The sequence below is a fragment of the Methylobacterium organophilum genome (assembly GCF_022179465.1).
Classification (GTDB): Bacteria; Pseudomonadota; Alphaproteobacteria; order Rhizobiales; family Beijerinckiaceae; genus Methylobacterium; species Methylobacterium organophilum.
On the sequence record NZ_BPQV01000011.1, the window covers coordinates 111,089 to 199,175 of the forward strand.

General features: G+C 69.5%; 81 protein-coding genes and 1 tRNA gene. 44 read left to right on the forward strand and 38 right to left on the reverse strand.

Annotation, left to right across the window (positions count from 1 at the left end; all coding sequences use genetic code 11):
• Positions 1-195 precede the first annotated feature (195 nt).
• Positions 196-1,416: an MFS transporter gene (locus tag MFF21_RS17870; RefSeq protein WP_238312651.1), complete on the reverse strand. Its 1,221-nt coding sequence runs from the start codon at positions 1,414-1,416 to the stop codon at positions 196-198.
• A gap of 212 nt (positions 1,417-1,628) precedes the next feature.
• A complete protein-coding gene (locus MFF21_RS17875) occupies positions 1,629-2,015 on the reverse strand; it encodes a DUF2267 domain-containing protein (RefSeq protein ID WP_238312653.1) in 387 nt (128 codons plus the stop codon).
• Between the two features lie 149 nt (positions 2,016-2,164).
• Between MFF21_RS17875 and MFF21_RS17880 the strand changes: the two genes are divergently transcribed.
• A complete protein-coding gene (locus tag MFF21_RS17880) occupies positions 2,165-3,721 on the forward strand; it encodes a helicase HerA-like domain-containing protein (RefSeq protein WP_373325049.1) in 1,557 nt (518 codons plus the stop codon).
• 4 nt (positions 3,722-3,725) lie between these two features.
• Here the strand turns inward: MFF21_RS17880 and MFF21_RS17885 are convergent, their stop codons facing one another.
• The 3 genes from MFF21_RS17885 to MFF21_RS17895 form a co-directional block, all read right to left on the reverse strand.
• Positions 3,726-4,460: a nucleotidyltransferase family protein gene (locus tag MFF21_RS17885; RefSeq protein ID WP_238312657.1), complete on the reverse strand. Its 735-nt coding sequence runs from the start codon at positions 4,458-4,460 to the stop codon at positions 3,726-3,728.
• 116 nt (positions 4,461-4,576) lie between these two features.
• The gene (gene tsaE, locus MFF21_RS17890) at positions 4,577-6,145 is read right to left on the reverse strand and encodes a tRNA (adenosine(37)-N6)-threonylcarbamoyltransferase complex ATPase subunit type 1 TsaE (protein WP_238312659.1); all 1,569 of its coding nucleotides are present in this window, start codon (positions 6,143-6,145) and stop codon (positions 4,577-4,579) included.
• Between the two features lie 100 nt (positions 6,146-6,245).
• The gene (locus MFF21_RS17895) at positions 6,246-8,738 is read right to left on the reverse strand and encodes a sensor histidine kinase (protein ID WP_238312661.1); all 2,493 of its coding nucleotides are present in this window, start codon (positions 8,736-8,738) and stop codon (positions 6,246-6,248) included.
• A gap of 405 nt (positions 8,739-9,143) precedes the next feature.
• Between MFF21_RS17895 and MFF21_RS17900 the strand changes: the two genes are divergently transcribed.
• Complete coding sequence (locus MFF21_RS17900; protein ID WP_238312663.1) at positions 9,144-10,250, forward strand: M23 family metallopeptidase; 1,107 nt, start codon at positions 9,144-9,146, stop codon at positions 10,248-10,250.
• Positions 10,251-10,266: 16 nt separating this feature from the next.
• Here the strand turns inward: MFF21_RS17900 and MFF21_RS17905 are convergent, their stop codons facing one another.
• The 6 genes from MFF21_RS17905 to MFF21_RS17930 form a co-directional block, all read right to left on the reverse strand.
• Positions 10,267-12,312, reverse strand: a complete 2,046-nt coding sequence (locus tag MFF21_RS17905; protein ID WP_444543581.1) for a putative bifunctional diguanylate cyclase/phosphodiesterase — start codon at positions 12,310-12,312, stop codon at positions 10,267-10,269.
• Positions 12,313-13,281: 969 nt separating this feature from the next.
• The gene (locus MFF21_RS17910; RefSeq protein WP_238312667.1) at positions 13,282-13,512 is read right to left on the reverse strand and encodes a YbdD/YjiX family protein; all 231 of its coding nucleotides are present in this window, start codon (positions 13,510-13,512) and stop codon (positions 13,282-13,284) included.
• Positions 13,513-13,520: 8 nt separating this feature from the next.
• The gene (locus MFF21_RS17915) at positions 13,521-15,578 is read right to left on the reverse strand and encodes a carbon starvation CstA family protein (RefSeq protein WP_238312669.1); all 2,058 of its coding nucleotides are present in this window, start codon (positions 15,576-15,578) and stop codon (positions 13,521-13,523) included.
• 169 nt (positions 15,579-15,747) lie between these two features.
• Complete coding sequence (locus MFF21_RS17920) at positions 15,748-16,377, reverse strand: TPM domain-containing protein (protein ID WP_238312670.1); 630 nt, start codon at positions 16,375-16,377, stop codon at positions 15,748-15,750.
• Positions 16,367-17,131, reverse strand: coding sequence for a TPM domain-containing protein (locus MFF21_RS17925; protein ID WP_238312708.1), 765 nt, complete (start codon positions 17,129-17,131; stop codon positions 16,367-16,369). Before MFF21_RS17925 ends, MFF21_RS17920 begins: the two co-directional genes overlap by 11 nt.
• 49 nt (positions 17,132-17,180) lie before the next feature.
• Positions 17,181-17,816 carry a LemA family protein gene (locus MFF21_RS17930; protein WP_238312672.1) on the reverse strand — a complete coding sequence of 212 codons (636 nt, stop codon included), beginning with the start codon at positions 17,814-17,816 and terminating at the stop codon, positions 17,181-17,183.
• Positions 17,817-18,032: 216 nt separating this feature from the next.
• Here MFF21_RS17930 and MFF21_RS17935 point away from each other — a divergent pair, with 216 nt between their 5' ends.
• Both MFF21_RS17935 and MFF21_RS17940 read left to right on the forward strand, forming a co-directional pair.
• Positions 18,033-18,335 carry an Rdx family protein gene (locus MFF21_RS17935; protein ID WP_238312674.1) on the forward strand — a complete coding sequence of 101 codons (303 nt, stop codon included), beginning with the start codon at positions 18,033-18,035 and terminating at the stop codon, positions 18,333-18,335.
• 184 nt (positions 18,336-18,519) lie between these two features.
• Positions 18,520-20,616, forward strand: coding sequence for a sensor histidine kinase (locus MFF21_RS17940; protein ID WP_238312709.1), 2,097 nt, complete (start codon positions 18,520-18,522; stop codon positions 20,614-20,616).
• A 9-nt stretch (positions 20,617-20,625) separates the two neighbouring features.
• Here the strand turns inward: MFF21_RS17940 and MFF21_RS17945 are convergent, their stop codons facing one another.
• Entirely contained in the window at positions 20,626-21,369 is a 744-nt protein-coding gene (locus tag MFF21_RS17945) for a Crp/Fnr family transcriptional regulator (RefSeq protein ID WP_238312676.1), read from the reverse strand.
• Between the two features lie 137 nt (positions 21,370-21,506).
• Positions 21,507-22,391 (reverse strand): class A beta-lactamase, encoded by an 885-nt coding sequence (gene bla, locus MFF21_RS17950; protein WP_238312678.1) that lies wholly within the window; start codon positions 22,389-22,391, stop codon positions 21,507-21,509.
• Between the two features lie 154 nt (positions 22,392-22,545).
• Between bla and MFF21_RS17955 the strand changes: the two genes are divergently transcribed.
• The 5 genes from MFF21_RS17955 to MFF21_RS17975 all read left to right on the forward strand — a co-directional run bounded on the left by MFF21_RS17955 (position 22,546) and on the right by MFF21_RS17975 (position 27,201).
• Positions 22,546-24,069 (forward strand): acetate--CoA ligase, encoded by a 1,524-nt coding sequence (locus tag MFF21_RS17955; protein WP_238312680.1) that lies wholly within the window; start codon positions 22,546-22,548, stop codon positions 24,067-24,069.
• A 77-nt stretch (positions 24,070-24,146) separates the two neighbouring features.
• Positions 24,147-24,932: a glycosyltransferase family 2 protein gene (locus MFF21_RS17960; protein ID WP_238312682.1), complete on the forward strand. Its 786-nt coding sequence runs from the start codon at positions 24,147-24,149 to the stop codon at positions 24,930-24,932.
• A gap of 35 nt (positions 24,933-24,967) precedes the next feature.
• Positions 24,968-25,060: transfer RNA gene (locus tag MFF21_RS17965), tRNA-Ser, on the forward strand.
• A gap of 69 nt (positions 25,061-25,129) precedes the next feature.
• On the forward strand, positions 25,130-26,800 hold the full coding sequence (locus MFF21_RS17970) for a site-specific integrase (RefSeq protein WP_096483431.1): 1,671 nt from the start codon (positions 25,130-25,132) through the stop codon (positions 26,798-26,800).
• Positions 26,801-26,958: 158 nt separating this feature from the next.
• Positions 26,959-27,201, forward strand: coding sequence for a hypothetical protein (locus MFF21_RS17975; protein WP_157914074.1), 243 nt, complete (start codon positions 26,959-26,961; stop codon positions 27,199-27,201).
• Positions 27,202-27,231: 30 nt separating this feature from the next.
• On the opposite strand, the gene MFF21_RS17980 is transcribed toward MFF21_RS17975, so the two are convergent.
• Positions 27,232-28,373 (reverse strand): IS3 family transposase gene (locus MFF21_RS17980; protein ID WP_096483433.1). Its coding sequence is split into 2 segments (ribosomal slippage): positions 27,232-28,106 and positions 28,106-28,373, totalling 1,143 coding nucleotides; the frame shifts between segments, so codons are not numbered across the junction.
• Between the two features lie 338 nt (positions 28,374-28,711).
• Complete coding sequence (locus MFF21_RS17985) at positions 28,712-29,158, reverse strand: hypothetical protein (protein ID WP_096483435.1); 447 nt, start codon at positions 29,156-29,158, stop codon at positions 28,712-28,714.
• A 347-nt stretch (positions 29,159-29,505) separates the two neighbouring features.
• On the opposite strand from MFF21_RS17985, the gene MFF21_RS17990 reads away from it, so the two are divergent.
• From MFF21_RS17990 to MFF21_RS18045, 12 genes are all read left to right on the forward strand, one after another.
• The gene (locus MFF21_RS17990; RefSeq protein ID WP_096483437.1) at positions 29,506-29,820 is read left to right on the forward strand and encodes a hypothetical protein; all 315 of its coding nucleotides are present in this window, start codon (positions 29,506-29,508) and stop codon (positions 29,818-29,820) included.
• Positions 29,821-29,901: 81 nt separating this feature from the next.
• Positions 29,902-30,417, forward strand: a complete 516-nt coding sequence (locus MFF21_RS17995) for a DUF4189 domain-containing protein (protein ID WP_096483439.1) — start codon at positions 29,902-29,904, stop codon at positions 30,415-30,417.
• Positions 30,418-30,545: 128 nt separating this feature from the next.
• Positions 30,546-30,974, forward strand: a complete 429-nt coding sequence (locus tag MFF21_RS18000; protein WP_162296246.1) for a hypothetical protein — start codon at positions 30,546-30,548, stop codon at positions 30,972-30,974.
• Entirely contained in the window at positions 30,971-31,429 is a 459-nt protein-coding gene (locus tag MFF21_RS18005) for a M23 family metallopeptidase (RefSeq protein ID WP_157914076.1), read from the forward strand. Before MFF21_RS18000 ends, MFF21_RS18005 begins: the two co-directional genes overlap by 4 nt.
• A 116-nt stretch (positions 31,430-31,545) precedes the next feature.
• On the forward strand, positions 31,546-32,037 hold the full coding sequence (locus tag MFF21_RS18010) for a hypothetical protein (protein WP_096483443.1): 492 nt from the start codon (positions 31,546-31,548) through the stop codon (positions 32,035-32,037).
• 89 nt (positions 32,038-32,126) lie between these two features.
• Positions 32,127-32,666: a hypothetical protein gene (locus MFF21_RS18015; protein ID WP_096483445.1), complete on the forward strand. Its 540-nt coding sequence runs from the start codon at positions 32,127-32,129 to the stop codon at positions 32,664-32,666.
• Between the two features lie 18 nt (positions 32,667-32,684).
• Positions 32,685-34,952, forward strand: coding sequence for a hypothetical protein (locus tag MFF21_RS18020; RefSeq protein WP_157914078.1), 2,268 nt, complete (start codon positions 32,685-32,687; stop codon positions 34,950-34,952).
• Positions 34,953-35,061: 109 nt separating this feature from the next.
• Positions 35,062-35,523 (forward strand): hypothetical protein, encoded by a 462-nt coding sequence (locus MFF21_RS18025; RefSeq protein WP_096483449.1) that lies wholly within the window; start codon positions 35,062-35,064, stop codon positions 35,521-35,523.
• 33 nt (positions 35,524-35,556) lie between these two features.
• Positions 35,557-36,126: a hypothetical protein gene (locus MFF21_RS18030; protein WP_096483451.1), complete on the forward strand. Its 570-nt coding sequence runs from the start codon at positions 35,557-35,559 to the stop codon at positions 36,124-36,126.
• Between the two features lie 138 nt (positions 36,127-36,264).
• Positions 36,265-37,365 (forward strand): hypothetical protein, encoded by a 1,101-nt coding sequence (locus MFF21_RS18035; protein ID WP_096483453.1) that lies wholly within the window; start codon positions 36,265-36,267, stop codon positions 37,363-37,365.
• Between the two features lie 76 nt (positions 37,366-37,441).
• Positions 37,442-37,900, forward strand: a complete 459-nt coding sequence (locus MFF21_RS18040) for a hypothetical protein (protein WP_157914079.1) — start codon at positions 37,442-37,444, stop codon at positions 37,898-37,900.
• Complete coding sequence (locus MFF21_RS18045; protein ID WP_157914081.1) at positions 37,875-38,570, forward strand: hypothetical protein; 696 nt, start codon at positions 37,875-37,877, stop codon at positions 38,568-38,570. Before MFF21_RS18040 ends, MFF21_RS18045 begins: the two co-directional genes overlap by 26 nt.
• Here the strand turns inward: MFF21_RS18045 and MFF21_RS18050 are convergent.
• The 4 genes from MFF21_RS18050 to MFF21_RS18065 all read right to left on the reverse strand — a co-directional run bounded on the left by MFF21_RS18050 (position 38,567) and on the right by MFF21_RS18065 (position 42,092).
• Positions 38,567-39,319, reverse strand: coding sequence for a hypothetical protein (locus MFF21_RS18050; RefSeq protein WP_096483458.1), 753 nt, complete (start codon positions 39,317-39,319; stop codon positions 38,567-38,569). The two genes, MFF21_RS18045 and MFF21_RS18050, sit on opposite strands and share 4 nt — an antisense overlap.
• Positions 39,320-39,510: 191 nt before the next feature.
• A complete protein-coding gene (locus MFF21_RS18055) occupies positions 39,511-39,960 on the reverse strand; it encodes a hypothetical protein (protein WP_096483460.1) in 450 nt (149 codons plus the stop codon).
• A 224-nt stretch (positions 39,961-40,184) separates the two neighbouring features.
• A complete protein-coding gene (locus MFF21_RS18060) occupies positions 40,185-40,811 on the reverse strand; it encodes a tyrosine-type recombinase/integrase (RefSeq protein ID WP_096483462.1) in 627 nt (208 codons plus the stop codon).
• A gap of 408 nt (positions 40,812-41,219) precedes the next feature.
• Positions 41,220-42,092 carry a S1 family peptidase gene (locus MFF21_RS18065; RefSeq protein ID WP_157914084.1) on the reverse strand — a complete coding sequence of 291 codons (873 nt, stop codon included), beginning with the start codon at positions 42,090-42,092 and terminating at the stop codon, positions 41,220-41,222.
• Between MFF21_RS18065 and MFF21_RS18070 the strand changes: the two genes are divergently transcribed.
• The 3 genes from MFF21_RS18070 to MFF21_RS18080 all read left to right on the forward strand — a co-directional run bounded on the left by MFF21_RS18070 (position 42,072) and on the right by MFF21_RS18080 (position 45,339).
• Positions 42,072-43,001 carry a dCTP deaminase domain-containing protein gene (locus MFF21_RS18070; protein WP_157914086.1) on the forward strand — a complete coding sequence of 310 codons (930 nt, stop codon included), beginning with the start codon at positions 42,072-42,074 and terminating at the stop codon, positions 42,999-43,001. The two genes, MFF21_RS18065 and MFF21_RS18070, sit on opposite strands and share 21 nt — an antisense overlap.
• On the forward strand, positions 42,970-43,959 hold the full coding sequence (locus MFF21_RS18075; protein ID WP_096483469.1) for an oxidoreductase: 990 nt from the start codon (positions 42,970-42,972) through the stop codon (positions 43,957-43,959). Before MFF21_RS18070 ends, MFF21_RS18075 begins: the two co-directional genes overlap by 32 nt.
• 180 nt (positions 43,960-44,139) lie before the next feature.
• Complete coding sequence (locus tag MFF21_RS18080) at positions 44,140-45,339, forward strand: IS256 family transposase (RefSeq protein ID WP_096483471.1); 1,200 nt, start codon at positions 44,140-44,142, stop codon at positions 45,337-45,339.
• Positions 45,340-45,577: 238 nt separating this feature from the next.
• On the opposite strand, the gene MFF21_RS18085 is transcribed toward MFF21_RS18080, so the two are convergent.
• The 4 genes from MFF21_RS18085 to MFF21_RS18100 all read right to left on the reverse strand — a co-directional run bounded on the left by MFF21_RS18085 (position 45,578) and on the right by MFF21_RS18100 (position 50,156).
• Entirely contained in the window at positions 45,578-46,021 is a 444-nt protein-coding gene (locus MFF21_RS18085; RefSeq protein WP_373325046.1) for a tyrosine-type recombinase/integrase, read from the reverse strand.
• A gap of 102 nt (positions 46,022-46,123) precedes the next feature.
• Positions 46,124-47,626 (reverse strand): argonaute/piwi family protein, encoded by a 1,503-nt coding sequence (locus tag MFF21_RS18090; RefSeq protein ID WP_096483473.1) that lies wholly within the window; start codon positions 47,624-47,626, stop codon positions 46,124-46,126.
• Positions 47,589-49,457, reverse strand: coding sequence for a putative DNA binding domain-containing protein (locus MFF21_RS18095; protein WP_096483475.1), 1,869 nt, complete (start codon positions 49,455-49,457; stop codon positions 47,589-47,591). Before MFF21_RS18095 ends, MFF21_RS18090 begins: the two co-directional genes overlap by 38 nt.
• 168 nt (positions 49,458-49,625) lie before the next feature.
• Entirely contained in the window at positions 49,626-50,156 is a 531-nt protein-coding gene (locus MFF21_RS18100) for an SIR2 family protein (protein WP_096483477.1), read from the reverse strand.
• 334 nt (positions 50,157-50,490) lie between these two features.
• On the opposite strand from MFF21_RS18100, the gene MFF21_RS18105 reads away from it, so the two are divergent.
• From MFF21_RS18105 to MFF21_RS18120, 4 genes are all read left to right on the forward strand, one after another.
• On the forward strand, positions 50,491-51,864 hold the full coding sequence (locus MFF21_RS18105; protein ID WP_096483479.1) for an IS1182 family transposase: 1,374 nt from the start codon (positions 50,491-50,493) through the stop codon (positions 51,862-51,864).
• A 131-nt stretch (positions 51,865-51,995) separates the two neighbouring features.
• Positions 51,996-52,235 (forward strand): hypothetical protein, encoded by a 240-nt coding sequence (locus MFF21_RS18110; RefSeq protein ID WP_238312685.1) that lies wholly within the window; start codon positions 51,996-51,998, stop codon positions 52,233-52,235.
• An 18-nt stretch (positions 52,236-52,253) separates the two neighbouring features.
• Positions 52,254-54,380: a tetratricopeptide repeat protein gene (locus MFF21_RS18115; RefSeq protein WP_096483486.1), complete on the forward strand. Its 2,127-nt coding sequence runs from the start codon at positions 52,254-52,256 to the stop codon at positions 54,378-54,380.
• A gap of 192 nt (positions 54,381-54,572) precedes the next feature.
• Positions 54,573-56,366 carry an ATP-binding response regulator gene (locus MFF21_RS18120; protein WP_096483489.1) on the forward strand — a complete coding sequence of 598 codons (1,794 nt, stop codon included), beginning with the start codon at positions 54,573-54,575 and terminating at the stop codon, positions 56,364-56,366.
• A 7-nt stretch (positions 56,367-56,373) separates the two neighbouring features.
• Here the strand turns inward: MFF21_RS18120 and MFF21_RS18125 are convergent, their stop codons facing one another.
• Positions 56,374-57,018 (reverse strand): response regulator transcription factor, encoded by a 645-nt coding sequence (locus MFF21_RS18125; protein WP_096483491.1) that lies wholly within the window; start codon positions 57,016-57,018, stop codon positions 56,374-56,376.
• 194 nt (positions 57,019-57,212) lie between these two features.
• Between MFF21_RS18125 and MFF21_RS18130 the strand changes: the two genes are divergently transcribed.
• The 4 genes from MFF21_RS18130 (at position 57,213) to MFF21_RS18145 (ending at position 62,237) form a co-directional block, all read left to right on the forward strand.
• Positions 57,213-57,998 (forward strand): MotA/TolQ/ExbB proton channel family protein, encoded by a 786-nt coding sequence (locus tag MFF21_RS18130; RefSeq protein WP_157914087.1) that lies wholly within the window; start codon positions 57,213-57,215, stop codon positions 57,996-57,998.
• A 25-nt stretch (positions 57,999-58,023) separates the two neighbouring features.
• The gene (locus tag MFF21_RS18135; RefSeq protein ID WP_096483495.1) at positions 58,024-59,850 is read left to right on the forward strand and encodes a hypothetical protein; all 1,827 of its coding nucleotides are present in this window, start codon (positions 58,024-58,026) and stop codon (positions 59,848-59,850) included.
• Positions 59,847-61,265 (forward strand): hypothetical protein, encoded by a 1,419-nt coding sequence (locus MFF21_RS18140; protein ID WP_162296249.1) that lies wholly within the window; start codon positions 59,847-59,849, stop codon positions 61,263-61,265. The genes MFF21_RS18135 and MFF21_RS18140 overlap by 4 nt, the downstream gene beginning before the upstream one ends.
• A 72-nt stretch (positions 61,266-61,337) precedes the next feature.
• On the forward strand, positions 61,338-62,237 hold the full coding sequence (locus MFF21_RS18145; RefSeq protein ID WP_096483499.1) for a hypothetical protein: 900 nt from the start codon (positions 61,338-61,340) through the stop codon (positions 62,235-62,237).
• An 18-nt stretch (positions 62,238-62,255) separates the two neighbouring features.
• Here the strand turns inward: MFF21_RS18145 and MFF21_RS18150 are convergent, their stop codons facing one another.
• From MFF21_RS18150 to MFF21_RS18165, 4 genes are all read right to left on the reverse strand, one after another.
• Positions 62,256-62,846, reverse strand: a complete 591-nt coding sequence (locus MFF21_RS18150) for a hypothetical protein (RefSeq protein ID WP_162296250.1) — start codon at positions 62,844-62,846, stop codon at positions 62,256-62,258.
• A gap of 188 nt (positions 62,847-63,034) precedes the next feature.
• A complete protein-coding gene (locus MFF21_RS18155) occupies positions 63,035-63,622 on the reverse strand; it encodes a DUF4189 domain-containing protein (RefSeq protein WP_096483503.1) in 588 nt (195 codons plus the stop codon).
• On the reverse strand, positions 63,612-65,147 hold the full coding sequence (locus MFF21_RS18160) for a PDZ domain-containing protein (RefSeq protein ID WP_096483505.1): 1,536 nt from the start codon (positions 65,145-65,147) through the stop codon (positions 63,612-63,614). Before MFF21_RS18160 ends, MFF21_RS18155 begins: the two co-directional genes overlap by 11 nt.
• Positions 65,148-65,274: 127 nt before the next feature.
• Positions 65,275-65,760 carry a hypothetical protein gene (locus MFF21_RS18165; protein ID WP_096483507.1) on the reverse strand — a complete coding sequence of 162 codons (486 nt, stop codon included), beginning with the start codon at positions 65,758-65,760 and terminating at the stop codon, positions 65,275-65,277.
• A gap of 207 nt (positions 65,761-65,967) precedes the next feature.
• Between MFF21_RS18165 and MFF21_RS18170 the strand changes: the two genes are divergently transcribed.
• The 4 genes from MFF21_RS18170 (at position 65,968) to MFF21_RS18185 (ending at position 69,995) form a co-directional block, all read left to right on the forward strand.
• On the forward strand, positions 65,968-66,441 hold the full coding sequence (locus tag MFF21_RS18170) for a M23 family metallopeptidase (RefSeq protein WP_162296251.1): 474 nt from the start codon (positions 65,968-65,970) through the stop codon (positions 66,439-66,441).
• A 56-nt stretch (positions 66,442-66,497) separates the two neighbouring features.
• On the forward strand, positions 66,498-68,759 hold the full coding sequence (locus tag MFF21_RS18175) for a hypothetical protein (RefSeq protein WP_096483511.1): 2,262 nt from the start codon (positions 66,498-66,500) through the stop codon (positions 68,757-68,759).
• Positions 68,756-69,412: a hypothetical protein gene (locus tag MFF21_RS18180; protein ID WP_096483513.1), complete on the forward strand. Its 657-nt coding sequence runs from the start codon at positions 68,756-68,758 to the stop codon at positions 69,410-69,412. The genes MFF21_RS18175 and MFF21_RS18180 overlap by 4 nt, the downstream gene beginning before the upstream one ends.
• A 415-nt stretch (positions 69,413-69,827) precedes the next feature.
• Positions 69,828-69,995 carry a hypothetical protein gene (locus tag MFF21_RS18185; protein WP_157914093.1) on the forward strand — a complete coding sequence of 56 codons (168 nt, stop codon included), beginning with the start codon at positions 69,828-69,830 and terminating at the stop codon, positions 69,993-69,995.
• Between the two features lie 22 nt (positions 69,996-70,017).
• Here the strand turns inward: MFF21_RS18185 and MFF21_RS18190 are convergent, their stop codons facing one another.
• The 4 genes from MFF21_RS18190 to MFF21_RS18205 all read right to left on the reverse strand — a co-directional run bounded on the left by MFF21_RS18190 (position 70,018) and on the right by MFF21_RS18205 (position 76,255).
• Positions 70,018-72,831, reverse strand: a complete 2,814-nt coding sequence (locus tag MFF21_RS18190; RefSeq protein WP_096483516.1) for a caspase family protein — start codon at positions 72,829-72,831, stop codon at positions 70,018-70,020.
• A 521-nt stretch (positions 72,832-73,352) separates the two neighbouring features.
• A complete protein-coding gene (locus MFF21_RS18195) occupies positions 73,353-74,561 on the reverse strand; it encodes a hypothetical protein (RefSeq protein WP_096483518.1) in 1,209 nt (402 codons plus the stop codon).
• Between the two features lie 104 nt (positions 74,562-74,665).
• The gene (locus tag MFF21_RS18200; protein ID WP_096483521.1) at positions 74,666-75,643 is read right to left on the reverse strand and encodes a hypothetical protein; all 978 of its coding nucleotides are present in this window, start codon (positions 75,641-75,643) and stop codon (positions 74,666-74,668) included.
• Positions 75,644-75,688: 45 nt separating this feature from the next.
• Positions 75,689-76,255 (reverse strand): DNA-binding protein, encoded by a 567-nt coding sequence (locus MFF21_RS18205; protein WP_096483523.1) that lies wholly within the window; start codon positions 76,253-76,255, stop codon positions 75,689-75,691.
• A gap of 272 nt (positions 76,256-76,527) precedes the next feature.
• On the opposite strand from MFF21_RS18205, the gene MFF21_RS18210 reads away from it, so the two are divergent.
• From MFF21_RS18210 to MFF21_RS18240, 7 genes are all read left to right on the forward strand, one after another.
• Positions 76,528-77,157 carry a hypothetical protein gene (locus MFF21_RS18210; RefSeq protein WP_096483526.1) on the forward strand — a complete coding sequence of 210 codons (630 nt, stop codon included), beginning with the start codon at positions 76,528-76,530 and terminating at the stop codon, positions 77,155-77,157.
• Between the two features lie 366 nt (positions 77,158-77,523).
• Complete coding sequence (locus tag MFF21_RS18215) at positions 77,524-77,838, forward strand: hypothetical protein (RefSeq protein ID WP_096483528.1); 315 nt, start codon at positions 77,524-77,526, stop codon at positions 77,836-77,838.
• Between the two features lie 192 nt (positions 77,839-78,030).
• The gene (locus tag MFF21_RS18220; protein WP_096483530.1) at positions 78,031-78,609 is read left to right on the forward strand and encodes a GIY-YIG nuclease family protein; all 579 of its coding nucleotides are present in this window, start codon (positions 78,031-78,033) and stop codon (positions 78,607-78,609) included.
• Complete coding sequence (locus MFF21_RS18225; protein ID WP_238312687.1) at positions 78,609-79,490, forward strand: metallophosphoesterase; 882 nt, start codon at positions 78,609-78,611, stop codon at positions 79,488-79,490. Before MFF21_RS18220 ends, MFF21_RS18225 begins: the two co-directional genes overlap by 1 nt.
• Complete coding sequence (locus MFF21_RS18230; RefSeq protein WP_162296252.1) at positions 79,487-81,631, forward strand: AAA family ATPase; 2,145 nt, start codon at positions 79,487-79,489, stop codon at positions 81,629-81,631. The genes MFF21_RS18225 and MFF21_RS18230 overlap by 4 nt, the downstream gene beginning before the upstream one ends.
• Positions 81,632-81,699: 68 nt before the next feature.
• A complete protein-coding gene (locus MFF21_RS18235; protein WP_096483535.1) occupies positions 81,700-82,017 on the forward strand; it encodes a DUF6634 family protein in 318 nt (105 codons plus the stop codon).
• A 61-nt stretch (positions 82,018-82,078) separates the two neighbouring features.
• Positions 82,079-82,843 (forward strand): 3'-5' exonuclease, encoded by a 765-nt coding sequence (locus MFF21_RS18240; RefSeq protein WP_096483537.1) that lies wholly within the window; start codon positions 82,079-82,081, stop codon positions 82,841-82,843.
• A 142-nt stretch (positions 82,844-82,985) separates the two neighbouring features.
• Here the strand turns inward: MFF21_RS18240 and MFF21_RS18245 are convergent, their stop codons facing one another.
• The 6 genes from MFF21_RS18245 to MFF21_RS18270 form a co-directional block, all read right to left on the reverse strand.
• Complete coding sequence (locus MFF21_RS18245; RefSeq protein WP_096483539.1) at positions 82,986-83,570, reverse strand: cob(I)yrinic acid a,c-diamide adenosyltransferase; 585 nt, start codon at positions 83,568-83,570, stop codon at positions 82,986-82,988.
• A gap of 98 nt (positions 83,571-83,668) precedes the next feature.
• Entirely contained in the window at positions 83,669-83,842 is a 174-nt protein-coding gene (locus tag MFF21_RS18250) for a hypothetical protein (protein ID WP_157914096.1), read from the reverse strand.
• Between the two features lie 81 nt (positions 83,843-83,923).
• Positions 83,924-84,415: a phosphate-starvation-inducible PsiE family protein gene (locus MFF21_RS18255; RefSeq protein WP_238312689.1), complete on the reverse strand. Its 492-nt coding sequence runs from the start codon at positions 84,413-84,415 to the stop codon at positions 83,924-83,926.
• Positions 84,416-84,530: 115 nt separating this feature from the next.
• On the reverse strand, positions 84,531-84,869 hold the full coding sequence (locus MFF21_RS18260) for a hypothetical protein (RefSeq protein ID WP_096483543.1): 339 nt from the start codon (positions 84,867-84,869) through the stop codon (positions 84,531-84,533).
• Between the two features lie 168 nt (positions 84,870-85,037).
• Positions 85,038-85,517 (reverse strand): Hsp20 family protein, encoded by a 480-nt coding sequence (locus tag MFF21_RS18265; protein WP_096487674.1) that lies wholly within the window; start codon positions 85,515-85,517, stop codon positions 85,038-85,040.
• Between the two features lie 951 nt (positions 85,518-86,468).
• Positions 86,469-86,963: a hypothetical protein gene (locus tag MFF21_RS18270; protein ID WP_238312691.1), complete on the reverse strand. Its 495-nt coding sequence runs from the start codon at positions 86,961-86,963 to the stop codon at positions 86,469-86,471.
• Positions 86,964-87,064: 101 nt separating this feature from the next.
• Here MFF21_RS18270 and MFF21_RS18275 point away from each other — a divergent pair.
• Positions 87,065-88,020 (forward strand): IS630 family transposase gene (locus tag MFF21_RS18275; protein WP_238312692.1). Its coding sequence is split into 2 segments (ribosomal slippage): positions 87,065-87,404 and positions 87,404-88,020, totalling 957 coding nucleotides; the frame shifts between segments, so codons are not numbered across the junction.
• Positions 88,021-88,087 lie beyond the last annotated feature (67 nt).

Genomic DNA, 88,087 nt, shown 5'->3' on the forward strand with positions numbered 1-88,087 from the left:
CGAAGCTCCTCGCCCCGCCTGCGTGGATCGGGTTCACGCTACACGTCTCGGATGGAGCGCCTCTCTCAGCCTGGGTCATCCCGTTTCCGGACGATGGAAGCGATGGCCGCACACTCCTCGCCCAAGAGGCGAGGAGTGTGCTTCACCATTCCGACCCTGACACCAACCACATAAGCTCCACTGCCAACTCGCCTCCTACGCCTTCGGGGTGACCCGTTCCGGCAGGGGTGCGAGGCGAGCCAGGCGCAGGGCGACGAGGAGGGCCGCGCCGTAGAGGCTGCCGAAGAAGGCGGCGACCCCAGTCCAGCCGTAATGGAGGAAGAACCAGCCCCCCGCCGTCCCGAGGACGGAGGAGCCGAGATAGTACATGCAGAGATAGATCGCCGAGGCCTGGGCGCGGTCGCGCAGGGCCCGCCGGCCGATCCAGCTTGAGGCCACGGAATGGGCGCCGAAGAAGCTCACCGTGACCACGACGATGCCGAGGATGATCAGGATCAGGCTGCTGGAGAGCGTGAGGGCGATGCCGCCGAGGCCGAGCAGGATCGCGAGCCACAGCACCCGGCGCCGCCCGAGCCGGCTCGCGATCTCGCCGGTCAGGGCCGAGCTCGCGGTGCCGGCGAGATAGACCACGAAGATCGCGCCGATCACCGTCTGGCTCAGGGCGAAGGGCGGCTCGAGCAGGCGAAAGCCGATATAGTTGTAGACGCAGACGAAGCCGCCCATCAGCAGGAAGGGCTCCAGGAAGAGCCAGGGCAGGCCGGCGTCGCGGAAATGCTGGGTGAAGGTGCCCGGCACCTCGCGCCAGCGCATGGCATGGCGCTCGAACCGTCGCGAGGCCGGCAGCCCGTAGAGGAAGGCGAAGGCGGCCAGAAGCGCCAGAACCCCGATGATGCCGAGGCCCCAGCGCCAGGAGGCGTGATCGGCGATGATGCCTGCGAGCAGCCGGCCGACCATGCCGCCGAGGGCATTGCCGCCGATGAGCAGCCCCATCGACAGGCCGATGGCGCGGCCATGCATCTCCTCGCTGAGATAGGCCATGGCCACTGCCGGCAGGCCGCTCGCGGCGATCCCCGTCAGGGCCCGGAGCACGAGGAAGCCGTGCCAGCTCGGCATGAAGACGGCGGCCAGGGTCAGCAGGGCGGAGGCGAAGAGCGAGGCCGTCATCACCGGCTTGCGCCCCAGCACCTCCGAGATCGGACTGACGAGGAGAAGGGACAGGGCCAGGGTCGCGCAGGGCAGCGACAGGGCGAGGCTGCTCTCGGCGGGAGAGACCGCGAAAACGTCGGCGAAGACCGGCAGCAGCGGCTGCACGCCGTAGAGGACGGCGAAGGTCGAGAAGCCGGCGGCGAAGAGGGCGATGGTGGTGCGCCGGAATTCCGGCGTGCCGGCTTCGATCAACCGCTCCGCTTCTGCCATTCGACGCGCACGCTCCCGCTGGCGGCTTTTCCGCCCGGCCCCGCCGGGCTTCTAGCACAGCGAATCCGGGAGACGCCCCCCAGGGCGGCGGTTCGGGAAGACAGTCGTGACAGCCCGCGCGTTTCCTCAACGGAGAAACGGCGGGACATCGGAAGCGCGGCCCAGGGCGTCTCCCGGAATCGGCCTGCGGCTCCGGGAGAGAGGCAGCTACCTCAGACGAACTGGCTGAGGCCGGGGATCGAGCCGACGATCGGGCCCATCACGTCCTCGCCGGCCTTCTCGCGGCCATAGGCGAACAGCTCCTGGCCGAGGGGCTGCATCTGGTTCATCGGCACGCCGGCCGAGATCAGCTTCTGGCCGAGGGCCATCACGCCGCCCCCCATCATGCCCCCGAGCATGCCCATCAGGCCGCCGCCATTCTCCGCGCCGTTGGCCTGGGCGATGGCGGCCTCGGAGCCGGGCAGCGCCGAAATCAGCTGGTTCACCTCCGTCGCCGGCCCCTCCTTCTGCAGGAAGGCCAGGATATGGCCGATGGCGGTCTGCGCGGTGGCCGCATCGATCCCCGTCCGGCCGGTGACACGGGCAATCAGCTCGTCCATGAAACGCTTCCTCTGTTTGACGCCTCCGTCTGTCCGACGTGGGGCCGGGGAAATCAAGGGAGCGCGAGCGGCCGGCGCTGGATCCGGCGGGCCGGCCCGGCCATAAGATCCCCAGGGACGGCTCACGGCGCGAGGGCGGCATGACGGGTATGGCGAGCGAGGGCACCATCCTGGTGGGCCGCAGCACGGGCAAGCCGCCCAAGCCCGAGGTGCTGACCCTGCGGCTCGCCAACCGGCACGGCCTGGTGGCGGGCGCCACCGGCACCGGCAAGACCGTGACCCTGCAGGTGCTGGCCGAGGGTTTTTCCAATGCCGGCGTCCCGGTCTTCGCCGCCGACATCAAGGGCGATCTCTCCGGGCTCGCCGCCGCAGGCGAGGCCAAGCCGCCCTTCGTGAAGCGCGCCGAGGAACTCGGCATCCCCTACGAGCCCGACCGTTTCCCGACCGTGTTCTGGGATCTGTTCGGCGAGCAGGGCCACCCGATCCGCTGCACGGTGACCGAGATGGGGCCGCTCCTGCTCGCGCGGCTCCTCGAGCTCAACGACACCCAGGAGGGCGTGCTCAACATCGCCTTCCGGGTGGCAGACGAGAATCAGTGGCCCGTCCTCGACCTGAAGGACCTGCGGGCGCTTCTCACCTTCCTGTCCGAGAACGCCAAGGAGCTCTCGGCCACTTACGGCAACGTCTCGAACGCCTCGATCGGCGCGATCCAGCGGGCGCTGCTCGTGCTGGAGAACCAGGGCGCGGACAAATTCCTGGGCGAGCCGGCCCTCAACCTGTCGGACTTCATGCGCACGGATCGCGAGGGCCGCGGCTTCGTCAACATCCTGGCCGCCGACAAGCTGATGCAGCGGCCGCGCCTCTACGCCTCGTTCCTGCTGTGGATGCTCTCGGAGCTGTTCGAGCAGCTCCCCGAGGTCGGCGACCTCGACAAGCCGAAGCTGGTCTTCTTCTTCGACGAGGCGCATCTGCTGTTCAACGACGCACCCAAGGCGCTGCTCGACGCGGTGGAGCAGGTGGTGCGGCTGATCCGCTCCAAGGGCGTCGGCGTCTATTTCGTGACGCAGAACCCCCTCGACGTGCCGGAGACCGTGCTCGGCCAGCTCGGCAACCGGGTGCAGCATGCCCTCCGCGCCTTCACCCCGCGCGACCAGCGGGCCGTGCGCGCCGCCGCCGAGACCTTCCGCCAGAACCCTGGCTTCGACGTGGCCAAGGCCATCACCGAGCTCGGCGTCGGCGAGGCGCTGGTGAGCTTCCTCGAAGCCAAGGGCACGCCCTCGATGGTGGAACGGGCGCTGATCGCCCCGCCGCAGGGGCGCGTCGGCCCCCTGACCCCAGCGGAACGGGCGGCGATCATCCAGGCGAGCCCCCTGCGCGGGAAATACGACGAGGCGGTCGACAGCGAGAGCGCCTACGAGATGCTCGCCAAGCGCAAGGATCTCGACAGCGCCCCCGCCGAGGCGGCGGGCCAGACCGAGGGCGGCCTTTCCGGCATGCTCGGCGGCTGGCTCGGGGGCATCCTCGGCGGCGGCGGCGCGGCCGAGGCGCCGGCCAAAGGCAAGGCCGCCGGGCGGGGACGCCGCCCGCCGCCGAGCCTCGCCGAGCAGGTCATCGCCAACGCCGCCCGCTCCATGGCCCGCAAGGTCGGCACCGAGGTGGGCAACGCGATCCTGCGCAACGTGCTCGGCGGCCTGACCAAGCGGTAGCTTATCAGGGAACCTGCGCGCTCTCGCGGACGCGCTGCTCGGCGGCAGCGATGGCCTCGGCCGTGCCGACATGCAGCCACTGGCCGTCGAGGCGCAGGCCATAGAGGCGGCCGCGCTCGATCGCCCGGTCGAACAGCAAGTTCAGGGAGAAGCTGCCCTCCGGCGTGTCCGCGAACAGGGCTGGGGTGAGGATCGCCACGCCCGCATAGATGAAGGGCGCGACGCCGCTCTCGGGCCTGCGCTGCAGGCGCCCGTCGGCCTCCATCAGGAAATCGCCCGCCCCCTCGTAGCCGAGGCTCGTCGCGGTCGGCGCGACCAGGAGCAGAATGTCCATGGCCTCGCCGTCCCAGCTGTCGATCAGCCGGGCGAGGTTGGGCTTCGGCCCCTCGAGCCAGAAGGAATCCGAGTTGAACACCACGAAGGGCTGATCGCCGAAGCGCGCCAGGGCCTTCTTCACCCCGCCGCCAGTCTCCAGCAGGGCGGCGCGTTCGTCGGAGACGACGAGGCGGGGCGGCCCATCCCGGCGGGCGAGATGGCCCTCGATCAGGTCGGCCAGCCAGTGCACGTTGACCACCGCCTCCGCGATGCCACCCTCGGCGGCCCGGTCGAGGGCGTGGTCGATCAGCGCCTTGCCGGCGACCTCGACCAGAGGCTTGGGCAGCGTCGCCGTGATCGGCCGCATGCGCTTGCCGAGGCCGGCGGCGAGGATGAAGGCGCGGGTGATGGCGGGCTGGCTCATGCCGGTCGGGCATCCTTGCGAGAGCGGCTCTGCGGCCGGTCCAATCGACGGGGCACCCTCCGGTGCGGCGGCATGGTGGGCAAGGCCGCCGCCGCGTCAAGCCCGCGGTCGGCGCATCAGACGGGCGGGTCGGCCGGCCCGCCCGGGGCGAGGCCCGGCAGATGCGTCTCGTGCCAGCGCCGCAGGCCCTGCAGGGCGGCGTGGTTGAGGTTGCGCGCGAGATAGCCCTCGATCCGCGGCAGATGGGCGAGATAGCCCGGCTTGCCGTCGCGCTTGTTCAGGCGGGCGAAGATGCCGAGGATCTTGGTGGCCCGCTGCGCGGCCAGCACGGCGTAGGCGCGGGCGAACTTTTCCAAGTCGAACTGCGCGTCCCGGGCCCGGCGCTCACGGATGTAGAGGCCGAGCAGCCGCAGCTCGAACTCCGCGCTGGCATCGACCCGGGCATCCTGCAGGAGCGAGGCGAGATCGTAGGCCGGGTGGCCGAGCACGGCGTCCTGGAAGTCGATCAGGCCAACCCGCTCCAGCCCTGCCCGCTCCGCCAGCCAGATCAGGTTCGGTGAGTGGTAGTCGCGCAGGGTCCAGGTCGCCGGCTCGTTCACGAGGTCGCCCAGGGCCTCGGCCCAGAGGGCGAGGAACTCGGTCTTGGCCTCCGGGCCGAGGGTCAGGCCGCGATGGGCCGTGTACCACTCGGGCATCAGCTCCGTCTCGAACAGCAGGGCTTCGAGATCGTAGCGCGGCAGCGCGTGCTCGACGCCCTCGGCCACCGGCAGCTTGAGGGGCAGCGGCGTGGCATGGAGCTTGGCGAGCAGGCGCACCGCCTCCGAGTAGCGCTCCGGCCGCGGCGCGCCGTTCTCGACCACGGGCTCGCTGCCCAGGTCCTCCAGCACGAGGAGACCGCGCGGCCGGTCCTCGGCGATGATCTTGGGCGCCGAGAAGCCGAGCGCCCGCAGGCCCCGATCCATGGCGACGAAGGCGTCGATGCTCTCGGCGAGCTTGACGATGGCGCTGTAGGGCTTGCCGTCGCGCACCGGCGGCCCGTCGGGGCGGGGTGGGGCGATCATCAGCACGGCGGTCTCGCCGGTCTCCGGGCGGACGAGGCGCTCATAGGCGCGGGAGGAGGCATCCCCCTGCATCAGCACCCGATCGGCATCGTCCCAGCCGCATTGCGCCAGCAGGCGCCGGATCGCGCGGGCGCGAACGAGCCGCTCCTCCATGCCGTTGCGGGTCTCGATGCGCACGAAGCGCGAGCCCTCGCCGAATTCCGGGCGCAGGGACAATTCGACGGACAGGATCGGGTTGTCGCGCGGGCCGAGGCGGTCCGGCCACTCGACCAGGGTGATCGCCGCGTCGGTCAACTCGTCGAAGCCGAGTTCGACCAATTCGTCGGAACCGCGCAGGCGGTAGAGATCGGCATGGATCACGCTGCGGCCGCCGACCCCCTCATAGGGCTGGAGCAGGGTGAAGGTCGGGCTCGGCACGTCGAGGGCGTCATCGCCGGTGAGCGCGCGGATCATCGCCCGGGCCATGGTCGTCTTGCCGGCCCCGAGGCCGCCGCCGAGCATCACGAGATCGCCGGGCAGGAGCATGCCGGCCAGGAAGCGGCCGAGATCCTCGGTGGCGCCCTCCTCCGGCAGCACGATCTCCCAGGCCGGCGCCCGGGCCGCCTCGTCCCCGTTGGTCGACAATCGCCTTCTCCGAAACCGCCCCCGCCCGCACCGGCATCACCGCGCGGGCTCTCGTCCTTGACTGGGATCCTTATCGCAAAACCGCGGAGGCGGTGAGCGACTATTCGGCGGCAGCACGGTTTTCGTCGGGCGCCTCCGCCGGGAAGTAGCAGGAGACCTGCGTCCCCTCCCCCGGCCGCGAGCGGATCTCGACCCGCCCCCCGTGCAGCTCGACGAAGGAGCGCACGATCGACAGGCCGAGGCCGACGCCGCGGTGACGGGTGCCGAGGGTGTGGCTCTCGAAGCGCTCGAACACGCGCTCGATGACCTCGGGATGGATGCCGCGCCCCGTGTCGGTCACCCGCAGGCAGATCTCGCTCGCACGGCGCCGCGCCTCGACGCGGATGCGCTGACCGGGCTCGGAGAAGCCCACAGCATTGGAAAGCAGGTTGAACAGGATCTGGCGCACGCGCTTGCCGTCGGCGCTGAAGCTGCCGATGTCGGCCGGCACGTCGAGATCGAGGGCAACCTGGGACTCCGCGAGCCGGTCCTCGATGCCGCGCCGGGCAGCCTCGACGGTGGCCTGCACGTCCACGGTCTCGCGCTGCAGTTCCAGGGAGCCGGCATCGATCGAGGCGAGGTCGAGGATGTCGTTGATGATGACGAGCAGCGCCGCCGAGGAGCGCATGATGTGCTCGGAATACTCGCGCTGGCGCTCGTTGAGGGCACCGACCGTCTCGTCGCCGAGGAGCTGGGTGAAGCCGATGATGTTGGTGAGGGGCGAGCGCAGTTCGTAGGAGACGTGGTGGACGAAGGTGTCGCGCAGCTGCGCGGCGCGCTCCAGGGCGTCGTTCTTCTCGGTGAGCGCCCGCTCCACGTTCACGCTCGCGGTCACGTCGATAAAGGTGAGCAGCGTCGCGCCCTCGGGCAGGGGCTGGGCGGTGCAGTCGAGCACCGTGCCGTCGACCACCCGCAGGCGGCAGGCCAGCCCGTCGCGGGTCTCGCTCAGGCCGGTGATCGCCTGGCGGATATCGGCCCAGGGCCCCTCGTCGGGGGAGAGGATGCGGCAGGCCTCGATCACCGCGTCGATGCGCGGGCGGCCGGTGAGCATCTTCTCGTCGACCTTCCAGATCGCGGCGAAGGCGCGATTGGCCAGCGTCAGCCGCCCGTCCGCGCCGAACACCGCCACCGGCTCGCGCAGGGCGTCGAGGGTCTCCGCCTGACCCTTCATCAGGGCGTCGTAGCGGGAGGCGAGCTTCATGCTCTCGGAGACATCCTCGAACAGGTAGGTCAGGCCGCCCTGCGGATTGGGATCGGCCACCACGCGCAGGGTGCGGCCGTCGGGCAGATACCACCAGGTCTCGGTCGCCTCCGCCGCGCGGTAGGCGGCGAGGACATCCGCCTTCCAGGAGCGGAAATCGGCCTGCTCCGGCAGCTTCCGCGCGGCGCGCAGGCTCTCCAGGATCTCGCCGTCCCGGGGGCCGCTGTCGAGGAAGGCGGGATCGAGGTCCCAGAGCTTCTGATAGGCCGCGTTGTGGAAGACCAGCTGCTCGCGGGCATCGAAGATCGCCACCGCGGTCGGGATCTGATCGAGGGTGCGGACATTGGCGTCCATCTGGCGCTGGAGGTCGGCGCGCACGCTCTCCAGTTCCGACACGTCGACGGCGATGCCGACATGGCCGGCCTCCGTCGCGGTCTCGCTGACATCGAGGATGCGGCGGCCGCCGGCCACCACCGCCGACAGGCGCATCGGCCGGGCCGGCCCCGGCTGGCCGGCATGGCGGGCGATCTGGTCCCGGGCGCTCCGGTCGAAGAGTTCCGTGCCCTCCGCGATCACGGCCTCGCGGGTCCCGCCTTCCACGGCCGCGACATAGGCCGCGTTGACGAAGGCGAGGCTGCCTTCCGGCCCGCGATGCCAGATCGGCTGCGGGATGGCATCGAGCAGGGTAGCGAGGGCGGAGAGGCTGCGGCGCGCCTCGTCGAGGATGGCGCGCAGCTCCACCAGCTCCCGCCGCTCCTCCGTGGTCTCGCGCAGGCGCAGCATCGCCCGGCCGCTCACCGCCTGGCCTTGGGCCTCGACGAAGCGGCCGGACAGGCCGCGCAGGGTCAGGCGAAAGGCGGTGCCGCGCTGGCGCAGCGCCTCCGTCGCCGCCTCCAGGGTGGCAGCATCCTGCGGGGCGAGCCAGGTCGCGAAGGCGAGGAGGGCGCGCCCGCTCCCGGCAACCCGGCCTTCGAGCGCGAAACTCGCATCCCCTTCCAGGGCGGGCTCGCCGCGGCCGGCCCAGGTGACGATGACCTGCCGCTCGGCGTTGAGGAGGGTCTCGGCCCGGTCCTGGGCGCCGCGCAGGGCCGCCAGCTCGGAGAGCAGGTGCCGTTCGCGGCTGCCCCAGCGGCTGCGCTCGCGCAGATACAGGATCGACAGGATGGTCGCGAAGAGAGTGATGCCGCTGACGACGGCGAAGGCAGTGAAGATGTGCGTCGGAATGCCGACCAGGCCGTGCCGCAGCTCGGGCAGGACCACGGGCTGCGCGGCCGCCGGCATCATGCCGCAGGCCTGAACGACGGCCAGACCGCCGGCACGCATCCCTGCGCGCACCGTCCGTTCGAGCCTCATGATCCGCCCCGCCTCCGATCGCCGCCGGTGAGGCGCAGACACGCTGCCCGCACGGCGCGACGCCGCCCCCTCCGCGTCCGGCGGCGACCGGCGCACGGATCACCGTCTAGATGATTCGACCCAGTGTATCGCGGGGGGGAATCCGGCTGGAAGAGGCCAAGCTTAACAATCGTTCACCACGGGCCTCACCGCCGGATCGGGCCGCCGAAAAGCAACACTGCCACAATCGGCCCTTGACAGATTTCTGCTTCGGGACGAGCGGCCGGGGGCATCGGAAGCCCTTCCTTAACCATGTCGGCGCATGCATCGACCGAGAGAAATCGGCCTGCAGGTGCCATGCCGTCCGTGCCTTCCAGACACCAGGGGCCACGCGGGGCGACGGCGGGCCGGCGCTCCGTCTGGCCGTTGCGCGTCGCACTCGCGGCCAGCACGCTCTGGGCCGGCGCCGCGAGCTACTATCTCGTGTTCCACGACGAGGTGCTGGCGCGCTTCATGGCGCAGCAGACCGCCCTGCGCACCGCCTACGAAGCGCGAATCGACACGCTCCGCCACGAGCTCGATCGACGGTCCAACGACGCCCGGCGCAGCGAGGCCGACCTCGCGAGCCGGCTGACGGCCATCGCCGAGCGCCAGAGGCTGCTCGAACGGCGGCAGGCGACCCTGTCCGGCCTGGGCAGCGCGCTGCCGGAGGGAGCCGAGACCGCGCCGGAGCCGGATATCCCCCTCTCGCATGCCACCGCGGCGCCCGCCCCGGGAGCGCCCGAGGCCCAGGTGCTGCGCGGGCGTGACGACCGGGCGGACAGGATCGGGCATGACCCCGGCCCGGTACTGGCGAACGTGGAGCGGCGCCTCGACGGCCTGTCCGCGGCGCAGTTCCGGTTCCTGGCCACGGTCACCGCGCGCTCGGCCCGCAGCGCCGGGCGCTTCCGCGACCTGATTGCCGGGACGGGGCTCGACCTCGCACGCTACCGCCGCCCCACCGAGGCCATGGGCGGCCCCCTGGTGCCGCTGCCCTCGGACGCCTTCTCTGTCGCGCTCGCCGAGGCCCGGCGGCAGGTGGACGAGGAGGTGCGGATGCGGCGCCTCGCCCTCGACCTGCCTCTGCGCAAGCCCCTGCCGGGGGATCCGGCCCTGACGAGCAGCTTCGGCTCCCGCCTCGATCCCTTCACCCGCGGCTATGCCCTGCATACAGGAATCGACCTGCGCGCCGAGGCCGGCGAGCCGGTGCGCGCGACCGCGCCGGGCCGCGTCACCGCCGCGGAATACGCGGGCGGCTACGGCAACATGGTCGAGGTCGATCACGGGCAGGGCGTGCTCACCCGCTATGCCCATCTCTCCGGCTATGCCGTGTCGCCGGGCCAGCGGATCGCCGCCGGCACGGTGCTCGGCTATGCCGGCTCGACCGGCCGCTCGACGGGCAGCCACCTGCATTACGAGACCCGAATCGACGGCGAGCCAGTCGATCCGATGGCCTTTCTGAAGGCCGGCGCCCAACTCGAATTCCCGGATTGAGGCGCGGAGCGGCGGCTCAGGCCACGGCGCGCTGGGCGCCGTTCCAGCGGGCGATGAGCGCGGGCAGTTCCGCCGCCGGCACCGGCCGGCTGAACAGATAGCCCTGCACCTCGTCGCATCCCTCCTCACGCAGCCGCGCGAGCTGCTCCGGCGTCTCGACACCCTCCGCGGTGGTGGTCATGCCGAGGCTCGCACCGAGGCTGATCACGGCACGCACGATGAAATCGGAGCCGTTCTCCACGGCGAGGTCCCGCGTGAAGGCCTGGTCGATCTTGATCTTGTCGAAGGGGAAGCTGCGCAGGTAGCTCAGGGACGAATAGCCGGTGCCGAAATCGTCCATGGAGATGCGCGCGCCCAGCGTCTTCAGGGCGTGCAGCATGGCGACGGTGGCGCCCCCGTTCTGGAGGAGCACCGTCTCGGTGATCTCCAGCTCGAGCCGGCCGGCGGAGAGGCCGCTCTCGGACAGGGCGTCGCGCACGATCTCGATCAGGCGCGCGGAGACGAACTGGGCCGGGGAGACGTTCACCGCGACCTTAAGGCCCTCCGGCCAGCGCCGGGCCTCGGCACAGGCCTGACGGATCACCCACTCGCCGAGCGGGACGATCAAGCCGATCTCCTCGGCGAGCGGCACGAACTCGGCCGGGGAGACGCGGCCGCGCTCGGGATGGTTCCAGCGCAGGAGGGCCTCGAAGCCGCAGATCCGGTCGTCGGCCAAGCTGTAGATCGGCTGGTAATGGAGCTCGAAGGCGTCGCGCGCGAGCGCCTCGCGCAGGTCGATCTCCAGGAGCCGCCGGGCCTGGAGCCGCTCGCCCATCTCCGGCTCGAACAGGCGGTGGCGGCCGCGGCCCTCGGCCTTGGCCCGGTAGAGGGCCACGTCGGCGTATTTTAGAAGCCGGCTCGCCGTCTTGCCGTCCTCGGGGGCGATGGCAATGCCGATGCTCACGCCGACCGTCACGGTGTGCTCGGTCAGCGCGTAGGGCTCCCGCAGCACCTCGACCATCCGGCAGGCCTGCACCACGGCGTCCTCCGGCGTCTCGATCCCGAGCTGGACGATGGCGAATTCGTCGCCGCCAAGCCGGGCCACGGTGTCGATGTCTCGGATGCAGGCCCGCAGCCGGTGCGCGACCGCGCAGAGCAACTCGTCGCCGACATTGTGGCCGAGGGTGTCGTTGATCTGCTTGAAGTGATCGAGATCGAGGCAATGCACCGCGAACCCTGCCTCGCAACCGACCTGCGTCAGGGCGGCTTCGATGCGCTCGCGCAGGAGGACGCGGTTCGGCAATTCAGTGAGGGCGTCGTGGCGCGCCATGTGGGCGATGCGCGTCTCGGCCTCCCAGCGCTCGGACACGTCCTCGTAGGTGGCGACGAAGCCGCCGCCCCGGGTCGGACGGGCGCGGATCGCGACGACGCGGCCGTCGCCAAGCTCCTGGAAATGCGAGGCATCGTCCGCGACGACGAGGGTCTCCATCGTCTGGAGGAGGTCCGACAGTTCCTGGGCCGGGTGGTTGCCCGCCGCCAGGCTCGCCGCCATCACCTCGGCGCACGACATGCCGACCCGGACCGCGCCCGGCGGCAGCCGGTAGATCTCGCTGTAGCGGGCGTTCACCACGGCGAGCCGGCCGCTCTCGTCGTAGAGGCACAGGCCCTGCGACATGGTCTCGAGGGCATCGGTAAGCCGGCGGTTCTCGGTCTCGGCAGTGGCGAGGCGCGCATGATCCGCGATCGCCGCCCCCTCCTCCCTCTCCGGCGGAAGGGCCGCGCCGTCCGAGACGACCACGGCCGAACCCGCCTCTTCGGCGTCCGGCTGGGCGTCCTCGACCAGGGGATCCCTGTCGGCCGAGGCCTCGCTGTCGGCGGGTTCGGCCACGGCCGGCACGGGAAGCGGGGCGATCGGCCCCTCCCCCCGCCGGCGCGACCGCCGCGCGCACAGCATCAACGCCATGCCGGCCACCATGGCCGTGGCGAACAGGGTCGCGGCGGAGAGGATGTCCCCGCGCAGGCGCGCGGCGCGACCGGCCGCCTGGATCTGCAGGGCCTTGTCCGCAGCGAGGGCAGCCTTCATCCGCTCGATCTGGATGCCCGCCACCCGGGCGGCGCGGTCGACCGCGGCGCGCCCGGCCGCATCGGGAAAAGCCTTCGCGCGCTGCGCCACGACCTCCGCGTGCCAATCCTCGAGCGTGTCGCGGGCGTCCATCGCCGCTTGGCTCGCGGAAACCGAGCGGGAGCCGAGCAGGACGGCGGCGAGATGCGCCTTCAGGAGCAGGCGCAGATCATCAACCTCGCGCGGCGCGGCACCGGCCGGGGCATCCTCTGTCGATGGCCGGGCATAGGCCGCCCGCAACCGATCGAAGGTGAGGCCGACGGTGTCCGCGGAGTGCAGGCCGGCATCGATCCAGGCCGTCTGGTCGCGCTCGGCCTCGCTTTCCCGAAGGAGGAGGGCGGCACAGGCGCCGAGCAGGGCCACGGCGATCAGCCCCAAGGCACAGCCCGCGATCAGCCGGCGGTCGAGACCGCGGAGGAAGCCCGCCATCTGGCGCGTGCCACGCACCTCGGCCCCGTGCAATCTCCCGTTCGTCATCATCCGGTCTGGGTTCTGCCCCGTCGACCCGGCACCATGGCGATTGCGCGTTAAAGGGAACTTATTCTGCGAAAGGGAACCATGATTCCTGAAGGCATCGGCAGAGGTTTCCGTGATGCCGTCACGCTTGGCAGGCAGCGCGAACACCTGACGCGCCCGGTGCGCTTGCTTTCAACAGGAGGGTTCGACTTCAGGAAGAGGCAAATCCGTTCGCCCTTCCCCAGCAACACCTGACCGACATCACGCCCGGCCAGAGCCATAGCCCGGAACATCCTGGGCTCCACTGTCCCTCTTCACCGAACCGATGGTCCCTCGCGCAGCGGCCTCGGAAACATCAGGCGGCGCGCCGCCTCGGGCCGGATCCGCTCGGATTGCCTCGGATCGTCGGCTCTCGGTCCTGGCGACAACCGGGCCTTCCTTCAACGAACCGGATCCGATTCGTCGGAATGCGCTCTAGCAGCAACGGAAGCCGCCGGTATTGCCGACGCCGAAGCGCGCATTCTCCCGGTTCCGGAAGAACTCGCGCTCGGTCATCGGCGTCTGGTCGGGGTGGGTCTTGGCGATGTGGGCGACATAAGCCCCATAGTCGCCCTGTCCCACCATCAGGCGCGCACCGTCGCAGACGCATTTGCTGAACGCCTTGAAGCGTGCGCGAAAGTCCTGCGAGGATGCGGCCGTGGCCATGGCTTGTCCTACTCCGCAGGCGCCAGCTTGGGATCGGCCTCGAGGGCCGTCCAGCGATCGGCGCGGTAAGCCTTGACGCAGGCCATGATGCCGAAGGCCGCGATCGCCACCACGAGCCCCACGAACATCACGGCGAGCACCGCGTCGACGCGATCGTTGAAGACGATCTTGTGCATGTCGGCCATGTTCTTGGCCGGGCCCAGGACCTTGCCCTCCGCGATCGCGGTCGAGAAGCGGTCTGCATGGGCGAGGAAGCCGATCTTCGCGTCGGGCGAGAAGATCTTCTGCCAGCCCGCCGTCAGCGTGCAGACGCACAGCCACACGGTGGGGATGATCGTGACGAAGGCGTAGCGCTCGCGCTTCATCTTGAAGATCACCACGGTGGCGAGCGTCAGCGCCACGGCCGCGAGCATCTGGTTCGAGATGCCGAAGAGCGGCCACAGGGTGTAGATGCCGCCGAGCGGGTCGGTGACGCCCTGGTAGAGGAAGTAGCCCCAGGCGCCGACGCAGAGCGCGGTCGCGAACACGCTCGGCACCCAGGACGAGGTGTTCTTGAAGGCCGGCGAGACGAGGCCGAGCAGGTCCTGCAGCATGAAGCGGCCCGCCCGCGTGCCCGCATCCACCGCGGTGAGGATGAAGAGCGCCTCGAACAGGATCGCGAAGTGGTACCAGAAGGCCATCATCGCCTTGCCGCCGATGGCCGAGGAGATGATGTGCGCCATGCCGACGGCGAGCGTCGGGGCGCCGCCTGCGCGGGAGATGATCGAGTGCTCGCCGACATCCTGTGCGGTCTGGGCGAGGATCTCGGGCGCGATCGGGAAGCCGAGCTTGGTCACGGCCGCGGCCGCGGTCTCCGGCGTGGTACCGACCAGGGCGCCCGGCGAGTTCATGGTGAAGTAGACGCCCGGATCGATCACGCTCGCGGCCACCAGCGCCATGATGGCGACGAAGCTCTCCATGAGCATGCCGCCATAGCCGATGAAGCGCGTGTCGATCTCATTGTCGACGAGCTTCGGGGTGGTGCCCGAAGCGATCAGGGAGTGGAAGCCCGAGACGGCGCCGCAGGCGATGGTGATGAACAGGAACGGGAACAGGCCGCCCGCCCAGACCGGGCCCGTGCCGTCCACGAACTTCGTGACCGCCGGCATCTGCATCTGCGGAGCGACGAAGACGATACCGATGGCAAGGCCGACGATGGTGCCGATCTTGAGGAAGGTGGAGAGGTAGTCGCGCGGCGCGAGGAGCAGCCAGACGGGCAGGATCGCGGCGACGAAGCCGTAGCCGATCAGCATCCAGGTGAGCTGCGTGCCGGTGAAGGTGAAGGCCGGGCCCCAGAAGGGATCAGCCGCGATCCGGCCGCCATAGACGATGGCGGCCATGAGCAGGATGAAGCCGATGACCGAGACCTCGCCGACCTTGCCGGGGCGGATGTAGCGCGCATAGAGGCCCATCAGGATCGCGATCGGGATCGTCGCCGCGACGGTGAAGCTGCCCCAGGGGCTCTCGGCCAACGCCTTGACCACCACCATCGCCAGCACGGCGAGCAGGATGATCATGATCATGAAGGTGCCGAACAACGCGATCACGCCGGGGATCACACCGAGCTCGGCCCGGATCAACTCGCCCAGCGAGCGCCCGTCGCGCCGCATCGAGATGAACAGGACCATGAAGTCCTGCACGGCGCCGGCGAGCACGACGCCGGCCAGGATCCAGAGCATGCCCGGCAGGTAGCCCATCTGCGCGGCGAGCACCGGGCCGACCAGCGGACCGGCGCCGGCGATGGCGGCGAAGTGGTGGCCGAACAGGACGGTCCTGTTGGTGGGGACGAAATCGAGCCCGTCGTTGTGACGGTGGGCCGGGGTCTGGCGCTTCGGATCGAGGCGCATGACCTTGTCGGCGATGAAGAGCGAGTAATAGCGATAGGCGATCAAGTAGACGCAGACCGCAGCGACGACGACCCAGAGGGCGTTGATGCTTTCACCACGCTGCGTGGCGACGATCGCGAGAGCCGCGGCGCCCAGGGCGCCGACAAGGGCCCAGGGGCCGTGTTTCTGTACCGCGCCCATTGACGCTTCTCTCCGTGCTCGGCCGCATTTTTGACTCAGACGGCCTTCGCGGCTGGTTTGACGCAAATTCCCGCCGAAGGCCAGTTGCCGCGATTACACACGGAGCGATCCGTGAGTCATCCCCGTGACATCGGCGGGGAACGCCGTCTCCGGAAGAGACGCGCGAAACTCAATCGAGCAGGATGACGCGGTTCGGGATCTCGTCGCCGGCCGTGTCGCCGGGCAGCTCCGCGGCGAGCACCGCGCCGACCCGCTCCACCGCCGCGACCAACCCGGCGGCGAGGTCGCCCCGAGCCGCCTGGGCGAGCAGGGCCGCGACCGCGCCCCGCCAGGTTTCCTCCGGCACCCGGGCGCGCACGCCCGCATCCGCCACGATCTCGGCGTAGCGCTCGGCCAAGGAGACGTAGATCAGCACGCCGGTGCGCGCCCGCGTCCGCGTCAGGCCGTGGGCATGGAATTCCCGCCGGGCCGCCTCGTGCGCCCGCGCCCTCCGGATGCGGCGCGGGACGAGGAACGGGCGCAGGCGCTCGGCGGAGGAGAGCGCCAGCACCGCGAGGACGAACCCGGCCTGCGCCAGGGCAATCTCCGCCGCGCTCAGATCCGTCGCCAGGATCAGCGGCCAGGGCACCGCGAGGGCGACGAGGAGCGCCAGGGCGAGCCCGGCGGAGCGGTAGAGCCCGGCCCGGGCGGAGACCAGCACCACGATCTCGCCGCTGGTGCCGCGCTCCGCCCGGCCGATCGCCGCCGTGACGCGGGCGCATTCCGCCGCCGACAGGGGCGAGACCCTTCTACCAGTCACCGGAGGCCCCTCCCCCGCCCGAGGATCCGCCGCCGCCGGAGAAACCGCCCCCGGAGAAGCCGCCGCCATCGGAGAAGCCGCCGCCCCAACCGCCGGAGGGACCCGGCACCACGATGAAGCCGCCGCCGCGCCCGAGACGCCCGGAGCGGGCGCTCATGCGCCAGACCAGGAAGACGAGGACGAGGATCACCACGATCCAGACCACCACGAGGGCGGGATCGACCGCGTCCTCGCGCACCTGGGCCCGGCGCTGCCATTCCTCGGCGTCGCCGGTGAGGATCGAGAGCATGGCGTCGACCCCGGCCTCGATCCCGCCGGCGAAGTCGTTCTGCTTGAAGCGCGGCGTGATCGCCGTGGTGATGATGACCTTGGTCAGCGCGTCGGTGAGCGCACCTTCGAGCCCGTAACCGACCTCGATCCGCACCTTGCGCTCGGAGGGGGCGACGAGGAGCAGGGCGCCGTTGTTCGTCTTCTTCTGCCCGAGGCCCCAGGCCCGGAACAGGCGGTTGGCGTAATCCTCGACCGTGAGGCCCTGCAGGCTCGGCACGGTGGCGACGACGAGCTGGTCCGTCGTCTTGTCCTCGTGCGCCTTGAGCTTGCCCTCGATGCGGGCGCGCGCCTCCGGAGCGAGGAGATGAGCGTCGTCGACGACGCGGCCGGTCAGCTTCGGCCAGTCCGGCTCCGCGGCGGAGGCAAGGCTCGAGGCGACGACGAGCAGCACCAGCACGAGCGGCGCGATCAGGAGCCGCCCGATCTCCCTCGCCCCGATCCTCGGCTGGCGCGTGTTGTCCACGGCGTCGCAGCTAGAACTTCACGTTCGGCGGCCGGTCGGCATTGGGCGTGGCCGAGAAGGTCTCCATCGGCTTCGCCTCGGGGTAGAACCAGCCTGCGATCCAGCGGCCGGGAATGGTCCGGATCTCGGTGTTGTAGGCCTGGACGGCCTGGATGTAGTCGCGCCGCGCCACGGCGATGCGGTTCTCGGTGCCCTCGAGCTGCGATTGCAAGGCGAGGAAGTTCTGGTTCGACTTCAGGTCCGGATAGGCCTCGACGCTGGCGAGCAGCCGCCCGAGGGCGCCGGAGAGCTGGTTCTGCGCGTCCTGGAACTGCTTGAACTTCGCCGGATCGGTCACGGTCGAGGCATCGACCTGCACGCTGGTGGCTTTGGCGCGGGCCTCGGTCACCTTGGTCAGGGTCTCCTGCTCCTGCTTGGCGTAGCCCTTCACCGTCTCGACGAGGTTCGGGATCAGGTCGGCCCGGCGCTGGTACTGGTTCTGCACCTCGCTCCAGGCGGATTTCGCCTGCTCCTCCAGGGTCGGCACGCGGTTGACGGCGCCGCAGCCCGAGAGGCAGCCGGCGAAGAGCGCCACGATGAGGGCGCTGAGCAGGCGGCCGATCACCGGCACCCGAGAGGAGAGGCCGGAATCCGCAGTCGAACGCATCGGGATATCCTCGTGGACGAAGCCGCCCGCCCCGGCACGGCCGGAGCGAGCTTGACGGGAGCGCCGCCTGCCGGCGGAGATAGGTGCGACATCGCGCCAGGGAAAGGGCTGGGCGGGACGGACCCGATGAAAGGCGGCGCGTCCTGGGACGGCCTCACCATCGATTGAGCCCCCATGCCATTGACAATGACGGGGTATCCGGGCGCTTTCCCGGACATGGACGGAACGCCCCCCGCACAGGCCCCGAAGCCGCGGATCGCCATCACCTATTGCACGCAGTGCCAGTGGCTTCTGCGCTCGGCCTGGATGGCGCAGGAGCTGCTCTCGACTTTCCGCGACGATCTCGGCGAGGTCGCCCTGCGGCCGGGCACCGGCGGGATCTTCGTGATCACCTTCGGCGAGGAGACGCTCTGGGACCGCACCCGCGACGGCGGCTTCCCCGACGTGAAGACGCTGAAGCAGCGGGTCCGGGACCGGCTCGATCCGGGCCGCGATCTCGGCCATGTGGATCGGCCATGAGCGTGGCGATACACGTATTAGTTGTATCGCACGCCATCCCGGCTTTGCGATGACGCTTGCCATGCGCCATGATGGGGCGGAGCCGGTTCCGACCGACCGAGCGCGCGAGCCCCGTCCCGCCTTGATTCGTCGCCTCTTCTCCCGGTTCGGCCAGCGCGGGTTCTCCACGCAGGTCTACCTCGTGATGCTGGTGATCGCGTTGATCGGCCCCGGGCTGGTCTTCACGGCGATCCTGCTCGCCCGCTACGCGGCGACCGAGCGCTCCCGCTTCGAGCAGGATGCCCGCGAGAACGTGCGCGGCATCGCCCTCTCGATCGACCGCGACACCGCCGGCCTCATCTCCGTGCTGCAGACACTCGCCACCTCGCCGCGCCTGAAGGAAGGCGAGCTGCCCGGCTTCGACCTGCAGGCGCGGGCCGTGCGCGACGCGGTCGGCCTCGAGATCATGCTGCGGCGGCCCGACGGGCAGCAACTCGTGAACACGGCCCTGGCGCCGGGCGCGCCCCTGCCGGTCACCAGCCTGCCCTTCGACCGCGAGGTGCTGAACGGCGGCCAGCGCAGCTCCCTCGTCTCCGGCTACCTGCCGGCCGCCAATCCCGCCAAGGCGACCTACGCCGTGGCGGTGCCGGTGCGGAACGACGACGCCGTCGCCTACATCCTCAGCTTCTCCGTGCCGATCCAGCGGCTCGACGGCCTGCTGGAGCGCGAGCGGGTCGAGGGTTGGACCAGCGGCGTGTCCGATCGCGACGGCATCGTGCTGGCGCGCCTGCCGCAGATGGCCGGAGTGGTCGGCCATCCCCGCCTCGCGACCCTGCGCCAACGCCCGACCGAGACGCCCGGCGTGTGGGAAGGCAAGGACCGGGACCTGCACCCGGTCACGGTGGTCGAGGCCCGCTCCCGCCTCAACGGCTGGACGGTCATCGCGAGCGTGCCCCGGGAACTCGTGAACTCGCGGACGCAGCGCTGGATCTGGGCCTTCGGCGGGTTCGGGCTCCTCGTGCTGGCGACCTCCTCCACCCTCACGGTCCATCTCTGGTCCCGGGTCGCGCGGCCGCTCCGGCAGCTCGCCGCCTCCGGGCCGGCCCTGTCCCGCGGGCAGGCGATTCCCCGCGTCGCCTCGCCGATCCACGAGATCCGCCGCCTCGGCGACGTGCTGTCGGAGGCCTCCCAGCGCCTGCGCACGCGGAGCGAGGAGCGCGACAAGGCCCTGGCCGAGACGCAGCGCGGCCTCTCGGCCCTGCGCGAGAGCGAGGCCCGCTTCCGCCACATGGCGGATTCGGCGCCGGCCCTGATCTGGATGACGGACGAGAAGGCGGAGATCGTCTTCGCCAACATGCATTTCGACCACCTGTTCGGGCGGCCGGCCTCGGACCTCTCCGGCGAAGGCTGGCGCCAGATCGTGCATCCGCCGGACCTGCCGGCTTTCTCCTCCCTGTTCCGGGAAGCCTTCGAGAATCGGGAGCCGTTCCGGGCGGAGATGCGGGTGATCGACCGGGCCGGGGACGTGCGCTGGCTGCGCTGCGAGGGCGTGCCGCGCCTCGACGACCACGGCACCTTCCTCGGCTTCACCGGCTGCAACGTCGACATCACCGATGCCAAACGCGCCGAGGAGCACCTGCTGCTCCTGATCCACGAGCTGAACCACCGGGTGAAGAACACCCTCGCCACGGTGCAGTCCATCGCCCTGCAATCCCTGCGCGGCCTCGACGGCGAGGAGGCGGAAACGGCCAAGAGCGCCTTCGAGGCCCGTCTGATCGCGCTCGCGCGCGCCCATGACGTGCTGACCCGGGAGAGCTGGGAGGGCGCGGAGCTCGGCACGATCGTGGCCGACGCCATCCGGCCGCTGGAAGCGCCGGAGGGGCAGAAGGCGCGCTTCCTCGTCTCGGGGCCGCCCCTGCGCCTGCCGCCGCGCCTCGCCCTCTCCATCGCCATGGCCCTGCACGAACTCGGCACCAATGCCGTGAAATACGGCGCGCTCTCGCGGGAGGGCGGCCGAGTGCACATCGCCTGGAGCGTGCAGCGCGGCCCCGAGATCCGGCTCTCCCTGCGCTGGAGCGAGAGCGGCGGCCCACCGGTGATGCCGCCCACGCGAACCGGCTTCGGCTCGCGCCTGATCGAGCGCAGCCTCGCCCGGGAGCTCGCCGGCGAGGTGAAGCTTGCCTACGAGCCGACCGGCGTGGTGTGCACGATCGATGCCCCAGTGCCGCCCCCGGGCCTGCTGGAGCGCCGCAGCGGTGTCAACGGCGCCACGACCCCTCCGCCCTTGCCGCTGGCCGGCTGACCCGTCGCCCTACTCGTCGGCCGCGTCGAGGTGCCGGCCCTCGTGGCCGAGATGCAGGTAATGCGGGTTGAACAGGGAATTGGCGGCGAGCGCCTGGAAATCGGGGATGGTCAGGTGCCGGCCCCGCAGCACGATCAGCCCGTTCGCCCGCAATTCCTGCAGCACCCGGTTGACGTGCACGTTCGACAGGCCGAGGGCGTCGGCGAGATCGACCTGGGTCACGGGCAGGTCGCAGGAGGTCGCGTCGGCCAGCCCCACGGCCTGCATGCGCAGGAACAGCTCGCACAGGAGATGGCCGAGCCGCTCGGCGGCGGTCCGCTGACCGATGCTGACGGTCCATTCCCGCTGGATCGAGAACCGGACCGCGATCTCCCAGGACAGGCTCTGGGCGATCCGCGGGTGCCGCTCGGCCAGGGCCAGGAGCCCCTCCCGGCCGAGCTCCGCCAGGGTGACCGCGTTCATCGTGCCGATCGAGTGATCCATCTCGCGCAGCGAGAAGACGTGGCTGTCGAAATGATCGCCGGGCACGAAGAAGGCGATGATCTGGCGCCGCCCATCCTCGAGCTGCTTGTAGCGGCAGGCCCAGCCTTCGAGGATCAGGTTGATGTTCTCGAGCGTATCGCCTTCGCGGATGATGTCTTCCCGGGCGCCGACACGACGGATCTTGACGCGGGAGATCTCGTTCAGAGCCTTCGTTTCCTCGGCCGAGAGGCGCGTGAAGCACCCGAGTTTTCGGACAAGGGGACTTTCCATCGAACTCCGAGACTCCTCTCCCGGGGTCCGTCATAGCCGTGCCTCGGCCGGCCCGAGTTAACGCACGATAACTTCCGGAGTGCCACGAACCGTAAAGTAAAGCTTTTTTCTCGCGGAATGGTTGCATCGCTGGATCGTCAGCGGGGCGGCTCGGGACGCCGGGCCGCGACCATGCGGGCTACCGCGGCGATCGCAGCGTCCCGGGGCTCCAGGCCGAGGGAGCTTCCCGTGAGAAAGACCGCAACGACGAGAGGAGCCTTGCCCGGCGGCTGGAGGAGTCCGACATCGTTCGCGCTGCCCCGCTCGCCGGTTCCGGTCTTGTCGCCGACGCGCCAATCCTCCGGCACCCCGGCGCGCAGCCGCGCCGCCCCCGTACGGCACGCCTCCAGCCATCCGATCAGCCGCGCGCGGGACCCGGACGCCAGGGCATCGCCCAGGAGCAGCGCCCGGAGGGTCTCGGCCATGGCTTCCGGCGTGGTGGTGTCGCGGGGATCGCCGGACAACGCCTCGTTGAGATCGGGCTCGGTCCGGTCGAGCCGTGTCGTGGCGTCGCCGATCCCACGCAGGAAGGCGGTGAGCCCGGCCGGACCGCCGATGGCGGCGAGCAGCAGGTTGCCGGCGGTGTTGTCGCTCAGGGTGATCGCCGCCGCGCAGAGATCCGCCAGGGTCATCCCCTCCCCCACATGCGTGCCGGTGACGGGGGAATACGGGACGAGGGCCTCCGGGCCGTAGGCGACGCGGCGATCGAGGCTGTCCCGCCCGGCCTCGACGGCCTTGAGGACGGCGGCAGCCGCAAGCGGCTTGAACGTGCTGCAGAGGGGGAAGCGCTCGCTGGCCCGCCAGCCGAGACGGCTGCCGTCCCCGGTATCGAGGACGAAGGCGCCGAGCCGGCCGCCGGAGGCGGCCTCGATCGCCGCGAAGCCCTCCGGCGCCTCCCCCGCCGCCGCGATCGCCCGGAGCGGCGGGAGAGCCGACAGGCTCCCGGCCAAGCCGCCCGCCAGCAGGTGCCGTCTGCCGATCATGGCCTTCCTCCCTTCGCTTCCTGCCCGTCGCGTCCTCGGCCGGGCGGGCTTGCGCGGCCGCGCGGAGCCCCTCTCCGGACGCGTCGCTTGACGTGGGGCGGCCCGGTGCGGACAGGGTCTGGAAAAACCTAGAAAACCCTCGAGGACGACGCCCTTGCCCCCCGACGACCGCTCGCCGCCCGCCCGCTTCAACGCCGCCCGCTACTGCCTGGCCGAGAATGCACGCCTTCGCGGCGACAAGACGGCCTTGGTGATGGTTGGCGAGGGCGGTGTCGCCCGGCTCACCTATGCCGAGGCGGACCGCGCGGTGCGCGGCATCGCCGCCGGTCTGCTGGATCTCGGGCTCTCCCCCGGCGACCGGGTGATGATCCGGATGGGCAACGAGGCCGATTACGTCCTCGTCTATTTCGGGGCGCTCGCCGCGGGCCTCGTTGCCCTGCCCTCCTCGCCGCAGCTCACCCCCGGCGAGGCCGCCTTCCTCATGGAAAATGCCGGCGTCGCGGCTTTGGTGGTGGGCGACGGCTGCCCCATCGACCGCGACAGCCTCGGCGACCGCATCCTTCTCGACGCCCCGGCGGTGGCGGCGCTGAAGGCGGGCACGCCGCTGACGGATTATGCCGACACCGCCGCCGAGGATCCGGCAACGCTGGTCTACACCTCCGGCACCACGAGCCGGCCCAAGGGCGTGCTGCACGCCCACCGGGCGATCTGGGGCCGCCGGCCCATGCATGCCCACTGGCTCGGGCTGACCGAGACCGACGTGATGCTGCATGCCGGCACTATGAACTGGACCTACACGCTGGGTGTGGGCATCACCGATCCCTGGGCCTGCGGCGCCACCACGGTGCTCTATAACGGCCCACGCGACCGCGGCATCTGGCCGGCGCTGATCGCCCAGCACGGCGCCACGCTCTTCGCCGCCGTGCCGAGCGTCTACCGCCAGATCCTGAAATATGCCGATCTCGGCGCCCACGACCTGTCGCGCCTGCGCCACGGCGTCACCGCGGGGGAGGCACTGCCCCCGGACCTGCTCGAGGCTTGGCGAGCGGCCACCGGCAAGCCCCTCTACGAGGCCCTGGGGATGAGCGAGATCTCCACCTACGTCTCGAGCGGCCCCACCATTCCCGTGCGCCCCGGCTCCCCCGGCAAGCCGCAGCCCGGGCGGCGCGTGGCGATCCTGCCGGTGGAGGGGGAGCCCGCGCCCTTGCCCACCGGCGAGATCGGCCTCCTCGCCATCCACCGCTCGGAGCCGGGGCTGATGCTCGGCTACTGGAACCGGCCGGAGGAGGAGGAAGCGGTGATGCGCGGGGACTGGTTCGCCGGCGGCGACCTCGCGAGCCTCGACGCGGAGGGCTACCTGCGCTTCCACGGCCGCAACGACGACATGATGAACGCCATGGGCTACCGCGTCTCGCCCGTGGAGGTGGAGGCGACGCTCGCCGAGCATCCCGACGTCGCCGATGTCGGTGTCACGGAGCTTGCGGTGCGCGCCGACCTCCGCGTCATCGCCGCCTTCGTGGTGCGCCGGGCCGGCGCGGCCATCGAGGCGCCCGACCTGCTCGCCTGGTGCGGGCAGCGGCTCGCCGCCTACAAATGCCCGAAGGAGATCCGCTTCCTCGACGCCCTACCGCGCACGTCCAACGGGAAGGTGCAGCGCAAGCGGCTCGCCGAGGCATGAGCCCCCGCGACGGGGCCGCCGCCTTGTCCGCGCGCGCCGTGCCCGATAGAGCGGGCCGCCCTTGCCCGCCGAGCCCCATGTCCCCGCTTCCGCTTTCCGTCTTCATCATCGCCAAGAACGAGGCCGACCGCATCGGCGCCACGATCCGGGCGGTGCGCGACCTGACCGACGACCTCGTCGTCGTCGATTCCGGCTCGACCGACGGCACCCAGGCCCTCGCGACGGAGCTCGGCGCGCGGGTGATCCACAACGACTGGCCGGGCTACGGCCCGCAGAAGCGCTTCGCGGAAGATGCCTGCCGCCACGTCTGGCTGCTCAATGTGGATGCCGACGAGGTGGTGCCCCCCGACCTCGCCCAGGCGATCCGCGCGGTCTTCGCCCAGGGCGAGCCGGCCCATCCCGCCTGGCGCATCGGCATCGCGGAGATCTTCCCCGGCGAGGCCAAGCCCCATCCCTGGGCCTATACCCTGACGCCGGTGCGCCTCTACCGGAAGGACCGCGGCCGCTATGTGCCCTCGACAGTGCATGATCGGGTCGCCATGGAGCCGGGGGCGAGCGTGGGCCAGCTCAAGGGCGTGATCCACCATTTCTCCGTGCGATCCCTCGGGGACCAGCTCGACAAGCTCAACCGCTATTCCGACCAGCAGGCCGACGACCTCGCCGCCCGCGGCGTCTCGATCCCGACCTGGCGGGTCTTCGTGGAGCTGCCCGGCAACTTCCTGAAGGCCTATTTCGGCCGCCGCCATTGCGTGCGCGGGGTCTACGGTTTCCTGACCGCGATGAACTACGCGATCTCCCGCCACCTGCGCGTGGCGAAACATTACGAGCGCCGTCTTTCCGGCACACCGCGCAGACCGGGTTGACCCGCCCTCGGAGAGCTTCTAGAGCCGGTGGGCGTGGAGACGTGGCCGAGAGGCTGAAGGCACTCGTTTGCTAAATGAGCATACCCCTAAAAAGGGTATCGAGGGTTCGAATCCCTCCGTCTCCGCCACATTCCTGACCAGCGCTTCCGCTCTGGGAGCCGACCCGACGATCCCGTCATGTACACGGGATTGTACACGTGCGCTCGCGCCACCTCACCCGCAACGGCACCGCTCGCGTCTTTCAGATCCGCCTTCCGAAGCGCCTCGATCCGGACTTCCACCTCGCACCGATTCGCATCACACTCGGCCCCACGCCGAATTCGCGGGCACGTCGGGTCGCCGACATCCTCGCGGGTCTGGCGAGGATCGAGTTCGAACGCATCGGAGCGCAACCCATTCTCCCCGAACCCGCCGCCGCACGCCGATCCGTGGAGCAGCTCCTTGCCCTGACCGTGCCGACGCTGCTCGGCATGAACGCGCTGGCGGACAGCCGCTTATCGGACGAGATCCGCGAACCAGCGACCGAGGCTGCGTTCGATGCCCTGGCGCAGCTCGGGCTGGATCGCGCCACAGGACGCGGGGTGTTCGCGAACGGAGCGATCCGCTTCGAGGCGCCTTTCGTCGCAGCGCTTCGTGAAGAGAACCCAGCACGCGCCCTCATCGGGCAGCCGTTGCTGCCGACAAAGGAAGCTGATCCGATCCAGAATCAGCTCGACGCGATCCAGGCCCAGCAGGCCGAACTGCTCGCCCGTCTCGCCCCTCAGATGCCCGGACCGAAAGGTTCGCTGTTCAGCCTCGCGGCGGACAAGGCCATCGCCGCCAAGCGCGAGACCCACGGACCTACCGATCCTGAGATCGGTTCTCTCGACCACCGCAAGACCGTGTTCGTCGGCATCGTCGGCGACAAGCCGGTCGACGCCTACAGCCGAGAGGATCTACAAACTTTCGCCAATGCCCTGGCGTGGCTGCCACCCAACATTTCCAAGCAGAGCGGCTGTGATCTTTCGCAGATCAAAGAGATTATCGCAACCAACCGGGAAAAGAAGGCACCCGGACTCTCTCAGAATTCGATCAAGAGTTACCTGAACCGGATCAAGGGCATTCTGCGTCAGGCTTGCACCGACGCCCGTGTTCCGATCGGTTTCGCTGGCAGAATCGTCATTCCGAAGCGCGCGGCCCCGCCCAAACGTCGGACCGCGCCTGCCCACGACGAACTGGGGCGGGTCGTGGCAGCAGGCGTCGCTTCCGGCATCCTGTCGGACGCCCTCCTCGTGCCGCTCGGCCTTCTGACGGGTCGACGCATCGGTCTTCTCGCTCACATGCGGCGCGAGAATATCAAACGCTACAATGGCGCCTGGGTCTGCTTCCCGCAATCGCACGAATGGCGTGATGGAGCATGGTGCCCGATCCCGTTCAAGACGGACGAGTCGCTCTCGTTCTTCGTCCTGCACGACATCTTCGCCGAATGCGGTTTCATCGATTGGGCGCAGCGTGAATGCGGCCCCGTCTTCCCGGCCCTGATGATGGCAAAAGATCCTGCGGATGCCGCGCAGAAGCGGATGGGACGCCTGTATCGGACGGCGGAAGCCGATCCGCAGCGCTCCGGAACTTTTCATGCGCTCAGGACCGGCAAAATCCGCAACGATCGTGAATTGCGTCTCGATCCCCGCGCAGTCCGACTCCAGGTTGGCCACGAGCTTGGCGATACACACGAACGCTACGACGGCCAACTCACCGATGCCGAACTCGCGGCTTATGCCACCGCGCCACTGCCACCGGGCGTTGACTGGACGCTCCTCAAGACGATTGATTTCGAAGCCTACGCTCGCTGCCAGCCCAAAGGAGGACGCCGGAAGAAAACTTCGTGAGTGGCGAGATGGATCGCGCTCCCAGTGACCGAACTATCTATACCAAGGTTCAACAGTTGGTATGGCTGGGGCGCCAGGATTCGAGGCTGCCTCCAGATCACCCGCTAACTATCTGAAAACGCTCACCCGCGAAGTGAGGCGTGCTGGGGATGTGCTACATGCTCGTGCGCCATCGCGCAACGGTCAGTCGCCTCGATGCCGAACCGTCGTTAACAACCTGCTCACCTGAAGGACATGCCCGAGTCCTCAGCCTCACGATCTCGCAGCAGAGCTGTCAGGCGGGCAACTTCGGACGAGAGCCGCTCGTTTTCGGACCTGCGCTCCCGGTTAGCGAGGCTCATTTTTTTGATCGTGCCGACCGCATTCTCAATGATGCGATCCTTGTCCGCCAACTGACCTGACCGGTATTTTAGACCGAGCCGAGTGAGAGGCTACTGCATGGCCGCGGCCATGGGTAGCCGGTAGGCCAGATCCGGGAAGCTGACGGGTGCAGGCGGCCGATAACCTAAGGATGAGTGCGGCCGAACGCGGTTGTATGTGTTCTGCCATAGACTGATCATGACCTGCGCCTCTCTCAGTGAGTAGAAGATCTCCTGGTACAGGCACTCGTCGCGCAGCTTGCCGTTGAAGCTCTCGCAATATCCGTTCTCCCACGGCGAGCCCGGTGCGATGTACTGGATCTGCGGCCCCGTCTCGGCGACCCACTTGCGGAGTGCCTTCGAGATCATCTCAGGGCCGTTGTCGCAGCGGATGTGCTCGGGGATGCCGTGCAAGCACATGGCGTCGGCCAACGCCTCGATCACACCCACGCTGTTGATGCGCCGAGCCACCTTCAGCGTCAGACACGCCCGGCTGTGCTCGTCGATCAACGTCAGGATCCGTAGACTCCGCCCGTCGTGGGTCTGGCCCTGGACGAAGTCGAAGCTCCAGACGTGGTTGCGGTGGAGCGGACGCAGCCGCACGCACGAGCCGTCGTTGAGCCAGAGGCGGCTGCGCGGTCGATGCTTCTGCGGGACCTTCAGCCCCTCGCGACGCCAGATACGCTGAACCCGATCTTTGCCTACCTGCCAGCCAGCCGCCTGCAGCAGCGCGGTGACGCGGCGGTAGCCATAGCGCCCGTACTCGGATGCTAAGCCAATAATGGCGCGGGTCAGCCCATCCTCATCGGCCGGCACAGTGGGCACGTAGCGTTGCGTGCCACGGTGCTGACCGACGATCCGGCAGGCGTGACGCTCCGAGAGACGGTACTTCTCCCGGATGCCGTCAACCGCCTGCCGGCGTCGTTCGGGGGCTACAAGTTTCCCGAGGCGACGTCCGCCAGCACCTGCTTCTCAAGGGACAGGTCCGCCACGAGCCGCCGCAATCGAGCGTTCTCGCGCTCCAGATCCTTCATCTTCCTGGCCTGATCGACTTGGAGGCCGCCGTACTCCTTGCGCCAGCGGTAATAGCTCTGCTCGGAGATCTCCGCCTCCTTGCACGCCAGCGCCAAACTCTTGCCCTGTGCCGTCTGCACGTCAATCTGGCGCAGCTTCAGCACAACCTGCTCCGCACTCGTCTTCTGACCTCGTCGCATGTCCGACTCCTCCGGTCCTGGCTGATCCTCTCAATCAGCCCGGTCCAAAGCCAGCCGGTCAGGTCACGCTGACGTCCTCAGCGAGGGGGACATCCCACCCGTCGACATCGACGCATGCCTTCGAAACGGTACGGCTCGGGCGGCCCTCCAACGTCAGCACGACGACATCATAGTGGCGACGGGGCTGAAGGCTCAGCCGATCCTATTCATCGGCGGCGAGAGGAGCGAGGAGGCCGATGCTCTTCCCGCGGACGAACTGCGCTGGCTCATCCTCGCCCAGCTGCCGCCGGCGAGGCGCGTCGGATCGCGCGGCCCAACGCCATAGATCGAAGGTCCGGTCACGATGCTCTGCCGGCCGGCCACCGCCCATCGTAGATCCGCTCCACAAAGAGCCTCCACGTCACGAAGAAGCATAGGAAGCCGGTGAAGAGCATGAGACAGCCGAAGACGATGCCCGGCCAGACCATCACCACGCTTGCGACGGTCGCTGCGAGCTCATGAGCGAGCCAGGACGCGGCGAAGCCGACATCCTGCACAATGTCCCAGTGGTTCTGCGGCGGCCGCGGCTCCGGGAAATCCCGCACGAGCCACGCGACGGAGGGATGATAGGGGGCGCCGGGCTTCAGCCACGGTTCCGGGAAGAGGAAGTCGGTCGCCGCCCTGGCGATCCAGAGGCCCGCCGCCATCGAGATCGCGCCGCAGACGATGAACAGCAGGTTCCCGGACCGGCCGAGTTCCTTCTGCGCGGCGGGGGGCTCAGCCCCAGGGTTCTGCTGAAGATCCATGACGTTCTCCTTCGCGCTGATGATGTCCTGTACCGGGTGGCCCGTGGCGACCGCTGATCTGTTTTCCGAATATACAGCTTTGATCGCTCGGCGACGATTGCGCCTGCTTGCGCTGGGTTGCGGTTCGCCGTGAGACAGGATTCGCGAGGAAGGGGTGGCCGCATCCTCTTTGACGCCGCCATGCTCTTTGCCCGCGCCCGCTGAGGCGGCTCGCCAACGGCAAGGCCCGGCAACCGGAAGCAATCGACAGATGCCGGCCCGGTGGCAAAAGTAAACGAGATCTTCTTCGATCGGCCGAGGGACCCATGTCGATCAACATACCGAGACATCCACGACTCGGCCGGTCGTTGGCGCGAGCCGGACTGGCGCTGTGCCTCCTCTGCGCGGCGACGGCGGCCCGGAGCGCGGTGCTGCGCCTGAACGGCGCGGGCGGCCTGTCCTGCCGCGTGCTGGCCTCCCCCGCCAAGGCGCGTCTGCCGGAGGGGCGCGCCGCGCTGCAACGGAGCTTCGGCTACCTCACCGGCCGCGTCCAGTCGGGCGCCGGAGAGCCTCACCAGCGCTTCGCGGGCCCGGACGGCATCGCCGCCGCGATCATCGCCTATTGCCGGGCGCACCCGAAGCGGCAGGTCGCCGACGCCGCGGCGGATTTCTTCGGGCCTTGACGGCCTCTCCTCCGGTTCGACGCGGCATCGTGCGGGCCAGTCGATCGCTTGGTATTTCAGGTTCTCACAGGGGGTATCGCGATGTCCATGATCACCCGGTTTTGCCTCGCGAGCGCTGCCGTCGCTGCGGCGCTTCTGCTGGCCTTCCCGGCCGCGGCCCAGAACAATCGGTGCTCGGTGATGTGCAACGGCATCGACAACCAATGCTACAGGTCCTGCGCCGGATCGAATGACGGCCTCTCGCCCTTTGGAGCGGCGCCCGGCAGCGGTCCCGGCCGGTCAGGTGGCGGCTATGGCGCCATCGCGATCTCCGACAGCGACAAGGGCTCCCTGCGATGGGGAACATCCTATGATTACGAATCTCGCGGGCGCGCGGAAGCCGCGGCGATGCGAAACTGCATCGCCGGAGGGCTTCCGGGCTGCCGGGTGCGGCTCTGGTTCTCCAACGCCTGCGCCGCCCTCGTGACCGCCGGCAAAGGCCATTGGTGGGCATCTTGGCGCGGTTCGCTTGCGGCCGCACGCCGTGCGGCACTGGCGGAGTGCGGGCAGGACGGTGAGAGCCGCTGCAGGGTGAGCGAGGCCTTCTGCTCGTCCTGAGCAAACCTTTCTCTTGATCGGCACAGGGCCGGTAATGCCGAGCAACCGCCCGCAATTCCCTCGACCTGTTCATCGTGATCGCAATCGGCCCGCGTGCGATCGGCACGCCCGTCCGCCAGGAGCGTTCGATGCGACACTGTTTCGCCTATGCCTTCCTCATAGTCTCGACACTCGGCTTTCTGGCCTTGCCTGCCGGCGCCGAGCCCCGCGCGCCGCTAGCCGCCGGCGGCTGCTGGATGGTGCTGCCCAAGGGCGAGAAGCCCGAACGCGGCAACGCCGCCGAAGTCTTGTGCCTCCGCCGGAACGGCTATGGCCGTGTCCGCGAAAGCTCCTTCTACGGCGATGTCGCCGGCTGCGGCCGGGTGACCTACCGCACGAGCAACGGCCCGACCCTGGTCGAGATCGACTTCAGCGCCTGCACCAACGGCGCGCCGAACCACAGCCTGCTTTGCGCGAGCGGCTCCGGGCGCAACCCTGTGCCCTGTCTCCAGAGGGTGCCCGGCGACGACGAGCCGGTGGAGATGGAGCTTTATCCGCTGGAAGGAGCAGGCTCGTGAGACTCGCTTCCCGTCTCGCCGCCGTGCTCGGTCCGCTGCTCCTGCAGCCTGTCGCGGGGCACGCTTCCGATTGCCCGGAGGGCGTGGCCCGACCGCGTCCGGTGAAGGCCCCGATCGAACACCGGTTCGGGCACCGCCTGCATCCCGTCATCGGCATGGCGGTCTTCCAGCCGAACATGGTCTTCCGCACGCTCAGCGGCCAGGCCGTCGTGACGGTGCGAGCCGGCCGGGTCGAGCCCGTCGAAGCCACGCGGATCGGCCGCTTCGTGCGGATCCGGCAGCGCGACGGCAGCGAGCTGCGCTACGGGCCGCTGTCGCAGCTCCGCGTCCGTGCCGGGCGCTGCGTCGCGGCGGGCGCCAGGCTGGGCTGGACGACCTCGTCCCCGTTTACGCTCGCCCTGCGCCGAAACGAGGCATGGATCGATCCCGCGCCCCTGTTGGGAGGGGGCCGTTGACCAACGTGTCGCTGGAGCGGCTCACCGCAAGAGGGGGCAATCGACGTCAAGCGGGCGCAATGGTGCGAACGGCTCGGCCGGGGGAAGAAGACAGCGAGTCTTGTTCGAGGCCCGCCATGCCGACACGCCGCTTCCTGTTGTCCCTGCTGAGCCTGCCGCTGCTGTCCTCGGTTTCCGTGGCGGAGGTGCCATGCAACCCGCACGGCGGGGCGTTGATCGTCCGGCCGCGCCGGCCGGCGCAGCCGCTCTCGGCGCAGCTCGATGCGCTGGGTCCGCTGGTCCATGACGCCGCGCTTGGCCTCGCTTTGCAGCGGGCCTGGCGCTGCTTCACGCCGGAGGAGGCCGTGCGAATGCGCTCGACGCTCGCCTGGGCGCGGGACGCACTGTCCCGCCCCGGCTTTAGCGAGGCCAGTCCGGCGCTGCTGAGGGCACCCCGGCGGCGCGGCAGGCGAGCGGCCGCGCGGCTGGTCGCGATGGGCACCGACAGCGACGAGGCACGCGCCATGCAGGCCTCGTTGCGGTATGTTTTTGCGAGGGACAAGCTTGGGGGGACGGGCGCCCGTCGGATCTGTGATGGCGATCGCTCGATCAGGGGGATCTCACGATGACAGAGCAGACTGTTGCCGAAGGCGGCGGGACCTTCAGGGATGCTTTCGGCGGTTCGCTCAAGCGGCCCACCAAGCCTTTGAAAATCGCGATGTTCGTCGCAATCGGCGCCTTCGCCGCCGTCGCGGCGATGTATCTCATGTTCGTGTTCGTGCCGCAAAACGGGCTCCCGGCGATCCGCGACTGGTGGGCCGGGCTCGGAACACGATCCCTGCGCGGCGAATCCGCCGCCTTCTCTTCGATCGTGATGGGCGCGGTCGCGACGATTGTCGTCGCCTCCTTCGCAACCTTCACGCTGACGGAGGCCATTGCGGATCTGCGCAAGGAGAGGCCGTTGCGGAGCCTCGGCCGGGAGCTCGTCGTCATTCGCGAGCTGACGGAAGAAGGCGTCGGCTATCGGGAGGGCGACATCCGGACGGTGCACGTGCCCTGGGTGCAGGTGCAGGAGCTGCGCTCGATGGATCTGCCGGCCTTCGAGGGCAGGCTCTTCTTCGTCATCGAGCTGAAGAGCCCGATCCACGAACGCGGCCGTCTCGTCTTCTGGGACGGGCAGGATCGTCACAACAGCATCGCCGGGCGTCTCCGCGAGCGCCTGGCGGCGTATCGCGCGGCGCAAGCCGCTGCCGGCTGAAGAGAAGGAGGGGCACCGATGCAAACATTGCGTGATTTTCCTTTCTTCGTCCTGTGCGGTTCGACCCAAGACGATTATGTCCACCTGCCGGCGTTCGGGCGCTTCGAACGGATCGAGTGGCCGATGTTTTCCCGGGGAGACTTCACCCGGCCGCCTCGCTACATCGGGCTTCTCGACCTCGACGGCCCGCCGCCGCTGGCTCATCTCGAAGCGGATGTTTGGGCCGTTGTCCGGATCGATCGGGATGATCCTTGCGAACAGGAGACGCGGGAGGATGGGTCGGTCGTACCCGGCGTGGTGCGCTTCGCCTCCGGCTTCGTGCTGTTTCGCGGCCCGAAACGGATCGCGCTGAGCATCTTCTCCGCCTGCAACGCCGGCATGCCCCTGAAGACGCCGCTATCGGCCTTGCAGGATGACTCCGGCGTCGCCTTCGCCGGCGACTACGGCGCGGCGATCGCCGGCGACGAAGGTTTTGCCCGCGCCGGCGCCTACGGCATCGCCCAGGCCGGGGTGCCGGAGCAATGGGCCAGCCTGGACCTGCATGGGCGGCCCAAATGGGATGGATACAACTCCTTCGGCCTGGCGCTGGCGGGCGTAGATGGCTCGGCCTTCTGCGGCACCGAGGGTCTTGCCGTGGCAGAGAGCCGCGGCCGGGTGCGCGCGGCAGGTCTTGGCGTGGCGATCGGCCGAGGCACTCTCGGCGAACGCTGTGTCGTCGAGACGGGTTATAAAGGCGTCGCCATCTCGCAGGCTGCGAACGGGTACCTGACCGCTGGCAAAGGGTCCGTCGCAGTGGCCACCGGCAGCAGCCGCTGGTTCGAGATCGGCCACGGGGGGATCGGCGTCTCACGCAGGCATGTGGAGGTGCTGGACATCGGCGACGAGGCCGTCGTGATCGCGCCTGAACTCGGGGAAGAGACCCTGCTCCGTCTGGGCCGGGACGCGACACTGATCTGCCGTCAGCAGTCGTTCCCCTTGCGGTCCGGTGTTGTCCGCGTGTTCACGACCTGCGGCGGCGAGCTTCAGCCTGGCGTCTACGCGCATTCGAAAGGCTGTCTTGAAATGCGTTTCGCCGAAGAGCTCAAGCCTCACTTCGTGCTCTTCGAGGAATCACTGGAAGAGCCGGAGGAGAGCGCTCCCACGGCCCCGGCTCCCGCCTTCCCATCCGGCGTGCTGTGGTGGGAGGCCGCGCACAGCCACGATCCGAAGGCCGATATCGTGGCGGAGCCGATGCTGCGGGAGCAGATCATCGTTCTGTGCTCCAACATCCCGGCAGCCGAGCTCGAGGCGGGGCGACAGGAGGGTAAGGAGTGGCTCGGCGCCTTGTGGGGTCGCGGCGAGCTGCCCGTAAGCGATGGGGCGCCTTGTTGTCTGGTCCGGGTCGAGGGGGAGCACACGCCCGCACAGCAGCGCGGCGGGCCGATCGGCTTCCGGAGAGGAGCGGCGCTTTATCGTGGCACCTTGCGGGGAGCGGTCGCCGCCTTGCGCGCCCTCGGCGAGGACACGGTGCTTGACGGCAGCATCGCTTTGGCGGGGCATGGGGGCGTCGCGCGCGTACCGTCGCGCATGCAGTCCATGCCGCTGCCTCCAGCACATCCCGAAGACACGCACGAACGCTCCTACTTCACTCCGTACGACGTCCTGCGCGGTGACCGGGCCATCGGGCGCAACCCCACGCTGGCGATCGCAGGCGACGAGGGTTTTGCGATCTGCGACGGCGAGGCGCATGCGGGCAGGCGCGGCGTCGCCTGCGTCTCTGGCCTCGGCGTCGCCCGGGCGGGATTTCTTGGGATCGCCCTTTGCGAAAACGGCCGCGCGATCGCCGGCGACTTCGGCATTTCCATGTGCCGCCTGGTCAAAGGCCTCGGTGACGAAAGCTATCCGATCAGAGGGGGACAGGCTGTCGCGGGCTTATTCGGCATCGCCTTCGCGGATCTGCCCGGTTCCGACGTGATCGCCAGCGACTATGGCATCGCTATACTCCGGGATGCCGGACGGGCCCGGACGGGGAGCTTCGGTGTGGCGATCGGCATCGGTTCGGACCAGGCCGATGTCCAGGGCGGCGCCGACGCCGTCGTCGTCTCACGCGAGGGGCGTGTCAGCGGGGGAGAAGGTGCGCTGCTGGTCGTCTGGGATGCCGGCACAAAGCGATGGATCCACGCCATGGTCGGCCGGGACGGCATCGAGCGCGGCGTCGCCTATGTCGCCCGCAACGGCCGGTTCGAGCCCTGGACCAGCACCATCGTGACGGAGGTCCGCCGCAAGCGCCGACGATGGCTGCACTGAGCGCCGGCATCCATCGGCAAGGCCGGGCAAGTTCGCGCAATATCGCGGCCGGCGGGTCGCGGCTATCCCTTCGTCCATCGGATCACCCCGACGGAACGGAGTCTGAGCCATGAAGAAACACCTCGCCCTCGCCGCCGTGGTCCTGCTCGCCGCGACAGGCGCGCAGGCTCAGCAGAGCCAGCAGAAGATCGCCGTCAAGAACCGCGACATGATCGTCGCCATCACGAGCGAGCAGCTGGAGGACAAGATCGTCGGCAAGCCCGAGATCTTCCAGCGGCGCAACATCGCCTACGCCATCGGCATGACGCGCAGCCTGCACCGGGCCTGCACCATCCTCTCGGCCGAGGACAGCGCGCGGCTGGAGCGGCTCGAGCGGGCCTACCGGACGAGGAAGGCAAGCAACGAGATCGACGCGGCGATGCAGGCCATGGTGCTGGGCGAACTCGACAACGGCGCCTCCGACACGGCCGCCCTGCTCGGCCGCTACGACTGCGCTGCGCTGGAGCGCGCCAAGCTGACCGGCCCGCTGCTCGCCTTCTGGAACAAATATCTCCCCCGGCTCGCCGGCTGAGCCGCCGCATGCAGCAAGCACGAGGAGGTCTCGATGTCGCTTCGCTTTCCTCGATCCTTCGTTGCGGCGCTGATCGCCGCGGCGGGCCTGCTCGCGGCCCACGCGGCCTCGGCGCAGACCGCGCCCGCGCCGCGCCTCGAAGCCCAGCGTCTGGCCAATGCGCAGTTCGAGACGTTTCGGACCCGCTGCGGCAAGGGCTATGTCGTCGCCGCCGACGTCACGCCGCCGCCGCGGGGCGGCTTCACCGCCACACTGGGGACGCCTGCGCCCGGAGCCTCCTCCGGCCATACGCTCTATGTCGCCTATGCCGATGTCCGCCTCGACGGGCGCGAGATCACGACCGATATCGACCGTCGCAATGGGATCGCCTGGCGCGGAACGCTGGCCTACAGCGCCGCCGCTCTGCGCCAGATCTCGGTCGGCCATGACGGGACCAGAGGCGCCTGGAGCCCGTGGCAGCCCGCCGGACCGATCTATACGGTGACGCTGGAGCTCAAGAACGGGAGCTGGTCGAGCCGCGGGCAAGAGATGTCGCTTCTGGGTGCGCTGGGGCGCTACGCCAAGCTGAGGCGTCCGGCCTGTGCAGAGATTCCAGCAGGCTGATCCGGCGATGGCGGCGGCTTTCGCACCGCGAAGATCGGCCGATCCCGCTTTCCGGCGGAGCCAACCATAAGATAATCTCGAAACCGAGGCGCGCGGCGGTGATGTCTCGCCCGTTGCCCGACGAATGCGGGGGATGACATGGACGAACCAAGCGTCGCCTTCAGTGTCGAGGGCAAAACCTTTCGCAGACCGATCGGCGTGTTTTCCATCCTCGGCGTCTGCGCTCTCGCGGGCGCCATTCTCTGCCTGTTGCAACTCGTGACCAGGCCTTTGACGCTGTCGAACGCCGTGCCGCTGCTCTTCGGCGGCGTCGGAGGACTGATCGGGCTCGCGGCAGGCCTCGGTTTTACCGCCATGCATCTCAACGCATGGCGGGCCGGGCGTGATCCGGATGCCACCGCAAGGCGGATCACGCCTCTCGTCGTCACGGCCGGCGGGATCTTCATCGACCCCTATCCCTATGCCGGTCCCGGACCTCTGGGAGCGCGCCGCCGCCGCTTCGTGCCCTTGCGGGACGTCGCCGCGATCGGGCCGGTCAAGGAAACGGGCCTGTTTCCCGTGACGGTGGCGGAGAAGGACGGGGTTCAGAAGACCGTCTACGAAATCCCCGAACAGGCGCGCGGCGAGGCCGGTGCGACGCCGTACGCCACGCTCCTCGCCGCTCGGCAGCGCTATCTGGCCGGGCTTTCATCCGCGGCCCGGGCCGCGACGGGGACGTTCCTCGTTCCGGTCGTAAGGGCGGCGCCGCCGATCTGGCGCGTGCTCGGTGGCGGCGTGCTGCTCGCGGGCGCGGCCGTCTTCGCTCTCCTGCTGACCGCGACAGCCGCGGCGACGAAGAGCGCCAATCTCGACCTCAAGGCCTTTCTCACGCTTCTGGGCTGGAGCGCGATTATCGCGTTCGTCGCCCTTGCGATCGTCGCCGCCGCGATCGGGGCCTGGCGCGCCCGAGGCCAGCAGATCGCCTGGCCCGTCGCGACGATCGAGGCGGACGGCTTCACCGCCACCGCCCTGCCGAATGCGGCAGGCGACCTCTTCGGCGATCTTGAAGGCCGCAGCGGCCGCGTCGCCTGGCCTGAGGTTCGAAGCATAGGGCCGCCGCTCCCCGGCGAAAACGACTTTACCGTCGACATCGGCGAGCGCCACCCACTGCGTCTGCCGGCCTCGGCCAGAGCTGAAGACGGGCGGACGCTTCATCCGGCGCTCGCCGAGGCATGGCGATCATCGCGCTCGGAAAGCTGAGGTCGAGGCGGAACAGCTCTTCGCCGCCTCGGCTCGCGCCGCCGCGCCATCCGGATCGGACACCAGGAACGCCACTATGAACGCCACGATGACGGAGCCCATCGACGGAACGCGCATCGTCTTCAGCATGGAGGCCAGGCCCATTCGCGCGATCAGCCGGCTCTTCCTGGCGATGGGCACTCTCTTCGTCGTTAGTGGAACCCAGATGGGATGGGTGGCGCTGAGCCAAGCGAGCGCCCCCGGATCTGAGACGACATTCTTGCTGGGGTTTGCGGCGATCGCTCTTGCGGCAGGCCTGGCGCAGATTGCGGTCTATCTGTCCATGCGTCGCAAGGCCCGCAGCGCCGATCCTTCCGTGCGGCGGATCACGCCGCTCACCGTCACCGCCGAAGGGCTGATCCATGACGCGCATCTGCATGCGGGTGATCGGATTCTTTTGGGGGAACCGGCCGCCCCACTTCATCGCCTGGCGCGACCTCGTCGGGATCGGCGAGGTGGGGAAGGACGGGATGTTCGCGCTTCGCTGCACGGATGAGCGCGGTCAGCCCTGTTCCCGCGACGTCCCGGAGTGCGCCCGGGGCCCGGGCGGAGAGACGCCCCATGCCACGCTGGTCGCCGCCCTCGCCGGATATTGCGCGGGCCTCCCGGCCGCATCGCTTTCTACCGTCGGCACCTTTGTCGCGACGGTGGTCCGGACGAAGCCGCCGATCCGGCGCACGGTCTTCGGCGCGGTGCTTGCGATCGCCGCCGTCGGCTTCGCCGCGTGGCTGCTTCTGGAGAAACCGGCCGACCGCCGAGAATGGCGGACGATCTATTATGCTGCTGTCGTCAGCGCACTTTTCGCGTTCTTCTTTCTGCGCGGCGTCTTCAAGGGATGGCGCGCGCAGGGCCAGCAGATCTCCTGGCCGGCCGTGGTCATTCGGCCCGAAGGTTTCGTGACGAAGGCCTTGCCGGATCCGGCCGGCAACGACAACGGCGATCTCGAAGAGGAAGGCCACAACGTCACCTGGCAACAGGTGCGGAACATCGAGCCGCCGATTGCAGACGAGGACAGCTTCGCCGTCGATGTCGGCTGGCGCCAGCCGCTGCGCCTGCCGACCTCGGCGAGGTCGGAGGATGGCCGCACCCTTTACCCGGCCCTCCTCGAAGCGTGGCAGGCCTGGCGCGATTCTGCCGAACTAAGAGACGGGCCTGGGCCTGCTTAAATGAAGCCGACCGGGGCGCCGAGCCGCGTGGGCGGCCATTTGAGATCGAACATCAGGAACATGGCCGTCTGGACGGCATTCGGGAAATCCCCGACCGACCCGCCGGCCGCCGGGCAAGGCAACTCGCCGATGGCGGGATCGTCGAGCGAGCGCAGCAGGGCAAGGCAGGCGAGGACGAGCGTATGAGCCGGCAGGGCCACGCCGAGCTCGTAAAGCAGAGTCGCATCGGCGCGCTCGCGCGCCCGATCGACCAGCTCGCGCAGCATCGGTTGCGGCGTCCAGACCTGATCCACAAGACCTCGCCGCAACTCCGGATCGCTCCAGTCGAGCCGAGGGGCGAGGGTCAGCAGAAGCGAGCCGGGCGATGGGCCCGGCTCGGCGATGTCCCTCGGCCGGGCGAAATCGGCCCAGTCCAGGCCGAGCGTGGGGAACAGCCGCTCCGGCAATCCGGAGACGCGGGCCCCCCGCCAGGCATCCGGAACTCGGCCGAAGGCAATCATATGCAGCGCGCCGAGGAGAAGCTGCGAGGGGCTCCGACGATGCTCCTGACAGGCCTCGCGAAACCGATCGGAATGTTCCGCGCGCTCATGGAGCGCCCCGAACGAAGCCGGCGCCTCGGGCCAATCCTCGCCGCGCAGAGCAGCCTGCAAGCCCGACGATCGCCAATCGAGAACGGAGGCGAGCGCGATGATGTCCGGCCCGAGGGGTGGATCGTATGGCTCCGGTGGGTAAAGGTCCGGCGCCGGCATGCCCGTCGGCCTCGGTTGCCGAAGGCCTGGGACGATGGCATGCAACCGGTCGAGCCAATCACTCCAAACGCTCATCGCCGCCTCCTTGAGCGGCCATCATGCCGTGCCGGTGCCGGCCCAGGCAATTGATGCCGATTGCATCGCATTGCGATCGGCATCCTGCCCTGCGCGATCGATCATGACCCTGTGCGCTATGGCCTTCGGATCGGCTCCGGCTGCTGTGAGTGGACGGCGCTCTGTTCTCTGATTGCCGTCGGGCCTTGCTCGGACCCGGGATCAATGATCGTGACGCTGACGCAGACCAACAGGAAGACCAGGATGATATTGGCGCCGCCGATCACCGATGCGAGCCGCCTCGCACCCCGCGCCCGAACGATGCCGATTGCCGCAACACCACAAAGAAGCGCCATAGAAGTGTACTGGCCGGTTATCATCCATCCTCGGATTTCCGTGCCGGCCGCATGATGGTCGATCATGAAGGGGCCCGAGAGGATCATAAGACCCCAGGGTATGATCATGAACGACAGTGCGCCCAAACGACGGCGGACTTCTGACCCACTCGGAAAGGAGCGGACGACGAGCACAGCAATCACAACGGATACCGATGCGACCAACGCGAGAAGCGGGATCAAATTGAGCATCGGAAGCTCTCTCCTTGCTGTCCTCGGCGCGCCGGCCGGCCCCAGTTTCACGAAAGAAATTAGTGCATCGAAAAGTGGTGCGGAATTGCTCGGCATTGCACCGGAACCCAGTCGCCGCGCCGCTGTCACCACGGATCTGTTGCTCAAGCAGATTCACTCCAACGGGCTCGTTGAGCACGAAGGCGCGCCCAGCGGCTGCGTGAGCCCTGCCGCCAGGCGCCTCTTCAAAGGTCGGTCTGTTCAGAGAGAATCAAGGCGTCGTCGACCTCGATGCCGAGGTATCTGACCGTGCTCTCCAACTTCGAATGGCCGAGCAGGAGCTGGCATGCTCGCAAGTTGCCGGTCCGCTTATAGATCAGCGCGACTTTGGTCCGTCTCAGGCTATGGGTCCCATACAGAGCGGGGTCGAGCCCGATCAGCGAAACCCAGTCGTCGAGCAGGCGCCCATATTGGCGGGTGGTGACGTGATCGCCTTTATGGCTCCGGCTAGGAAAGAGCCAGTCAGCATCGCCGGATGGTCGACGCCTGAGCCAAGCGGTCAAGGCCTCCCGCGTCGGGTCGGTCAGCTCGAAGGGCACTGGCCGACCTGTTTTCTGCTGGATGATCGAGGTCCGCAGTCTGACCGTGCCGCCCAGCACCACATCGCTGATCCGCAAGCGAACGAGATCGCAGCCTCGCAACTTGCTGTCGATCGCCAGATTGAACATGGCGAGGTCTCGTACGCGCTGATCATGCTGCAGTCGCGTTCGGATCGCCCAGATATGACGAGGTTTCAGCGGCGGCTTGGGCCCGATAAGGCGACCCGCGTTCCAGGCGGGACGCTGGTCACGTTGATGATGTTCGATCGGCATAGCGTGTCCTCCTTTGGAGGCCGCATCCGGATTGATATTATCACGAATGATGTTGAGCTGCGCTGCGCCACGAGCGGACTTCGACGCACCGCCCGGAAGCGGACGTTCACTTGTAAGGCTACCTTCCGGTGTCGACCCTTCTCGGGCGTGCGGAAGGTCTGCTTACCAGCGGTCCGATTGGCCCTGAAAGATCGGGGCTGTCCGGAAGCCGCTGATCCGTTTCGGAGTGGGCAAAATGGCGAAGTGGACATTCTGCGCGGTTCAGAGGAATGCCCCAGATGATCCGTGGCTGAACTTCAGAAGGTCCGGTTGCGCCGCGCCTGGGAATCGCAGGGGCAACGGAGGCCGCGCCACTTCGGATCCACGTGGTCGATCACCCGGGAGCGCACTGCGCCTCGTGCCGAGACATCAAGCGTTTGGCGGAAAAGGATTGTGACCCCGCTCTCCGGAACTAAGCAGTCGCTCCACGAAAGAGACTGGGAACGCCCTGCCGAGCCGTAGCTCCTGCAAGCTCCTCTCTCCGATCGCGCCCGCGTAAATCGCAAGCAGTTCGAGTTCAACTTCCTGGCCGACTGGCATGAGAGGCTCGCCGAGGGACGGCATACTTCCCGTCGAGCGACGATAGACAGGCGACCCGGACATACCGGGTACGCCCGGCGCGTCGAGCAGGATCCAGGGCCGTCCGCTCGCCAGCGATCCTGGTTCGGATGCGATCATCGCCCCTTTCCATATGGGCGAGTTCGCGTGCACGCCGAGCATGAAAGGATGACCGATGAGCACGACATCGGTGCCGGGCTGCAAGGGTGCGGACGAGTTTCTGGCGAAGGTCTGCGTGAGCGGCAGGGGAAACCGCGGGGCCTCAAACAGCCTGACGAGTGCTAGGTCGAGACCGCCTTCGCGGTCGCCCTCGATCCAAACCGGTCCCTCGATATCGTAAAGCGCCACCTCCATCTGCTGACGACCGGAGCCACGCGGGTCCTCAACGGTGAAGCGAAGCCAGCTCGGGCTTTGGGGCTTTCCGCCGATCAAAGCGCCCGGTTCGTCGGGTCTCCGGCCGGTCACGACGTGCCAGTTCGTCACCAGCCAACGTGTGGCCGCTGGCCCCGCGTAGAGGAACCCGGTAGCGAAGCCGAATGCCGTCGGCCCACTGGGCGTTTCCACGATACTTTCGACGAAGACGCTGCAACAGGATGCGGGCGATGGGCTCATAATGGCGTGTAGCGCTGCGTCGGCGAACCAGGAAGCCCAGGAGCGGATTTGATGAAGGTGCTCGCGGATCACGAGATCGAGGCTGCCATCGTGCGCGGCGAACTCATCCTCGACGCGCTGGCGGGCGGATGCAGGGGCGCCTGCTACGAGCTTCGAATGGGCAACGTCTACTACGACTTGACCGACGGGGGCAGGCGGTTGGAGGTTGACCCGGGTGGCGACGCGCTGATCGAGCCCGGGCATCGGGTCGTCTTGATTACGCACGAGAGGCTCTCGCTCGGCACGAACATCTTCGCGCGCATCGTCAGCAAGGGGGCCCTCTTCAGCATCGGACTGAGCGCCGTCGCCACCTACGCCGACCCGGGCTTTCACGGACGTCTGGGAATCGTGACGCAAAACATCAGCGATAAGTACATCCTGCTGCCGGCGTTCGAACCGATCGCAAAAGTGGACTTCACGGTGCTGGAAACCGCGGCCAGCCATCCCTACCGGGGCCAGCATGGCTACGAAACCCAGATCTGGCCTATCCGGCATCAGCTGCAGAAGACCAGGGAGCAACTACGTGGCGATCCTCGGCTGGGCCCCGTCGAGGCGCCCCCGCCTGCCGAGCAAATCGCGTCACCCACGTCACTCGGTGAGCTTGGGCGCCGCCAGATCGCGGCGGATCGCGCCCACGGCTTTCCCGTGGACGCACCTGATGACGAGATGCGACGAGCTCAGCTCGCCAATGACCTAGTCGGACTCATCGGTGAGGTTGGCGAATTTGCGAACCTCCTGAAGAAGGTTCATCTGGGCAGCACGCGACCGGGCTACGGGGCGCCGAGCCTCGTCGAGGCGACGCCAGAGCTGCGCCTCGAACTCGCGGACGCACAAATATACATGCTGCGGCTCGCTCATTTGCTGCGCGTCGACCTGACCGAGGCGGTGTTGGAGAAGATGCGGACGAACGATGAGCGGTACGGACATCTCGACCAACAGTAGAAGGACGTTCCTGCTCGGGCTCAACACCGGCTTCGTAACCGACGGGGTGCCGGACAGGCGGATGGTCGACTTCTACGGTGCCCGCAGCTCACCGCAGCTATCGTGCGCCATCGTCGGAAACGTTGTGATACCGTCCGGTCATGCGAGCAACGCGGTGACGCCGCGGATCTCCAACGATCCGATCTGGCGCACGCTGGCGGCCGCCGTCACTGTGCGCGGAACGAGCCCGGGCATCCAACTGGCGACGGCATGGGAGGACTATGCGGGAGCCATCAGCTTCCGACCCAAGAGCTGGAGCGAAACGATCGCGCGCAGTCGCGAGATCGCAGCGACGGTGACGAGTTCCCGCTTGCAGAAGCTCTTCAACGACCTGCGGGAGGGCACCGAGCTCGCGGCCGAGGCGGGGTTCCGGCACGTACAGCTTCACGCTGCGCACGGCTACCTGTTCAGTCTGCTGGTTGACGACAGGATCTACGATGGAGCCAGCGACAGCCTCGCCCTCGTTGCACGATGGGCCGAGGAGAGTCGCGCCGCCGGCCTAGAAACCTCACTTCGTATCTCGCTGCGCACCGGCGACACATTGTTCGACCAGGATGGCACTGAGCGCTTCCAGGACCGGGCAAGCGCGTCACCGGTCGAGCTGATTGACTTGTCCTCGGGGTTCTACAACATCGACAAGCGCCTGATCTATCCGAGCATCGCCGCGACGCTGGCGCAGCGGTGGTGCGAGAGCGCCGCAGTCGCCGCACGTCATCCGTCGCGGAACTTCATCCTCTCGGGACGGGCGTCGGCCTCAGTTATGACCTTGCCCGACAACGTTCACCTCGGCCTGTGTCGCGACCTCATCGCAAACCCGAACTTCCTTGACGATCCGGCAAGGGGGTGCGCGAACTCGGGCAAGTGCCACTATTATTCCCGCGGTGCTGCGCACGTGACATGCCCACAATGGGGCGACTGAACGCGATGGCCGCGCCACTCGGTCGCGTCCCTTGGAGTGGTGTCGCTCGACGGTAGCGAGGGAGGCCGCCTGCACGCATTCGACAGCGCTGTATCAGGTGGGCTCTCTCGCGGGGTGGTCATCGGCGGTTGCCGGGTAGGGTCGGGTTGCGAGTGCCAACCCCGAACCGAGAGACCCCCGATGACCGACGCGATGATGAGCCTGCGCGGCGTGCTGGAGAAGAGCGCCGACGCGGATCTGCTGCGGGAGATGATCGGCTTTGCGGCCGAGCGGTTGATGGAACTGGAGGTGGGCGGCCTGACGGGTGCCGCCCACGGCGAGAAGAGCGCCGAGCGTCTGGTCCAGCGCAACGGCTATCGCGACCGGGACTGGCAGACCCGCGCCGGGACGGTCGAACTGCGCATCCCCAAGCTGAGGAAGGGCTCATACTTCCCCGGCTTCCTTGAGCCGCGCCGGATGGCGGAGAAGGCGCTCACCGCGGTGATCCAGGAGGCCTACATCCAAGGCATCTCGACCCGCTCCGTGGACGACCTCGTCCAGGCGATGGGCGGCACCGGCGTGTCGAAGAGCCAGGTCAGCCGCCTGTGCCAGGAGATCGACGAGCGCGTGAACGCCTTCCTCGACCGTCCCATCGAGGGGGAGTGGCCCTACCTCTGGATCGACGCGACCTACGTGACGGTCAGAAGCGAGGGGCGCATCGTCTCGGTCGCCGTCATCGTGGCGGTGGGCGTGAACACCGACGCGCGGCGTGAGGTGCTCGGCATGGACATCGGCCCGTCCGAGGCAGAGACGTTCTGGACAGCGTTCCTGCGCAAGCTCGCCCGGCGCGGCCTGCGCGGGGTCAAGTTGGTGATCTCGGACGCCCACGAGGGCATCAAGGCCTCGGTGGCCAAAGTCATGAATGCGACCTGGCAGCGCTGCCGCGTCCACTTCATGAGGAACGTGCTCGCCCACGCCGGGCGCAGCGGGCGGCGCGTCGTGTCGGCCTTCATCGCCACCGCCTTCACCCAGGACGATGCGGAGGCGGCCAAGGCACAGTGGCGGCGGGTGGCCGACCAGATCCGGCCCAAGGTGCCCAAGCTCGCCGCCCCGCTGGACGCTGCCGAGCCCGACGTGCTGGCCTACATGAGCTTCCCGGTCGCCCATCGGGTCAAGCTACACTCCACGAACCCCCTGGAGCGCCTCAACGGCGAGATCAAGCGCCGCACCGAGGTGGTGGGCATCTTCCCCAACGAAGCCGCCATCACCCGCCTCGTCGGCGCGATCCTCCTCGAACAAAATGACGAGTGGGCCGTTCAGCGATCCCGCTACATCACCCTGGAAAGCATCGCCCCGATCGGCGATGATCCCCTCGTCAGCTTGCCGACCCTGGCAGCCTGATCGTCCCGGCCCAAGCCGGTGACCGTGGTGGCTTCGTCAAAGCTACACCACACCAGGGGACACGACCCGCCACTCCGCCAAGTGTCCGCTATGAGGTGGCGACTGAAGCCGATTGAACGACCGCAGCGGGCCAAAGCCGAATGTCGGCTTTCCGGCGGCAACTCAATGAAGGCTCAGCACCCTTCTCGGACGGTGGGGGGCTGGGTGCGGCGGCCCGCGCAGGCCGCCGCGGTAATGATCAGATGTCGGTCTGCTCCGACATTACGAGCGCATCGTCCGCCTCGATGCCGAGATAGCGCACCGTGCTTTCCAGTTTCGTATGGCCCAGCAGCAGCTGACAAGCTCGCAGGTTGCCGGTCCGCCGGTAGATCAGCGCCACCTTCGTCCGGCGCAGGCTATGCGTGCCGTAGCCCGCCGGGTCGAGCCCGATCAACGTGACCCACTCGTCGACCAGGCGGCCGTACTGGCGCGTCGTCAGGTGCTCGCCCGGGCGGCTGCGGCTCGGAAACAGCCAATCGCTGGCTCGAAGGCCCCGCAGCTTCAGCCACGCCGCCAGCGTCTCACGGGTGGTCTCGGTCAGCTCGAACGGCACGGGCCGTCCGGTCTTCTGCTGGACGATGGTGGTGCGCAGGCGGATGCCTGCCCTCATTGGCGGCGGCGAAGGCGCCGCGACCCTCGACACCTGGCACGAAGAGCCACCCCTTCGCCCGCACCGCCGCGAGCACACCCGTTAGGCTTCAATCGAGCGAGGCTCACTGCATCCAGCAGATAGTCTCGATGCCGGTCAGGTGTAGAATTTGTAAGAGGGATTTGGGTGCTGGTTGTCAGATAGTTCGGTCATGAGCATTCCGACCTTGCGGGCGAACGAAAGGGTGATAGGTGCCCGGGACATTCCGTCGGTCGAGTTCCAGTTCATCTTGGTCAAGGCGAGGATTTCGACCGCGCGCTGGCGCATGTCGGTTTCGCCGACTGCGCCGATCTGAATGGGCGCGGGGATGTGCGGTCCGGGATACTCGTTCCACCACTCGACATAGCCGCTGGTGAATAGAAAGTGGTCATCGCCGACCGTGCACAGCGTGCCGCGAGCAGGCTCCTGCGTCCCCTTCTTAACGAGACGAAAAGACGTGCTGCGGATCCAGATCAGGTCGCAAGCAGGCACCTTTTTCGACGCCGCGCGCTGGAAGCCTTCTTCCTCCTCGGGTGCGTAGGCGGAGCTCTTGTGGATGACGACCCGACTCGGCAGCACGCCGGCGCGCGCCTCGTAGGCGCTGAGCACGTCCTCTAGAAGCCCCTCAGCCTGCTCTTGCGTAAGATAAGGTTGCTTGTTGCGCCGCTGATCTTTCGGGATCGTTGCTCCCTTGAGCGCGAAGGGTTCGACTTCTGTCGAGAACGCCTGCGCGACACTCGCGTAGACGAGATTGTCAGCGCCGCGCTTCATGTGGTGAAACGAGACACCGACGAAGCAGATGTTCGGCGGCAGGTCTGCCGGGCGCCACGGCAACCCACCGGCCTTGTAGTAGAGTGTGGTGGCGATGTTCCAAGCCCTGGTTGCGAAGCTCTGACCCTTGTCGTCGGGCCGATCGATGCTGTCACGCCGGAGGACCTGCAGGGGCACCGGACCTACATGCGTCATCTGCCGCGCCTTGAGCGCTCGGTAGAAGGTCCGAAACAGCAGGTCGTCGGCGCGCGTGCGCAGGTCCTCGGCGGCTTCGAGCTCCTCGGGCGTCGGCGCGAACAGCGCCAGCTGATCGGCCTCTTCCTCCTGGCGCAGAACTTCCAATGCGCGTCGTTCCCTCGCGGTTAGCCCAGGATTGCTGATCCGAAGATCGGCGACGTCAGGCGCGAGGCAGACGATGATGCAGTCGGGCTGCACGTCTCCGAACAAGCCGGAAATCTTGCTGTCGAAAAGGTCGAGCAGCTCGTCGAAGCCTTCCTTATCGCCGCGTTGCCGGGCGAGTTCGTACCGCGCTTGGTCGACTGGACGCAGGAACCTGGGTTCGATGATGAAACGGCAGCCCAGCACTCGTTCGGCGCCCAGCCAGTCGCGGTAGCGACGCGAATTACCCTCCTTTGCCGGGAGGTAACCGTTCAGCCGCTCCAGCCAAGCGCTCGCAGCCGTGACATCGGCCTCAGCGCCGACGATGCCGAGGCGGATTTCAGCGACACGCTTGTTATCGACGGGCCCCGCATCCGACAGCAAACGCCGCGGCTCGATGCCGGTCTTGCCGTCGCCAAAGGCGAGCTTGGGCTCAGGCAGCCTTTGTATGCGAACGCTGATCGGCTGCACCGCCGGCCTCCTCGATAACTTCTACACTAACAAACGAGCCGCCGAGAATCAGATCCTCGACATGCTGCTGCCCAAGGTTGATCGTCTGCGCGCCCTGACTCAGGAACCTGCCCCAGAAGGTCAGATCGTTGTCGACGTTCTGATTTCGGTCGAGCTTCATGCGCCGGGTCGCCTTCGCTGTCCGGGCGAAGGAGGGCAGCGGCTTTTTCGCGTCGCGTCCGGTGAACATGTAGAAGGGCTTGATCCTGACGCCCCAAACCCCAGCCATCTGGATCACCTCGAAACCGAACCCCTCGTTCTCGAACCACGCCTTGTAGCCGTCCGGTCCGCGTTGTTTCACGACCCATCGTTGGATGTTCTTGCGGGCGGGAGAGTCGTAGACGTAGCAGCGGGCGCCGCCAGCGTTGCCCTCGAAGTAGGCGCGACGCCCTCGCTTCTTGCCTTCCTCGATGACCAGCCCGCGCAAACCGAACCCGCGCAGATGACGCTCGAAGTGCTTTCGCAACAGCCAGGACAGCACCCGCCGACGATCGGGATCCGCTTCGATCTCGCTTCGTCGCCAGGCTCGGCCGGCACCCTGATGAGCGTATGAACCGAACACGGCGTGAAGGATCGGGAGAGGTGCGAAGCTCCAGATGTACTCGTCGCCCTGGACGATGAACGTGCCGGCCTCATTGATCGGCAGCTCCGTCGGCCGCGCTCGCCAGGGTCCGGTCAGCTTCACGACCGCGACAGTGTCGGGGATGCTGACGAAGGGGATGAAGTTCAGGACGTAGACTTCAGTCGGGCGTTCATCCCGTGCCACGGACTTTGATCCGGCCGACGCAATGGGCTGCTTGATCAACGCTGTGAAGCGCGCGCCCGGCGCGTCGTTTGTGAACTCGGCGCCGCCGCCATGGTCGGCCAGCATTTGCTCGACATCGACGAGACCCGTGCCCGCACGCTCCATCGCTCGGATGCCGAAGAAGATGTCGCAGAGCGCGCGATTTCGCAGGCCGCTGACCTCGACGCGAGGCTTGAAGCGGCCGCCGTTATCGACTTCGAGCTGGGCGATGACCGAATCCGGCAGCCCCCCGGGGTTCGAGAAGCGCACGCTCTCGCCGGACGATACCGCGATGATGGCGGGATCGCTCCGGCTGTAGTCGCGGTGCACGAGCATGTTGACGAGCAATTCGACGAGCGCCCGTTCAGGGTAGGCTGGCCGTTCGTCGTGCGTCGTGCGCTTCTTGACCTTGAGGGTTGGGTTCGCGTCCCTCTGGCCTAGCCATTCAATCAGGTCGCGATGCTGCGCGATAAGATTGCCCTCGAAGACGCGACGCTTCTTTCCGCCAATGGATGTCGAAATCACGGCATGCGGAAACCAGCGTTGGGGCTCCCGGCCGAACAGAAGCACGCAGCCCGCAGTCGGCACTTCGCGGCCATCGCACTGAACGAGGAGACCCTGTTCTTTCAGCAGGCCGGGTAGCGTGTCGTGCATAACCGGGGGCCGCCCGAGCTTCTCGCAATATTCCTTCAGCGTTGCGATCATCAAGTCATGGTCGAGGTCCGCCACGGTGGCGTCCGGGACGACCTGGTCGTCGAACGCGGAAGTGGCTGCGCCGTCGCCCTTTGCCGTCGCGTGAAGATAGCGATCCTCGGCTTTGAGACCTCGCGCGAGTTGATCCATCAGTTCGTCGAAGCCCTCGATCTCGTAGGGCTCGAAGTTGCTGCCGATCCGCCTCTTGAGCGCCTCGACGTTGGGGTGAAGGGTCTCGCCTTTACGGATACACCAGTAAACGCCGTTCTTGAAGTTGTTGGTTTGCGCGCCCCCGTCGCCGAGGAAGTGCTCCATGATTGATGGTTCGGAGCCTCGGTATCCGATCACCACCAGTGGGCTATCCGCGACTAGCGGGAGGAGCTTGCTTACCAGCTCAGCATCGAGTTTCTGGACCTCGTCGACGAGGTTCTGATCGGAGTACTGCTCGGCACGCCCGTGTAGCCACACAATCTGAGCTTTGGCCTAGAGGCTGAACTCGTTGAGGTCGCCGGCTCGCCGGTTCACTTCTGCGATGTGCCCGATGTGCTGCCGAACCGCTCCGAGTGCGGTCGGCAAGCAGGTGTCGAAGTTTGTAGTCAAGACGGTCGAGACAAGCCCTTTGACGATGAGCTCCGCTAAGCGATGATAGCCCTTGCCGATGCCGTTTGTAGGCTGGATCAAGTCGAGCAAGAGCTGTTTGCGATATTCGGCTGGTTTCAGCAGGTTTTGGACAACGAGGGGAAAGTTCTCGGCCAGCCGGTCATCGCCTTTGAGGAACCACGGCTGTCCGTGCAACCAGGTCTGCCATTCGGTAAGCCGGACCTGCTCCGGTGGGACGGAACCGCCGAGAATCTGTTCGGCGTACACCCTCTTCGCCAGCCGCTTCACGCTCTCGGCAGCGGTGGGCACGCCGGAGCCGAAGCTCGCGCCAGCCCCCAGAAGCAGCACGGGGCGTGCGCTGTTGGTCGCGCGAAAGATGCGCGTCAACGTACGGATGGCATCTTGCTGCGACATCAGCCCTCCAGAGTCCCGAGCGGATAGCGGAGTGTGTCGACGTTCGCCAGAACAATACAAGAACTAACTTCGCTTTTCCAGTGATAAGAATAAAGCCCGCGGAGCGGTTGTCGCGACCGGCGCATTCGCTGCACCAGCGGGAGTCCGCTCTGACCGGCGCCTCCCGATCGGTGCGTGCCGTATGGCTTTTCAACAGATTCTTTCGTTGACGGTGAACGGGAGGCCCTAAAGCGGACGCGGTGAATGTCGGCTACGGGTCGATAGTGTTGAAAAAGGCGTCGTTGCTGCTGGCTTGAAGTAGTGATTCACTCCTTCCGAGCGGAGGGTGACGCGAATGATGGGCGATCGGGTCACGGTTCAGGACGCGTTGTTCTACGAGTTCAGCCTCGAACGGCATGTTCCGGCGAAGCACCTTCTTCGAGTGATTGATCGCTTCGTCGATTTGTCTGGCATCCGGCAGCATCTTGCCCCGCACTACAGCTCAATCGGCCGCCCTTCGATCGATCCCGAACTTCTGATCCGCATGCTGATCGTCGGCTACTGCTTCGGCATCCGCTCCGAGCGCCGGCTGTGCGAGGAGGTGCATCTCAACCTCGCCTATCGCTGGTTCTGCCGCCTCGGCCTCGAAGGCGACGTGCCCGATCATTCCACCTTCTCCAAGACCCGCCACGGCCGTTTCCGCGACGCCGACCTCCTGCGAGAGCTCTTCGAGACGGTCGTGCGGCGCTGCATGGCAGAAGGGTTGGTGGGCGGCGAGGGCTTCGCTGTCGATGCCAGCCTGATCGTGGCCGACGCCCAGCGCCAGCGGGGCGTGAAGTCGGGCGAGGATCTCGATCCGACGGCGCGGCGGGCGGTGGCCGAATATCTTGCGACGCTCGACGACGCTGCTTTCGGCGCGGCGACGCCGGTGGAACCGAAGTTCGTTTCGCCGGTCGATCCGGCGGCCCGCTGGACCGCCTCCTGGGGAGGGCCGGCCGTCTTCGCCTACTGCACCAACTACTTGGTCGACGTCGAGAATGCGATCATCGTCGACGTAGAGCCCTCGACCGCGGTGAGGCAGGCGGAGGTCGGGGCGGCCAAGACGATGATCGCGCGCGTCCATGACGATCTCGGCCTCTGGCCCGAGCGGCTGATCGCCGACACCGGCTACGGATCGGCCGAGATGCTGGACTGGCTCGTGCACGAACGCGGGATCGAGCCGCACATCCCGGTCTTCGACAAATCCCAGCGCAAGGACGGGACCTTCTCACGCGCGGACTTCGCCTATGACCATGGCAGCGACAGCTACACCTGTCCGGACGGCAGGCAGCTCAAGCTCTACCGCCGCCGTTTTGCCGCCCCGCGCGATGGGATTAATCAGGACAACACGCTGCGCTATCGGGCCAGCCAAGCCGACTGCCGAGCCTGCGCCCTGAAGGCGCAGTGCTGTCCGAACGCGCTGGCTCGCAAGGTAACGCGTTCGCTCTTCGAAGGCGCACGCGATATGGCGCGGGCGATTGCCGAAACCGACGCCTACCGAACGTCGCGAAGGCAGCGAAAGAAGGTCGAGATGCTATTTGCGCATCTCAAGCGGATCCTGAAGCTCGACCGGTTGCGACTACGAGGGCCCAATGGTGCCCGCGACGAGTTCCACTTGGCAGCCACGGCGCAGAACTTGAGGAAGATGGCCAAGCTCTACGCCGCCAAGCAGCCGATCCCAGCCAGCTGAGAGCCGAGCGAGCACCGCGTCACCTCAAACGAAGGCTCAACGGCCAGCCAAGGGCGCTGCTCCAACCGCTTTTTTCAACACTATCCACCCATCTCGGACATTCGATCAGTCGAAGCGTATCGCTCGAAGCAGTGCAGAAATGGTCAGGACTGGCCCACGTCGTTGGCTATCTCTATACCCCCCCCGGCGAGGAGGGAGAATGGGGGCTGTCGCGGTACGGGGCCCTGTTCCGGAGCCTGGGCGGGCGGCGCATCTTCTACGCGTCCGGCGAGGTCGTGTCGCTCTCGGACAAGGTCAGCTTCACGGTCAAGCGTGGCATGGGCGAGGACGAGCTGCGCCAGCTCTTCGCGGCCGCCGCCACCGGCCGGTAGCTGGTGGGTGGGGATCGCATGCGCAGGGTTTTCCTCTTCCTCGTGTGGCTCGCCGTCGTCGGACCGGCGGTGGCCGATCCTCGCGACGACCTCGTCGCCGCCTTCGGCCGTGGCGACCGCGAGACCGCCTTGCGCACGGCGCGGCCCTTGGCCGAACGAGACGATGTCCTCGCCCAGTATCTGCTCGGCAAGCTCCTGCGGGAGGATGCTGGGACACGCCAGGAGGCGGCCGTCTGGCTGCGGAAGGCCGCTGAGAAAGGCCATGTCGCCGCACAAGGAGAGCTCGGCTACCTCCTGGCCTTCGACCTGCGCAAGCTGGCGGAAGGCCGCACCTGGATCGAGCGCGCTGTGCAGGCCAACAATCCGCCTTCGTTCAGGGATCTCGGCTGGATCCAGGAAAACGAGGGGCGGGGCGAGGCCGGGCTGAAGGACGCCGCCGAATCCTATCGGCGCGGCGCGGAACTGAACGACCGCAACGCGAAGCTGCTCTACGCCAACGCGCTTCTTCACGGGCGAGGCGTCGGCAGGGATCCCGCCGCGGCGGCGGCGCTGTACTGCACGGTCGGGACCGTCCCGGGCGACCTGCAATGCGCCAAGCTTCTGCTCAAGGGCTCCGTACCGGGGCGAGGGCCGGCCGAGGGGATCGCCCTCCTGCGGCGCCTGTCCGAACGGGGCAGCGCCGACGCGCGAGTGGTCCTCGCCGAGTATCTCCTCGACGCGCCGCCCGGCACCCGCGACATCGAAGAGGCGGTGAGGCTCCTGCACCTCGCGGCCGACCAGGGCCACGCCGATGCCCTGTTCGATCTCGGTTGGCTGGCGAGCCGGGGAATCGGCGGCCCGAAAGACCTGCGCGCGGCCTTCGACTGGTACGGCAAGGCCGCGGCAGCCGGACAGATCTACGCCTATGGGCGCATGGGCATGCTCGCCGCCGCCGGCCTCGACGGCAAGCCCGACCCTGCCGAGGCATTGCGGCTCTTCCGGCTCGGGGCAGAGCACGATGACCCGGCGGCGCAGGAACGCCTCGCGATCCGCCTCTGGGACGATGCGCCGCCGACCCGGGACCGGGCCGCCGCCGCGGCGCTGTTCTGCCGGCTCGACAGCGCGGTCGCGGCCTATGGCTGCGCGCGGGCGATCACCGAGGGAGAGGCCGTGGAGAAGGACAGGACCGTCGCGGTGCGCCTTTTCCGCAAGGCCGCCGCCGCAGGGCACGTGGCGGCCCAGGCCGAACTCGGGCACCGCCTTCTCTCCGGAATCGATGTCGACAAGGACGTTGCCGAGGGCGTGCGGCTGACCAAGCTCGCGGCCGAACGCGGCTCGGCCATCGCATACTTCAACATGGGCGCCATCCGTTCTTCCGGCCTCGACGGACCTCCGGACTTCAGCGAGGCTCTGCGATGGTACGGGCAGGCAGCGGCGGCGGGGATCGTCGAAGCGCATGCGCGGGTCGGCCGGCTTCAAAAGTACGGTCCAGCCGAGTTGCGCAACCTGCCGGCCGCCTATGCCGCCTTCAAGACGGGCGCGGACCTGGGAAGCGCCGACGCGCTTGTCCAGCAGGGCGTGTCGTTGCGCGATGGGACCGGCGTCGCACGGGACGAGGCAGCGGCCGCAGAGCTTCTCTGTCGGAACACGACGGCGTTCGGCCGCCAGAACTGCGCGCGGCTCGCCATCGCCGGCAAGGCGCGCGGCCGCGACAAGGCCGCCGGCTTCGCGATGCTCGACGCTCTCGTGAAGGAGGGCGACGCAGGGGCGATGACCGCGATGGCCTATTACACGCTCAACGGCATCGGGACCCGGAAGGACGTTCCCGAAGCGAAGCGTTACGTCGAGCTGGCCGTGGCACAAGGCGATGCCGCCGCGATGTTCACCAAGGGCGCGATGATCGAGCGCGGCCTCGGTTACAAGCGGGATTTCGCCGAGGCGGTGCGCTGGTACGAACGCGCCGCCGAGCAGGACCGGCCCGAGGCCCTCCTGACGCTCGGTCGGATCTACGAAAAGGGTCGGTTCGGGAAGGCCGACGCCAATCTCGCGCTCGGGTTCTATCGCCGGGCGGCGGAGAAGGGGAACGCCGAGGCCGAGGCGGCGGCGAGGCGCCTTTCGCGGCGCCCCGGCGAATCGACGGTTCTCGATTTCCGGCCGCCACCTTAGCCGACCGAAGTCTCGAACTGCGATGCTGCCCCCATCGCCGGCCGAGATTGAAAAGGGCTGAGGGTCCGCGAAGTCCCGTCGTCCATTGATGAGGGACTACCCATTCAGGGAAATCGTCTGGATACGAGTGTGAAGATGAACTAGGCTGCTTCATAGGTTCGACGGAATTATTGTCGTTCTGGGCCGGGTGGCATGGCCGGACACCTCATCGCGACGACGGGCAAGGCATTGCCGGGGGACGAGGCGCCGGCGACCCTGCGGCGCGAGCAGGTCGACGCCGTCTTCCGCGTGGTGGTCCCCGGTGTTGCCGGGGCTGCCCTCGCTGCGGTGATCCTCGCCACGATTCTCGTGAAGCTCGGCGCGGCCGATCCTCGGACGGCGACGGGCTGGACGGCCTCCGTCGTGGCCTGTGCCGTCGCTCACACGTGTCTTGCCCGCGCCTATCGGCGGCCCGGCCTCCCGAGCAGGGACGCCTCCCGATGGCCCCGCGTCTTCACGCTGATCGCCGGGCTGGAAGGCATCGCCTGGGGATTCGCCGCCGTGGGCCTGACGCCGGGCGCGCCTTTCGACGTGCGGTTTCTCGCCATCGCCGTGACGATCGGGGTGACGGCCGGCGCGATCCCGGCCTTCGGGCCTCACCTGCCGGCTTTCCTGGCGCTGTTCCTGCCCGCGACGCTGCCTTACGTGGCGGCCAACCTCTTCGCCTCCACCCTCGTCGAGCGGGCGAGCGCGCTCCTGATGCTGGTCTACGCCGCGGTGATGGGCGGCCTCGGACTTCGCAGCCACCGCGCCTTCGCCGCGATGGTCGGCCTGCGGCTGCGCACCGAGGCGCTGGCCGAGGCCCTGCGGCGGGAGCGGGATGCGGCCGAGGCCGCCAACCGTGCAAAATCGAGCTTCCTCGCCGCGGCGAGCCACGACCTGCGCCAGCCGGTGCATGCGCTCGGCCTGTTCGCGGGCGCCCTGCGCCGCCTGGACCTGCCCGACGAGGCGCGCCTCCTCGTGGAGCGGATCGAAGCCTCGGCAGGGGCCATGGACGGGCTGTTCAACGCGATCCTCGATATCTCGCGGCTCGATGCCGGCGTGGTCGAGGTCGAGCCGCGCGCGTTCCGGATCGGCCTCGCTCTTGACCGCATCTGCCGCGACCTCGGCCCCGAAGCGGAGGCCAAGGGCCTCCGGCTGCGATGCCGCCCCTCCGGCGCGATCGCATGGACGGATCCGATCCTGCTCGAGCGCGTGCTGCGCAACCTGGTCTCGAACGCGGTGCGCTACACGGATCGCGGCGGCGTCCTCGTCGCCTGCCGCCTCCGCGGTGGCCGCCTCGCGGTCCAGGTCTGGGATACGGGACCCGGCATCGCGCCCGACGACCGCGAGCGCATCTTCCAGGAATACGTGCAGATCGGGAATGCCGAGCGGGACCGCGCCAGGGGGCTCGGCCTGGGGCTCGCAATCGTCCTGCGGACCTGCGCCGTCCTCGGTGCGCCGCTCGCGTTGCGTTCACGAGTCGGGCGCGGCTCGTGCTTCGAGGTCGTGGTCGCCATGGCCGAGGAGGCGGCGCCGGCCGAGGAGCCGGCCGAGGCGGTGCCGGGCGCGACCGCACGGGCGCTCGTGGTGGTCATCGACGACGAGGCGCCGATCCGCGAGGCGATGGAGCGCCTGCTTGCCGGCTGGGGCCACGCGGTGATCGCGGCGGCCTCGGGCGAGGAGGCGGTGGGGCGGCTGGCCTCCCATCCGGAACGGCCGGACCTGATCGTCTCCGACTACCGGCTGCGGGACGGCGAGACGGGCCTCGACGCGATTGAGCGCCTGCGCTCCGAATACAACGAGACGATCCCGGCGCTGCTCGTGACCGGCGATACCGCGCCGGACCGGCTGATCGAGGCCAGAGCGAGCGGGCTCGTGCTGCTGCACAAGCCGGTGCCGAACGGAAAGCTGCGCGCCGCGATGCGCAACCTGATGGCCGGCGCCCTCGATTCCGGAGGCGGATGAGGCGGCCTCAGATCAGGCCCGCCGCTCGGGCGGCCACCGCGGCCTGGGTCCGGTTGATGGCGCCGAGCAGCTTGAAGATCGCCGTGACGTGCGCCTTCACCGTCTTCTCCGAGAGATCGAGTTCGTAGGCGATGATCTTGTTGGGCTGGCCGGCGCTCAGGCGGCGCAGCACCTCTACCTGACGGGCGGTGAGCGCCGGGGCGGCGGTGTCCGTCCGGCGCGCCGGAACCGGCATCGGCGCCGTCGATCGGGTCGCCTCCCCGATGATCAGGGGCGGTACGTACACGTCCCCGTCCATCACCAGGCGGATCGCGGCGAGCAGGGTGTTGTGGCTCGCCGATTTCGGGACGTAGCCGAGGGCTCCGTTGCCGAGGGCGCGGCGCGCGTCCCCCGCATCCTCGGACGAGGACAGGACGATCACCGGCACTTCCGGCCGCACCCGGCCGAACTCGCCGATCGCGGTGAGCCCATCCATTCCGGGCAGGACCATGTCGAGGATCACGACGTCGAGGTCGTCGTGCGCTTGCGCGAGAGGCAGGGCGTCTGCCACGGTTCCGGCTTCGAGGATCGCGACATCGGGTCCCGCCCGCCGGAGCAGGGCGGCGATCCCCTCGCGCAGCACCGGATGATCGTCGACGATCAGGAACTTCATCGCAGGAGTATCGCCGGGTTCCGCGTCGCCCGAAAGGGTCCGGACGTCCCGCGACCAAGGTCCTACCGGACTCGACTCGCCGTCGACCATCGGTCAGCTTACGCGAAGCTTCCGCTCTCTCCATGCTCGTCGCCATGACGGATTCTTCAGCGAACACCGGGCTAGGTGACGCCGCGGGACGGGTGCGGAGCGGCGTGCGTCCCTGGCCGACCGTCCCCGGGATCTGGCGGGTGCGGCTTACGGCGCTCGCAATCGCCGCGGCCGCGATCCTCGCCATGACCGTGATGACGATGCCCGATTCGCCGACGGCCGCCCTGCTGCTCGACCGGCAGCGCTACAGCGTCTTTCCCTATCCCTTCACCATCCAGAACCTGATCTACCTCGCGCTCGCCTGGGCGATGGGCGAGCTCTACCGGCGCTGGCGGGCGGCCCGGCGCGAGCGGGCCTTCCTCCGGGCCGGGTTGCTGCCCGAGGATCCGAACTCCATGCTCGAACTGCACGAGCTCGGACCGATCCGGCGGCGCGTCGCCGACCTGCACGATGCCGAGAGCGGCTTCCTGCCCGCCCTGATGGACCTGACGATCCTCCAGCTCCAGGCGAGCCGCTCGGTCGATCAGGCGATCAACGTGTTGACGAATGCGCTGAGCCTGATGAGCGATCAGGTCGACCTGCGCTACCAGATGCTGCGCTACATGGCGTGGCTGATCCCGACGATCGGCTTCCTCGGGACGGTCATCGGCCTGTCCCTCGCTCTCCACCTCATCGATCCCGCCAACATGGATCTCGGCAAGGTGGTGGGGGGCCTCTCGGTGTCGTTCTACACCACCCTCGTCGCCCTGATCGCCAGCGCCGTGCTCGCCTTCGTGCAGCATGCCGTCCAGGAGCAGGAGGAACTCGCCCTCAACGCGGCCGGACAATATTGCCTCAAGAACCTGATCAACCGCGTCTATATCGACCACGAGAGCCGGGTGGAGCGGTGAGCGCCGGCCGGACGAGGCCGCCGCGATGAGACGGCGGAGGCGGCAGGCGGAGACCAGCGAGGTCGCGCTGATGGCCGTGATGACGAAGGCGATGGGCGCCTTCCTCATCCTGATGGTGTTCGGGATGAAGTACTACATCCCCGACTTCACCTCCGAGCAGATCGCCGCCATCGTTCGCTCCTCCCTCGGCGGCGTGCGCACGCAGCTCGAAGCGTCCGGCCGCAAGCTCAAGTCCGGCGACTATACCCGGGAAGACCTCGACCGCCTCCAGGAGCAGATCGATGCGGCGGTGGCCAAGCTCGCGCAGGCCGAGCGGGACGTCTCGCGGCTCCAGACCCGGCTCGACCAAGCGGCCTCGCAGCTCCGCCGCGTGGAGGAAGAGCGCGGTCGCCTCCGGACCGAAGCCGAGGCGGCGCGCACCGAGATCGCGCGGCTGAAGGCGGCGCTGGCGGAGGCGGAGGCGCGGGCACGGCGGTTCGAGACCGAGGCGGAGACGCTGCGGGCCGAGGTCGCGCGGATGAAGGCGGAGGACACCGCCGCGCTCAAGTCCCGGATCGAGGCGCTCGCCCGCGAGAACGCGGACCTCGCGGCGCGCCGGACGGCGGTCGTGCAATTGCGATACACCTGTGCCGACGCCGTGATCGTCGTCGGCGTCTCGCATCAGGAGACGCGCGAGCCGGGCAAGGCCGAACCCGTGATCCCCGGAGACGGCTCGCCCGGCTACGGACCGATCGTGCGCGGCCCGGACACGATGCGGCCCCAGGAGAGCCTGGACTTCAGTCCGCTGCGCGGCTCGCGCGAGGTGGCCTCGACCTGGATGGGACGCGCCCTTCACGCCGGCGATGCCCTGGCGGTCTACGCCAAGTACCTGAATGCGGTGCCGATGGACGGGAGCCAGGGGCCAAGCGGCGCGTCGATCTCCTGCGAGGTGACGAGCTTCCTGTCCTCCGGCGGCATTGCGGTGGGAGCTCCGCCCATCCGGGTCGGCCCGCAGCGGCCCTTCGCCTTCATCGGGCTCGTGCGCCTGGTGGGCGAACGGCTCCAGGCCGTGCGTCTCGACGAAGCGCAGACGCGCTGGTTCGCGGAACGTCTGTCCGCGGCACCGTGCAAGGCGCCGGTCTGCGACCCGTCGAGCGCCGCCGCCCGCGGGGCGCTGCGCGGCTATCTCGCCGACCTCTATGGCAGCCGTCTCGCCGAAACACCCATCGGCTCCCCCGGCGACGGCGCCGGCCCTGTCGTCGATGAGCTGCTTGACCGCTACGTCGCTGGCTCCCTCGATCAGCCGACTGTCACGCGCTGGATCGATCTCGTCGCGGCCGATCCCAAGCAGGCCGCCGGCGCTCCGTCGGGCCCATCCGATGCTCTCGCGGGTGAGATGCGGCCACGCCTCTCGGCGGCCGGCGTGCCTCAAGCCGTGGCCGATGCATTCTTGCGGCGTGCGTCCTTCGGCTGGTGGAGTCCGGCGGAGCGCGAGGCGCGCCTGCGCCGTGCCGGCATCGCGCCGCTGCCGGGCGAGTTAGAGGCGCAGGCCGCCGCCACGCGCGCGCTTCCCGGCCACGTCGCGCTCATCAAGCCGATGGTCGAGGAGGGCGCGATGACCGCCGCCCAGGGCCTCGAATGGCTGGCGCTCGTCACCCGCGCCCGCGAAGCCGGCCGCCCGCGGGAGGGCGCTGCCGGACCGCCAGTTCCCAACCCGCCGCCGCAGGTCCAGCGCCTCGCCGAGGGCCTCGGCGCCAAGGGCTTTCCCGAGCCGTTCATCCTGATCGTCCACGGCCTCGCCGATGCCGGTTCGCTCAAGGCCGCCGACGCCCTCGACCTCCTGGCGCGCACGAAAGGACGCGAACGCCGATGAGCCGGCGCATGGTCCGCTGTCTCGACGGCCATCCCTACGACGCCAACGCGCATGATTCCTGCCCGGTCTGCGGGGCGGCGCCGATGCGCGTTGCGGGAGCGGGCGCGGCGTCGCGACCCGACGCCTCAGGCGAGGGCCGAAGCGAACCCGACCCGGCGCCGCCTCCGCCCTGGCGACGCCGGGCGGCGTTCGCCGTCCTCGGCCTCGGCCTCGTCGTCGGCGGCGGGCTCGCCATCGACCGGCTGCGGCCGGTGGATTGCGCACGCCCCGACATGGCCGAGAGCGGTCGGTGCGCGGCCGAGACCCGGCAGCGCCGGGAGGCCGAGACCCGGGCACGCGAGGTGGCCGAGGAGGCGCGGCGGAAAGACGCCGCCGCCCGGCGCGAGACGGAGGCCCGCCAGGCGGATGCCTCGGCCCGTCAGGCCCGCGCCGAGGCGGATCGCGCGGTGGCTGCTTTCGCCGCCGCCGCCGGCTCGGCCGCCCGCGTGCGGGCCGCCTACGCCCCGCTCGATCCGGCCGATGTCGAACCGCTGCTCGACACGCTTTCGCCGCTGCCATTCGCGGAGGGACAGCTGCGCCTCTCGCGGGCCCTGCGCCATGGCCTCGTCCTGACCCGCGCTCTGCGGGCCTTCCGGGCCGGCCAGACGCCGGTGGCCCGCACGCTCCTCACGGGGCTGTCCAAGGCGGTGCCGCCCGAACCGGACCGGCCAGTGGCCTACGGGGCCTATGCCCTCGGCTTTATCCTCGCGACGACGGGCGGCGACCCCGCCGATATGGCGGCGGCGGCCTTCCACCTGCGGGTCGCTTCGGAACTCGGCCTCGCCGGCGCGGTGATCGAGCTGCTGCGCCGTCCGAACCTCGTCACGGCGGCCAGGATCGACGATCCCGGCGCCGCGCGCCTGCTCGACACCGCCGCGATCCAGAACGGCCAGTCGGCCGCTTTGGAGGACCTCTACAAGCGGCGCGGCCTCAATCCGTTGCCGGCCGTCCTGCTGGCCAAGGCTTTTCGCGACGCATTGACGGCGGGAGACCGCCCGGCCCTGATCGCCGCCTATCGGGCGATCGGTGAACGGCGCGCGCCTCTCATCGACGCCGACATGGCCTACGCGATCGCCAGCACGCCGGGCTTCGACGGACCCTACGAGCGGATCCTCGCGATGGCCGACGGCGGAGCCGCGGCGATGCAGCCGCGCTCCTACGCGGTGATCGGCTGGCTCTGCGAGACGGGCGGCGCCGGCCTGCCGAAGGACATCCCGAACGCCGCGCTCTGGACCGCGCTCGCGCTCGTCGGCACGAAGCCGGAGGAGCCCTCCTTCCCGGATTTGCGCAAGCGCTATGCCGGTCTCAAGGATGCGCTGCCTCCCGGCCAGCGGACTCTCGTGGAGCAGGTCGCCAAGGAAATCGGGCTGCCGTGAAGGCGCTCCGCAAGCTGGACGTTTCGGAGCCTCTCCCGGCATGGTGAGGCCGGCCCGGCGGAGCATCGCGGCATGGCATCGATCCCGAATCTCTACCTCAAATGGCGCGCCTTCCGGGAACTGGTCGGGATGCCCCGTTCCGATGCCGAGATCGGCGTCGCGCTGTTCGGCGAAGACAAGGACGGGCCGCAGAAATTCTCGAAGCTGCTCTATGGGGACTACGGATGCTCGCCCGAGATCGGCGAGGCGCTGGCGGCCGTCCTCAACCGGCGGATCGAGACGGTGCGGCAGTCCCGCGGGTTGCCGAGGCTCAACCGGGACCCGTTCCGGGGTTCGGACCTCGACGCGTCGCTGCATGTGTTCCTGCGCCATCTCGCGGCGGCCGCGGCGGTCGCGGACGAAGAGGCGCTGGACCGGACGCAGCAGGCGCTGCTCGGGGAACTTGCTCCTGGGTTCGGCATCGACGGGACGATCCGCCTCGTCGTCGAGCGGTTCTTCGTGGACCGGACCTTCGCGCCGTTCCTACGCTCGGGGGGCGACGGCCCGGTGGTGTTCCAGGTCGGCAGACACAAGGGGCAACTGGCCGTCCTCGGCGTGACGGCGACGCCGGCCCTCGCCTACACCTTCGTCGTGCGCGACCCGCGGCCGACCGGGCATCGGAGCTGGGAACTCAACTGGAACGAGACGCTGTTCTGGCTGCCGTCTCCCTCCCGCCCCCGGATCGTCGATGGCGCCCTGCTGCTGATGCCGCCGTCGCCGCTCAGCCCGGAGCCGGGCCGCTTCCTCGTGACGACGGTGCTGGTCTGGGAGGAGGCGAGCCGGGCCCACCTCGATCCGCGGGGAGCGTCCGCCGCCGCGGCCGATCTGGACGAGGCCGAGACGAGCCGCTTCCTGACCAACCTGCGCCGCCTTCAGAGACGGCGCCCCGCCACCGTCACCGTGTCGAGCGCCGAGTACAGCGTCATCCTGTAGGACGCCTGTGATCCCCGCTTACGCCCCGTCCTGCGGCAGGCCGGGTCCGCCCCTGCTCCGCCTGAAGGCGAGATGGACCGGAAGGCGCACGCCGAGCGTCGTGTCGCCGACCGTCTGCCCCTCCCAGACGGCGACCTGCTCCGTCCGTGTTCCCACCGCCCTGTACGCGACGATCGAGAAGCCGTGCCCTTCCCAGGCGGCGTCGCGGATGAGCCGGACGTCCACGATGTCGTCCCAGTCGATGGTGAAGTCATTGCCCCGGGGCCATCGGCAGGCGATGCCCTGGTCGCCGAACCGTGTCACACGGACGCCCGAGCGCAGGTCCGGCCGCGCCAGGAGGCGGGTCAGCCGCGCCTTCTTCCGAAGTGCCCCGAATCCGACGAGGGCGCCGACCAGCGGCGCGGAAGCGGGCAGGCAGATCACGAGGCGCGGCAGATCGCGAGCGGCCGCCAGCACGCCGCCGAGCTTCGACAGGATCGGGGCATCGGATCGAGCCAGGGCGGCATAGGCTCCGCCCAGGAAGGGCAGGACCAGATCGGTGACGGCCCAGACCAGCGCCGTCAGGAGGAGCCAGAGACCGAGCAGCGCCCCCACGAGACTGGCCGCCATGCCGAGCCGCAAAAGCCAGAGTCGCGGGGGAGGCCACAGGCTCTCGCCGCCGACCGCCTCGTCTCCGGGCTCCGGCGCGGAGGAACGTGGCGATTCGGCTTTCGGCCGCGTCCCGACACGGAATGTCCGGTCCGGCTCGGGGCCGATGTCTTCACCGGTCGGTCTCGCCGTCATCGTTCCCTCCGCCGTCATTCTCTCCCCCATGAGCACAGCACCTCGTGCACCCGGCATTCCTCCGCCCCCTTGCTGCGGCAATAGGCGAGCGCGTTGTCCCGCGCCGCGAGGTTCGCGGCCCGCCGGTTCGGGCCATTGCCGTAGAAGACGCCGTGACCCCGCCGGCCGCGGCCGTCCGCGTAGGCGAGGCAGCCGTCCACGACCGTCGCCGGACCGTCGCAGGTCCGCCCGGCGAGGCGGATGCACTCCGACATGGCCCGCTGCCGTGCCTCGACCGCGTCGGGGAAGTTCCAGGCGAAGCCGGCCTTGCCCGTCTCGAAGTCGACCGCCATCGCGGCGAAGGAGCCGCCTTGTCGGGAGCGGGCCGCGGGACGGCCGCCGCCGCCCTGCCAGCGCCACGCGTTGGAATAGCAGGTCGATTCGCAGTCGCTCCGCCGGGATTCGCAGATCGGTTGCGCCGCCGGATCGTTCGAGAAGCAGGCCCGGTTGCAGGAATAGCGACAGGCGTCGAGGCTGCCGGCGCTCAGGTCCTGCGCCCCGGCGGACGCTGTCGCGAGGCAGAGCAGCAGGGCCGCCGCCGGACGAAGGGCTTCAGGACGCAAGGCGGTTGCTCCCCAGGCCGGCGAGGTTCGATTGCGCCGCCGCCTTCGGCCATGCGACCGCCGGCAGCATCACGCCCATGCGCCGGCCGCCGCGGAGGATGGAGGCGGCGTGGTCTCCGGGCTCGGCCCGTCCCACCGCCGACACCAGATCCTCCGCCGTACCGATCGGATGTCCGGCGAAGGCGACGACAATATCCCCGACCCGGAGCATGCGGGAGGCCGGCGTTCCCTCGGCGAAGCCCACGACCAGCGCTCCGGCGGTTCCCGAGTCCGGCGTGGCGGCCCAACTCCCGCCGAGGTCGCTGACGAGCAGGCCCGCATAGCCGCTGCGGCGATCGCCCCCGGGCACGCCGGGCGGCAGCGGACGGTCCGGCCAGACCGCCCGGCGGGCGGGCTCCAGCGCGGCATAGGCCGCTTCCCCCACCTCGGCCGGCATCAGCGCCACGGCAGCGGCATATCGCTCCTGTGCGTCGCTGGTGAGGGTGGAGGTCGCGAAGTCCTCCGTGCGGCGCCGGTCGGCTTCCCCGCGCGCGGCTTCGGCCAGGATCCAGGCCGGCGCCTCCGGCCGCCGGGCCGAGACCGCGGGAAAACGCGGCGTCAGTGCCAGATCGCCGAGACCGGGCCGGCCGAGGCGCGTGGTGCGCAGCGACGTCTCGATCAGCGCGTCGCGGGCGAGAGGGCCGACGAGGTCCGCCACCCAGGCCGGCGGATCGCTCGCCTCACCGGCGGGGAGGCTCCGCACGATCGCGGCCAGGGTCGACTGAACGAGGCATGATGCGGCATCCGGATCGGGCAGCGAGAGTGCCCGTTCCCGCAGCATCGTCTCCTGCGCCTCGCCGAGGGGCTCGCCTCGCTTGGCCGGCGCGCACAGGACGAAGGTCGCGGGTCCGGCGCCGCGGGCATCGAAGCCGAACCCGTCCCGCGCACGGGCGAGGGCGTCGGGGCGGCCCGCGTGCAAGTCGCCCGCGAGCCCCGGCGGCCGCTCGGCCGCGAGAAATAGCCGGGCGAGAGCCGACCTCCGCACCTCGGCCGGGACCGCGCCGGACGGCAGGACCACCGCGACGATATCGGCCTCCGTCGCGCCGCGACTGCCGGCGAGTCCCGCCCAGGCGGCGGCACGGCGGAGGTCGCCGGCCTCGAACCAATGCTCGGCGAGCGCCGCGGCGGCACCCATGTCGCCGAGGGAAGCGGCCTTCTCCAACAGGCCGACGCGGTCCGGTGCCGGTCCGGCGAGACCCTGGGCGCGCAGAAGTGCGGCCACCGCCTCCCGGCTCCAGCCCGCGCCCGCGGACGTGGCGAGCAGGGCGGGAGGCAGATCCGCGGGGTCGGGAGGGCCGAGCGCCCAGCCGGCGAAATCCGCAGGGATCGCGGCGCGCCGCAGACGGCGCAGGGTATCGAGAACCGGCGCGATGCGGTCGAGACGGACCTGCGCATCGTCTCGGGCGGAGGGAGGGGCGGCCGAGGCGGGCAGGCATGGCGCGAGGCAGGAGAGAGCGACGACGACGCCCCGGATCATGCTGCGCATGGATACCTCCTCAAATGTGAGCGGAATCATTCGAAGCGCTTTCGGATACTCGGGTATAGTGCACAGACTTGTCGATGATTGACGGCAGCCAAGCGACGATGGCGACCGGCCTCACGGAGATTGGCGGCTAATGCGCGCGAAGGCGGCCTTCCGTGCGTCCTGTTCCACCGCCGAACCCAGGATCGACGCAGGCGGTCTCGCGGCGATTCGCGTAGATCCGCACGAGGCAGCCGAAGACCGGTTCGTCGCCGGGATCGGTCCAGGCACTCCAGCGGCCGGAGGTCGAGCGGGTGCGGATGGCGCGCGCGTGAAACCAGAAGAGCTGACGCCAGCGCAGGCCGGCTCGGCTCTCCGCGCCGGACGGCGGCGCGATCGGCCCCGGCGTGATCGCGACGCCGCGCTCCTCCCGCAGCAGGCGGACGCCGCCGGCGCCGCGCGAGGCGGCCAGGAACCCGCCTCCGACATGTTGCCGCTGTGCATGGTACCGGGCGATGGCGGTGCTGCGGGCGAGCGCCGGGTCGCTCGGCAGCGGCAGGCGGCGCGCCTCGGCGGCCGAGGCGAAGCCGATCGCCAACGCGGCGACGAGACATCGGCGGACGGGCTGGCAGGACATGGGGTCGGCCCTCGTTCGAGCTGGACGATGCCGGACGGGGGAGGCCGCCGCCATTGCGGATTGTTGCCTCTCGTTGCGCGCCGGCATCGGGCCGATCTCGCGACGCGCGTCGGCAAGCCGGAGCAAGCCCGCGCAGTTCCCTCTTCCCATCCGCCGGAGCAGGATCCGCAGATCGGTCCTGCCGCAGGACTGCCGGATCGGAGCACCATGATGGAAAGTCCTGCCGGCTCTGTCCGGATCGCCCGGCGATTCTGCGCGGCGGCGCTCGTTCTGGCGACGCAGGACGCCGGTGCGCAGGCCGCGCCCTGTCCGCGACGCGTTCCCGTGGAGGCGCCGATCGCCCGGCCCTTCGGCATCGGGCTCCGCCCCTTGTCGCTGACGCCGGTGCTGCATGCCGGCGTGGTCTACGTGACGCGCCCCGGACTGACGGTGCGGGCCTTGGGAGACGGCTTGGTGGCATCCTGCAAAGCGGCCGGGAGGCGGGGAAGCCACCTCTGGATCACGCAGAGGGGCGGCCTGCGCCTGCGCTACGGCCCGCTGTCGACCAGGTTGCGCCCGCATGCCGTCGTCCAGGCGGGTGCCGTGCTGGGGACGACCCTGCGGACACCCCTGACGCTGCGCGGTCTCCGGCATGGCCGCTGGGTCGATCCGCTACGTGCCGCCTGCGGTCCGGTCGGATAACCGGCTCCCCTCGGCGGCAGATCACGCCGTAGTATTCCGTTCATACGGCAGGACCCATGTCTGACGATATGGCTACGACAATTCCTTGGAGGATCTGGAACTTCGAGGACCGCCCGCTTCATCTGTTGTGCGGGTCCCGGCAGGATCTCGGGAAAGGGATCGCGACGCTGCCATCCTTCGGTCGATTCGCGCTCGCCGACGAACACTCGCACTATCGCGGGCTCGTAGGCTTACCGAAGGGGCTCGGCGATCCGGACCTGGCCGGGCTTCGCTCGGCGGTCTGGGCAATCGTCCGCCTCGACGCCGGAGACGCGGCCGAGGCCCTCTTCGCCGACGACGGTTCCTTCGAAGGCCTCCACTTTCGCTCAGGGTTCGTGGTCCATCGCGGCGGCCGCCGGAGTGCCCTCGACCTTCTGACCCGTCTTGGCTGCGATCCGGCGGGCTGGGCCGGCGGTCTGCTGCGCTTCTCCGGTGCGGACGGCGTGGCGGTGGCGGGCGCGGACGGCTTTGCTGAGGCCGGCGACGAGGCGTTGGCGTTCGCAGGACCGCGGGGCGAGGCCCGCTGCGGTCGCAGCGGGCTGGCCCGGGCGGGGGCCGGGGGAACGGCAGAAGGCGGCGACAGAGCCCTCGCCGTCGTCGATCGCTTGGGAAGCGCCCGCTGCGGTACGTGCGGACTTGCGGTAGCCCGGTCGGACGCTGTCGCCGCTGCCGGCGCGGATGGCGTCGCCGTGGCGCTCGGCCGGGACTGTGTGGTCGAAGCCGGTTGGGGCGGTGCGGCCATCGCCGCGGGTCCGGTCCGGCTGATCCGGGTCGGTAGGAGTGGGATCGGGATCGTGCGCGCGAGCGCCAAGGCGATCGCCGTCGATGAGGACGGGCTCTGCCTTCACCCCCAGCCTCTGGCGAGGTACACGCTCGTGCGTCTCGGACGGGGCGCCGTCCTGTTGTACGGCGTGCAGGACGGTGGCCCGCTCCGGCAGCTGGTGGGCGGTTCGGACTGCGCGCCCGATGGCGGAACCTTCGTGTTCCGCGATGGGTCCTGGTATCCGGCCGCCTGGGAGATCGATATCTACGCCCTCGATCCCGATCGAGGCTGGGCCGTGACGGACGAGGGCGCCGAAGCGTCCCGGCGTCCGGCCGCGCCCGATTTACGTGCGCCGCCACAGGACCAGCCCTGGTGGCGCGTCGCAGCGTACCACGATCCCGCCAGCAGATGCACCGAGCGTTGGCCCGCACCCGGCGACACCGTGGTGCTGACCCGCCCGGTGCCGGACGCTGCGCAGGATGAAGAAGGGCGCGTGGCGCGGGACTGGACGGGCTTGCCCTGGGGCCGAGGCGATCTCTCCCTTCCCGAGGGGAGCACCTGCATGTTGGTGCGGATCGAAACTCCTTCGGAGGCGGACGAGCGCGGGGCCGTGAGCTGTCGGGGAGGCGACATCCTCTATCACGGCAACCTGCGCGGCGCCGTCGCCGCTCTGGTGGCGATGGGGGCGGATCCCGAGGGGATGGGGCTCGACATCGCTCTCGCCGGCGAGGGTGGGGTCGCCCGCGTGAATCCGGGCCGCAATCCCGCGGGCGGCTCTCCGATGGCTTCGCAAGGGGTCATGGAGGAGGACGAGACCGATCCCGACAACTGGGCCGACGTCCCGATGCTGACGGGGGATCCGGCCCGGCCGATGCGCCCCTCCCTCGCCGTGGCCGGGCCTGCGGGCATCGCGATCTGTGCGGGCGAGGCGCATGCGGGCGCGGACGGCGTCGCCTGGGCTCTGGATCGGGGAAGCGCGCGGGTCCTCGGATGTGGCATCGCGGTCGGCGCCTTTGGCCAGGCTGTCGCCGGCTCCGACGGAATAGCCTGGATCCGCGATCCCACGGGCCGCTGGGGTCCGTTAGGTCGACGGTCGCTGGGTGTGCCGCCTCAAGCTGAGGTCGGCTCGCGAGGGCTCGCGGTCTGTGCGGCGCCTGGCGGTCGGGCCACGGCGGCAGCCGCGGGGATCGCCGTGGTGGCCGAGGGCGGCAGCGCGACCTGCGGCGCGCTCGGTCTCGCGGTCTGCCTCCGCTCGGGCGGCCTAGCCTCCGCCGGTCGCGATGCGGTGGCGGTCGCAGCACGCGGCAATGTCTGCGGCCTGACGGGCGCTCTGCTCGTCGCCCGGGACGAGACCGGGCGCTGGGTCCATGGGCGGGTCGGGGAAGACGGAATCGCGGAGAGCGTCCCCTACGTAGCGGCGGGCGGGCGGTTCCTGCCGCGCGTCGTCGTGCTCCCCCGTGCCGCGCGGCGCGGCGGCTCGGATCGGTCAGGGGCGACGAGGAGGAGACGCTCGTGAGGTGGTGGCGCGACGGGACGGATCGCCTCGCCTTCCGGCTCTGGCGGCTGCTCCGGCGCCATCCGACCGGCATGCCCGCGCCGCAGCCCTGGTCGGGACCGCCCGATCCGTCACCCGACCCCGCGCGCGAGCCCCCGGTCCGGGCCGCCGCGCGCCCGGCGCTTCCCTCCATCGGGGAGATGCTTCTCGCCCTCGCGCCCCGGCTCGACTGGACCGATCCGGTTCTGCGCCGGGGTTTGGCAGAGCCGGTATGGACGCCGCCGCCGGACTTGCGGGCGCTGATCGAGCGGGCCCGCGACGAGGCGGGGCAGATGCCCCTCTACGAACTCGGGATGAGCCTGCCCACGCATACGCTGGTGCTCGCCTGCCTCGCCCTCCTGCGCTCGCGAGAGGACGCGGCCATCGATGCGCTGCCGTGCCCGGAAGCGGGAGGGGCGGTGCGGGACATTCCCGGTTCGGTCCAGACGGCGATGTTCCTGGCCTTCGGTCTGATCTGGCCCCCACGAAGCGCCGATGCCCCGGTCGAGTTCGTCCGACCGAGCCCTGTCGCAACGCCGGTCAACGCCGCGCAAGTGCCGCCGGTCCTGCGGCCTGAGAGATCTCCGACATCGGATCCCCCTCGGATCCCGACGATCGTGAGACCCGAGCCATGAAGACCGTCATCGCCGCTGCCACCTGCACTACCTTCGCCGTCCTGGCCTTCGGGCCGATGCCGCTGGTGGCAGGTCTCGCTGCACAGGCGCAGCATTCCGCCTTGGGTGATGCCAGGGGTGAGGCCGCGGATCGGGCCAACGCGCTGTTCGGCACCTATCGCGCCCGCTGCGGGTCGGTCGCCGTCGTCGCCATCGATGTCGCCGCCGCTCCTGCAGGAGCTTCGCGGGATCGCTGGAGAGCACGCAGGCACCTGTCCGGAACGGCCACACCCTCTACGTCGCCCTGGCCGACCTGCGCCTCGACGCCCGGGAAACTACCTCGCCCGCGGACCGCCGCAACGGTATCGACTGGTCGGGCCGCCTGACCTTCGGCGCCGGCTCCGTGCGCCAGATCTCGGTGGGTCGCGACGGGACCATGGGTCGCTGGACCCCCTGGCAGGCGGGCGGTCCGGTCTACGCGGTGGACCTCGCCCGGCGCGACGGCGGGTGGTCCCACCGGATCGACGAGATGCCGGTTGTGACGGGACTCGGCCGCTACGGTCGCCTGCGCCGTCCGACCTGTTCCGAAGTGCCCGCAGGCTGACCGCGGAATGGTCGGGCGGCGATCACGGCGGCAGCTGACTTGCGATCAGCGCCTTCAGCGCGTCCACCCACTCGGTGTCGCCGGCGGCACCACCGACGAACACCGAGGGCGTCGCGGCGATCGGCAGGGCGCGGAACCCGTCCCGCTGCCGGCCGAGAGCGGCGCGGGCTGCCTCGTCCGCGACGCAACGGGCCGGATCGTCGGGCGCTCCGGCAAGGCCGTCGAGCAGACGCGCGAAGGCCCCGAGCCGCTCCTGCGCGGTCGCCAGCCGCGCCCACTCCGCCTGGGCGTTCATCAGGGCGACGAACAGACGGAAGCGATCCGCCGGAATCGCCGCGCAGGCCGCCACCAGCGCGGCTTCGAGGGCGCCGGCATCGTCGTCGCGCCAGACCGGACGCACTTCGAAGCGGACCGTCGCCGGATCGGAGAAGGCCATGATCGCCGGCCGGAGCACGTCGTAGGCGAAGCGCTGGCAGGCCGGGCAATCCGCGGCGAGGAAGGCCGTCACCGTGACGGGCGCATTCGCATCTCCGCTCGCGAAGGCGTGGTTAGCGGCGCGGTCACGCGCGAGGCTCGCCTCCGTCCAGGCGCGATCGAGTTCCGTCCGCGCCCGCAGCGCGATTTCCGGGGCCGGGAGCCGCTGCTCGATGAAGCGCCAGATCGCGATGGCCTGCGCCGGATCGCGTTGCGCGAGCGCGCCGTAACGCAGCATGTCCGCACGCAGGGCGAGCGCCCAGGGCGCGTCGCGCAGGTCGTGACGCTCCGCCAGCGCCCGCGCGGCGGCGGGGTCGGGCGCGACGAGGATGGCACCGTCCGCACCGCGGTAGCCATGCGCCAGGAGCGTGGCGAGCTGCTCGGCGGCCTTGCCGCTGCCGGCCGCCGCCGCCCGTCGCAGCCAGAGGAGGGCCTGTGCCATGTCCGGCGCGTGCCCGTCGCGGGGATCCAGCGCATCGTCGATGAAGACCTGGATCGCAGCGGGAAATCCGGCCTCCGCCGATCGCCGGAGAAGGCTGGCCGTCGGTTCGGAGCGCAGGGCCTTCGCACCGTCGAGGGCGTCGGCCTCCATGCGCAGGCGTGCACGCCAGTACAGGCCGGGCGGATCGTCCGCCCCGGCCGCGGCCGCCATCAGGTCGCGGCGTTCGGTTTCGGATAGCCGCAGGGCGGGATCGGACGGCGCGAGGTCGAGCCATTCCGCGGTGGCGGCCGGCAGCCCGGCGGATGCTGCACGGCGCAGCCATGCGTGGTAACGGGGGATCTGGACCTCTCCCCCGGCGAATGCCGATCCGCTGCGATAGAGCTGTGCCGCGGCATACGCGGCCTTGCCGCTCGGATCGGAGGCCGCCGCCTCCGAAAGGGCCGTGTCGAGCCCCTCGGCCGGATCGGCGGCGTCGCCGTGTCCCGTCAACACCGAGAAGCTCTTCGCCGCGCTCTCGCGCAGCAGCTTCGCGAGCAGCACGCCCCGTGCGCCGGCCGCGTCGAGGTCCCGCGCGAGATCGCGCAGGTTGACGTCGAGTCTCTGGAGACGGTCGCCGAGCATCCAGCCCAGGACTCGCCCACGCGGCAGATCCGTGGCGGCGGCGCGGCGGCCGAAGGCGGCCGCTTCGGCGAGAAGCCTTGCGCGGTCGTCTCCGGCTTCTGCCTGCCGCGCCTGTCTGTCGGCGGCCATGGCCTTCAGGGCGAGGGCCTTGGGATCGCCCGCGGCGAAGCCCGCCTCGACGACCTGCCTCCGGTCGCGGTCGGCCATGCCCGTCTCGACGATGGCATCGTTGCTGAGGCTGAGGCACCAGTCGCGGCGGGTGAGGCCATACCGATCCAGTTGTCCGTCCCAAGGCGGCGCGCAGGCGAAGTCGTAGGCGCTGCCGTCGAGGAGCCCCGCCCTGAGGAGGAGCCCGGTGCGGGTCTCGGGATAGGCGGCGAACCAGAAGCCGCCCGCCACGGTGAGGGACAGCGCCGCCGCGCCGGCCGCGATGCGCGCCGCGACCCGTCTCCGGCTCGGGCGGCGAGGCCGCCGGCTCCAGCTTCGGCGCCGGACCTCGTCCTCGGCCGTCAGGGTCAGCGGCGGCAGCGCGCCCTCGCGGTAGACCGCCACGGTCTGCGTGTTCGCGGTCCACAGGCTGACCTTGGCGGCGACGGTATCGACCACGTCCTGGATGCGCGTGCCCGGCACGAGCAAGCCGGGCATCTCCTCGATCAGCGCGAGGGCGAAGGGACTGTGGTTCCCCCAGCCGTCCTCGGCGCTCGCGGTCGCGGCCGTGGAATAGACCAGTTCCGTCGGGCGCGGCAGGCGGCTGCGCACCATGCCTTGCGTGGCGGAGGCATCGCCGGACCCGTCCTCCACGAATTCGTTCCGACAGGTATCGAGGACGATCACCGTCGCCTTGCGCGCGCGGCGCCCGAGTTCCCTGGCGAGGGTATCGAGCGGCATCGCGCGGGTGGCGAGATGGCGGAGGCCGGTGATCTCCGCGGCGATGGGGATGAGGAAGTTCGCTCCCTCCGCCTGGACCCCATGGCCCGCATAGTAAACGAAGGCGACCGCATCGGATCCGGCCGCGTCGACGGCGTCGGCGTACGCGACGAGGGCCTCCTGCATGGCGGGCAGGGTCGCGTCCGTCAGGAGGCGGACGGAGAAGCCCAGCCCTTCCAGTCCCCACGCCACGTCCCGCGCATCGCGGACCGGGTTCGCCAGAGGTCGGTCGCGATACCGGGCGTTGCCGATGACGAGAGCGAGACGCGGCTCATGGCGGGAAGCGGCCTCGACCGGCGCCCGCGCGGTCTTGAGCGGACGTGGAGATTCGGCCTCGCTCAGGCTCGACAGATCGAACCGACGATGGGGCATGTCTCACGATCGTGTGGGTCACGCCATCGACGGCGCGGCCCGGAGAGAACCGGAAGCCCAACGATAACGGGGATCGAGACCGGGCACCATCATGCGAGTTGCGGGCGGGAGGGTCTTTCTTAGGAATGGCATCGCTCGGTTCTGCTCAGCCACCAGCCCGGTCAGTTACCGGCAAGAGACTTCCGTGAAGTGGCCTGCCGCGGTCCTGTCAGGCAGGAGATTCAGCAATCTGCCCGTCTACGTGGTTCCTGGCAATCACGATCGCCGGGAGCCTTTCCAGCAGGCATTCGCCGCGGAGTGGTATCTACCTGCGGTAGGATCTTCGAACTTCAGCGTCGATCGCGATCCGGTGCTGCTGATTGGTCTCGACCGCCTGCTCGCCGGAGATAGTTCCGGAAGCCTCGTGCCGGAGACTCTGGCCTTCCTGGAGGCCGCGCTTGCGGGGCGCCTCGGCACGCAGACTTGTCCCGTCCAGTCGGCTGAAACCGGAGATGGGTCGTGCGAGACCACGGTTAACGCAACTATAAGTGTTGGCTCATCTTCGCGGCGGTCTCGGCAATTCCAGGTTCTCGCGAAATCACGTCGCCGTCTTTCTTTACGGGAGCACGATCGTTTTCGCGAGAAGGCGTCCGGGTCCCGATCCCGCCCAGGACCTGTTCGGCACGGGCACGTTGGCGTGCGGCATAGTCGGCCCATAGGGAATCGCCTTCGCGGTGGGAACGCGCACCGGCGGCGGGACGAGGGGGCGGCGCGATCGGCGGGAGATCGCTCAGATCCTCGCCGGTCCCCGGTGGCGACGATGCCCCGACCCGTCGCTCGGCGCGCAGTGCGGCGCGCTCCTCCAGGAGAAGCACCCGAACGAGATCGGCCCGGGGCAGGCCGTCGACGGCCCATCCGCTGCCGGCTTCGGCGTAGTACCGGGGGGCGGAGCGGTCGGAGGCGTGCCCGGCCAGCGCGGCGATCACCCACGGCGCCAGTCCCGCCCGCTTCCAGGTCGCCAGTGCGACATGCCGCAGGGAGGTGAAGGCCACGCGCGCGATCCCGAGCCCCTCGCAGAGCCGGCCGAGTTGTTCGGCCGCCGCCCGGTACCAGCCGTCGTAGTCGCCATAACGCCCGACCATCTCGTCGCGCAGCCGGAGATAGGCACAGATCGCCCGGCGCACGAGGGGGCTCATCGCGCCGAGGTCGAGCCGGCGCTCTGGGGCGCCCGCCCTGTCGGCGTTGGCCTTGGCGTTGCGGAGCACGAGCCACGTCCCTTCGAGGCGTGCATCGCCGCCCTCGATCGGACGATGGCCGATCCGCGAGTGGACGAAGACCGCCAGCGCCAGCATCGCAGGGGCCCGTTCCGCCGGGTTCGCCCATACGCGCTCCGCGAGGGCGGCCAGAAGCCGGCGAACCTCGTCGGCAGGGACGCTCCGGCGCTTGCGCGACGCGGTCCGCGGCCGGTCGGGACGGCCCCGCCGCCGCTGAAGCGCCGCCTCGACCCGCGCGTGCAGGGCATCGCGGCGGCCCGGATCGTCCGGGACGAGGCTGCGCAGCATGGCGGCGATCTGCGCGCGGTAGAGGCAGACGGTCCTCGTGACCAAGACGCCGGGATCGGTCTCGATGGAGGTGACGAGGGCTTCGGCCCGATCGGCGATGTCCGGATGGGTGGACCGGGCCCGGCGCAGATGACGCTCCCCACCGTGGAGATAGGCTTCATGGGTCTCCGGCTTGGCCTGGGGCTTCATTGCCTCTTACTCCACGCCATCTGCCTCTTACTCCACGGCATCATGGTCTTATTCCACGCCATTGCCGACGATGCGGAGCCTGCCGTCAGCGTCGCCCGACGTCGTCACGGGATGTGCGCCGGCTTCCGTTCCTCACCCCTCTCGGACGACAACGGCAGGCCGTCAGGCTCCACGGAGACCGGATTGGTCGACGCCGGATAGAGGATCCTGTTCAGCACCTGCTCCGACACGCCGAACGGCCGGCCGGGACGGCCATCTCCGCCGGTCGCTACGCCCATCGCCGCGGTTCGGACCGGAGTGTCGGCCTGATCGAGAGCAGGCTCATCCTCGACGGCGACCTCGCCCGGATCCGGGATGGTGAGGGAGGGCGTATCCAGCGGGAATACCGGATCGGCGTCCTCAGCCGCCGGACAGGACGCCGCATCGGCGGACATGTCATCCTCGTCCCCGTTCCCGACCGTCGCCCCATCCGACGCAGCGCCGACCAGCGAGGGCTGGTCCACGAAAACCTCACCGGTCTCCACCACCTCCGGTATGGACACCGTCTCGGGGCCAGCGGCGTCTTCATCGGACGCGGGCGGCGCGTATGCGTCGATCTCGTGCAGGCGATAGGCCCCCGCCCCGATTCCGAGATCGTCGAGGAGGGAGCGCGCCGCGTCCGCCGTGACCGGCCCGCGGAAGCCGGCCCAGCCCGCATGCCGGGGCGCCGGCTTGAGGCCCGCCCCCGCCAGGGCCATCGCGACCCGAGCCGCCTTGGTGGGATCGACGAGGAGGAGCGTCTCGCCGGCGGCCAGCGGCTGGGCGCCGCGGATCCCGGCATAGATCGTCTCGCCCCGTTCCAGGACGGACGCCCGCTTCCTGGGATCGCGCAGGACGTCCTCGATCAGGGCGGCGATACCGCAGCCCATCGCCGGGGTGTCGATGAACTCGCGCACGTCGCGGATCTTGCACCCAAGCAGCAGGTTCTTCTGCCCCGTGCCGCGCATGGTCCGCAGGTTGGCGAGGGCGCCCTTGCGCTCTCTGTCGAGATTGGCCGCCTTCGGGGACCGGGTGACGGGATTGGCCTTGGGCTTGCGGGGCATGAAGCTATCTCCGGGAAAGGGGCGCGTGGGAAGGCGCGTGAAGGTCTACGAGGCGCGCTCGCCTCGTCCGGCCTCGCCCTCGATCACCCGCAGGCCGGCCACCGGTTCGGGACGGCTGCCGAGAAGCCCCCGCAGATCCCGGTTGACGCCGGCGAGTGCCGAGACCTCGCCCGAGAGCCTGGCCCGGTGCGCGGCCTCCTCCTGGCGGGCGGCTTCCGCCGCGGCGAGGCGCCGTTCCAGATCGGCGGCTCTCTCCGTCAGCTGCGCGAGCGCCACGTCGCGGGCGGCGAGTTCGGCCTCGACGTGGGCCAGGGCCGCCGTCAGCTCGCCGATCTCGGCCGCGGCGGCCTGGCGTTCGTCGCCGAAGGTGCCGGAGGCGAGCGGATAGGCCGTGCGCCACACTGCGGTCGCCACCGCCGTGACGTGGGCGTTGAGCTCCTCCGGGACGGGTGGGACCTCCTGCTCCCGGGCAATCCACGATTGCCGGTAGCGCTTGATCGTCGACCAACTCCCGCGATTGCCCAGCTCGGCGCGGATCGCCTCGTATTTGGGTTCCTCGCCGCGGCCATCGAGCACGTCGCAGGCGTGATGGACTTCCGCTTCGGTGATCACGCCAGCATCTCCCGGGTGTAGGAACGACGAGCCGCTACGATTCTACGGCCCGTCCGGATTCGTCCGGACGCGCCGTCGCAGTCGCGTGGCACCAATCTGGAATATTCCGGACTATGCTGTCAACCTGGCATGAATGGGACAGCCCGGTCATGGCTCCTTCGAATGCGGAAGATGACGCACGACCCTACGCCTTGCCGTCATGACAGGACGCCATCTTGACGGGATGCCGGCATCGCGCTCTCTACCCGCACGGAAGCCCGGGGACCGACGTGATGGGACGCGACCGCGACACGGCAGGAGATGGCGGATCCGCCGAGACGGCCGAGCGCGGCATGACCAAGACCACGCTCTATGTCTCGCGATCCCTGCATCGCGCCATCAAGCGGGCCGCTCTCGACGAGGGTTTGAGCCTGAACGCTTTCCTCCTCGCCGCGATCGAGCATCGCCTCGGTTCCGGCGTCTCCGCCTCGCCGGGCTCTTCCGGCACGCCGGTTCGGCGGCCGGAAGAGCGGAGTGAGGCATCCCTCGGAACGCAGGGCGATCTGCACGCCGCCCTCGACCAGCTCAGGGACCGTCTCGCCGCCGTGGAACAGGCGCTGGCGCGGGGAGGACAATCGGATGGGCCCTCCCCCGCCCCGCCGCGCCGCCCCCTTTCCGTGGCACAGGTCCGCCGGGTCGTCCGGGAGATCCTTCTCGATCATGGGGCGCCGCTGCCGCATCGCGACCTCGTCGACATCCTGCTCCACGAGCGCAAGCTGCCGCTTCCGGGGCGGGACCCCAGCGAGAATCTGAGAACGATTCTGGTGCATCCCAAGGCGCAGGGATTTCGATTCATGCGCCGGCGCGGCTACTGGGTCGACGACCGTCCCCTGCCGCCGGAGGAGCCGGCGACATCGGACTGATCTCCTGCGCGATCCCACTGACGCTCGATGAGTGTGTCCGGGCGAGTTTCGCCTATGGCACAGAACGGAATCGTTCGCCGTTCGGTCGCAGATCAGCGGCGGCCCAATCCTGTCCGACCACCGCCAACAGCGTACACGCGGAAAGACGTTAAGGTAAAAATCCGACCCGAGACATTATTTTCTATTTCGGGCTTGTACTCCCGGCCAAGCTCACCAGATGATCACCTAGGGCAGGCGAACGTCTTGCCCGACGTGGGATATTAGGTCCCGGCGTGTCGCCTGTTCCAGAGGCGGCCGCCAGCGCGGGTTCCAGCCGCGCCAGCGACCTGACCATCCGCGTCTTCTGTGGTGACAGGAGACAACAGCATGGCTGAGGCCATCTACGGCGGACGCATGTCCGCGTGCAACACCGTCCGGCCCACCCTCGCCGGTTCGACGCCCCCTCACCCCGACCTCGTCGTCCACCCGCTGATCACCCCCGAGGTACAGGTCGCCCTGCTCGCGGCCGTGGACGAGACCGGCGATGCCAGCCTCGGCGACCTCGCCGACGCCATCGCCCCACACCCGCAGCCGATCTCGGCGGTCCTCGCCCTGGTCGACGCCGGGGTGCTGGCCATCGACCTCGTCTCGGCCTTCGACGCCTCCTGCCGCGTCTGGCGGATCGACACCGCGCGCCACTGACCTTTCATCGCAGCCGGCGGTCCCTGACCGCCGCGGCGTCCATGCCAGGCCCACGCCCGGCATGCGTCTCCACGCGCCCGGCCGGTCCCGGCCGGACGATGCGCGGCACCTGACGCCGCGCGTCCTCGCCACACCCTTCCCCTTCAGAGCGACGCACCGACCGCGCCTGCGCGGCGGTGTGGGAGATCCCGCATGCCGTTCCTCATCACCCGGCTCCTCCACCTCCTCCGCCTCGCCGTCTCCATCGGCTTCCCCGTCCCCGGCAGCAGCCTGCGCGTCGCCGGCGACAGCCTCACCGGCCTGCAGGTCGTGGCCGCGGACTGGGCCGACCTGCCCCGCCTCCAGGCCTGGCTCGCCGAGAGGAAGTACGGCGGCGTGTACCTCCTCGTCGGTCGCCGCGACGGCCGCGCGAGGGTGCGGGTCGGCGAGGGCGTGAAGCTCTGGACGCGGCTCGGCGATCACAAGGCGGACCCGCAACTGGATTTCGTCGAGGAGGTCTACGCCCTCGTCTCGCCCGTCTTCCACAAGGGTGCGACGGTCTACCTCCAGGAGGCCCTGTCGGAGATCGTCCAGGCCGAGCCCGGGCTCGACTATCACAAGGGCTGCGGGCCCCTGGCCGATTTCCCCCTCGGCGAGGGCGAGCGCAAGGCGCTCGATCTCGCGATGCTGCTCGGGCTGAACCTGTTCTGCGCCGCGGGCCTGCGGGTTCTGCAACCGGGTCAGAGCCGGCTCGCCCGGCAGGTCGCCGCGCTCATGGCGGAGGCGGCGTGATGACCGGCCGCACGAACCCTGCGGCGGGGGCGACCCCCGCCGGGCCGCCCGACATCCCGGCAGCGGCACCGGCATCGGTGCTGCGCGTCCAGATGATCAGCGACCTGCACGTCGACGTCGCCGATACCCGCGCGCTGAAGCTCGCCCCCGGCGCCGACCTCGTCGTCGTGGCCGGCGACACCTGCGCGGGCGCCGCGACGGCACTCGCCACCCTGCGCCGGCATATCCCTGCGCCGGTGCCGATCGTCACGGTGCTGGGCAATCACGAGCATTACGGCAGCACGATTGAGCACGAGCTCGACCGCGCCCGGGAGGCCGCCGCGCACCTCGACATCACCCTGCTGGAGGACGAGGTCGCAGAGATCCGCGGCGTCCGCTTCCTCGGCTGCACGCTCTGGACGAGCTACACCCTGTTCGGAGCGCGGCACCGGGCGGTGGCGATGGCCGCCGCGCTGCGCGGGATGAACGACCACCGGGCGATCACGATCGGGCGCGGATCGGAGCGGCAGCGGTTCCTGCCGGCCGACGCCGCCGCCCTGCATGCGGCCTCGGTCCGGTTCCTCGACACGACCCTGGCGCTGCCGTTCGAGGGGCCAAGCGTGGTGGTCACCCACCACGCCCCGCATCCGGTCTGCATCGCGCCGCGCTTCGGCCGCGATCCGCTGAGCGCCAGCTTCGCCAGCGACCTGTCGGCGCTGATCGATGCCCGGCAGCCCGCCTGCTGGATCAGCGGCCACACCCACCACGCGGTCGATACCCGCCTCGGGGCCACCCGGCTCGTCTCGAACCCGCACGGCTACCCCGGCGAGTGCCGCGACAGCTTCGATCCCGCCCTCGTCATCGAGATCCCGCTGGCCCCGCGGGGGGAGGAATGCCCGTGAACCGCCAAGACGATGCATACACCCAGCCGGCGGCCGCTCCCGCCGACCTACCCGCCGACCTCCTCTCCAGCGAAGCGGTAACGGGCGACGGTGCCCCCGTAACCGGGATGGTCGAGGGCATCGCGGACGCCGTCGCGACGGTCCTCGACCTCGACCGGGCGATCCCCGACCTCCTCGACTTCGACGGGGCCGGCGATGGCGCGGCCGTTGCCGCCGCCGATGGCGGACGCCCTGGGTGGCAGGGCTGGCGCGGCGTGCGCCGATTCGACGGCCTCGGCCAGCCGACCGAGTTGCTCGTCGAGATCGCCCTGGAAGCGGTGCTGCTGCCGCGCCTGCGTCGAGCCCTGACCAAGGCCGAGCCGGTCGTGGTGCTCGTCACCGTGCCCGGCCCGGCCTGGGTGAAGCCGGTCGAGGCGGCGATCCGGCGCGCCAGCGGCCGCCAGGCGGAGTGCATCGCCCGCGCCGTGGCGCCCCGCCCCTCCGCCGGCAGCGATCCCGATGCCGAAGCAGCCGACCTCGTCGCCCGTGGATACCCTGTGGTGGCGATCGCCCCGGACCGGGCCTGGCTCTCGCCGCTGCTCGTGGCCGCCGCCGACCACATCCTCGCCATCCCGCCCCTCGACGCCGCTCAGGTCGCCCTCGCGATCCGCGTCTGGTGCGGGCGCCGGACGCGGGCGGTCCTGGAGCCGGGCGACCTCTCCGGGCTCGACCTGCCCGATCTCGCCGCTGCCCTGCGACCGGGGACCACCCCTTCCGCCTGCCTCGACCGGATCCGCCGGGCGAGCCGGGCCCGTCTCGGCCCGGTCGCGGGCGAGGCGGTCACCCCCCTCGACCGGCTGACCGGGTACGGCGAGGCCCATGTCTGGGCGACCCGGACGGTCGCCGACATCGCCCGGGTGCGCCGCGGCGAGATCCCGGCCTCGACCCTGGAGGGGGCCGTGCTGTTCGGGCCGCCCGGCACGGGCAAGACCCTGCTCGCCCGCTCCCTCGCCCAGGCCTCGGGCGTGATGGTCGTCGAGACCAGCGTCGGTGCGTGGTTCGCCGGCAGCCCGGGCTTCCTGGACAGCATCACCAAGCAGATCGCTCAGTTCTGCGATCGGCTCGCCCTCGCCGCCAGGCAGGACGGCTGCGCCATCGGCTTCTGCGACGAACTCGACGCCCTGCCGAACCGCGCGCGCATGGATGAGCGCAGCGCCTCGTGGTGGAACCCCGTCGTCACCTACTGTCTCATCCGCTTCGAGAGCCTGCGCAAGGCCGGCGTCATCCTGATCGGCGCGACCAACCACCTCGACACGATCGACGCCGCCCTGCTCAGGCCGGGCCGCTTCGACCGGCAGTTCGCCATCGCCCCGCCGGACGAGGCCGGGCGGGCGGGGATCCTGCGCGGTCACCTGGGAGAAGATCTCGCCGGAATCGACCTGACGCCGGCGGCGCGCCTGTCCTCCGGCATGACCGGCGCGACGCTGGCGGCCTGCGTGCGTGCCGCCCGATCCCGGGCGCAGGCGGCCGGGCGGCCGATGCAGCTCGCCGACCTCCTGGCCGAGATCGCCCCGGCCGAGACGCGCTCGCCCGCCCGCCTGCGCGGCGTCGCCCTGCACGAGGCCGGGCACGCCCTGGTCGCCCACCGCGCCGGCCTCACCGTCGTGCAGGTCTCGACCCGATCCGGATCGCGGCACGACGGATCGACGGTGTTGCGCCTGTCCGATCCCACCCCCGACCGCGCCGGCCTGGAGCGGCAGGTGGTCGGCCTGCTTGCCGGGCGTGCCGCCGACGCGGTGCTCGGCGAGGGCGTCACCGCCGCGGCGAGCGCCGACCTGCGCGAGGCGACGCGCCTGCTCGCGGCGCTGCATGCCAGCCTCGGGCTCGGCGCCACCCTGCGGGCAGTCGTCGACCAGGAGCACGCCGCCGTCCTACTGCGCGAGGATCCGGCCCTCGCCGCCCTGGTCGAGGCGGACCTGCGCCGCCTGCAGGGCGTGGCCGAAGGGCTTGTGCGCGCCGACCGCGCGGCGATCCTGGCGCTCGTCGAGGCCTTGCTCGCGCGCCGCATCCTCACCGGCGACGAGGTGGCCGAGATCGCCGCCCGGCACCGGCCGCGGATCCGGGTTCCCGCCGGACGGCGGCAGCGCATGCCGGCCCCGTGAGGCCGAACGCCCTCCTCATCCTCCCTGGCATCCACAGCCCGTCGACGAATCCGAACGAGGACACTCGCATGAGACCTGCGAACCTGGAACTGCACCTCGGCGTCGACGAAGCGGTGTGCCTGGAGCACGCGCTGGCCGCCTTCGACCGCCTGATCGCCGGGGCCGCCCCGGACCCGGCCGAGTTCGCCGCCGCGCCGATCCTCGGCGACTGGCACCGTGCCATCGTTCCGGCGCCCGAGCCGGTGCTGGTCGGGCAGGTCGCGGGCCACCCGCGCCTGCCCGGCGCGCGCCGCGTGGTCACCTCGCGGCTGCTCCTGCTCGACGAGACGGCCGGGTGGGCGAGGACCGTCAACCGCCTGTACCGGCTGAAGACACCGCCCCGGTGAGCGGAGCTGCACGCACCGCCGCTCAAGCCTCGCACTCGATCGGAATCACGGGGAGACAGGGATGAACGAGACCGTCGTCGTCTTCGACCTGGAGACGGTTCCCGATCTCGCGGCGGTCGCCCGGGTGCACGGGCTCGATCCTGCCGACGAGGACGCGGCTCGGGGCAAGCTCGGCACGGCCTTCCCCAAACTGATCTTCCACCGCATCGTCTGCATCGGCGCCCTCGTCGCCGAGCGGGTGGACGGGGCGTGGAAGGTCCGGGCCCTCGGCGCTCCCCACATCGGCGAGCGCTCCGAGCCGACGCTGATCGCCGACTTCGCCGCGCGGATCGAGCGCCTGCGGCCGCGGCTGGTGAGCTTCAATGGTCACAACTTCGATCTGCCGACGATCCGCTATCGCGCGATGATCCACGGCATCGCCGCTCCGGGCCTGACCTGCCGCCCGTATTACCGGCGCTACGACGAGTCCGCCCTCGACCTCTGCGACGTTCTCGCGAACCACGATGCCCGGGCGCGGATCGGCCTCGACGCCCTGTGCCGGGCGATGGGCCTGCCCGGCAAGCCCGAGGGCATGGACGGAAGCGCCGTCGCCGACCTCGTCGCACAGGGCCGGCTCGATGAGGTCGCGGCGTACTGCCAGGCCGACGTCACCGCGACCTATCGGATCTTCCTCGCCCACGAGCATCTGCGCGGCGCTCTCTCACCGGATGAGTTTGCACGGAGCAGCGAGGATCTCGCCACGTTCCTCGCCCGCACGGCAAGCGCGACTCCTGAGGTTCCTGCGATCGCCGCTGGCGATGGTCGAACCTCAGGTTCTGCGCTCTGACAGGAAACCATCACCGGCACCCACATCCCCGTGCGTGACGGCCGTGGCCTTCTCCGGAAGACCGCTGCTCCGCATCCCGAGCAACGGATCCGGTCCGAGGTCACCGGCCAGATCCGCCATTGCCGAGGGCGCGCGGTCACCTCTATCCGCTGCGATCTCCGCCACCTCGATGAGGCGCCGGTTGCCAGATCTCGCCGGCCCCCTCGCGCCGGTTCTCGATCCTCGCCAGCACGAAGAGCAGGTCGGAGAGCCGGTTGATGTATCGGATGATCGCCGGCGTGATCGGTTCCTGGAACGCCACCTCGACGATCTCCCGCTCGGCCCGGCGTACGACGGAGCGGGCGACATGCAGCGCCGCCGCGGCGCGCGTTCCGCCGGGCAGCACGAAGGAGTCCAGAGCGGGCAGCCCCGCATTGTGACGTTCGATCGTCGCCTCGATCCAGGCGACCCGCTCGTCGGTGAACCTCGTCGGTTCGACCTTCAGGCCCCCGCGCTCCGGCCGGCACAGGTCCGCGCCGATGTCGAACAGGTCGTTCTGGATCTGGCCGAAGATGTCGGCTGCTGCCTCGCTCACATCCAGCCGTGCGAGCCCGATGAAGGAGTTGGCTTCGTCGATCGATCCGTTGGCGGCGACCCTGATATGAAACTTCGGCAGCCGCGCCCCGTCGCCGAGCGCGGTGCGACCGTCGTCGCCCGTGCGGGTGGTGACCCGATTGATCTTGACCATGGTGAATTGATGCGGAAGCGATCGGGTGTATTGCCCGCGCTCGCCTCACACCGGCATCTTACCCGCTCGCTCCAGCGCCGCAAGCGGTGTGGTTCGTTCTACCCCGTGACGACCTCGATCTGCTCCCGCGGGAGCGCCCTCCACCACGCATCCCGAGCACGCATCGCCTCGTAGGTCAGGCGCAGAACATGCTCGGGCCGGCGGTGGGTGGGGTCGAGCGCCGCCCACGCCTCGTTGCGCGCGACCAGCACGTCCCACGGCAGGTCGAACACCTTCCACGCGATCGTGATGCCGTAGCGGCCCCTGGAAGCCGTTCGGATCCTGGTCGCGTTCGCCGACGCGCTCGTCAGCCGTCAGGAGGCTGCTTGCCGTCGCGCCTGACAGCTCAGCCCCGCCCCTATCCCGGTCTCCGCCTCCCCCCGTTCCTTGCGGTCCTGATCGCGCACGAGCCAGTAGACGGCGCCCAGCGCGAGCACCGCCGCGGCGAGGCCGAGGATGGTCAGCGGCTCGACCTTCGTCGCGTCGAGGACGATGAACTTGCGCGCGAGCGCCAGCAGGGCGATCAGCACCACCGTCCGCACCTGCACGATGCTGTCGCGCCGTTGCAGCACGCCAAGGATCGTGTGGTTGAACTCCAGCGCGATCAGCACGGTGAAGATCATGCCGAACACTGCCTGGAACACGCTGTGCTCCGCCGGATCGAGCAGCCCGAAGATCAGAAGCGCCCCGATCCGGTGGCACAGATTGATCATCGCCGCGACGACGACGAGGGCGATCAGCGCCGTGAGCACGAGGGCCACCACCTCCTCGAACCGCTGGTAGAGCGTCAGGCTCGGCCAGGCCATCCGGACCTTCCGCAGCGTGTCGGCCGAGGTCCCGGCGGCCTTCCCGGCTCCCCGTCCGTCCGGATCTCCGGTCGTCATCCGTTCCACGGTCACGGTTACCGCCGCTGCGTATCCGTCAGGCGGCGACGGCGACCGCGTCGGGGATCGGGGCCGGCGGCCGGGGCGGCGGCGGATCGTCGTCATCGTCGTCCCGCCTGCGCGGACGGAACGCGTCGCGGATGACACGCAGGGGCCGGCGGCGGGGCACATCCCCAGGCGCCCGGTGCGCGGCGCCGGTCCCGGCGGCATCGAGTTCGGCCAGCGCCGCGAGCACGTCGTCGACGTCCACGACGGCGGCCTTCGTGCCGGGCAACCGGCGCAAGCCCGGGAACGACGCCACCGCGTGCGCGTCGGACGCCCATTCCGCCAGGATCGCGCGCCTGTCCTCCCGCCTCAGGGCCGGATGCGCCAGCACCTCGCGCGGGTGGCCGAATACGTCGCCGGGCCTGGCGAGCGCCAGGGCCGCATCGGCCTCGACGGTTGTCTCTCGAACCTCCTCGCAAACCTCCTCGAACGGCCAAAGCCTGCGGGCCGGGCTGCCGTCACGCAGTCCGGCCCGTGTGCGTAAGGAACGGCGGTGCGGTCAGGCGGCGGCCTGGTGGGCGACCTGCGCGGGCGCGTTGTCCTGGCCGGACGCATCCTGCCGGCCGCCGATGGCGATGCGGCGAGGCTTGAGCGCCTCCGGCACCTCGCGCACGAGGTCGACGGTGAGCAGGCCGTTCTCCAGGCGCGCGCCCGTCACCCTGACGTGGTCGGCGAGGCTGAAGCTCTGCCGGAACTGCCGGGCGGCGATCCCATGGTGCAGGAACTGCCGGGCCGCCTCGGCGTCCTTGCGCTGGCCGGAGATCAGCAGGGCATTCCCGTTCTGGGTGAGCTCGATCTCGTCCTGCGCGAAGCCGGCGACGGCGAGCGTGATGCGGTAGCCGTCCTCGGCGACCTTCTCGATGTCGTAGGGTGGCCAGTTCGCCGGGCTCTCGGCGCGGTTGGCCTGGTCCATCATGTCGAACAGCCGGTCGAAGCCGACCGTCGAGCGGTAGAGAGGCGCAAAGTCGATCGTCCTCATGACCACATCCTCCATATGAGCAATGTGATGACGAAGAGCACCGGGCACCTGTCCCGGCGCCGATTGCCGCGAGCTCCTGGGAGCCTCGCACGCGCGTAACGCAGCCGGCGGCCTCCGGTTCCGGACAAATCTGCGATGGCGCGCTTGTTGGGGATTCGGCGGCGGCGAGGACGGGCCGCTGGAACTCGGGTCGTGAGCACGGTCCAAAGCCATGCGCCCGCCCACCCCTTCGAGCCGGCGGAACAGTCGATGGCCGAGTACGACGGCAGCGGCAGCGCGCGATGATTCCGCAGGACACGTCTCTCCGACGTCATCGCACCGACCGGCCTGCCATGCCCGATATCGAACGACCCCTGCCGGCCTCGGATTTCGACCGGCACGCTCAAACGGGGAGATACAGGTTCAAGACGCAGTTCCAAGTCGAATCGTCGAGACCGAGCGCGTGCTCGGCCTTGTCAAGCCGACCTAAGAATCCGTATGTACACGCTGTCGTAACCACCAGGATCGTCGGGCTGGAAACGCGGAGTGTTCGAGAGCACGGGTCCGGGAATGTGGCGGAGACTCCCTCCGTCTCCGCCATCTACACCCAGCCCGAAAAACTTGTGTCCTCACAACGGGTTGGCGTGCGCCCAAAATCCATTTGTCCCCGATTTGTCCCCGCGGATGCCCCCTGTGGAAAGCCTGGGCGTGAGGGCTGTTCGAACCTGTCGGCAGGGAGCGAGGGGCAGATGCCCTCGTTCGCGAGCCCGACGGCGACTCGCCGGGCCCCGGGGCGGGCGGTCCGCGTCCCTATGCCGACGAGCGGAATGCGCCACCGGGGGCCGCGCGGACCTTCGTGCATCCGCACGCCCAACGCCTGGAGCGCGCCGATGCGCCCGACCCGGCTGGGGATGCGCGACAGGGTCCGCGCCGACCTCGGCCCCGCGGATGCCGCCCCGCCCGACGCGCTGCTTACAACGCGGGCCAGATCACCACGCTCCTGGCCCGCGCACGCTGGCCATCGTTGATGTCCGTCACCTCCCGAGCGGTCGCCGTGCGCCGCGCCCAGGCTTGCCGCCCCGCCGTCGCCGGGGGCATCGCCCTGAGCGCGAGGCCCTTCGACAGCGGGACGTCGAAGCCGCGGCCGATGTCGACCACCGGCACCGGACAGTCGCCGAGGACGTAACCGTGGCCGAACGGGGCATCGAGCAGGGTGACGTCGAGGCCCTTGACCGCCTTGCCGACGTCCATCGTCGCACAGAGCGACGCCAGGTTGGTCGGTAGGCTCGGGTCGTAGGGCCGCAGGTCCACGATCTCCTCCGCCTCCGCGAAAGCCGCATCGCGACCCATGGCCCGTACACGCCGCCACAAGCCCGCCTCCAGGGTGACGCGGAAATCTCGCTCAATGGCTCGAAGGTAATCGGCCTCGGAGGCGTGGGCGTCGGCGTCGGCAATCGCCAGCGCCAACTCCTTCGACCTAGAGCGGTCACCGATCGAATTGAATCGTTTATGGTTTCGGCCGCGGCGGTGATGTGATTCGATGCGCGGCTTTCCGAGGAGGAGAGCCGATGGCGTCTGCCCTGTCCGTTGATCTGCGTGAGCGTGTCGTGGCCGCGATTGAGGCGGGGGCTTCGCGCCGGGAGGCAGCACGACGCTTCGAGGTCAGCCCGGCCAGCGCCGTGCGCTGGCACGGGACCTTCGTGCAGGAGGGTCGGACACACGCCAAGCCGATGGGTGGCGATCAACGCTCACATACGATCGAGGCGCAGGCCGACCTGATCCGGCAGACCTACGAAGCGCAGCCCGAGCTGTTCTTGCACGAATTGCGCGACCGTTTGGCCGAGCAGGGTCTGCGGGTCGGGGTCAGCAGCCTGTCCCGCTTCTTCAAGCGCCACGGCATCACGCGCAAAAAAACACCGGCCACGCCGCCGAGCAGGAGCGGGAGGACGTGAAGGCCGCGCGCCTGTCTTGGTTCGACGGCCTGCTCGATCTCGACCCGGACAAGCTCGTGTTCCTCGACGAGACCGCCACCAACACGAGGATGGTCCGCCGCTATGGACGGGCTCCGCGCGGCGAACTCTGCCGGGTTGCGGTGCCGTTCGGCCACTGGAAAACCATCACCGTCAGCGCCGGTCTGCGCACCAGCGGCCTGATGGCCACCGCCCTCTTCGATGGACCGATGACGGGCGCACGCTTCCGCGACTACGTCGAACAAATCCTCGCGCCAGCCCTCAGGCCCGGCGACACGGTCGTGCTCGACAACCTGCCCGCCCACAAGGTCAGCGGCATCCGCGAGTGCATCGAGGCGGCGGGAGCGAGGCTGCTCTACCTGCCGGCCTATTACCCCGACTTCAACCCGATTGAACGCGCCTTCGCCAAGCTCAAGGCCATTCTTCGTGCCGAGGCTGCTCGCACGATCAGCGACCTCTGGGACACGATCCGACAAGCCTTCAGATGCTTCACGCCACCCGAATGCCGTCACTATCTCGCCGCTGCAGGCTACGACGCATATGATCCAACATGATCGGCACGTCTTCTAGGTCGTGAACCCATAACGGCTGGCACGGATGAGGCGTGCCGTCGTTAGCCTT

Coding starts and splice junctions, on each gene's coding strand:
- MFF21_RS18030 (WP_096483451.1), top strand. CDS start 35,557: ATGTCGCTTCGCTTTCCTCGATCCTTCGTTGCGGCGCTGATCGCCGCG.
- MFF21_RS18160 (WP_096483505.1), bottom strand. CDS start 65,147: ATGCGCAGCATGATCCGGGGCGTCGTCGTCGCTCTCTCCTGCCTCGCG.
- bla (WP_238312678.1), bottom strand. CDS start 22,391: ATGATCGGCAGACGGCACCTGCTGGCGGGCGGCTTGGCCGGGAGCCTG.
- MFF21_RS18210 (WP_096483526.1), top strand. CDS start 76,528: ATGGGACGCGACCGCGACACGGCAGGAGATGGCGGATCCGCCGAGACG.
- MFF21_RS17930 (WP_238312672.1), bottom strand. CDS start 17,816: ATGCGTTCGACTGCGGATTCCGGCCTCTCCTCTCGGGTGCCGGTGATC.
- MFF21_RS17895 (WP_238312661.1), bottom strand. CDS start 8,738: ATGAGGCTCGAACGGACGGTGCGCGCAGGGATGCGTGCCGGCGGTCTG.
- MFF21_RS17940 (WP_238312709.1), top strand. CDS start 18,520: ATGCTGGTGATCGCGTTGATCGGCCCCGGGCTGGTCTTCACGGCGATC.
- MFF21_RS18040 (WP_157914079.1), top strand. CDS start 37,442: ATGAACGCCACGATGACGGAGCCCATCGACGGAACGCGCATCGTCTTC.
- MFF21_RS18185 (WP_157914093.1), top strand. CDS start 69,828: ATGGGTCGCTGGACCCCCTGGCAGGCGGGCGGTCCGGTCTACGCGGTG.
- MFF21_RS18175 (WP_096483511.1), top strand. CDS start 66,498: ATGTCTGACGATATGGCTACGACAATTCCTTGGAGGATCTGGAACTTC.
- MFF21_RS18240 (WP_096483537.1), top strand. CDS start 82,079: ATGAACGAGACCGTCGTCGTCTTCGACCTGGAGACGGTTCCCGATCTC.
- MFF21_RS17995 (WP_096483439.1), top strand. CDS start 29,902: ATGTCCATGATCACCCGGTTTTGCCTCGCGAGCGCTGCCGTCGCTGCG.
- MFF21_RS18190 (WP_096483516.1), bottom strand. CDS start 72,831: ATGCCCCATCGTCGGTTCGATCTGTCGAGCCTGAGCGAGGCCGAATCT.
- MFF21_RS18165 (WP_096483507.1), bottom strand. CDS start 65,760: ATGTCCTGCCAGCCCGTCCGCCGATGTCTCGTCGCCGCGTTGGCGATC.
- MFF21_RS18050 (WP_096483458.1), bottom strand. CDS start 39,319: ATGCCGGCGCCGGACCTTTACCCACCGGAGCCATACGATCCACCCCTC.
- MFF21_RS18265 (WP_096487674.1), bottom strand. CDS start 85,517: ATGAGGACGATCGACTTTGCGCCTCTCTACCGCTCGACGGTCGGCTTC.
- MFF21_RS17870 (WP_238312651.1), bottom strand. CDS start 1,416: ATGGCAGAAGCGGAGCGGTTGATCGAAGCCGGCACGCCGGAATTCCGG.
- MFF21_RS18245 (WP_096483539.1), bottom strand. CDS start 83,570: ATGGTCAAGATCAATCGGGTCACCACCCGCACGGGCGACGACGGTCGC.
- MFF21_RS18060 (WP_096483462.1), bottom strand. CDS start 40,811: ATGCCGATCGAACATCATCAACGTGACCAGCGTCCCGCCTGGAACGCG.
- MFF21_RS18220 (WP_096483530.1), top strand. CDS start 78,031: ATGCCGTTCCTCATCACCCGGCTCCTCCACCTCCTCCGCCTCGCCGTC.
- MFF21_RS17880 (WP_373325049.1), top strand. CDS start 2,165: ATGGCGAGCGAGGGCACCATCCTGGTGGGCCGCAGCACGGGCAAGCCG.
- MFF21_RS17975 (WP_157914074.1), top strand. CDS start 26,959: ATGCTCGTGCGCCATCGCGCAACGGTCAGTCGCCTCGATGCCGAACCG.
- MFF21_RS18125 (WP_096483491.1), bottom strand. CDS start 57,018: ATGAAGTTCCTGATCGTCGACGATCATCCGGTGCTGCGCGAGGGGATC.
- MFF21_RS18075 (WP_096483469.1), top strand. CDS start 42,970: ATGAGCGGTACGGACATCTCGACCAACAGTAGAAGGACGTTCCTGCTC.
- MFF21_RS17960 (WP_238312682.1), top strand. CDS start 24,147: ATGTCCCCGCTTCCGCTTTCCGTCTTCATCATCGCCAAGAACGAGGCC.
- MFF21_RS18055 (WP_096483460.1), bottom strand. CDS start 39,960: ATGCTCAATTTGATCCCGCTTCTCGCGTTGGTCGCATCGGTATCCGTT.
- MFF21_RS17935 (WP_238312674.1), top strand. CDS start 18,033: ATGGACGGAACGCCCCCCGCACAGGCCCCGAAGCCGCGGATCGCCATC.
- MFF21_RS18135 (WP_096483495.1), top strand. CDS start 58,024: ATGAGACGGCGGAGGCGGCAGGCGGAGACCAGCGAGGTCGCGCTGATG.
- MFF21_RS18195 (WP_096483518.1), bottom strand. CDS start 74,561: ATGAAGCCCCAGGCCAAGCCGGAGACCCATGAAGCCTATCTCCACGGT.
- MFF21_RS18235 (WP_096483535.1), top strand. CDS start 81,700: ATGAGACCTGCGAACCTGGAACTGCACCTCGGCGTCGACGAAGCGGTG.
- MFF21_RS18255 (WP_238312689.1), bottom strand. CDS start 84,415: ATGGCCTGGCCGAGCCTGACGCTCTACCAGCGGTTCGAGGAGGTGGTG.
- MFF21_RS18070 (WP_157914086.1), top strand. CDS start 42,072: ATGAAGGTGCTCGCGGATCACGAGATCGAGGCTGCCATCGTGCGCGGC.
- MFF21_RS18095 (WP_096483475.1), bottom strand. CDS start 49,457: ATGGAGCACTTCCTCGGCGACGGGGGCGCGCAAACCAACAACTTCAAG.
- MFF21_RS18140 (WP_162296249.1), top strand. CDS start 59,847: ATGAGCCGGCGCATGGTCCGCTGTCTCGACGGCCATCCCTACGACGCC.
- MFF21_RS18145 (WP_096483499.1), top strand. CDS start 61,338: ATGGCATCGATCCCGAATCTCTACCTCAAATGGCGCGCCTTCCGGGAA.
- MFF21_RS17905 (WP_444543581.1), bottom strand. CDS start 12,312: ATGAAGGCTGCCCTCGCTGCGGACAAGGCCCTGCAGATCCAGGCGGCC.
- MFF21_RS18100 (WP_096483477.1), bottom strand. CDS start 50,156: ATGTCGCAGCAAGATGCCATCCGTACGTTGACGCGCATCTTTCGCGCG.
- MFF21_RS17875 (WP_238312653.1), bottom strand. CDS start 2,015: ATGGACGAGCTGATTGCCCGTGTCACCGGCCGGACGGGGATCGATGCG.
- MFF21_RS18035 (WP_096483453.1), top strand. CDS start 36,265: ATGGACGAACCAAGCGTCGCCTTCAGTGTCGAGGGCAAAACCTTTCGC.
- MFF21_RS18170 (WP_162296251.1), top strand. CDS start 65,968: ATGATGGAAAGTCCTGCCGGCTCTGTCCGGATCGCCCGGCGATTCTGC.
- MFF21_RS18105 (WP_096483479.1), top strand. CDS start 50,491: ATGATGGGCGATCGGGTCACGGTTCAGGACGCGTTGTTCTACGAGTTC.
- MFF21_RS17985 (WP_096483435.1), bottom strand. CDS start 29,158: ATGGATCTTCAGCAGAACCCTGGGGCTGAGCCCCCCGCCGCGCAGAAG.
- MFF21_RS18020 (WP_157914078.1), top strand. CDS start 32,685: ATGCAAACATTGCGTGATTTTCCTTTCTTCGTCCTGTGCGGTTCGACC.
- MFF21_RS18080 (WP_096483471.1), top strand. CDS start 44,140: ATGACCGACGCGATGATGAGCCTGCGCGGCGTGCTGGAGAAGAGCGCC.
- MFF21_RS18225 (WP_238312687.1), top strand. CDS start 78,609: ATGACCGGCCGCACGAACCCTGCGGCGGGGGCGACCCCCGCCGGGCCG.
- MFF21_RS18010 (WP_096483443.1), top strand. CDS start 31,546: ATGCCGACACGCCGCTTCCTGTTGTCCCTGCTGAGCCTGCCGCTGCTG.
- MFF21_RS17945 (WP_238312676.1), bottom strand. CDS start 21,369: ATGGAAAGTCCCCTTGTCCGAAAACTCGGGTGCTTCACGCGCCTCTCG.
- MFF21_RS18120 (WP_096483489.1), top strand. CDS start 54,573: ATGGCCGGACACCTCATCGCGACGACGGGCAAGGCATTGCCGGGGGAC.
- MFF21_RS18115 (WP_096483486.1), top strand. CDS start 52,254: ATGCGCAGGGTTTTCCTCTTCCTCGTGTGGCTCGCCGTCGTCGGACCG.
- MFF21_RS17910 (WP_238312667.1), bottom strand. CDS start 13,512: ATGGCCACGGCCGCATCCTCGCAGGACTTTCGCGCACGCTTCAAGGCG.
- MFF21_RS18000 (WP_162296246.1), top strand. CDS start 30,546: ATGCGACACTGTTTCGCCTATGCCTTCCTCATAGTCTCGACACTCGGC.
- MFF21_RS18015 (WP_096483445.1), top strand. CDS start 32,127: ATGTTCGTCGCAATCGGCGCCTTCGCCGCCGTCGCGGCGATGTATCTC.
- MFF21_RS17885 (WP_238312657.1), bottom strand. CDS start 4,460: ATGAGCCAGCCCGCCATCACCCGCGCCTTCATCCTCGCCGCCGGCCTC.
- MFF21_RS18150 (WP_162296250.1), bottom strand. CDS start 62,846: ATGGCGGCCAGTCTCGTGGGGGCGCTGCTCGGTCTCTGGCTCCTCCTG.
- MFF21_RS18200 (WP_096483521.1), bottom strand. CDS start 75,643: ATGCCCCGCAAGCCCAAGGCCAATCCCGTCACCCGGTCCCCGAAGGCG.
- MFF21_RS18215 (WP_096483528.1), top strand. CDS start 77,524: ATGGCTGAGGCCATCTACGGCGGACGCATGTCCGCGTGCAACACCGTC.
- MFF21_RS17915 (WP_238312669.1), bottom strand. CDS start 15,578: ATGGGCGCGGTACAGAAACACGGCCCCTGGGCCCTTGTCGGCGCCCTG.
- MFF21_RS18025 (WP_096483449.1), top strand. CDS start 35,062: ATGAAGAAACACCTCGCCCTCGCCGCCGTGGTCCTGCTCGCCGCGACA.
- MFF21_RS18045 (WP_157914081.1), top strand. CDS start 37,875: ATGTTCGCGCTTCGCTGCACGGATGAGCGCGGTCAGCCCTGTTCCCGC.